100 protein-coding genes and 2 pseudogenes (2 of these 102 only partly in view) are annotated in these 115,343 nt (G+C 64.1%); 30 read left to right on the top strand and 72 right to left on the bottom strand.

Features of this window, described 5'->3' with window-relative positions; all coding sequences use genetic code 11:
* From ACFYO1_RS02880 to ACFYO1_RS02760, 25 genes are all read right to left on the bottom strand, one after another.
* On the bottom strand, positions 1-171 hold the 5' portion of the coding sequence (locus ACFYO1_RS02880; RefSeq protein WP_387226536.1) for a hypothetical protein. 714 nt of this gene lie to the left of the window's left edge; only the first 171 of its 885 coding nucleotides appear in the window; it begins with the start codon at positions 169-171; the stop codon falls past the left edge of the window.
* 45 nt (positions 172-216) lie between these two features.
* Entirely contained in the window at positions 217-1,203 is a 987-nt protein-coding gene (locus ACFYO1_RS02875; RefSeq protein WP_387226534.1) for a hypothetical protein, read from the bottom strand.
* Positions 1,200-1,739: a hypothetical protein gene (locus ACFYO1_RS02870; protein ID WP_387226532.1), complete on the bottom strand. Its 540-nt coding sequence runs from the start codon at positions 1,737-1,739 to the stop codon at positions 1,200-1,202. Before ACFYO1_RS02870 ends, ACFYO1_RS02875 begins: the two co-directional genes overlap by 4 nt.
* The gene (locus ACFYO1_RS02865; RefSeq protein WP_387226530.1) at positions 1,736-2,518 is read right to left on the bottom strand and encodes a hypothetical protein; all 783 of its coding nucleotides are present in this window, start codon (positions 2,516-2,518) and stop codon (positions 1,736-1,738) included. The genes ACFYO1_RS02870 and ACFYO1_RS02865 overlap by 4 nt, the downstream gene beginning before the upstream one ends.
* Positions 2,519-2,537: 19 nt before the next feature.
* Complete coding sequence (locus tag ACFYO1_RS02860) at positions 2,538-3,386, bottom strand: hypothetical protein (protein WP_387226528.1); 849 nt, start codon at positions 3,384-3,386, stop codon at positions 2,538-2,540.
* Positions 3,387-3,583: 197 nt separating this feature from the next.
* Positions 3,584-5,422, bottom strand: a complete 1,839-nt coding sequence (locus ACFYO1_RS02855; protein WP_387226526.1) for an acyl-CoA dehydrogenase family protein — start codon at positions 5,420-5,422, stop codon at positions 3,584-3,586.
* A gap of 51 nt (positions 5,423-5,473) precedes the next feature.
* Positions 5,474-6,181 (bottom strand): hypothetical protein, encoded by a 708-nt coding sequence (locus ACFYO1_RS02850; protein WP_387226524.1) that lies wholly within the window; start codon positions 6,179-6,181, stop codon positions 5,474-5,476.
* A gap of 352 nt (positions 6,182-6,533) precedes the next feature.
* On the bottom strand, positions 6,534-7,658 hold the full coding sequence (locus ACFYO1_RS02845; protein ID WP_387226522.1) for a C40 family peptidase: 1,125 nt from the start codon (positions 7,656-7,658) through the stop codon (positions 6,534-6,536).
* A gap of 148 nt (positions 7,659-7,806) precedes the next feature.
* Positions 7,807-8,760, bottom strand: a complete 954-nt coding sequence (locus tag ACFYO1_RS02840; protein ID WP_387226520.1) for a hypothetical protein — start codon at positions 8,758-8,760, stop codon at positions 7,807-7,809.
* A gap of 160 nt (positions 8,761-8,920) precedes the next feature.
* Positions 8,921-9,874 carry a hypothetical protein gene (locus ACFYO1_RS02835; RefSeq protein ID WP_387226518.1) on the bottom strand — a complete coding sequence of 318 codons (954 nt, stop codon included), beginning with the start codon at positions 9,872-9,874 and terminating at the stop codon, positions 8,921-8,923.
* Positions 9,875-10,042: 168 nt separating this feature from the next.
* On the bottom strand, positions 10,043-11,029 hold the full coding sequence (locus tag ACFYO1_RS02830; RefSeq protein ID WP_387226515.1) for a hypothetical protein: 987 nt from the start codon (positions 11,027-11,029) through the stop codon (positions 10,043-10,045).
* Positions 11,013-12,770, bottom strand: a complete 1,758-nt coding sequence (locus ACFYO1_RS02825) for a hypothetical protein (RefSeq protein WP_387226513.1) — start codon at positions 12,768-12,770, stop codon at positions 11,013-11,015. The genes ACFYO1_RS02830 and ACFYO1_RS02825 overlap by 17 nt, the downstream gene beginning before the upstream one ends.
* Positions 12,767-14,239: an SCO6880 family protein gene (locus tag ACFYO1_RS02820; protein WP_387226511.1), complete on the bottom strand. Its 1,473-nt coding sequence runs from the start codon at positions 14,237-14,239 to the stop codon at positions 12,767-12,769. Before ACFYO1_RS02820 ends, ACFYO1_RS02825 begins: the two co-directional genes overlap by 4 nt.
* Positions 14,236-15,657: a hypothetical protein gene (locus ACFYO1_RS02815; RefSeq protein WP_387226508.1), complete on the bottom strand. Its 1,422-nt coding sequence runs from the start codon at positions 15,655-15,657 to the stop codon at positions 14,236-14,238. Before ACFYO1_RS02815 ends, ACFYO1_RS02820 begins: the two co-directional genes overlap by 4 nt.
* Positions 15,654-16,463, bottom strand: coding sequence for a hypothetical protein (locus tag ACFYO1_RS02810; protein ID WP_387226506.1), 810 nt, complete (start codon positions 16,461-16,463; stop codon positions 15,654-15,656). The genes ACFYO1_RS02815 and ACFYO1_RS02810 overlap by 4 nt, the downstream gene beginning before the upstream one ends.
* 13 nt (positions 16,464-16,476) lie before the next feature.
* Positions 16,477-17,088, bottom strand: a complete 612-nt coding sequence (locus ACFYO1_RS02805) for a hypothetical protein (protein WP_387226504.1) — start codon at positions 17,086-17,088, stop codon at positions 16,477-16,479.
* A gap of 54 nt (positions 17,089-17,142) precedes the next feature.
* Entirely contained in the window at positions 17,143-17,373 is a 231-nt protein-coding gene (locus ACFYO1_RS02800; protein ID WP_387226502.1) for a hypothetical protein, read from the bottom strand.
* Positions 17,370-18,266, bottom strand: a complete 897-nt coding sequence (locus tag ACFYO1_RS02795; RefSeq protein WP_387226500.1) for an alpha/beta fold hydrolase — start codon at positions 18,264-18,266, stop codon at positions 17,370-17,372. Before ACFYO1_RS02795 ends, ACFYO1_RS02800 begins: the two co-directional genes overlap by 4 nt.
* Before the next feature lie 104 nt (positions 18,267-18,370).
* Complete coding sequence (locus tag ACFYO1_RS02790) at positions 18,371-18,664, bottom strand: hypothetical protein (protein ID WP_387226497.1); 294 nt, start codon at positions 18,662-18,664, stop codon at positions 18,371-18,373.
* Complete coding sequence (locus tag ACFYO1_RS02785) at positions 18,661-19,317, bottom strand: hypothetical protein (RefSeq protein WP_387226495.1); 657 nt, start codon at positions 19,315-19,317, stop codon at positions 18,661-18,663. The genes ACFYO1_RS02790 and ACFYO1_RS02785 overlap by 4 nt, the downstream gene beginning before the upstream one ends.
* A gap of 4 nt (positions 19,318-19,321) precedes the next feature.
* On the bottom strand, positions 19,322-20,035 hold the full coding sequence (locus ACFYO1_RS02780; RefSeq protein ID WP_387226493.1) for a hypothetical protein: 714 nt from the start codon (positions 20,033-20,035) through the stop codon (positions 19,322-19,324).
* A gap of 132 nt (positions 20,036-20,167) precedes the next feature.
* Entirely contained in the window at positions 20,168-21,640 is a 1,473-nt protein-coding gene (locus ACFYO1_RS02775; RefSeq protein ID WP_387226491.1) for a cutinase family protein, read from the bottom strand.
* Positions 21,641-21,723: 83 nt separating this feature from the next.
* Positions 21,724-22,869, bottom strand: coding sequence for a lipase family protein (locus tag ACFYO1_RS02770; protein WP_387226489.1), 1,146 nt, complete (start codon positions 22,867-22,869; stop codon positions 21,724-21,726).
* Entirely contained in the window at positions 22,869-24,107 is a 1,239-nt protein-coding gene (locus ACFYO1_RS02765; RefSeq protein ID WP_387226487.1) for a cutinase family protein, read from the bottom strand. Before ACFYO1_RS02765 ends, ACFYO1_RS02770 begins: the two co-directional genes overlap by 1 nt.
* On the bottom strand, positions 24,104-24,610 hold the full coding sequence (locus ACFYO1_RS02760; protein ID WP_387226485.1) for a hypothetical protein: 507 nt from the start codon (positions 24,608-24,610) through the stop codon (positions 24,104-24,106). Before ACFYO1_RS02760 ends, ACFYO1_RS02765 begins: the two co-directional genes overlap by 4 nt.
* 1,041 nt (positions 24,611-25,651) lie before the next feature.
* Between ACFYO1_RS02760 and ACFYO1_RS02755 the strand changes: the two genes are divergently transcribed.
* Positions 25,652-26,452, top strand: coding sequence for a hypothetical protein (locus ACFYO1_RS02755; protein WP_387226483.1), 801 nt, complete (start codon positions 25,652-25,654; stop codon positions 26,450-26,452).
* Between the two features lie 586 nt (positions 26,453-27,038).
* Here the strand turns inward: ACFYO1_RS02755 and ACFYO1_RS02750 are convergent.
* The 3 genes from ACFYO1_RS02750 to ACFYO1_RS02740 all read right to left on the bottom strand — a co-directional run bounded on the left by ACFYO1_RS02750 (position 27,039) and on the right by ACFYO1_RS02740 (position 30,946).
* Positions 27,039-27,779 carry a hypothetical protein gene (locus ACFYO1_RS02750; protein ID WP_387226481.1) on the bottom strand — a complete coding sequence of 247 codons (741 nt, stop codon included), beginning with the start codon at positions 27,777-27,779 and terminating at the stop codon, positions 27,039-27,041.
* Positions 27,780-28,372: 593 nt separating this feature from the next.
* Positions 28,373-29,851 (bottom strand): cytochrome P450, encoded by a 1,479-nt coding sequence (locus ACFYO1_RS02745; protein ID WP_387226479.1) that lies wholly within the window; start codon positions 29,849-29,851, stop codon positions 28,373-28,375.
* Positions 29,852-30,061: 210 nt separating this feature from the next.
* Positions 30,062-30,946 (bottom strand): class I SAM-dependent methyltransferase, encoded by an 885-nt coding sequence (locus tag ACFYO1_RS02740; protein ID WP_387226478.1) that lies wholly within the window; start codon positions 30,944-30,946, stop codon positions 30,062-30,064.
* Positions 30,947-31,756: 810 nt separating this feature from the next.
* On the opposite strand from ACFYO1_RS02740, the gene ACFYO1_RS02735 reads away from it, so the two are divergent.
* Positions 31,757-31,882, top strand: a complete 126-nt coding sequence (locus ACFYO1_RS02735; RefSeq protein ID WP_387226477.1) for a hypothetical protein — start codon at positions 31,757-31,759, stop codon at positions 31,880-31,882.
* Here ACFYO1_RS02735 and ACFYO1_RS02730 read toward each other — a convergent pair.
* Together ACFYO1_RS02730 and ACFYO1_RS02725 are read right to left on the bottom strand one after the other, a co-directional pair.
* Entirely contained in the window at positions 31,866-32,051 is a 186-nt protein-coding gene (locus ACFYO1_RS02730; protein ID WP_387226476.1) for a hypothetical protein, read from the bottom strand. The two genes, ACFYO1_RS02735 and ACFYO1_RS02730, sit on opposite strands and share 17 nt — an antisense overlap.
* 64 nt (positions 32,052-32,115) lie before the next feature.
* Positions 32,116-32,430 (bottom strand): hypothetical protein, encoded by a 315-nt coding sequence (locus tag ACFYO1_RS02725; RefSeq protein ID WP_387226474.1) that lies wholly within the window; start codon positions 32,428-32,430, stop codon positions 32,116-32,118.
* A gap of 162 nt (positions 32,431-32,592) precedes the next feature.
* On the opposite strand from ACFYO1_RS02725, the gene ACFYO1_RS02720 reads away from it, so the two are divergent.
* From ACFYO1_RS02720 to ACFYO1_RS02705, 4 genes are all read left to right on the top strand, one after another.
* The gene (locus ACFYO1_RS02720) at positions 32,593-32,994 is read left to right on the top strand and encodes a hypothetical protein (RefSeq protein WP_387226473.1); all 402 of its coding nucleotides are present in this window, start codon (positions 32,593-32,595) and stop codon (positions 32,992-32,994) included.
* A 754-nt stretch (positions 32,995-33,748) separates the two neighbouring features.
* The gene (locus tag ACFYO1_RS02715) at positions 33,749-34,162 is read left to right on the top strand and encodes a VOC family protein (RefSeq protein ID WP_387226471.1); all 414 of its coding nucleotides are present in this window, start codon (positions 33,749-33,751) and stop codon (positions 34,160-34,162) included.
* 155 nt (positions 34,163-34,317) lie between these two features.
* Entirely contained in the window at positions 34,318-34,728 is a 411-nt protein-coding gene (locus ACFYO1_RS02710) for a recombinase family protein (protein WP_387226469.1), read from the top strand.
* Positions 34,725-35,651, top strand: a complete 927-nt coding sequence (locus tag ACFYO1_RS02705) for a hypothetical protein (RefSeq protein ID WP_387226467.1) — start codon at positions 34,725-34,727, stop codon at positions 35,649-35,651. The genes ACFYO1_RS02710 and ACFYO1_RS02705 overlap by 4 nt, the downstream gene beginning before the upstream one ends.
* Positions 35,652-36,301: 650 nt before the next feature.
* Here the strand turns inward: ACFYO1_RS02705 and ACFYO1_RS02700 are convergent.
* The 3 genes and pseudogenes from ACFYO1_RS02700 to ACFYO1_RS02690 all read right to left on the bottom strand — a co-directional run.
* Positions 36,302-36,823 (bottom strand): annotated as a pseudogene (locus ACFYO1_RS02700) (Tn3 family transposase); the annotation flags it as partial.
* The gene (locus tag ACFYO1_RS02695; protein ID WP_387231659.1) at positions 36,805-37,545 is read right to left on the bottom strand and encodes a contact-dependent growth inhibition system immunity protein; all 741 of its coding nucleotides are present in this window, start codon (positions 37,543-37,545) and stop codon (positions 36,805-36,807) included. The gene ACFYO1_RS02695 and the pseudogene ACFYO1_RS02700, both read right to left, overlap by 19 nt.
* 438 nt (positions 37,546-37,983) lie before the next feature.
* Entirely contained in the window at positions 37,984-38,784 is an 801-nt protein-coding gene (locus tag ACFYO1_RS02690; RefSeq protein WP_387226466.1) for a toxin glutamine deamidase domain-containing protein, read from the bottom strand.
* Positions 38,785-39,233: 449 nt separating this feature from the next.
* Between ACFYO1_RS02690 and ACFYO1_RS02685 the strand changes: the two genes are divergently transcribed.
* Together ACFYO1_RS02685 and ACFYO1_RS02680 are read left to right on the top strand one after the other, a co-directional pair.
* On the top strand, positions 39,234-39,650 hold the full coding sequence (locus ACFYO1_RS02685; RefSeq protein WP_387226464.1) for an S-adenosylmethionine decarboxylase family protein: 417 nt from the start codon (positions 39,234-39,236) through the stop codon (positions 39,648-39,650).
* Positions 39,651-39,655: 5 nt separating this feature from the next.
* Positions 39,656-40,120, top strand: coding sequence for a GNAT family N-acetyltransferase (locus ACFYO1_RS02680; RefSeq protein WP_387226461.1), 465 nt, complete (start codon positions 39,656-39,658; stop codon positions 40,118-40,120).
* 87 nt (positions 40,121-40,207) lie between these two features.
* Here ACFYO1_RS02680 and ACFYO1_RS02675 read toward each other — a convergent pair whose 3' ends face one another.
* Positions 40,208-40,666, bottom strand: a complete 459-nt coding sequence (locus ACFYO1_RS02675) for a hypothetical protein (RefSeq protein WP_387226459.1) — start codon at positions 40,664-40,666, stop codon at positions 40,208-40,210.
* A 306-nt stretch (positions 40,667-40,972) separates the two neighbouring features.
* Here ACFYO1_RS02675 and ACFYO1_RS02670 point away from each other — a divergent pair, with 306 nt between their 5' ends.
* From ACFYO1_RS02670 to ACFYO1_RS02660, 3 genes are all read left to right on the top strand, one after another.
* Positions 40,973-41,803 carry a glutamate ABC transporter substrate-binding protein gene (locus ACFYO1_RS02670; protein WP_387226457.1) on the top strand — a complete coding sequence of 277 codons (831 nt, stop codon included), beginning with the start codon at positions 40,973-40,975 and terminating at the stop codon, positions 41,801-41,803.
* A 227-nt stretch (positions 41,804-42,030) separates the two neighbouring features.
* Entirely contained in the window at positions 42,031-43,002 is a 972-nt protein-coding gene (locus ACFYO1_RS02665; RefSeq protein WP_387226455.1) for an asparaginase, read from the top strand.
* Positions 42,999-43,124, top strand: a complete 126-nt coding sequence (locus ACFYO1_RS02660) for a hypothetical protein (protein WP_387226452.1) — start codon at positions 42,999-43,001, stop codon at positions 43,122-43,124. Before ACFYO1_RS02665 ends, ACFYO1_RS02660 begins: the two co-directional genes overlap by 4 nt.
* A 56-nt stretch (positions 43,125-43,180) precedes the next feature.
* Here ACFYO1_RS02660 and ACFYO1_RS02655 read toward each other — a convergent pair whose 3' ends face one another.
* A complete protein-coding gene (locus ACFYO1_RS02655; protein ID WP_387226450.1) occupies positions 43,181-43,840 on the bottom strand; it encodes a winged helix-turn-helix transcriptional regulator in 660 nt (219 codons plus the stop codon).
* 130 nt (positions 43,841-43,970) lie between these two features.
* Between ACFYO1_RS02655 and ACFYO1_RS02650 the strand changes: the two genes are divergently transcribed.
* The 3 genes from ACFYO1_RS02650 (at position 43,971) to ACFYO1_RS02640 (ending at position 46,854) form a co-directional block, all read left to right on the top strand.
* The gene (locus ACFYO1_RS02650; protein WP_387226448.1) at positions 43,971-45,368 is read left to right on the top strand and encodes an MFS transporter; all 1,398 of its coding nucleotides are present in this window, start codon (positions 43,971-43,973) and stop codon (positions 45,366-45,368) included.
* Positions 45,369-45,633: 265 nt separating this feature from the next.
* On the top strand, positions 45,634-46,269 hold the full coding sequence (locus ACFYO1_RS02645; protein ID WP_387226447.1) for a DNA glycosylase AlkZ-like family protein: 636 nt from the start codon (positions 45,634-45,636) through the stop codon (positions 46,267-46,269).
* Positions 46,270-46,290: 21 nt separating this feature from the next.
* A complete protein-coding gene (locus ACFYO1_RS02640; RefSeq protein WP_387226445.1) occupies positions 46,291-46,854 on the top strand; it encodes a DNA glycosylase AlkZ-like family protein in 564 nt (187 codons plus the stop codon).
* Positions 46,855-47,031: 177 nt separating this feature from the next.
* On the opposite strand, the gene ACFYO1_RS02635 is transcribed toward ACFYO1_RS02640, so the two are convergent.
* The 3 genes from ACFYO1_RS02635 to ACFYO1_RS02625 all read right to left on the bottom strand — a co-directional run bounded on the left by ACFYO1_RS02635 (position 47,032) and on the right by ACFYO1_RS02625 (position 49,117).
* A complete protein-coding gene (locus tag ACFYO1_RS02635; RefSeq protein WP_387226443.1) occupies positions 47,032-47,454 on the bottom strand; it encodes a hypothetical protein in 423 nt (140 codons plus the stop codon).
* Positions 47,455-47,968: 514 nt separating this feature from the next.
* A complete protein-coding gene (locus ACFYO1_RS02630; RefSeq protein WP_387226441.1) occupies positions 47,969-48,175 on the bottom strand; it encodes a hypothetical protein in 207 nt (68 codons plus the stop codon).
* Between the two features lie 624 nt (positions 48,176-48,799).
* Complete coding sequence (locus ACFYO1_RS02625; protein WP_387226439.1) at positions 48,800-49,117, bottom strand: hypothetical protein; 318 nt, start codon at positions 49,115-49,117, stop codon at positions 48,800-48,802.
* 40 nt (positions 49,118-49,157) lie between these two features.
* On the opposite strand from ACFYO1_RS02625, the gene ACFYO1_RS02620 reads away from it, so the two are divergent.
* Positions 49,158-51,716 carry an ATP-binding protein gene (locus ACFYO1_RS02620; protein WP_387226437.1) on the top strand — a complete coding sequence of 853 codons (2,559 nt, stop codon included), beginning with the start codon at positions 49,158-49,160 and terminating at the stop codon, positions 51,714-51,716.
* Positions 51,717-51,736: 20 nt separating this feature from the next.
* On the opposite strand, the gene ACFYO1_RS02615 is transcribed toward ACFYO1_RS02620, so the two are convergent.
* The 3 genes from ACFYO1_RS02615 to ACFYO1_RS02605 form a co-directional block, all read right to left on the bottom strand.
* Complete coding sequence (locus ACFYO1_RS02615; protein ID WP_387226436.1) at positions 51,737-52,432, bottom strand: enoyl-CoA hydratase/isomerase family protein; 696 nt, start codon at positions 52,430-52,432, stop codon at positions 51,737-51,739.
* Positions 52,433-52,489: 57 nt separating this feature from the next.
* Positions 52,490-53,068, bottom strand: coding sequence for a dihydrofolate reductase family protein (locus ACFYO1_RS02610; protein ID WP_387226434.1), 579 nt, complete (start codon positions 53,066-53,068; stop codon positions 52,490-52,492).
* A 156-nt stretch (positions 53,069-53,224) separates the two neighbouring features.
* Positions 53,225-54,469 (bottom strand): FAD-dependent oxidoreductase, encoded by a 1,245-nt coding sequence (locus tag ACFYO1_RS02605; protein ID WP_387226432.1) that lies wholly within the window; start codon positions 54,467-54,469, stop codon positions 53,225-53,227.
* A gap of 53 nt (positions 54,470-54,522) precedes the next feature.
* On the opposite strand from ACFYO1_RS02605, the gene ACFYO1_RS02600 reads away from it, so the two are divergent.
* The gene (locus tag ACFYO1_RS02600; RefSeq protein WP_387226431.1) at positions 54,523-57,393 is read left to right on the top strand and encodes an AAA family ATPase; all 2,871 of its coding nucleotides are present in this window, start codon (positions 54,523-54,525) and stop codon (positions 57,391-57,393) included.
* Positions 57,394-57,488: 95 nt separating this feature from the next.
* Positions 57,489-58,373: a helix-turn-helix domain-containing protein gene (locus tag ACFYO1_RS02595; protein WP_387226429.1), complete on the top strand. Its 885-nt coding sequence runs from the start codon at positions 57,489-57,491 to the stop codon at positions 58,371-58,373.
* Positions 58,374-58,408: 35 nt separating this feature from the next.
* Here the strand turns inward: ACFYO1_RS02595 and ACFYO1_RS02590 are convergent, their stop codons facing one another.
* Positions 58,409-60,997: a prolyl oligopeptidase family serine peptidase gene (locus ACFYO1_RS02590; protein ID WP_387226427.1), complete on the bottom strand. Its 2,589-nt coding sequence runs from the start codon at positions 60,995-60,997 to the stop codon at positions 58,409-58,411.
* A 1,127-nt stretch (positions 60,998-62,124) separates the two neighbouring features.
* Between ACFYO1_RS02590 and ACFYO1_RS02585 the strand changes: the two genes are divergently transcribed.
* The 3 genes from ACFYO1_RS02585 to ACFYO1_RS02575 all read left to right on the top strand — a co-directional run bounded on the left by ACFYO1_RS02585 (position 62,125) and on the right by ACFYO1_RS02575 (position 65,043).
* Positions 62,125-63,498: a cytochrome P450 gene (locus ACFYO1_RS02585; protein ID WP_387231658.1), complete on the top strand. Its 1,374-nt coding sequence runs from the start codon at positions 62,125-62,127 to the stop codon at positions 63,496-63,498.
* Positions 63,495-64,580, top strand: a complete 1,086-nt coding sequence (locus ACFYO1_RS02580) for a hypothetical protein (RefSeq protein ID WP_387226425.1) — start codon at positions 63,495-63,497, stop codon at positions 64,578-64,580. Before ACFYO1_RS02585 ends, ACFYO1_RS02580 begins: the two co-directional genes overlap by 4 nt.
* Before the next feature lie 181 nt (positions 64,581-64,761).
* On the top strand, positions 64,762-65,043 hold the full coding sequence (locus ACFYO1_RS02575) for a hypothetical protein (RefSeq protein WP_387226424.1): 282 nt from the start codon (positions 64,762-64,764) through the stop codon (positions 65,041-65,043).
* A gap of 1,441 nt (positions 65,044-66,484) precedes the next feature.
* Here the strand turns inward: ACFYO1_RS02575 and ACFYO1_RS02570 are convergent.
* Both ACFYO1_RS02570 and ACFYO1_RS02565 read right to left on the bottom strand, forming a co-directional pair.
* Positions 66,485-67,795, bottom strand: a complete 1,311-nt coding sequence (locus ACFYO1_RS02570) for a hypothetical protein (protein ID WP_387226422.1) — start codon at positions 67,793-67,795, stop codon at positions 66,485-66,487.
* Between the two features lie 46 nt (positions 67,796-67,841).
* Positions 67,842-68,048: pseudogene (locus tag ACFYO1_RS02565) on the bottom strand (DUF3224 domain-containing protein); the annotation flags it as partial.
* A gap of 437 nt (positions 68,049-68,485) precedes the next feature.
* On the opposite strand from ACFYO1_RS02565, the gene ACFYO1_RS02560 reads away from it, so the two are divergent.
* The 3 genes from ACFYO1_RS02560 to menD all read left to right on the top strand — a co-directional run bounded on the left by ACFYO1_RS02560 (position 68,486) and on the right by menD (position 72,120).
* Positions 68,486-69,187, top strand: a complete 702-nt coding sequence (locus ACFYO1_RS02560) for a hypothetical protein (RefSeq protein ID WP_387226419.1) — start codon at positions 68,486-68,488, stop codon at positions 69,185-69,187.
* 201 nt (positions 69,188-69,388) lie between these two features.
* Positions 69,389-70,513, top strand: coding sequence for an isochorismate synthase MenF (locus tag ACFYO1_RS02555; RefSeq protein ID WP_387226417.1), 1,125 nt, complete (start codon positions 69,389-69,391; stop codon positions 70,511-70,513).
* Positions 70,510-72,120 carry a 2-succinyl-5-enolpyruvyl-6-hydroxy-3-cyclohexene-1-carboxylic-acid synthase gene (menD, locus tag ACFYO1_RS02550; RefSeq protein ID WP_387226415.1) on the top strand — a complete coding sequence of 537 codons (1,611 nt, stop codon included), beginning with the start codon at positions 70,510-70,512 and terminating at the stop codon, positions 72,118-72,120. Before ACFYO1_RS02555 ends, menD begins: the two co-directional genes overlap by 4 nt.
* Before the next feature lie 17 nt (positions 72,121-72,137).
* Here menD and ACFYO1_RS02545 read toward each other — a convergent pair whose 3' ends face one another.
* Positions 72,138-73,001: a fumarylacetoacetate hydrolase family protein gene (locus tag ACFYO1_RS02545; protein WP_387226413.1), complete on the bottom strand. Its 864-nt coding sequence runs from the start codon at positions 72,999-73,001 to the stop codon at positions 72,138-72,140.
* Positions 72,998-74,056, bottom strand: coding sequence for a cupin domain-containing protein (locus ACFYO1_RS02540; RefSeq protein WP_387226412.1), 1,059 nt, complete (start codon positions 74,054-74,056; stop codon positions 72,998-73,000). The genes ACFYO1_RS02545 and ACFYO1_RS02540 overlap by 4 nt, the downstream gene beginning before the upstream one ends.
* 286 nt (positions 74,057-74,342) lie before the next feature.
* On the opposite strand from ACFYO1_RS02540, the gene ACFYO1_RS02535 reads away from it, so the two are divergent.
* Complete coding sequence (locus ACFYO1_RS02535; RefSeq protein ID WP_387226410.1) at positions 74,343-74,708, top strand: hypothetical protein; 366 nt, start codon at positions 74,343-74,345, stop codon at positions 74,706-74,708.
* Positions 74,709-74,767: 59 nt separating this feature from the next.
* On the opposite strand, the gene ACFYO1_RS02530 is transcribed toward ACFYO1_RS02535, so the two are convergent.
* A complete protein-coding gene (locus ACFYO1_RS02530; RefSeq protein ID WP_387226408.1) occupies positions 74,768-75,247 on the bottom strand; it encodes a hypothetical protein in 480 nt (159 codons plus the stop codon).
* Between the two features lie 329 nt (positions 75,248-75,576).
* Between ACFYO1_RS02530 and ACFYO1_RS02525 the strand changes: the two genes are divergently transcribed.
* Entirely contained in the window at positions 75,577-76,683 is a 1,107-nt protein-coding gene (locus tag ACFYO1_RS02525) for a transglycosylase SLT domain-containing protein (RefSeq protein WP_387226406.1), read from the top strand.
* On the opposite strand, the gene ACFYO1_RS02520 is transcribed toward ACFYO1_RS02525, so the two are convergent.
* The 4 genes from ACFYO1_RS02520 to ACFYO1_RS02505 all read right to left on the bottom strand — a co-directional run bounded on the left by ACFYO1_RS02520 (position 76,677) and on the right by ACFYO1_RS02505 (position 79,176).
* On the bottom strand, positions 76,677-77,282 hold the full coding sequence (locus ACFYO1_RS02520; protein WP_387231656.1) for a dihydrofolate reductase family protein: 606 nt from the start codon (positions 77,280-77,282) through the stop codon (positions 76,677-76,679). The genes ACFYO1_RS02525 and ACFYO1_RS02520 overlap by 7 nt on opposite strands.
* A 154-nt stretch (positions 77,283-77,436) precedes the next feature.
* Entirely contained in the window at positions 77,437-77,958 is a 522-nt protein-coding gene (locus tag ACFYO1_RS02515; RefSeq protein WP_387226404.1) for a hypothetical protein, read from the bottom strand.
* Between the two features lie 142 nt (positions 77,959-78,100).
* Positions 78,101-78,826, bottom strand: a complete 726-nt coding sequence (locus ACFYO1_RS02510) for a MerR family transcriptional regulator (protein WP_387226402.1) — start codon at positions 78,824-78,826, stop codon at positions 78,101-78,103.
* A 56-nt stretch (positions 78,827-78,882) separates the two neighbouring features.
* Positions 78,883-79,176 carry a WhiB family transcriptional regulator gene (locus ACFYO1_RS02505; RefSeq protein WP_387226400.1) on the bottom strand — a complete coding sequence of 98 codons (294 nt, stop codon included), beginning with the start codon at positions 79,174-79,176 and terminating at the stop codon, positions 78,883-78,885.
* 134 nt (positions 79,177-79,310) lie between these two features.
* Between ACFYO1_RS02505 and ACFYO1_RS02500 the strand changes: the two genes are divergently transcribed.
* Complete coding sequence (locus ACFYO1_RS02500; RefSeq protein WP_387226399.1) at positions 79,311-79,667, top strand: DUF1707 domain-containing protein; 357 nt, start codon at positions 79,311-79,313, stop codon at positions 79,665-79,667.
* A 6-nt stretch (positions 79,668-79,673) separates the two neighbouring features.
* On the opposite strand, the gene ACFYO1_RS02495 is transcribed toward ACFYO1_RS02500, so the two are convergent.
* Both ACFYO1_RS02495 and ACFYO1_RS02490 read right to left on the bottom strand, forming a co-directional pair.
* Complete coding sequence (locus ACFYO1_RS02495) at positions 79,674-81,968, bottom strand: tetratricopeptide repeat protein (protein ID WP_387226396.1); 2,295 nt, start codon at positions 81,966-81,968, stop codon at positions 79,674-79,676.
* 244 nt (positions 81,969-82,212) lie between these two features.
* On the bottom strand, positions 82,213-83,748 hold the full coding sequence (locus tag ACFYO1_RS02490; RefSeq protein ID WP_387226394.1) for an amino acid permease: 1,536 nt from the start codon (positions 83,746-83,748) through the stop codon (positions 82,213-82,215).
* A 178-nt stretch (positions 83,749-83,926) separates the two neighbouring features.
* On the opposite strand from ACFYO1_RS02490, the gene ACFYO1_RS02485 reads away from it, so the two are divergent.
* From ACFYO1_RS02485 to ACFYO1_RS02475, 3 genes are all read left to right on the top strand, one after another.
* Positions 83,927-84,976 carry an SPFH domain-containing protein gene (locus ACFYO1_RS02485; protein ID WP_387226392.1) on the top strand — a complete coding sequence of 350 codons (1,050 nt, stop codon included), beginning with the start codon at positions 83,927-83,929 and terminating at the stop codon, positions 84,974-84,976.
* A 253-nt stretch (positions 84,977-85,229) separates the two neighbouring features.
* Positions 85,230-85,415, top strand: coding sequence for a hypothetical protein (locus ACFYO1_RS02480; RefSeq protein WP_387226390.1), 186 nt, complete (start codon positions 85,230-85,232; stop codon positions 85,413-85,415).
* A 174-nt stretch (positions 85,416-85,589) separates the two neighbouring features.
* Positions 85,590-85,946 carry a hypothetical protein gene (locus tag ACFYO1_RS02475; protein WP_387226388.1) on the top strand — a complete coding sequence of 119 codons (357 nt, stop codon included), beginning with the start codon at positions 85,590-85,592 and terminating at the stop codon, positions 85,944-85,946.
* On the opposite strand, the gene ACFYO1_RS02470 is transcribed toward ACFYO1_RS02475, so the two are convergent.
* From ACFYO1_RS02470 to ACFYO1_RS02385, 18 genes are all read right to left on the bottom strand, one after another.
* Positions 85,943-90,703, bottom strand: a complete 4,761-nt coding sequence (locus ACFYO1_RS02470; RefSeq protein ID WP_387226387.1) for an NAD-glutamate dehydrogenase — start codon at positions 90,701-90,703, stop codon at positions 85,943-85,945. The genes ACFYO1_RS02475 and ACFYO1_RS02470 overlap by 4 nt on opposite strands.
* Before the next feature lie 162 nt (positions 90,704-90,865).
* Complete coding sequence (locus ACFYO1_RS02465; RefSeq protein WP_387226385.1) at positions 90,866-91,546, bottom strand: hypothetical protein; 681 nt, start codon at positions 91,544-91,546, stop codon at positions 90,866-90,868.
* A gap of 7 nt (positions 91,547-91,553) precedes the next feature.
* Complete coding sequence (locus ACFYO1_RS02460; RefSeq protein ID WP_387226384.1) at positions 91,554-92,570, bottom strand: discoidin domain-containing protein; 1,017 nt, start codon at positions 92,568-92,570, stop codon at positions 91,554-91,556.
* Positions 92,571-92,653: 83 nt separating this feature from the next.
* Positions 92,654-93,037, bottom strand: a complete 384-nt coding sequence (locus tag ACFYO1_RS02455; protein WP_387226382.1) for a helix-turn-helix domain-containing protein — start codon at positions 93,035-93,037, stop codon at positions 92,654-92,656.
* Positions 93,038-93,049: 12 nt separating this feature from the next.
* Positions 93,050-94,777, bottom strand: a complete 1,728-nt coding sequence (eccE, locus tag ACFYO1_RS02450; RefSeq protein WP_387226380.1) for a type VII secretion protein EccE — start codon at positions 94,775-94,777, stop codon at positions 93,050-93,052.
* Complete coding sequence (gene mycP / locus ACFYO1_RS02445; protein ID WP_387226378.1) at positions 94,774-96,132, bottom strand: type VII secretion-associated serine protease mycosin; 1,359 nt, start codon at positions 96,130-96,132, stop codon at positions 94,774-94,776. Before mycP ends, eccE begins: the two co-directional genes overlap by 4 nt.
* Positions 96,132-97,652: a type VII secretion integral membrane protein EccD gene (eccD, locus tag ACFYO1_RS02440; protein ID WP_387226376.1), complete on the bottom strand. Its 1,521-nt coding sequence runs from the start codon at positions 97,650-97,652 to the stop codon at positions 96,132-96,134. The genes mycP and eccD overlap by 1 nt, the downstream gene beginning before the upstream one ends.
* Positions 97,649-98,587: a MinD/ParA family protein gene (locus ACFYO1_RS02435; protein ID WP_387226374.1), complete on the bottom strand. Its 939-nt coding sequence runs from the start codon at positions 98,585-98,587 to the stop codon at positions 97,649-97,651. Before ACFYO1_RS02435 ends, eccD begins: the two co-directional genes overlap by 4 nt.
* A 431-nt stretch (positions 98,588-99,018) precedes the next feature.
* Positions 99,019-99,849, bottom strand: coding sequence for an ESX secretion-associated protein EspG (locus tag ACFYO1_RS02430; RefSeq protein ID WP_387226372.1), 831 nt, complete (start codon positions 99,847-99,849; stop codon positions 99,019-99,021).
* An 84-nt stretch (positions 99,850-99,933) separates the two neighbouring features.
* Complete coding sequence (locus ACFYO1_RS02425) at positions 99,934-100,251, bottom strand: WXG100 family type VII secretion target (RefSeq protein WP_387226370.1); 318 nt, start codon at positions 100,249-100,251, stop codon at positions 99,934-99,936.
* A 46-nt stretch (positions 100,252-100,297) separates the two neighbouring features.
* On the bottom strand, positions 100,298-100,696 hold the full coding sequence (locus ACFYO1_RS02420) for a hypothetical protein (protein ID WP_387226368.1): 399 nt from the start codon (positions 100,694-100,696) through the stop codon (positions 100,298-100,300).
* A gap of 46 nt (positions 100,697-100,742) precedes the next feature.
* Positions 100,743-102,053, bottom strand: a complete 1,311-nt coding sequence (locus ACFYO1_RS02415; RefSeq protein WP_387226366.1) for a PPE family protein — start codon at positions 102,051-102,053, stop codon at positions 100,743-100,745.
* Between the two features lie 29 nt (positions 102,054-102,082).
* Positions 102,083-102,403, bottom strand: coding sequence for a PE domain-containing protein (locus ACFYO1_RS02410; RefSeq protein ID WP_387226364.1), 321 nt, complete (start codon positions 102,401-102,403; stop codon positions 102,083-102,085).
* Between the two features lie 93 nt (positions 102,404-102,496).
* On the bottom strand, positions 102,497-106,504 hold the full coding sequence (gene eccCa / locus ACFYO1_RS02405; RefSeq protein WP_387226362.1) for a type VII secretion protein EccCa: 4,008 nt from the start codon (positions 106,502-106,504) through the stop codon (positions 102,497-102,499).
* The gene (gene eccB, locus ACFYO1_RS02400) at positions 106,501-108,051 is read right to left on the bottom strand and encodes a type VII secretion protein EccB (RefSeq protein WP_387226359.1); all 1,551 of its coding nucleotides are present in this window, start codon (positions 108,049-108,051) and stop codon (positions 106,501-106,503) included. The genes eccCa and eccB overlap by 4 nt, the downstream gene beginning before the upstream one ends.
* A gap of 36 nt (positions 108,052-108,087) precedes the next feature.
* Positions 108,088-109,848: a type VII secretion AAA-ATPase EccA gene (eccA, locus tag ACFYO1_RS02395; RefSeq protein ID WP_387226356.1), complete on the bottom strand. Its 1,761-nt coding sequence runs from the start codon at positions 109,846-109,848 to the stop codon at positions 108,088-108,090.
* Between the two features lie 647 nt (positions 109,849-110,495).
* A complete protein-coding gene (locus tag ACFYO1_RS02390) occupies positions 110,496-112,220 on the bottom strand; it encodes a hypothetical protein (RefSeq protein ID WP_387226353.1) in 1,725 nt (574 codons plus the stop codon).
* Between the two features lie 28 nt (positions 112,221-112,248).
* Entirely contained in the window at positions 112,249-113,202 is a 954-nt protein-coding gene (locus tag ACFYO1_RS02385) for a C40 family peptidase (RefSeq protein WP_387226351.1), read from the bottom strand.
* A gap of 202 nt (positions 113,203-113,404) precedes the next feature.
* Between ACFYO1_RS02385 and ACFYO1_RS02380 the strand changes: the two genes are divergently transcribed.
* Positions 113,405-114,508: a hypothetical protein gene (locus ACFYO1_RS02380; RefSeq protein WP_387226350.1), complete on the top strand. Its 1,104-nt coding sequence runs from the start codon at positions 113,405-113,407 to the stop codon at positions 114,506-114,508.
* An 86-nt stretch (positions 114,509-114,594) separates the two neighbouring features.
* On the opposite strand, the gene ACFYO1_RS02375 is transcribed toward ACFYO1_RS02380, so the two are convergent.
* Positions 114,595-115,343, bottom strand: partial view of a hypothetical protein gene (locus tag ACFYO1_RS02375; RefSeq protein ID WP_387226348.1) — the end only. The gene runs 1,402 nt beyond the window's last position; 749 of the gene's 2,151 nt are visible here — the last part of the coding sequence; its start codon lies beyond the right edge, outside the window; its stop codon occupies positions 114,595-114,597.

The following is a 115,343-nucleotide window of genomic DNA, read 5'->3' as shown; positions in this document are numbered from 1 at the left end:
GTCCTCGAGCTGGGTCAGGGTGCGACGACTCATCGTGATCTGGTCGATGACCTCCGGCGGCGGCGTGTCATAACCTGCCGCGACGGACTTCTCGACCCTGGTCCAGTTGTCGTAGGCCAGGTTTTGAATACCGTTGAGCAGCAGCATTTGCAGTGGGGTCGGGGTCTGCATGTCAGCCAACCCCGTCCGCACGCAATGCCGGCATTAATGGGTGCTTCATGGCCCCACCTCCGGACTCGGCGCGGCCGGCAGCGCCAACGGCGGATCGAAACCGAACTCCAGCCCCGGCCCCGGATCCGGATCCGCCGACGTGCCCGCGTGGAGCGGGCCTGCATCGGCGACAGCGGCCTCGAACCCAATCCCCTCCGCACCCGGTGAGACGGCGTCGCTTGCAGTGCCGGGGAACGCGTGGTCGAAGTAGTTGAGCACCGTCAACGCGTCCGCCAGCCCGTTGACGTCGGCGATGAACACCCGTGGTGCCGCGCTTCCCTGTCCCGCTTCGGCTCCGTCGAAATCCTCTACGATCTCGGCATCGATCACGTCCTCGACCGGAACCTGCGAGTCGGGCACGACCGTGGCGTCGAGGAAGTCCTCGGGGTCGGCACCGGTGTCCTCGGTGAACCGCTGCTCGAACGCTTGGGCGGCTTCGGCGTTCTCGTCGGAGAGTCCTGCGCTGGCCTGAGCCGCGGCGTGGGCCGCCGCCGACGTTGCGGCCGCGCCCTGCTTGCCTCCGTGGTCGGTGAGGGTGTCGGTCAATCCTGCTGCGCGGCGGCGGATTTGGATCTGCAGGTTTTTGTACTCTTTTTCGAGCTCGTGCAGCTCTTTCTTGTGTTTGAGGGCGAGTTTGTCCGCTTCCTCACGACGGTCGAAATCTTTGTCGGCGCGTTTGATCTTCTTGGTCGTTGCCCTTCGTTCCTCTTTATGCCCCTTGATGCGTTGCTCGACTTCGTTGATCTTGGCTTGCGCGAGAGTGACTTCCAGCGGATTGGTCACCAGTTTTTGCTGCACCCGCAACGCATGCTCGAAGGCCGAACGCGCCTCCTTGTTCTCTCCGACGCGCATTCGCTGGAGGAACTCCGTCTGCGACCGTGCTTCCCCGGCGCGCCGCCCGAACAAGCCTGCGACCATCGCTGCGGTCTGCATCGATTGCATGAAGGCCTGCTGCATTGCTCGGCCACCTTGCTCGACCGGGTCCTCGCTCATGCGATCACCTCCAGCCCGGTGAGTTGCCATGCCGCTGTCGTGGTGGTGCGGGCGGCGCGGGCGTAGACGGTGAACCCGATCGGTGGTTGGTCGCCGGGCCGGAGCTCGACCGACAGGACCCGGGCGGTGGTGGTGGGGGTGTCGGGTGGGTGGTCGTCGCGGGTGAGGCGCACCAGGGTGGCGATTTCGATGCGGTCGCGGCGCCAGTGCTGCCATTGCTGGGCGCTGATCGGTGCCCACACCAGCGCCGACGGTTCTGCTTGTTCAGCGAAGCCCGGTGCGATCAGGTCTCGGGCGGCGCGGAACGCGGCACGCTGGTCGGGTTGGTCGCTGGGCCGGTAGCCGAAAATCGTCTCCACCGCGGCGAGCAGGACGGCCTCCGCCGAGCACAGGTCGACCTCGCCGGCTGGTTCGAGCCCCTGGGTGCCGCACTGCGCGACGGTCCGTGTCTGGATGTCTGGGGTGGGTGCACATCCGCTCAGCAGCGCGCCGACAGTGACACTGGTGACGAGCGTGGCGGTGATCTGCTTGTTCATGCCGACTCCTTTCTGTCGAACAGGAAGCGCAGGTCGGGCTCGGACCAGCCGATGAAGTCGCGGCGGGCTCGCTGTTGGGCAGCGGGGTTGGGCTGGGCGATCGAGAGCTCCAACACCAGTCCCGCGGTCTGCGCCGCGTGGTGGAGCCTGCGCGTGGTGATGTCGTAGCTGTCTGCCATGACCAGCCGCAGCCTCGCCGCAGGCGCGCCCACATGGGTACGGGCGCGCCAGGCGAGCCAGATCGCTTGGCGGGCCGACGCTTCGGCGGCGCTGGCGGGGATGCCGATCGCGGCCGGCCGCCGGAAGACGTCGTGCCAGACCAGGTGGCCGTCGGTGCGGCAGATGGTGAAGCTGGTCATGGTGGCCGCGGAGAACAGGCGCAAACCTGGCGCTGCGGCTGCCAGCCGCGACAGTTTGCCTCCGGCGCGTTTAGCGGCCCTTTTGGCCTCGGCTTGGCGCAGTGCGTCGTAGTCGACGATGCCCGCATCCAGCAGCGCGAACACGTAGCGATCGAAGCTCGCCGCGTCGTGGAAGCGGTGCTGAGTCGCGAAGCGGTCGAACTGACTGGTGCACGAATAGGTGGACAGTTCGGCGGCGCGCAGACGGACGATCTTTTCTGGACTGACCGTGGTGTCCGCGGCCGGGTATCGACGCGATGTCATCTCGACCTCCAGGTATCGACGCGATGTCATCTCGACCTCCAGGTATCGACGAGAGTGGGTGACGGCTGGTGTGCGATTCGCAGGCACCCAGTGATGGCGAATTTGGTTGTTGACCAAGCTTTTTGACGTCGGTGGTTCATGGTTCGATCTCCGAGTGCGGCTGGGGGATCTCCGCGGTCGATGCCGGAGCGGGATTGTCGGTATCGGTCACCTCGGCGCCGCTGTGTTCCGGGGCGGCCGCGTCGACCGCTTCCGCGATCCGCGCGCCGCGCTCACCTTCGGCGGTAGTCGCCGGCCCCGCGTGGCGCGCGCCCTCGGCAGCGTTCGTTGCGCGCCAGGCGGTTTCGGCGGCAACGTTGAGTTCGTGCGGGTGTGGTGGGGCGGGTGCGCCGGAAGGGTCGAGTCCCGCCGATGCCAACGCGTTGTACCGTGTCCGTGCTCGGGATACCACCAGCGCACTCGTAGCGGCTTTCCACCGTTTCGACAGCTCCGCTGGTCTGACCTCACGAGACTTCTCGAGCAGCGCAGTCCAGCGACGGGGATCGCTGGACCACCGCGTGCCGACCTCAGCGCGAGTCACATTGAGCGCTCGCGCGACCATCGCGACCCGTACCCACTGCAACCGCTGCAACGCGTCGAAACGCTCGGCGAGGACCGGCTCGATCACACCGCGGCGGCCGCGGTAGACCGTTTGCAGGGCAGTCATCTCGAACAGCTGGTCCACTTGAGCGTGCAGACGCGCCAGCTGCTGTTCACGCCCTTCGGCCCGGCCCGCGGGCAACTGCTGCGAAGCGGTCCAACGAGTGCCCGCATTGCCTAGCGCACGCACATGAGTGATCCATCGCTCGGGGATGCCGATCTCGTGCACCAGCTCATCGAGCAAATCGGCGGTGACGTGCAGATCGCGCAAGACCGCCCGATCCCAGCCCGTCGCGCCGGTCATACGCCGGATGTCGTCGGTGACGTTCTGCAATTGCTTAAGCATGCGCTGCTGTATTTCGGTGGGGACTGCGCTCGCGCCCCGGCCTGTTCCGGACCTCGCCATGTCGTCATCCCCGATTCCGCAGGGGGCAGCCAGGTTTCGCGGTCCGTGCGCGTGGTCGCTCGTACCAGTACCCAGCGGCGCTAATGTCGCTGTGCTGGCTTGCGGCACGTAGGTCGGTGTCTTCGGGTGTGCGGGGATCAGTCATCACGCACCGCGGAATGGCTCGATAGCGATCGGGGCCAAGTCGGCAGCTCCCATCCGGCGAAGCCGATCCATCGCGCGGTGGTGTCTCCGGCGATCGGTGCGGGAAGGTCCTCGGGCAGGGCGAACGCCCGCGCCAGGATCGGCAGGCGGTGTTCCACGGCCGCCGTCCGGGCCCGCAGGGTGCGGTGCAGACCGGCAGCGCGGCTGCGGCTCAGCAACCCGTGCGCGGTGTACCAGTTCGCGTGCTCCTCGACCCGCCGTATCCCGTACAACGCCGCAAGGTCATACAGAACATGCTGCGCGGCAGTGCAATTCGTGTCCGCGGCGGCGGTCCACATGGTGTCTACAGCGGTGCGGACACCGACGGCGGTAGCGAGATCTATTGCCGCGCTGTCGGGTTGATGCTCGGAATCGACGCCGGTGGCCAAGGCTCCCTCGCGTTCGACCAGCAGTCGGTACCACCATTGGCGCGGGTGTTCATCGACGCCGGTCAGATAGGGAATGCCTGAGCGGCGCAGTGCCCGTCCGGCCGCGCCGAGCATCGCCCAGGTCTCCCCCTCGGCGGTCATGATGGCCTCACACAGTGCGACGTAGTCGCTGATGTGGTTCGCGCGCAGGATGCCCTGGGCCGCCAACCGCTGACGGCACATCTCGATCACTTGCCAGGAGGTGTAGGAGGCGACCGGTTTGGTGAGCATTGCCCACAGCGCGACCTCGCTGCCGTCGACATCGGGGCGTGCGCAGCGGGCGCGTACGGCGTTCACCAGACACGTCATCGCCCACATGTCCGACATGGCGTGCGCGAGCTGGCCGGCCACATGGTCGTGGGAGATCATCGCGGCCCCGTCCGGGCCGACCCGGCGGTGGCGGGCGTAGCCGACGGTCAGTTCCAGCCCGGCGCGCGCTGCGGACACCGCTGCACCGGCGGTGCACAGTCGTGCCGAGTGCAGCGGGCTGGTCGTGCGCGCGAAGCGTTGCCGTTCGGTCAGGGCGCAGTGAAACCGGCCTTGGGCATCGAATTCGGCGACGTCCCCGCCGAGCAGGGCCGACTCCGGCAATCCCGCTCCCTGGAATCGGGTCATGGCGTTGTCCATCCACAGCCCGTATCCGTTGTCCGGCAACGCCTTGACCTCCACACCATCGGCCAGCCCGTCGCTGGTGCGCAGCCGCATCAGAAGCGGCCAGACGCCCTCATCGGCGCCATCGGCGATCAGGCGGGCGTACACGACGACGCAGCGGGGCACCGCGGCAGCGGTATTGGGCATGAACTTCACCGCCCCGGCGGTGGGAGTATCGAGTCGGAAGGCGCGCTGCCCGGGCAGCCAGGTGGCCGTGGTTTCCAGGTGGATCGCGTCGCTGCCGTGGTCGAGTTCGGTCACGAGTCCGACTCCGGCGGCGGCTGCGGTGTCCAGCTCGCGCAGGCACCGCTGTTGGAACGGTGAACCGTCGCCGAGGTTTTCGATCGCGGCGATGCTGAGTTTGAGATGGCCCGGCAGCAGCACCATCAGCCGCGGAGCCAGCGCCGCGGCCCAGTCGAACACCGCATACGACGTGCTGTCATCAGCGGCGATCGCGCGGGCCGACCCTCCCAGCGTGTCGATGGCGCGTTGGAGCAGGGTGTAGCTGTAGCGGGCTTCCTCCGCCTGGGTTTCTCCGCGGCCCGCGACATCGCCCAGAGCGGTGATCACCTCGCGGATCCGCGCCTGATTCCGGTAGTCGCCGTCGCCGAAAACCGTTGCGGTCAGCGACGCGAGTAGTTCATCAGCACGCGGCGTGACCGGTGTGGAAGGCGTGTTGTTTTCCAGTCGGGTTGTGGTGTCGATCGTCGTCATGGGAGGGGTCCTCTCGGGGTGTGGCAGGAGGTAGCCGGTCGCCTGAGGCGCTCATGGGTCGAGTCCTCGTGTCGGCGCAGGGGTTGGCGGGGTGTTGTCGGAGCCGTCGTCGTCCCAGCTCAGGTCGGGCTCGCTCGCGATGGCGGCGGCCACCGCGCCGGTCGTGGTGTTGGTCTCGGCGGGGCGGTGTTCGCGGCGTTGTCTTAGGGCGTCGGTCAGCAACGCGTGCGGTGAGGGGAACGCCGTTGGCTTCGGTGATCCCTGCGGGTCGAGATCAGGATCGGGAACGAGCAGCTCGTAGAGTTTGCCGGCGTCAGCGGCGAGTTCGGGGGCGCAGAACCCGCGCCAGATCTCTGCGATCATGGAGTCATCGACGGTGCGGGTGACCTCAGCCTGGCGTGACCGCGCCCTGGTCACCCGGTACCAGATCTGCTGTCGCTCAGGGATACTCACACCGAGAACGTCGGCGTACCCGGTCGCCAGCATCCAGCGCTGACCGAGGTTTACCCGGAACTGGCGCTGCTCGTAGTCCGAGTGTTCGATCGCCTCATCGCTGGTCGCATCCGCTCCCGCGACCCGATGCCGATGCTCGCGTTCCGCTGCGACCAGGCACATGTTGTCGAGGCGTTGCACTTGCCTCTGGAGTTCATCGAGCTGCCGTCGGCGGATGTCGTCAGCCACTGGCAAGGCCAAGTCGCCGTCCCAGGCCAAACCCGCAGCGCCGCGGTCGTCCACGGCCTTGACCCATTTCACGGGCACGCGCAACGCACTCGCGTGCAACCGCAGATCGCTACGAACGCGGTCCAGGCGCCGTAGCCGCTGTTGCCATTGCGTCCGCTCGGGTAGAACGACCCGTCCATCTCCATAGTGGTTCGTCCATGCGGCAGACGCCCTGTGGATTTGCTCGAGGAGAGAGCGCTGCCACAGCGGTAGCTCAGCGATCTGAACGCAGGGCCGATCTTTCACCGCACCCACCTGCCTACGCCGGTATCGATCAGGCGGGCGCGGATGCCTGGCGCCGGACCCATTCCGCACGCCACACGCCCACGGCTGCTGGGCCGCTGGTACTGCGAGGGCGCAGAATCATCGAGCCGAGATCCGTTCGAAGCGTTCAGGATCGGTCGCCCGCAATGGCTGGCGGCTGGTAGCGACGTATGTCCATCTGTTCGCCGTTCCAGGCCGATAGCGGTGTGATCGTGACGGTTTGCCCGGTTTGCGGGGCGTGCAGCAGCAGGTCGCGGCCTTGCTGGTCGCGCCCGTAGTAGATCCCCACGTGGTGAGAGTCGGAATCCCCAGGGGCGGTGAAGAAGATCAGGTCGCCGGGCTGCTGGCTGCCGAGCGGCACCAGCCGCGCTGTGGGGTGGTCTTGCTGGGCTTGGGTGTAGTGCGGCAGCCGGATCTGACCACCGGATGCTTGGTAGACCGCGTAGAGGGTGAGTCCGCTGCAATCGAACCCACCGCCGGTCGGGCCGGTGGTATCGCCGCCGCCCCACACATACGGTGTGCCTTTCCAGCGCTCGGCGTACTCGATCACCATGCGCCCGAACGCGCTGGCTTGCGCCGGCGCCACGGTTCCCGAGCCGCTCGCACCACACCCACTCGGAGCGGCGCCCGCCTCGGTGCGTGGTATCGAGGTGGTGTCGATGCCGGAGAACGTCCCGTAGAGCCGGCGGGCGAGATCGAGTTGCCCCGCATAGGCATTCGGCCCGGATACCTCGATCGCCTGGGCGACCTCGGCCGGTGACATCTGCTGGGCGGCGGCACCGAGTGCCACCGCGCGGTCGTAGAACCAGTTGATCTGATAGATCGGGTCCATCAACCGTGCGATACCGACCCCACCCCAGACGCTGGCGCGCAACTGGTGCGGTCCCACTGAATCGTGGTCGTAGCCGAGGCCGTCGTTGTTGTATCGCAACGACTCCGGCACGACCGGGTTGGCCAGATTCCGGAAGGTCGACTCGGTCGCCTGGGCAGCCAGCTCGGCGATGATCACCGATTCGCCCATCCGCCGTTGCCGCCCGATCGCGACGCCGTTGCGAGCCAACTGCAACTGACGCTCGGTAAGTCCGGCCACCGTCTGACCCGTCGGCCCGCTCAGCCCGGCCGCGCTGCCCGCCGGCAAGGGTGTCGCACACGAGACTGCGGGGTCCGCGCCCACGATCACCAGCAGCAGCAACAGCAACGCGACCGGCGCCGACAAGGCCGTCGCCGCAACAACTTTCGACGAGGAACCCATCGACGGTCACCGCCGGCTCAGGCCACAGTGGTCGACGGTGCACATCGGGTGTCTGCCGAAACGTGGCTGGCCGCATCGGATTTGCACAATCCGTTCTCGGCGTCACGGCTTCGTCGCGGGTCAGATTCGTCATCGCGTGCGGTCCTCATCACGCGGGATCGGTCGCGGTGCCGAATTCCGGCGGCCGTGCCAGCGATTCACCGGCCGGTTCGCTGCCCCAGCTCCCTGCACCGGCGCAGTCGGAGAATCGTCCGGCAGACGGGGCCAGGTGGTCGAGCACATCCTCGCCGTAGATGAACGCCTCGACTCGCGCCTCGTCGATGTCGACTTGTAAGGCTTGGGCGGCGCGGCTGATGAGCACATCCGGCGCCGGGGCCCGGCTGCCTGGCTCGAGGAAGCGGACTGCGCCGACGTGTTCGGCGCTGCGTCGATCGGCGTCCCACTCGATGCCTGGCCAGGCATACGCGCGCCAGCGCACCTCGATGCCGGTGGCGGTGTAGCGGTGCACCGTGCGCGCCAACAGCCGGATCCAGTTACCGGGATCACGGTGCAGCATCTCCGCCTGCTCGATCTCGGTGAGCTGCGCGACCGCGGCAACGGTGTTGACCCGGACCCAGAGCGAGGTCATGTTGCGCTCGAACTGCTGCTGGGCCGCCGGGGCGGGCACGAAATCTCTTGCTGAGGCGTGCCGGGCGGCTTCGATCGCGGCCATGTGCTCGAGCGTCCACATGCTCTCGGCGATCGCATCGAGCAGCGGTGCGCGACCGTGATCGTCCTCTCCTAGCGGGGCGGGTCTGTGCATGAGGTGCCTCCAGTGCTCGCCCTGCTCCCCGCCGACTCGGGCCAGCTCGATCAACTCGAGATCCACGCCGGCCAGCTCGGTACGGATGTCGAGTTCGGTACGGCTGTCCTCCAGATCACGCAGCCGCCCGCGCCAGCCCTCGATCGCCGCGGCACCTCTGCCGTCGCCCTCGCGATAGCCCGGATACTCCGTGCCCAGCACGCGCGCGTGCCGCGCCGAGAGCTCTTCGATGCGGTCCAATAGCCGTGCCTTCCACCCGGCAAGCTCGACGGGTGCGGCATCTAGCTGATTCTCAGACATCGTCGTTGTCCTCCTAAATATGCTGTTGCCCTACGCATTTCGGCTTTGCGCTGCTTTGTCGTGGATGCGCATTGATCCGAACAGCGCAGGTTCTGCCGTGCTATGGGGCGAGCGACGGTGCTTACTCGGTGCGAGCTGGGGGTCATCACCGCAGGCGCGCTCACCATTCGGGCCCTGCCTCGGAACCGGGATCCGGCAACGGGGGCAACGGTTCACCGGCCGGCTCGCTGCCCCAACTCTGCGTATCGAGGCCCTCGGCCGGGCTCGTCCAGGGCGAGGTCAACTCGTCGAGCCACGGCGGCCCGCTGAACTTCTGCGCGAGGCGCGCGGAGTAGGTCTGCTGTGCGAAGACAGCGCGTTCGATCAACTCATCCGGCGAATGCACGTACCACACGTCCGCCTGCATCGTGGGATGGGCAACCGCGTGCTTGGCCTCCCACTCCACGCCGGGCCACGCGTGGGTATGCCAGCGTTGCGCGAGTTCGGCGTCGGAGCGGCCGTGTACGGTCCGCGAGTACACATCGACGCAGTCGTTGACCGAGTCCGGTGCCATCTCTGCGCGCTCGGCGTCGGTCAACTTGACCGCTGCGGCGTTGATTGTGACCCGTTGCACCAGCGCCACCATGTTGCGCTGGTATTGCTGCTCAGACTCGGGATCCGGGACGGTAAATGGCTTGCCCGTGTTGTGGCGCTCTAGACGCTCGGCCTCGACAGCGGCCATCTGCGCAAGGGTCCACATGTCCTCGGCGACCGCATCCAGCAGCGGGGCCCGGGCTGCGTCGTCGGCGTGTACGACGATGGGGTGGACCATTCGGGAGTGCCAACCCCTGTTACCCTGCTCCCCAGTGTCTTTCGCCAACGTGATGAACTCGTTGTCCACACCGACCGTGCGGGCACGCTCGATGAGTTCGGCGCGCAGCGCGTCGATATCACGCAGCCGCGAGCACCATTGCTCGATGGCCCAGCCACCACGACCGTCACCCGGTCGATAGACCGGCCGCTCCTCGTTCAGGATGACGGTGCTGCGGGCACCGAGACCCTCGATACGATCCAGTAGCCGCGCCTTCCAGGCAGGAAGCACCGGCGGCGGACCGAAGAACCCAGCGCCTGTCATCGCGGATCTTCTTCCAAACCTGCTACGACGCTGCATATTTCTGCCCAGGACTCGCGACAGGCGGTCAGCTCACGGCGGCCGGCAGGGACGGACTGAGAGACGTCGAGGGCGCAGCCGAGTGCGGGGTGTTCGTGTGATCGTTTGTGCGGGATAGACATTGGTGTGCTCCTAGTCCCACGGGTCAGCGCCGGGGATGTCGATGTTCGGAGGCAGAGATTCGTCGTGATCCGCCGTGGGTCCGGATGGGGGCCACCATGCGGAGTCGGGGTCCGCGCTGGCGTCGAGGCCGATGTCGAACCGGGACTTCCCCGAACCCGCTTCGAGCGCGGTAGTGAGGGCGCGTGCTGCGGTGGACAACCATGCCGCCGGGCTCCGTGGCGCTAACGCGAGGCCACTACCGGGCGGTGTGCCGGGCGGGCGGGCCAGTTCGGCGTAGAGCGGCAGGTTGTGCAGGTAAGCATCGACATGGGCATCGATGGCGGGATCGGTATAGACAGACCACCGTCGGTCAAACGCTGTTGGATCGCAGTTCAGGTGGGCCTCGACCGCTGCGCGCCACTGCTGCGACGGCGGCTGATCCCACCACTGCCGGCATTCCTCGGCGTCGGCACCGATCGCCTCGGCGGTGCGGGCCGCACTGGTTCGGATCGCTACCAGGTTGCGTCCCACCTGATCTGCACTCGCGGTTTCCTCCACGACACCGGCTTCACCGCGCCTGTGCACACGCACAACACAGGCCGCGGCCATGTTCGTCAACCGGTCGATATCAGCACCGATACTGCGCACCAGGCGCGCCCGGTGATCGATCCACGGAGCCGGAAGCAATTCCTCGGCACTGAGGCGTATGCCGTGCTCGCCCACTTCACGTGCGTAGCTGACCCAGTCCGGTGGGACCGTGCCCGCGACGTCGTGTTCGAGGCGGTCCCGGCTCCAATCGAGATCGGCGAGGAATTCCCGACCTCGGAAGTCGAGCGTTTCCCCTTGCCTTCTGAACAGTTGTGCTGTGGTTGCGAGATAGTTGATCATTCGCAACCCGCGTGCCCACTCCGGATCAATCGCGTCCAGGCGCACGGTCGCGACTGTGGGAGCGCCCGACCGGAACTGGCCGCGCCGCAAGAACAATTGCGTGGCAACGCGGTCACGTTCGCCGTTCATGCTCACCTCCACGGTCGGTCTGGCCGCCCCGTGCGTTCCCGGGCACCGTTTCGGTCAAGTTGTCGAAGCGCCGGTTGGTGTTGTGCACGTCTGCCGCGCGTTCGGTGGAGGTGAACACCATGCGGAACGGGATGCCGGGCTCGTTGGATTCGCCGGTTTTGAGGAGGAAGCATCCGGTGCCCGGCGGCGCTTCGCGCCGGGTGGGATCCAGGTCGTCATCGCTGGGCGGTCGTGGCGCGGCCCAGGAATTGACCAGCAGTTTCTCGGTCTCGGTGATGCCGATCGCGCCGCGAATGCGGTTGATCTCTTCCGGGCCGACCGGCCCGATCAGTTTCGCGCGAGCTCGTTCGAAGAATCCGAGCGCTTTGGCCTGTGCAGCCGCAGAATCGAACGCGGAGAGGTCTTTGATGGTGTGTGAGCACATGGTCAGGCCGGTCGCGATGACCCGCTGTAGCCGGGTGAGCGCGTCGACTCTGTCGACCATGAACTCCCCGACGCCCAGGACGCGCCAGATCTCGTCCATGACGATTTCGAAGGCGCGTGGCGGTGCGAGTCCGGCGTCGGCGAGGGCGTGAGCGGCGGCGACGGCACCGAATCCGTCGTTCCAGCACACCATCAGCACCGCGGCCAGGAGTTTGGTGTCGCCTTCGGGGATCCGTGAGACGTCCACGCACACCGCGGGGCTGTCGAGGTCCAGTCGCACGGTGGTCTGGCCGTTGAATATCGCACCGAAGGGCCCTTCCACCAGGGCACGCAGGGACCGGCGCAACGTTTTCGTGGCGGCCCGGTAGCCGAGTTCGTCGTCCTCTTCGACGAATTCGCGTAGTCGATCCCCGCCGTCGGAGATGACCTCAAGCAGGTCCGAGAGCACCGGCGGCCGGTCGTAGCTGAATGTGGTGGTGGCGCTGTAGAGTTCGCGCAGGCCGGCGGCGAGCAGGACTTCTTCGTAGTCGGCCACGCGCGCCCCGCGAACGAGTTCGATGAGGCCGGCGACGATGTTGACCTGACTGGCTTCCACGCGGGCGGTGATCTGGCGGCGTTGGTCGGGGTCGTCGAGCTGGGTGACGACGGCGCCGAGTGCGCCGACGTCGAGGGGGTTGATGTGGCCGTGCCCGTAGCCGACGTCGATGACTTGGCCGCCGAGCTCGATCACCAGGTCGCGGTAGTCGGGTTTGGTGTCACCCAGACAGAGCGTGGTTCGCCCGGCGGCCACCGCGCCGGTGACCAGACGCCGGATCAGACTGGATTTGCCGAAACCGTTGAGCGCCAGGACGAAACAACTCGGCGCGGTGAGGAACCCTTTCAGGAACCAGCTCATCGGGTCGAAATGCACGGGCCCGCCGGTGATGTAGTGGATCCCGACCGGTGTGCCCACAGTCGGGGCGCTGGCGCCGATCGCGAAGGGCCACATGCCCGCCACTTGCACGGTCGTGCCGCGCCATTCCGGTGTCGCGGTGACGACCGACGCGCGGCCGCCGCCGAGGCCGGTGTATCCGCGGTCGGACAGCTCGGTCAGCGATCGGTCGAAGCCATCGCCGCCCGAGCTGTCCGCGCGACGCGCCGCGGTGGACCGGCGGTGATCATCGGCCGATATCGCCATCCGTGCCCGCCATCCGCGCAGACCCGCTGTGGCGGCGGCCGCCTCGGTTGCGGTGCGCGCCCCGGGACTGAGCACCCGCACACCGGCAACCAGCTCGGTACGGCTAGATCGAGAAGTGCTGGGCCGCTTAGCTTTTCTCATGCCGACACCCGCTTGGAGATGCTGGTGTGTTCGGCCAGGATCAACCCGATGCCCAGGCTCGCGGCAAACGCGCTGTCCTGGCTGCCGTAGCAGCGGCGCACCCCCAGGCGTGCCGCGGACGTCATGGCTTTCATGGAGGCTTCGATGCCGGGCAGGTCGCCGTCGAGGTGGTCGGTGACAGTGATCAGCAGCCCGAATCGGGTCAGGCCGGCGCCGCGGGCTTGTTCTTCCCGTGCGGCTTTGGTGTTGCCGACGCGGATACCGGCCGAGGCCGAGGCGATGCCGCGTTCGGTTTGCTGGGCGGCGACCGCGTCGCGGAAATCGGAGTCCACGAGTGTGGCGGCTTCGGCGGCCGAGTGCAGCCGGTAGATGACGGCGACGCGTTTGCGGGGGACGTCGGCGCGCGGGCGCAGCAGTTCCTCGAGGACGGTTTCCATCACCGCGCCGCGTGGTGCGGCGTCCATCTCCCAGGTGATCGAGCGGGCGCCGTCGTGCAGGTAGTGATCCCACTGGTTGTGGTGGGCGATCGGCCCGACGCTGGCCCAGGATTGGGTGCTGGTGATGTCGGGGCCTGCGGCTTCGCAGTCGCGTTGGGAGGCCAGGTCGTAGCGGGTGCGCACCAGCGCGAGGACTTCCCACGCTTGCAGCGGGGTCGCGGGCAGTCCGGCCCGCGCGAGCTGGGAGAGCACGCCTTGGAGGCGCTGTCCGATTTCGCGGGCTTGTTCGGCCTCGTCGCGGCGGATACGTCCCTTGCCGATGGCGCGGTAGGTGATCGCGACCCGGGCCTCGATGCGTACACCGATCCCGCCGGTGTCGGCGGCGGCTTCGCGCATCACCACTTTGGCGTAGCGCGGGGCGTTGGGGCGGATGAGCCGGGTGACCTCACGGGCCTGGCGCAGGCGGGTTTCGACCACGTTGTCCAGGACCGAGGTCACAGCCACGACTTCCCCACCGCGTCCTTGCGCGGCGAGGAAAGCACCGTATCCCTCTATCCAGGAGTCGATTTGGGACTGATCGACCAGCTCTTTCCCGCGCGGTACCACCCGCAGGATGACGGTGTAGTGGTCGGTGCGGCGGATGTGGATCATGGCGAACCGTTTCCCGCCCGCGGTCTCGTATTCGGACAGCCGCGAATCCGCCAGTACCCCGGGCAATTTCGATACGCCGGGAATGCGGGAGAACCGTCCGGCCCGATACACGTGCTCGCCGCGGGCCCGGGCGGCGGCGAATTGTGCCCGGAGCAGGACGATTTCCCATCCGGTCCGTCCATTGCGCACGACGGCCAGCGGGGTGAATATCAGTGCGGCGATCACGATCATCGCGCCCGCGGCGCTCAGGGAGCGGGTGACCATGAATCCGACCATGATGGCGATGATCAGTCCGAGCCCGAGCATCGAGACACCCCAGGTGAGCCCGAAAAAGCCGGCGCTGCGGGGTCGTTCCCAGCGGCCGTACATCCGTGAGGTCATCGCCGCACCTCCCCCGGTCCCAGGGAGTCCGGGTCCAGGCCGCCGTTCTCAGTCGCGTCCCGGGTCTGGTTCTCGGCAGCCGAGGCCGTCTGTTGCACAGCCTCTTTCGCAGCACCTGCCACTCCTGCCGCTCCCGCACCAGCCGCGGCCGTCGTGCCGGCACCGCCGGTCGGCGTTGCCCCGGAGGGCTTCGTCGCAGGCGCACCACCACCGCCTGCGGGTGTGCCTCCTCCACCTGGGCCTGGCCCCGGTCCACCGCCGCCGACTGGCGGTGCGCCACCGTTGTGTTCGCCGGAGCCACCGGGCATCGGGCGGCCTCCCCCAGCATCGCCGCCCGGCGGCGGAGGCGAGGGTGGTGTTCCTCCGGCGCCGCCTGCTCCTGGGGAGTGTTCGCCTTCGGCGACTTTGCGTCCTTCCGAGCCACCACCACTGCCGCGATTGCCGACGGTGGCCATCGCGACTCCGGCCATCCCGCCGGCCAGTGCCGCTCCGGCTCCGCCGCCGCCCCCGAGTGTGGCGACCGCCGGTGTGACCAGGCGCATGAGTGCGGGGAGCACGACCACGGTCATCACCAGCAGGATCAGGCCGAGCAGGATCATTTGCGGATCCTTGGTGCGCCCGGCGACGGTGAAACTCATCGCGTACACCAGTGCGCCGACCGGTTTCCACAACATGAAGGCCAGCGACCAGCTCAGCAGCCGCTTATAGCCTTGGGAGCCCGGACCAGTTCCGGAAGCTGCGGCCGCGATGGGCAGGGCCGCGACCACGAGAATCAGCAGCGCTTGGCGGATGACCATCATCGTCAGTTGCACCAGCATGCTGATGGTCCCGAGCAGAAACAACACCACTAACAGACCTGATCCCAGGTGGCTGTTGTGTCGCAGATCGAAATCCACCAGGTTGGTGACCGCACCGTCGAGGTCGCCGCGCGTAGCGTCTTGGATCACCCAGGTCGAGAATCGTTCTCCGGCACGGGTTCCCGCGGTGATCACCACGGCGAAAGTCATGCCCGCGAGTACCGCGCGCCCGAGCATGAGAAACGATTCCTGCGCTTCTCCGGCCGTTCCGCCGCGCTTGGCCAGGGCCAACCGTGCGGCAGCGAAGAGTAGTCCGCCGGTCAGGAGAAGGACTTGCAGTCCGCTGGTGTAGTCCCTGATCCCTGTTAGAACAGGTCCTAGACTTCCGTCGCTGTTCATCAGTTGCGGTGAAGGCGTCGTGGTCCACCACGTCATAGCCATCCGCAACACCATCGCCGTACCGTTGCCGAGCTTGCTGACCAGGTCGTCGAAGGCCGAATTCGCCGCGTCGGAGGCGGCGTTTCCGAGGTATTCGCAGGCTTGCTGTGGTCCGCCGGGTAGGTCGCAGATGCCGGGAAGCTGGGTGTGGATCGGCGCGTCGGTGTGCGCGGGGTTGTTCATGGCTGGCCTTTCCACGACCCGAAGCCCTCATCCAGCGTGGGCGTCGGTATTCCGGGGCCCCAGAGGGTTTCGATGTCCTCGGGTACGCGTACGCGCCAGTCCCCGTCGATCCAGGCCATGGGCCAGGTCGTGATCCGGTAGCCGCCGTTCGTCCGGTTGGCGATCTCCACGACGGCCAGGTCGTCGCGGTATCCGGGGCGCACACGCACGCCGTCCGGAACGACGACGTACCGGGCTGCGGCGGGGGTGTGTTCGCGGGAGCGGGCGAACCGGTTCACCAGTGCGGGCCCGCCACCGTAGTAGCGCTGCGTCACTACCTGCTGCCAGATCCCCTCCGGCGCTGCCAGCGCTCGCCCGAGGGCATCGAGGGCGGCCAGCGCCGCGCCTTGCGGGGTGTGGGCGAAATCCTGTGCGACACCGTGGACTATCCGTGCCGGCCCGTCGCTGCCGGAGACAGGTAGCGCGGCACCACCCCACCCGCGCTGCCACTGCATGCGCGCCGGTGCCGCGGTGAGGTAGTCCGGGCGGGCAGGGTCAGGGCGCGCGCCGGGGTCTTGGCTGAGCGCCACTCCGGATTCCTCGGCGGGTACTTCCAGGCGCGCGCCGAACAGATCGGTCGTCGGCGGCCGGAGCGTGGTGCTCGGTGGCAGGTCGAGGAAGGTGCGCTCGGTCGGCATCGTGGTGGTGACCGGGCCTGTGGCGGTGTGTGCGGTGCCGCCGTCGCGGCTCAGGGTCCAGGCGAACGCTGCGACGACGATGGCGGTGATGCTGGTGAGCAGGATGATCAGCAGGCGGAACGATTTCATCGACGGTGCTCTCCTATCGCGGTGTGAGCGCGGCCATCTCGGCCGGAGGCTGGGTCAGCGCGGTGACTGGGCTGGAGGTGGGGTTTGCGGGTAGCTGTAGGCGCCAGTCCTCGCCTTGCCAGATCATCTGGGCGTGGTTGGCGGTAACGGAGTTGTCGGGGTACAGGCTGTAGACCTCGACCGCAGCGGTGCCGGGGCTGTAGTCGCTGAGTAGGTAGCCCAAGATCTTTGGTGGACCGCTGGTGATGGGTGCGGTGATCGAGATCTGGGCGCGGGCGGTGGCCCAGGCATCGCGGCCGGGGCCGGCGGCGAGCATGTGTTGCCCGACCAGGGGCCATTGGCCATCGGGGGCGATCGACATCCGGACCGTGGCGTGGATCGCCGCCAGGGCCGCACCCGCGGGCCGCCGATCGAATCCGGTGGCGACCGCGCCGTCGATCTGGTGCGGGCCCTCGCCCCCGATAGGCAGCTCGACGCCCTGGAAGGTGGTCCACCGCAACGCTGTCGGTGCGGCGGTGAGAACGGTCGTGGCGATCACGGGATCGGTGACGTCGGCGGAATCAGTGCTGCCGCAAGCCAGCAGACCGGCTGCCATGATCAGCCCGGCGATTGCCAGGGACGCCAATGCGACAAATCTGGTTGCGCGGGAATGCTTCACGGGCAATTCTCCATACTTCTATCAGGTCGGCAGGACCTGGATGGCGAGCGAGCTCGCAGATCCCACCAGGGCCGCGCCGGCGAGCGCGCCGATCAGTCCTTCGATCGACTCCTCGCGATAGAGGCGGATCGCGAGCTGCCCGCCGGCCCAGATCGCCCGGGCGATACAGATCAGCAAGACGAACCAGGCGAGGTAGCCCAGGAGCTCGACCAGCGGCGAAAGCACCTCAGGGGGAAGCGGTTTGGCGGTCACGAGACACCGCCGGTGAGCCGCTGGGTCCGGTAGGCGACTTCGAGGGCGGCCAGGATCGGTCCGCTGGCGCGGTCGGGATGCACGTGCGGCAGCGAGTGCCCGGCGCCCGGGACGGTGTCGTACTCGGCCCAGATCTGTTCGGCCAGCAGGCGCGACCAGCGCGGCGCGACGACAGGATCGAGCTGCCCAGTCTGCACCCAGGTCGGGATGCCCCGCAGCGCGTTGATGGCCTCGGCGCTCAACACACCGCGCGGGTAGGCGGCCAGATCCGCCATCGTTGTCTCGATCGGCTCGTGCAGTCGACGGATGACCTCGGCCAGAGCAGGTGCTCGCGTGCGTCTGCGGCTCCATCGGCTGCGCTGCGGTGCCGTGTACAGGTAGCGGCCCAGTTGTTCGCACATCGTGTGACGTCCGAGCCGCTGGTGGGGTTCGGGTATCACTTCATGCGATGTCGCTGGCGCGTAGGGGAATTCGCTGCATCCGTTGAACATGACGATCCCGGCCAGATCGCGTGCCCGGTGTGGGTCGCGGCTGACCCATTCTTGTATCAGCAGGGAGGCCACCGAATGGGCGACCAGCACGATGGAGCCGTCTACGTGGTCGAGGACACGGTCGAGGTCCTCGGCCAGCGTCCGCAGGCTCAATCGGGTGTGCGGGCCGACGCGGTCGGAGTGGCCGTGGCCGCGCTGGTCGTAGCGGATCTGGGCGATGCCTCCGTCGAGGTGGCGATGCAGGTATGAGATCAACGGCAGCCAGTAGCTGGCGTCGGTGAGCATGCCGTGGACGTAGACCACCGACGCCGGCGCCGACGCCGCGCCCGTGCGTCGTGCCGAGAGCTGGACCTTGTCGCGGGCAGTGATCGCGAAGGCATGGTCCTTGAGTGAAGGGATCATGGGCGGGCCTCGTGGTAAGTCAGCGTTCGCGTCGACCTCGTGTTCGCGTGATCGCCGAACATGTCTGTGCACAGGTAGGGATGAATCCGGAAGGCGCGCATGGGTTATCCGCCTCCGGTCACGACAGCGTTCATGATCGGCCCGGCGCTGGTGGCGACGATGCCGCCGAAGAGAGCACCCAGAATGATCTTGGGTGATTCGACAGCGCCGCCGTGAAAGCGCTCCCAGCCGAATTTGCCGCCGCCGTAGATCACCGCCGCGATTCCCGCGAGCGACACGAACCACGCCAGGTAGTTGACCAGGTTGACGAACTTGTCCATTTCCGGCGGGTTGCGCGGTGTGATCTTGATGTCGGCAAGAACGGTGAGCGCCTCACTGACCGCGTGCGCGGTACTCATGTTGGATCCTCCGAATCCTGTTGTTGGGCAGCGTGACTGGCCGCGAGCCGGTTGATGATGTGTGCGCCGGCTCGGTGTACGTCGAGCGGCACCGCTTCGGTGAGCCGGGTTTTGCGGCGTGCGGGGGCGGGATCGAATGGGCTGTATCGGGCGAGTTCGGCGAGGTCGAGGACGACGAGTTCGTCGTGCCAGCCGATGGTGTAGACCTGCTGCGCCAGCTCGGCGACGACGCCGCGGTAACGGCGCACCGCGGCAGGGACGGTGCCGGGTCGGGCGGCGGTCAGCACCAGCCCGATCACGGTGACTCCTTCCGGGGCGTGGCCGGCGTGCCATTCGCGCAGGCGTTCCGCGGCGGCGGTGAGGCCGGGCATGCAGAGCCGGGCGGCGATGAGGACGCGTTGGGTGGTGCGTGGTGAGGCGGGCCAGGCCAGGCCGGTGTCCGCCGATGGAGCCCACCAGCGGGCCAGGGTCGAGGCGCCTGCGCCGCCGTGCGCGCCGAGTACCGCGAACAGCGGGGGGTGTTCGGCGGTGGTGGGCAGCGGAGTGTCGCGTACCGGTGCCCTGCGTTCCGGTGCGGGTCCGACGATCGTGGCCGGATCCAGCCGACCCGGTGCCGGTGTGTGCCGGTGGCGCTGGAGGGGCGCGGCGTTCATCGGTTCAGCCCCGCTTCTGGATGTTGGTGATCACGGTGCCGTGTTCGTCGGCCGCGACGTTGATCAGTTGCAGGTAGTCCAGGCGGGTGCCGTCGGGGTGGCGTTCGACCAGGTGCACCTCCGCGGCGGTGCTGTCGGTGATCGGAGTGATCGCGACGCAGTGCGTGGTGCCGGGCGGGATCGACGCGATTCCGGCCGCGAGACCCTCGAGGACCAGTCCGGCCCCAGGGGCGACCAACGCCAGGGCCGCCGCGGCGTCGCGTTGGACGTAGTAGGCGAATTCGAATGCCGCGATCACTCCGGTGAGGCTGGCGGTGTCGCCGGCCTTGTCGGTGACCGTTGTCCCGGACAAGCCGGTGCAGGCGGCAGCGATAGTGGCTGTCGCGGAGGTCGGTGGTGCGGCGGTTGCCGTGGGCAGCGCGGTGGACGTGTCCGGGCCTCCGGCGATGACGCCGACCCAGATTCCGGCGCCGGCAGTGCTCAGCACGGCGGTAATCGCGATCCCTATCCACCAGCGCCGCAACCGGTTCGGTGATTCGACCTCAGGTGCCGGTGGTTCGGTGTCGGGGTTGATCCATTGCCATTCCGACCCGGCGGCGATGCCGTCGCCGTCGACGGGGGTGGGCGAGAGCGGTTGTACGGCAGCGGGTCGGGTCGGGTGCAGCCATCCCCAGCCGTGTTCGATCTGGTGGTCGTGCGGGGTATGGGTGCTGGGCATGAGCGGTTCGCCTCCTTCGCTGATGGCTGGTGAATGTGAGGTTTGAGGGGCCCTCCGGGCGCAGGGCCGGGGAGAGAATCAGGCGACGGGAAGAGGTGGGGTCGTCGGCTGATCCGGTGCGCCCGAAGGGGTTTAACGACCACCACTGGTTGTCGATGGCGCGGTGGTGGTGCTGGTCTGGGGTTGCGGCGCGGTGAGCGCGGGTGTGGTGTGGGCGAGGTCGTGGGCCAAGGCGGTGAACCATTCGGCGGTCGCGGCCAGCGGTGAACTGCCGGTCGGGGTGGCCGGTGCGCTCTGGTAGGAGCCGTGGCGGCCGGTGGTGGAGCTGTATTGGGCCGAGCTGGCCACGCTGTAGAGCTCTCGCTGGTCGGTGACGGTGCTGGTGACCGCCTCGAACGCGGCGTTGATCCAGCGGCTCGCGGTTTGTGGCGGCACGAGCTCGACGACCGCGTCGGCGACTTTCGCGCCGAGGGCCGCGACCGCGGCCCATGGGTTGGCCATGCCGACGACCGCGAGTTCGCCGATGGTTTGGGGGGTGATCACCTTCTGCGCGACCGAGATCACCGCGTTCAGCCCGATCGTGCCCAGCTTCATCAGCGCCGCCAGCGCGTCATGCGGGCCTGGCGGTGTGGCGTCCGGCTGGGAGGCCTCGGCCAAGCGCTGACCGAGCGGTTTGGCGGGCTCGTAGGACAGCTGGTCGAGGCTGGTGCCGTGGAGGTCTTCGTTGACCACATCGACCGCGGTGGTGAACGCTGTCGCCGACAATGCCTCGGCGACAGAGGAAATCGCCGCGATCGGGTCATGCAGATCCGAGCGGGCCGCGATGTTGGCGACCGTCGTCGCCAGCGACCCACCGATGGGAGCGTCGCAGGTAGCGTCGCCCGCCACGCACAGATCGGCGATCCGACCGGTCAGCGCCCCATAACTCGACGGTGATGCGGCGGTGATGCCGGCGCCGGTCAGTGCCGGGTTGTTCAACGCGACGCTCGTTGTCTGCTGCCCTGCCGTACCGGGTGCGGCCGCGGGCCCGCCAGCTCGAGAACGACCGGGCAGTACGGGTGAGTTCGCTGAGCGAGTGGGGTTGGCCAGCAACGCGATTCCCGCGACCTGGTCGGGTGCGATCGGGGCCGACCCGGCACCGACGTGCTGGGCGAATCGCGACACCGCCGGTGCGCCTTGGGCGTAGCCGGCGGCGGCGAGTTTGGTTGCCGGGCAGCGGCGTACGAGTTCGGCGGCGGCGTCTTCGAGCCGTTGCGCCGTGGTGGTGACCGCGTCGTCGTAGGTCAGGGCGGTGCCGTTGCCGTCGCGGCCGAAGAGGATGTAGGAGCGCTGGACCGCCTCCCCTGCCTTCGCCGCCAGCGGTGCGAACATCTGGCCCAGCGCGCCGCTGTCGCTGCTGAGTTGGGCATCCGGGCTCGATTCGTCACCACCCTGAACCCCGAACACATACAGGGCGGGGCACTTCGGACCGATCGGCACACTCGTGTCCGGCGCTGCGGAGACCGCGCCCGTCCCGAGACCGCAGACAGCGAACACCACCACGGCTGTCGCGATCACCCGCAGTCGGGTGGACGTGACGGTCCCGGGGTTCACGGTGTTGTGCATGGTGTTTCACCTCCTTGGGAGGGTTGGTGAGGGGGCCTGCCCGCACCCTCGCCGGGGGGTTGCGGTGGGTGCGGGCAGGCGATTCAGGTGGTCTCGGGCGCAGAGGACGCGGACGTCGTCGCGGCGCCGGATGAGGTGGGGCGTCGTTGCAGATAGCTGGCCAGGCGCGAGATCGCTTCGCCGGCTCCGTCAGCGGCGGCACCGAGGTGGCTGTTGTGGTACTCGCGCCAGCTCAGGTCGACACCGAGTGTGCGGTAGGCGGCGAAGAGTTCTCGTCCCATCGCGACGGGAACGAGGGCGTCCTGCGTGCCGTGGTAAAGGTGCACCGGCACTCGTGGTGCCACACGGGCGCTTTGCTCGTTGGACGTGACGTAGCGCCACATCGCGTCGTTCCAGGGGTCGGGTCGTTCGCACCACTGGCCCAGCGGCTGGTGGCGGTAGTCGACCTGGATATCGACCGCGTCCAGCTTCGATGCCCGCTTGATGACCTCGCGCCCGGATTCGAGCAGGATGTGGTCGACCGGCAGGTGCCGGTAGGCGCGCCCGAGCCCGATCAACCCGGCCAGCGCGAGCCCCGCCCACGGACCGCCGTCGATCTCGGAGATCAGCGCGCCGGGATCGGCGACCACGGCACCGGCGGCCACACCGCGCAGATCCAGCTCCGCCGCATAGTCCGGGTGGGTCTCCCCCGCCCAGATCGCCGTACGGCCACCATCACCGAATCCCCACACCGCACACGGGCTCTCGCTTGCCTCCAGTCCTGGCATAGCGCGTACCGCGCGCGCCAGATCCAACACAGCTCGCGCGCCCGCATGCCCGGCCAGGAACTGATAGGGGCCCAGGTCGGTCATGCCCAACCCCGGACCGTCGGGCACCGCGACGGTCCATCCGCGCTGCAACCCGGCGCTGATGAATCCGGCTTCGGGCTCCTCCCCGCGCGCCAGCAGCTGCGACGGCGCGCACGGCCCCGCGAGGCCATGGAAACGCGGGCAGTACAGCAGGGTTGGGCCGGCGCCGGCTATCTCGTTGGTCGCGGGGGTGATCACGATTCCCGAGGCCGGAAGCGGTGCGCCGAAGCCGGTGCGGGTGGCGTAGACGATCTGCCAGGCGCGCCCGGCGCCGTCCAGCCCCGGCACCTGCACCGCTCGTCGGCGCAAGATCGTGCCCGGTAGGTGCTCGAATCCGACTCTGCCGCTGTAGAAGTCGTCGCGTGTAGTGGGTGTGCTCATCATCTGCTCCCGGCGATGTCGTGGGCGAGGGCGATCATCCAGGCGATGCCCGAGTTGAGTTGGCCGCTGGCGGCGTAGCCGGTGTGGCGGGCGACGGTGTCGGCGTAACGCAGCCACACCGCGGGGTTGACCAAGTCGGCGTTGTCGGCGACGAGTTGCCCCCAGGCTGTGGAGAGTTGACCGGCGAGCTTGGGCAGCAACGCGATCGGATTCGCCGCGATCGTGGCGGTGATCTCGTTCCACCGGGCCTCGGCAGCACCTCGCTCGGCCGGTGCCGACAGGCGCGGGTCGGCGGCTTCGATCAGCCGGTCGGCCAGAGACAACTGCGGGACGTAGTCGACATTGCCGCCGCCGACCTGAAAATCTGTGAGAACGACCGTGGTCCAGGCATCACCGAGTGCCGCGGAGAACACCGCTTGCAGTGAGCCCAGCGCGGTGAGGGGGTCGCGCAGATCGGCCTGGGCGGCGACTTCCGCGCCGACCCGCAGCAGCGTCGCCCGGTCCGGTGCCGAGCAGGCCAGGTCGCCGTCGGTGCAGATGTCAGCGACGCGGCCGGTCAGTGCGCCGTAGCTGGTGTGGCCGTCGGCGATTCCGGCGCCACCGGCGGGTGGGTTGGTGATCTGCACGCCCGAGACCGCGCCACCGCTGGTGCCTGGCGCCGGGTCCGGTGTGATCTGGCCGGGCCGGCCAGGAAAGGTCGGGGCGTCCGGGGCGCGGTCCGGGCTCGAGTACAGCGCGATGCCCGCGATCCGCTCCGGCGCGATCGGCCCCGCGCCGGCGCCGACGTCGGCGGCGAAGCTCGATATCGCTTGAGCGCCTTGGGAGTATCCGATGCCGGCGATCATGGTTGCCGGGCAGGTTTCGGCGATCTGGGTCACCGCCGCGTCGAGCTGGCGGCGGGCCTCGGCGACCGACACCGCATATGGCGACGACCCGCCACCGGGGACAGCACCACCGAAACCTGCGGGATAGCCGATATAGCTGCGCTGCACCAGATCCGGGACAGCGGCAAGTACCGGAGCCAGCAGCGAGCCGAGCATTCCGTTGTCGGCCAGCGGATCCGCCCCTGGTGAGGACTGCCCGGTCCCTTGGACTCCCAGCACGTACAAGGCAGGACATCCTGGCCCGATCGGCACCGCCGAACTCGCCGCCGCGGTCATCGCGGCGGCAGCTCCGATAACTGCCACCACCGCCACTGCCGACGCCGTACTGCGCTTTTTCACCGCACGGGTGGTCATGGTTGCCCAACCCCCACCCCTGCTCCGAAACCCGCGCCGACCGTGCCTCCGGCGACCGCACCGACGACGGCGGCCGGGATACCGACGACTGCGGCTCCTGCCGCTGCTCCAGCCGCCGCGCCGAGGGCGGTGCCCGCGACTCCGGACGTGACTGTGCCGATGACCGGTACGGGGATGACGGTGCCCAGGGCGGCTCCGGCGATACCGCCGATCGTGCCGCCGATCAGTCCGCCGACCACCGCGCCCGCGGCGCCGACCGGGACACCGGCGATCGCCGCGCCTGCCACGCCGCCGATACCCGCGCCGGCCAGCGTCGCGCCGCCGACACGGTCCGAACGTCCGGCCTCGATACCGATCGAGTCCAGCGCTGTCGCGAGCTGGGCCTCGGCGCCGGCGGCAGTGGTGTTGATAGTGTCCGCGCAGTCTGGGGGAAGCCAGTCCGGGCGCGGGGTCTGCCATTGCCCGATCCGAATCATGTTCTCCGGGGCCTCGATTGGTGCCACGGGAGCAACCGGTTCGGGCAAGTGCAGTTCTTCGATTCGAATGGGTTCCACCGGCTCGTCGACCGGTGGAGCCGGCCGGGCGGAGGTTCCGTTGCGCACCTCTGGGGGCTGCGAGTAGTAAACCGTGGGTGCCGACGGTGGTTCCGGCGCCGGAGCCGGCGGAGGAGGCGGCGGTGGGGCGGTTGTCCCTGGTTGTGACGGACTGGTCACACCCGGCTGGTCGGCAATCACTGCTGGTGAGGTCACCGCACCAGCTGGACCCGCGACCGCGAGGACCATAGCGAGCGGCACCGCACCGGCCAGGATCACCCGGCTGCCGCGAATGCTGTTGTTGGTCAGCGCATTCCGGCCGGCCGGTAGGCCCTTGCTGTGACGGGGACTGCGGCTGCCCACGCTCGAGCGTTTCCTTGATGGGGGCATGGCGAATACACCCTTCGTCCTGAAGGTTGGAATGGGGATTAGTAGGCGAATGCGACGCAATGGCGCCGCCCGCACCTCCCAGTCGCGAATGCTCCCGGGAGGCCCGCCGCTTCTCAGGGCGTGTATGTCAGATGAAAGGAAGGATCAACGCAAGCGCTTGATAAGCAACGGACAATCCGTTGCTGAGCAAAGACAATCCGGCGTTGACCCAACCCAGAATCACAAAGGGGTCCAATTCAGCTTCCTCTCAATCGGTTTGGACGAGCACTCTTATCCAAACTCCGGAAGCACCTTGAGGACCAGCCTTTGCATCCATCTCATTTCTGTTACCAGTAATAGTGTCACTTGGCGAAACCACTCTCTACCAGCGCCTATAGAGCCCATTTGACACTACGACTATGAAACACAATTCTGCCGAAGCATGGTTTCGGAGTTCATCGATGCAGAGCGAGACGTCCTCCAGATATCCCAGGCAGCGAACCTTCTGCCAACTTCCAGGCGGCAGTTCTTGCCGGGTCGTAGCCGATCTGGTAGGAACAAACCATCCATCCAGGGGGCAATCGAATAGCGTATCGTCGTCCGCCTCACGGCGGAAGACACCGAACAGGGGGCCTCCGCAGCATGGTCTGGGATCCGATCCTTCTACCCAACAAGCCGTGGCGTCAGCCGCGCATCCCGACGTTGGGCACCGCTTGCCGTCATTTCCGCGAGGGCCGTCGCATGTCGCGGGAGGTCGCGTGCAAAACCTTCGGTGTCGCGACGTCGTGGTTGTTCCAGATCGAAATGCAGAACAAAATGCCGAGCATCGAGGTTCTCGACCAGATCATCAAGGGCTACAACCTTGACAGCGCGCAGGCCAGACATCTCCAGCAACTCCGTGTGCCGTCTGAAACCCTCGAATCCTCACACGATCTCCGTCACCGTGTCACCACCAACGCTGCGCAAATGGCCCATCTGCGCGACCTCGAAGACCTGGGTGTTCTGGGTGCCTACGTCGACCCGATGGCGTCTATCCTGGCTTGCAACAACCTATTCCGGACCGCAATGCCCGGTGTCGAAGACGAAGACATGGGATCGTATCCGGTGTGGCTGTTCAGTCCTCAAGCCAAGGAGGTGGTTGTCGAATGGCCCCGCGAAGCCGATCATGGCGTCGCAGCCACCAAAGGTGCCCTCGGCCGCTACCGCGACGCCCGGCAAAGCCAAGACCTGCTACGGCACCTGAGGAACAACAAGGAGTACCGCAACCGGTGGGCCGCAAACATCACCATCTCCTACGGCCGTGACACCAACGATCTGCTCCGGCTGCGGGATCCGGTCACCAAGGTTGTGACCCCTTACGCCTTCAGCCACTCTCCTCAGTCACGCAGCGTCCTACTCTACGTCGGCTTCCCCAAAAACGATGCAACACATCGCCTCTCCTGATCCACAGATCTGGGTCGGCGCCCCGGCAGCCTCGGATCGAGGCTATCGAGAATCCAGTAACCCGTCGGCAAGCCCCGCTCCCAACGGTTCTTGTCACCGGAAGCCCCCAAGTTATCGGCCCCTACGCGCCACGCGCTGGTATCTCGTCACCTCGCCGCGCCGTAGCCAACTTATGAAGGCCCATTCCATAATGGGACCGACCTATACCGACGCTGATGATAAGGATCACCGATATGACGCGAAATCGCAGCCACGAACACACGAACATGTCCGATCCTAGGATTCTTGAGGACACGTTTCCGGTGTCAGCAGGCGCTCGCGCCTTACGGAAATCTGTACGCTGGTATACCGAACAGCTCAAATCTGGGCGTTTTCCGGGACACCAGGCGGGCCGCACCTGGTTCCTCACCGCCAGCGATATCCGCGTCGCGATCGAAATATGCAGGCCCTCAAACAAATCCGCCAAGACTCGCGCATCGAAGGCCGATCGGTCCGCGGGATCACGTCCCCCTGCGAAGGGCGTAAACCGCAGCCGTAGAGAGATACCACCCCGGGGAGATCACCGACGACCGCCAGCAGTCAGCCCCTATTCCGAGGACTGACCTGCTCTCCTACTCCGCTGCAAAGTGCGCGGGGCGCGCCCCTCTTTACGAATCACATTGAGCACCACCATGTCTGAGGTTCCCGGCACTGCCGTCAACGTCACGCTGTACCCCACCACTGCATCGCTCCCTGGAACGCGGAAGTACTTCAGATCAGTGCTGTCGCGCTCGTAACTGACGTCGATGTTTTCGACCCAAAACTGACGAAAGTCACTGTTACCACTGAGTGTACGTAGGAGGGCCTTTGCCTGTTCGGTATCGCGGTAGCGGGCAAGCACACCCTTTGCCGTCGCCACCGCACGGGGCGCTTCCACCTCCCATTCGGCGCATAGTTCCTTCGCAGCCGGGGAGAACATCCACAGCAGGATCGAGCCTGCTTCATCGATGCCCGGCAACACCGATCGCAGCAGGTCGTTGCATGCGATTACGGTGAAAAGTGGAGTCAGGTAAGCGGCCGGCATGCCGCGGCTCTGCAGATCTTGCAGATGCGCAGAGAACCATGCCTCGGTTCTTACCCGTTGCCGCAGTTCCTCATCCGGCGTGAGATCTTGCGGCGGCATACGCAGGTCCTGCAAGTAGCGAGCCTGATTCTTATCCAGGCCGTAGCCGTCGATCAGGCTCTCGAGCTTGTCCTGACTGGGCGTGTATGCCCCCTTCTCGAGTTCGTAGATGTAGCCGAGGGAGATCTTCTTATTGCAATTAAAGTAGGCCACAGCCCGCGACATACTTCGATGGTCGCGGATTTGCCGCAACGCTACGGACAACTCCGGGGGGCTGACATCTACGCGCCCACGACGGCCATTGCCCCGTCCACGGCGGCCCGACTTATCGGCCATAACTGTGTGCCCCCTTTCCACGCACTGGCCTGGGTATACGCACGTCAGGCCCCGATGACTCGGGCATGGACTACGACCTGTGCATCGACTCGCCGATCCGCTACAGCCGGCGCCACAGTCCGAGGCGCTGCAATTTGCCTATGAACTGCCGTCTGGACAGGGCTCACGATCGTCCAGGATCGGAGGTACGTGCGCCCCACGGCGGATCACCCCAGGGCGTGTACATCTCAGGGCGCACGACGCGACTGCTCGCAACTTGCGATTGCCCTCGATCGACTGTATCCACGGCCGCGGTCTCCTCTGTGCCCATAGTGCGGCGAACCGAAGAGAATACCACGGAGTACGTCAGTTCATCGGATAAATCAGCAAACATCAACGCAGACAGTGATGCTCGGATCGGCGTCCACGGATGCTCGACTCGAACGGCTCCTTCACCCACACGGCCGTTTGCTTCTTGATTGCCGTAGAAGGTCGGGATTGGGTCAGACCTTGTGCGCGGTTCCTTGCGATTGGACGGTCTGCGGTGTACGCGCGGTCGCTTTCATCCGCAGCTGCCGAGGCTGGGGCACAACAGCCGGGGTGGGCCTGGTATCGGTACCGGGAATGGTCTGCAACTGCCAGCGAGCGGCGATGGTCGCCAACGCTAGCGTCGACTCGGCCAGCGCGAATTGGTCGCCTATGCACTTGCGGGCACCAGTGGCGAACGGCAGCAACGCATTACGCGGCGGTGGTGTGCTGAGCTTGGGATCGAATCGGTCGGGGTTGAACGTTTCGGGGTCGGGATACAGATCAGCGCGATGCTGGATCGTATACGAACTGTAGATGACGGTGGTGCCGGCAGCCAGCAAGTACCCGCCCAGCTCGGTGTCCTCGGTCAGGATCCGAGTCTGCAACCAACCCGGTGGGCGCAGACGCAGGACTTCTGTGATCACCTGTCCGGTGAATTGCAGGCTCGGTAGATCATCGAGACCAACGGAACGCCCAGCCAGAACAGTGTCCACCTCGGCATGCAGACGCTCGGCGAATTCGGGATGCTCGTCGAGCATGATCAACGCCCATGCCAACGTCGCAGCAGCCGTGTCAGTGCCTGCGAAAAAGAAGGTGAGGACTTGATCGATGATTTCGTCGTCACTCAACTGCCCACCCCCCTCACTGTCGCGGGCGAATACCACCGCCGAGAACAGATCACCACGATCAATCCCCTCGGCGCGGCGCTTTGCCACCAGATCCTCCAGGATGGTGCGCGCATCGGCAGCTGCCTCTATGCAGGTCCGATTGCCCGGGATCGGCAACCGGCGCAACCACGCCGGCATCATCACCTGCCGCACGACTCCGGCGAAAACCGCCTCGACATCGCGGATCAGCCGCTCCTGCGTAGCATTGGAAATCGCCCCGTCGAACAACGTCGCTGCGATCACCTGCCCAGCAAAGGCATGCAGCTGTGCCTTCACATCAACGACCTGCCCGTCTTCCCAGGAGTCGACCAGCTCGGCGATCTTCTGTGCCATCACCGGCACGTACCCGGCAATGCGTTTCGCATTGAACGCTGGTTGCAACAGACGCCGTTGCCGGCGATGCTTCGCATGCGGGCACGTCGCCAAACCCTCTCCCACCAAATCTCGTCCGCTGTCGTATACCGCCCCGCCCTTGTCGAAAAGCTTGTCGTGCAGCAGCACCTCGCGTGTCAGATCAAGGTCACAGACCACCACCGCGGTCACAGGTCCCAGGCCGATACCCACCAGGTCTCCATGGGCAGGCAACCCCGCCATGAACCCGAGCGGGTCACGCAGCAGTGATAACGCATGCCCTAGCACAGGTAACCGGTTCGGCGCCATGGCAATCGGCGCGGAACCGCCTGGGGCTCCGGCGCCACGGGCTCCCCTGCCGATCGCACGGCTACCCCCTGAGACTTTGCCGATCACCTCTGTTACCCCGCGACGGATTCCGGGCAGCCCGCTCATGCCTATCTCCCTCCCTAGCAGATCGACTTCCCACCCCAGTCTCCGCCGACCACGCCCAATCCACTACCACCCTTTCGGGTGGACTTCACCGATCAGCGGGCCCGACCCCGATCGGCGCTTTCTACTGTTCGAGACGGCTCAACGAGGCAGCTGCGCATCCGTCGACGGTAGCCAAAGCCGAAGAGAGACAACCCAGCACCGCAGCTCCGATCAGGACTGTTTCACCGCAGACAGGTATTTGATCTTGTTGACCAATTGGCCGAGCGCGTCCCGTCCTGCGGTGAGTGGCCGACCGTATCGTTCAGCGAGTTCATCGGACGACGCGATGGCCGCCCTCCAGCCTTGCGCTGTGAGCCACTCGGCCGGATCCAACCGATCGTCTGTATAAAACAGCTCAGTGAGGTCGACCTGAGTGTCCCGGAGCTGCTGCGCCTGCTGCTCGGCGAGCATCCTGAAATCGTCGCCAATCTCGACGGCGTCGCTAGCCATCCTGCTGCCCGGAGCGGAGAGCTCATCTATCCGCGCGAACAGTGCGTCCTGCGCCGCACCAGGCAGATACATCAGCAAACCCTCGGCGGACCACACCGTCGGCACGTCCGGATCGAAGCCAGCGTCGATGAGCGCGGAAGGCCAGTCCTCGCGCAGGTCGACGACAACATCCTGACGATCAGCTTTAGGAGTGGCATCTACGTCTGTGAGGACCTCGCGCTTGAACTCCAGCACCTTCAACTGGTCGATCTCGAAGACCACCATGCCCAGCGGCCAGTCCAGGCGATAGGCGCGCGCGTCCAAACCGGCGGCCAGGATCACCGCCTGCCGCACCCCGTTCCCGGCCGCGGCGAGAAAGTGATCGTCGAAGAACTTGCTACGCAGTCCGATGAATCCGGTACTCAGCGAACTCTGCGCCCACAGTTCCGGATCGTTGATCAGCCGAATCGTGTCCGGATCGCCGGACCCCTCGACGAACAACGCAGCGAATTCATCCTGAATCAGCGCATCAGCCTGCTTGGACTCAGCAGCACGCGAGGCCGCGACGAACAACGCAGTCCTTCCGACTCTGCTGACTACATCCCAGGTATCACCTTCGGAACGCATACTGCTCCCCTCGATCGCAGAACAGATGCTACGCACACTTGTCGGGGTGTGGTGCGTGTTACGCCAACGTGTGGGACATATTGCAGTCCGTCGCAGGGGAGCCATCAGCATCCCCGGGCCAGCCGGTATCTGTGTGATCCTTCAGGGGAACGCGGCGTTGCCCCCAGTTCGTGGGTGGGAAGTGTTGCTCGAACGTGCAGTCCTGGAAGCTGTCCGATCATCAACTGTTGCCCGCGGGGGGACCGCCCGGCTGTTATCCGGACGGCTTGCCTCTCGGCGGCTCAGGGCTATATTCACGATCTGCATGATCATGAATATAGTGCTTGAGCCGAAGGCGATTCCGACTGTTGTTGAAATCGCGAGTTGAAATCGGATCTGAAGAGAGACCTCGGCCGTGGCGTTTGCAGACCTTGCGGCCGAGGTTTCCTTTTCCTCCGGTTCCTTCGCTAACGACGGCGGCGATCTCGGGCCCGCAGTCACCGGTCCAGCCCACGCGAGGGTCGCCCAAGCGCACGGTCACCGTGTGGTCCTCCCCGACGTGGGCGATCGCATCGGGAATGGTGTGTTCGATGCGAAGGACCGACCCGCCACCGATGAGCCCGATCGCGTTATCGACGTCGTCGCCAAATAGCTCGGGTTCAACGGCGCTCTGTCCCGACGTGGAAGCGCAGAGGCTTCGAATGCGGAAGCTGGTGGTGGTCCCGGCTGTGCGGACACGGGGGCCTGGCAGCGCTGCAGGAAGGTTGCCCGGCAAGACCGGTTCGGGTGCGCCAGGGATCGGAATGATGAGCGTGCCGCTAAAAGGCGCGGGTGGAACGCTGGCTGCGCACCGACAAAATGGTGCTGCTCACCGTCGACCCCTCCTACCGCCACCAGGCCTACATCTTCAAATCCGATCGTTCCGGGCGCACTCGGCAGGTCAGCCCGGGATACTGAGTACGGAACCCGCCTGCGCCGTCTCGTCGATGACGACCAGACTCATCACCTTGCCTTCCTCTTCGAACAAGATCCGACGGTCGCGCAGCAACTGGAACCGGTCGGCGAGCAGTCCACTATCGAGGCTCAACTCCCCGGCCACTCGCTCCAGGCGGGCTGGGGATGACAATCGCCGCAGCAAAGCGACTGTTGCGGCATCAATCTCATAGCGTGTCTCGGTGCCGAACCGCGAGTCATGGACGGTCCACCGGTCGCCGCTGTGCAAAAGTTCCAGGCGCGGCTGGTCCGCCCCATCCCTGCCGCCATAACGTGATCTCCTTGTTCAACGGCTCGACCCAGGTCGCCGCGTTGACCAGATATTCGGACAGGTTCATATCCTGGAAGAAATATGCTAAGTCGGTTAGGTCTTCCACGCTGAAGGGGTAAACGAGCCAGTAGAAATCCATCGGCCGCAGCGTGAGCCCGAAGTCCGCGCTGCGGGTGAAATACGGGCTGTAACGCTCGAATCGCACCATATATGCGCCCGAGGGCGGCGGCGTGGCCGGCAACGGGGATACCTCATTCGCAGGCGCGTCCTGGGCAACGTCAGAACTTTGGTTCGTCGTAGGGACAACGGCCAAGGCCGTAGCCATCACCATCAGTGCAGGATCCGTCCTTGCAGCGGCAAGCCATCCTGTCGTCGATCCGGCCACGGCAGGAGGGAGAGAGCGATGCCGACTCCGACAGTCCCCGACAGCTTCGACCGTCGTGGACCGTACGCCACACCAGTTTTCGCACTCGGCAATATCACACGCAAAACTGCGTGTTGGCAGCTTTCCACTCTTGAGGAGGCGATGTCCCAGCCCTGCGTCGAGCTCACTACCTGGTTCAGCTACCAGGAGGACTGCTACCGCGCTGACCTTGTTCCGTTCGTCGGCTCATGTTCACACCGAGGAACACGGTGGACTCCGGCGAAAATCATTGTCATCGCCTCGATTCCCGGGCCGAGGGGATGCGAGCAGTCGGTATTGGAAGAGCTCTTTCACGATGCGATGACCGAACTCGTGCGGCGGTTCGACGCCGGAGATCCCGAGATCACTGCGCGATTCGATCCGAACAGTGACATCTTCTAGCTCGTGTTCTCACACAAGGATCTGCGGACGGCGTTGTCTGCCATAGGCTCACCGCGGGATGCGACACCTCGTCCGTGCCGCGTTCATCGATGATGCTCGGCTAGAGCCAGGGCATCCGCCAACAAGATCGCGTCAATGACCGGTTTGAACGGGAATATTCGGGCCGGGTGGTGATGAACAGATCCGCGCAGGGGCTCAGCGGCGGAAAGACGACGAGCTTGCCTTGAGCATGAAGGCCAAGAATCCCACCTCTGGGACAGTCCGGACTTGCTGCCTGCGAGCCATCCAACGCTTCATACATCCTGAGCAATCCACTTGCGTAGTCCTGCAAGCGAAGGTCCGATAGGTCGGCGCCGGGCGCGCTGACACCGGCATCCCGGCCACTCTCCAGGCGGCTCGCGCACTCGGCCGCAGCCGATCTCTGTCGTCGGTCGCTAGTACAGCCGCTACGAAGCTGAGCGGCTACAACGAACATCCTCGATGGTGAGCTGGCCGATCGGCGTACGTCGCAGTTCATCAGTCCTTGGCGAGGCGTTTGAGGCATTCGGCGTCCTCCGGCGCGAGCGTGATGTCGAAGTCCGCGCCAAGGCGGACGCGTTGAGGACACAGCGATCGTATTGGTCGCGTTATCGCGCTGACCAGATTCGCACAGGCATCCAACCGCGGAAAGTCGATGAGCTGACCTTACGTATGAAGGGCCGCAATGCCAGCGCTGGGGGCAGTCCAGATTTGCTGCCCCGAGTAGCATCGCCTGATGGCATACACACTGCGGGGTGCAACCCTGGACTGCCCGAATCCTGGGGCGCTTGCGCGCTTCTACAGAAGTATTTGTGGGGGCCGTATCGTGTCGTCGGACGCTCAGTTTACACACCTCTACTTGGACAGCGGGGTGAGCCTGGGGTTTCAGCTGGACGTTGAATACCGGGCCTCGACCTGGCCAACGAATGAAATTCCTCAGCAATGCCACCTAGATTTCAGCGCAGCGGACCTGGATCAGGCACAGGCGGAGGCCATGACGGCAGGGGCGAAGCTAGCGGATTGGCAACCGGAACCTGACGTTTTCAGAGTGCTGCTCGACCCTGCGGGCCATCCATTCTGTTTCAGCACCTGGGGTACGCCTGCCGGTCCGGAAAGAGGATCGGTGTCACATATTCTGGAACGACGTTAGCGCTCAGTCAACGCGTCGACTTCCACGCGACGTTTCACACAGCGAGTCGACCCAGCCAACTCGTAAACCGCAAGCGGGGTTCGATCGCCAGCGCCGGGCTTATCTTCGACGGCGACTCAGAACGCTGCTTCGTCGTCAACCAGACAGGTGTATAGGTGCCGCCGACAGCAATCGTCGCGTCGATCGCTACCGGTGAGAAGGCTTGCGGCCTACACCTGGCCGGGGATCGTATCGTGATGCACACCCTGGACCGGTCGGGTCGCAATCTGCGAGAGGTGTTGAACCTAATCCATGATCTGCGTGAGCAGAGTATCGGCGTAGATTCGCTGGCCGATCCGGCGCCGATCGATACCGCAGATGAGGGGATGGGGCGGGTGGCGGTACTGCTACTAGCACTGTCCGCCGGGATGGAACGCACTTGTACCAGCCACCAGCCACGCCATGGAATCTTTCGCCGCGCAAGAAATTTGGAACCCGATGAATTGAAGCAGGCCACGATCACGACGGAACAGGGCGGTAGCAGGTGCCCTGAGCATGCACCTGCCGCAGTGGTGAGGCTCGATTGAGCAACAGCATCACCCGGGCCTTGGCCGGGATTGTGCACCATCTGACTCGCCTGACCAGCAGAGGAGCCGGAGGGGCCGCGGAACTGGACAGGAACGCGGCTCGTTCTGTCAAGCGAGATGTCGATGAGGAGGTTCACGCCGACCACCTTGGCAAGCGTGAGATCGAACAAGCAGGTGGAGGGCCGCAAGCGCCCGAACATGGAACGCGCACCGGCCCGACACCAAAGACACCAGTCCGGACCGGACTCGGCAAAGATGTCGACGAGTTCGTCGCCCTGTCACCCACGCTCTCGACCGCGATCCGCGACCTGCAGGCTTCACCGACCGGAAAATGGAAAATTACCTATGGCGAGGAAGGAAAAGGGATATTTTGCGATACCGCCGCCCGCCGAATAATCCTCGACCCTGGCTACGCGCGCAAGGGTTCCTACAGGGTGGTGTATGCACTTGCCCACGAGGTCGGCCATGCGCGGTTAGTCGAGAAACATCCAGGCCTGGAAGATCTGTTCTACCGGGAAGGAATGACCAGGATAGAGTGGGTGCAAGCGCAGTACCGCTGCCAAATCCGAAGCGAAGGTGAAGCTGAGCTGACCGCCTTGGATGTACGGAAAGAGATACTCAACAATGGCGGACCCGACATTTACCCCGATTACAATTATGGGGATGTTTATGAGAGGTACGAGCACGGATATATATCTAGGCATGTAGCCAGGGGCGAGATCGCAAAATACTTAGGTGCCAGGACCGTGAACACCACCGGCGAAACATACACGCAATACTACGGTAAGTTCTATTATCAGCTGTGGGACCAACTTGAAGGCGCGGGCCGTGGAGCTGGTGATCGGTACGGAGAGTGGTTCGAGCCGTTACCTTGGGCAACGGACGTGGCGCCGTGGTTTTCGGCTGATGGGAGACTGGCGTGACCTCCTGCCTTGCTGGTGAGGTCTGTCGTATCGTGGGTCGCTTGCTGGCGATTCGTGGTGACTACACGCCAGGGGGTGTCGCTCGAGCGTGCTCTGTCGAGTTGCGCGAGGTTACCGGTGCAGGCGAAGGTGTGCCCGAATTGGGAGGAAGCTTCGCAGCCGGACCATTCTCGATGGTGTCTTTCCGTGGACCGGTTGAACCGGGTGAGCGTTCGACCAGCCTGGTAGTGCTCGACGTCGGCGAGAGTGCTCTAATCACCAGAACGGATATCGACGCTCAGCTCGACCTATCCACCGGCGTCATCTCCGCCGACCCGCGGATACCTCCGGGCGGGGTCGTCTCCTTCCGGATCCGGCACGATCGCAGAGCAGTGACCTTCCAATTCGCATTACCCTCGTGCACCCTGAGCCAGGTCGCCGTTTACGAGCACATGTGACGGCAGAACCGGGCGCGGTCGCAGTCCCGGAGATCGATCAGGCTGCTGCCACCCATTCCCGTCCCGCCGCTAGTATTCACCTCGAGCGGCGATCGGCCGTAGGGTAGTTGGGTCAGAACAACGCGGGCTCGACGCGTGGTAGCTCATATAGCCGGCTCCGCGAATTCCGTGTCAGAACAGCGCGTCCCCGGGCCGGCAGCCGGTACCCCGGTCTTCGATGGCGCCGACGAAGTTCACCCTCTCGCTGTGCGCCGGGGAAAGGTGTGTCAGCGCTTCGTCATCGATCCGGCGCTCGGACCGTCGCATCGGGTCCAGCGCCAAGCCGAATTACTCTGTCGCCCAAGCCATGACCTCGTGGCGAGTGTCAGATACCACGCCTGTTCGGCCGAGTCACGAGGTGCCGTGCCCGGAGCATGCCTTCGTGGGCGCGATGCAGGTCCCGTTGAGGGCGTGCACCGGATACCCCTCGTGCAACAGGCGGCGATCCGCCGCAGTAGGCAGGATCGGACAGATGGTGGGCGGCGTAGGCGGTACGTCACGTGGCCTCGCACTCCTTCAACGCCGCCGCGAGGGTGTTCTGTCGAGTCGGGGCGGGGCAGTTTGCCCACCAGCACCGACGCGGTGGCGTGCCCGAACCTAAGCGACCTGCCGAACAAAGTAGGTCGTTGTAGTTCTCGGCGATTAGATCCAGATTGCACCGCCGGATCAAAGCGGTCCTATGTTCGGAAAACGTGCTCCGCTTGCAGGGCTCCGATCGATTCGGCCACCCTGTCACCAAACCTGACCGGAGACCTGTAGACGTCGGTCACGCTGTCCGGCTCACGGTCGGGCAATTCGGTCAGAATATCCGTCACGCATTTCCAGATTTCTTCATGTGGTGCACCACGTTCGGTCAGGTCACCCAGATCCCGGACTTTACCGATGACGATTTTCATCTGCTGGACCGTGATCGGATCCTGTATCCAGTGCCCACGCCCTACCCGTAGTGTCGTGACGAGCAGGTCGCCAGGAAAAAGGTCACCCTCGGCGAGAGGGTCCCTTTTCAACTGGATCACCGCACGCGGGAGTAGGACATCGATGCCTTCGTTCTGCTGTAGGAGACAACGAACATCCTCGGTCGTGAGCTGCCCGATCGGCGTGCGCCGCAGTCCATCAACAGTGCGCATCAGTCGAGTCGCTTCCGCGGGCATCGCCGGCCACACGTTGTCTTCGTGTTGTTCCAACGACAGATCCCCATCCGCGTCGGCGCATACGGTCCATCTCCCGGTTTCACGCCGGAAGAAGAGAGTCGCGAACCTGCCAGATGTATGGGTGATTCGCGCGAGGGCGATGTCTCCGAAGACGCGGATGCCCGATAGCTCGAAATCAGGCGCGTCAATCGACTCACCGTCAGCATGGCCCACGTCGTGCGGATAGGACACCGCGTCCAGGAATTGCTCGGCTTCGTCAGCACACATCAAGGCGGCCATCTCACGGGGAACCGCTCGCTTCGTCCAGAACGCGCTGACCAGCGCCGAGATCTGCGACTCGTCATCGACCGAAGCCATGCCGACATCCTCGCCTACACCCTGGTGTACGGATTCGCCAGCAATGGGAAGGCAACTCGGGTGGAAGACTTCACAACCAGGATCGAGTTGCAAAACTCTGACGGTCCCCACCATTGACGACCAAGAACGTCAGATTCCGGCCCTGGGCCACTTTGCCTCGACGGTCGAGGGCACCCAGGTAGACGATAACGCCTCTTTCAATACTCAGGCATGACCGAAGGTGAACTCTTCTAGGAACTCGTTGTACCGAAAACCGACCCAATGGACGCGACCATCACCACTGGGGACTTGCGGTATGGAGATCAGGATCGCGTGGTCAGGATCGATCACAGGCGGCACAGTTCACTTTTACAGCCCTCCCTCGGTTCCGCGGTACTGGATGCCAAGGTCAGCGACCGTCGAGGGAAGGGGTGCCCGCAGGTCATCTACGCGTAGATATCTCAGAGCTGCAGCATTGCGCACATGCTCACTGGCATCGACCAACGGCGGGTTAGGCTGACCGTCCACGAAACGAACACCTGCACCATGCACGTGCTCAACATTGAAAAGATGAGATGCTCCGCGATCGAGTCGGTGCTCGGGCGGCCAATCCGCAATAACAATCCCTCGTGAGCCAGGTTCAGAGAACGCAGTCAGCAGGCGCTCTCTGCTCATCACCGTTGTGAATCCACGTCCCCAAGCCATCTCCGTGACCACGTGTGGGACTCCGGACCTAACTGTGAGTGGTGCCGGCCCGGCGATCACATCTTCGCCCCGTCTGCGCAGCTCATACGTGGTCGCTACAACAGCACAGTTGTTGGCCCACTGTGGATCGTGTCGATCGAAGCCAGGGTTGACCATGACGAGGCATTTGTCGATGTCACTATTAGTTTGTTGGGCAGACGATGCTTGGTGAAACCACTCAAAATGGTCGCTAGGTGTTGAACGATGCGCCATCGCGGAACCATTCGTAAAATCGAGCTGATGTGCGTCGAGGTTACCCATGGAAAGTGCATCGCCAGTCCGTAGTACATCGGCCGTATGCCGCAACTGTCCGCCCGACGTCCACAGAACGTCCGCCATCGCCGGTGTCAACCGGCCGTCCAGCTCATGCACGATCCCGTCGGCCATCAGTTTTAAGGCGTGGGCGGCCCCTGTTTCGGCGGCCATGTCTATCCTCTTGATTCTCAGCGGGTTCCAGCATAATAAGACCACTGAGTCCGTTTTTGGTGCCCACGACACTCCCCACTGTTGAACATAGACGCAGGTACTCAGCTCCACAAGGTCACCATGACATGCACCTGCCAGCGGATAATCCCTTGGACAGAACGCTATGGCGCGCCGTCGCGGAGGTGCACCTCTCTACGATATCCCCCGCTAAGCGGCGGTAACCCCATCCTCGGCGACTGCCCTAAGGGGCGCCCTTAACTACCACCCGGATCAACCTGATGTGTCATGTATACCTATCCGCTGAGGATGATCATCGAGCAAAGCCGGCTCCGACCTCGATACGGGTCGATGCCGACTGACGCTGCCAAGACTGTTGGGCAACAGGTGTCAAGCGGCACAGATGGGAATCAGCGATATGGATACGGTGACAATCCGAATCGATCCAAGGTGTGGACGAGTCTCTTGCGTCGTCAGCTTTCGATGTTGTGCAGCATGGGCTCGATATCGGCGAGTTCTGGGGTCTCTCCCTGTCGCTGGACCTGCATGATTGTGAGCCTTCGCGCCTCCGGGATTCAGAATTCCTCCAGGGGTTTGTGATGAGGTTGTGTGACGCCATTGGGATGAAGCGCTACGGGCCGACACGATTGGCGCACTTCGGGTCGGGGGAAACACTCGGCTACTCGATGGTCCAGCTCATCGAGACGTCATGCATAACTGGCCATTTCGCAGAAGCGAGCAACAGTGCCTATCTCGACATATTTTCGTGTGCGGGATACGAACCGATGTTTATCGCGAACTTCTGCAAACAAGAGTTTGCCGCAAGCGACTGCGTGATCAGCTCCTGCGCCTTACGCGGCAGGAGGTGAAGCGGATGCCGAGTTCGTTAACGATAACGATCAAGGCCGGAAAAGCAGATGCTATCGACCTATTGATCGAATTATCGCGAGAGTTCTATTCTGGCGAAGAGTATCCGTTCGACGAACGCGCCGTCCGCTCGGCGTTACGCCAGCTCTGTCACGACAGCCGCTACGGTGAGGTTTGGTTGGTCCACTCGGGCTCTCATGTCGCCGGTTATGCGACAGTGACCTTCGGGTTCAGTATCGAGTTCGGTGGAAGGTTTACCCTGCTCGATGAGCTCTACATCCGTCCAGGATTCCGCGGTAAGGGGTTGGGCGGACATTTTCTGCAGTTGCTGATAGATGACTATGCCGGGCAGGGATTCGGTGCGATGCGGCTGGAAGTCGAGCAGAGAAATCATCGTGCGATCGACATGTACGACCGACTCGGATTTTATCGCCACAAGCGATCGATGATGACGAAATCGCTGTCCTTCTAGGCGGATTGCGGTGTTCAGGTGCGACCGACGACACACTCCATTGGGATGCCGCGCTGATGGGTGTTGATGACGCACGCTATTCCGATGTCAACTGTCGGTCGAGTTCCACTCCGCGGAGAGGTCGACACCGCGGGCATCAGCGAGGGCCCGAACCTTTTCCGACTCGTCGACAGGGACACACACGTAGGCACGCAAACCGTCGTCGTCGCGGCGGAGAATGTAGTTGTTCGTGCCGTCTGTCAGCCGGGCGCCGGCGGCATCGTAGAACAACCACCGGACCTTGACCAGGAAGACCGCGTCGGTGAGGTGTTCGTACTCCACGAAGTCGTGCCCGACCGAGGCCAGACCGAGCTTTCGATACAACGGAAAAGACCGCTCGAGCGCCTGGGCCATGGTTTCGCGAGATTCGATGGTCCCCACGTTGCGGTCGTCGAGAATCGTTCCCGGCATCCCCCACAGCGCCGCTCCGGCCCTAGCGTCGTAGTTGGTCAGAGTGTCAGCGTAACGAGTGAGGTAGTCGTTGATTTCCTTCTCGAGTTCGTCCATGACATCGACCCTAGGACGGGGCAGGCGGGCAAGAAGTGGATTTAGTATGCCCATGAGTGATAACAGTCCGCAGACGACGTCGTCTCAGCCCGAGTTTCCCTCGAGTGCATGTGGCCGGTTGCGCCGGAAACCCGGGGTGAACACACGCCTTCTATGACGTACCGCCAACGCGATGAAGGCGAAGCCCTTCCCATCGTTGGGAACGTCGAGGTGTGGAGGTCGGGTCATATCACGAAAATGACACTCGACTACTGGCCGGGCTTCGTGTCCGAGTTGCGGCCAACCTAGCGACGAAAGCGGGTTTCGATGAGGTGCAGCCGCCCAGTCCGGCTTGGTATCGGCGTCGCCGTCGCCGTCGCGATGAGCGCGTGTGGCCACAGCGGATCTGACACAGCAGTCGATCATGCCCGCGAAGGGCGACTGACCATCGGAATCAAGTTCGATCAGCCGGGCTTGAGCATGAAGGACACCGACGGCACGTTCCGAGGGTTCGATGTCGAGGTCGCGAAGTATGTAGCAGGCAAGCTCGGCGTGCAGGCCGACGGAATCACCTTCAAAGAAGCACCGTCGGCCCGACGTGAGGCGCTGATTGCCGATGGCGCCGTGGACTTCGTCGTCGCCACGTATTCGATCACACCGGATCGCAAGGAAAAGGTCGACTTCGCCGGACCATATTTCGTGGCGGGGCAGGCGCTGCTGGTGAAGACCGAGAACGTCGCAATCAGCAGTATCGGCACTTTAACCGCCGACAAGAGACTGTGCTCAGTCGAAGGCTCGACGTCCGCGGCGAATGTCAAGGAGGTCTACGCGAAAGAGGCTCAGCTACTGGAACTCTCGACCTATTCGCAGTGTGTCGAAGCGCTTCGCGCCGGGACGGTCGATGCGGTGACCACGGATGACATCATCCTCGCCGGGTTCGCCGGTCTGGCTCCTGGCGAACTGGCCGTTGTCGGCGAAACGTTCACGGTGGAGAACTACGGAATCGGCCTGAAAAAAGGTGACCGCGAGACTCGCGGCAAGATCAACGACGCGATCGAGGACATGATCGCGGACGGTTCGTGGAAGCGGGCGTTCGAGGAGACGATCGGCCCACTGGCCGCCTCCACGCTGACGCCGCCGGTCGTCGACCGATATTGAGCGTACCTGCCGGCGGTGACTACCAACTACCTAACAACATCGCTGCACACTATGGAGCATCCGAGTATGCGGAGACAGTTTGTCGGACGGCGGTCGACAGCGGAACTAAAGCGGACAATGTCGTTAGTACTGGAGTAGCAGACCCATCCCATACCTTTGGGTGACGCATCGGGTGACCATCGCTTTCTAACATCGCAGAAGAACTACGATTCTCAGGAGTTTGCTCGATGCGCACTATCGTCCGGATTTCGATTGCCGCCGTTATTTTTACGAATGCCGTCGCATGCGGTTCCAACGGCCGCGCTACACCGACCGCGGAACATCCGACAGTCGCGGTGATCGGGATGGGTGGCACCATCGCGGGTACAGGTAGCAGTAAGGTCGCTTTCGAAAAGTACCGCCCCGGTGATCGAACGATCAACGACATGATCGGCGAGCTGCAGCCCGAGATCGGCGAGGTGGCACAGGTTGCTCCGGAGCAGTTCGCCAGCACGGGTAAGGCGTCCGGCGATTACACCCTAGCCGATTATTACGATCTCTCCAGGCTGATTGATCAACGGCTGGAAACGAATTCGGCAGTGGTCGTGACCAGCGGCACAGCGTCGATGAGCGAGCTCGCCTACTTCCTCGACCTCACCGTGCGTAGCACCAAACCCGTCGTCGTCACTGGTGCCATGCGCCCGTGGACAGCTCTCGGTAGCGATGGACCGCCCAACCTGTACAACGCGGTTCGCCTCGCCGCCAGTAAACGAACCGTCTGCTTCGGCACCGTTGTCATGCTGAATGACCAGATCTTCCCCGTTCGCGATGTGGTCAAGTCCGATACATTGCGGCTCAACACTTTTACGACTCGGGAATACGGTGACCTCGGCACCATCGACGAGGCCGGCATCCGCATCCAACGGTCATCTGTGCGAGCGCAACATTGCACTGACCCGGCCAAATGGAGTACGCCTTTCGACCTCTCGGCAATCGAACGGGGTGCGCTGCCGCGGGTCGAGATCGCGCAGGCGTACGTCGACGCCGGCAGTGAAGCCATCGATGCCGCTGTCGCTGCTGGCGTCCGCGGAATCGTGTTCGCGGGCACCCAGACTCCGATACAAGCCAGAGCGGCAAAAACCGCAGCGGACAAGGGGATCACCCTGATCGCCGCCAACGGTTACGGAGCCGGAGCGGTTCATGCAGACTTCCCCGGGTGATCAGTGCAGGTGACTTGGCACCACAGAAGTCGCGAATTTTGCTGCAGCTGGCGTTGGCGAAGAATGCGGACCAGAAGCAGATCAGCGACTGGTTCCGCGCGCTCGGCAACCAGGAAGACTGATCGAACCTCCGTAGCGACCTGAGCCGACTCGACAGCGAAACCTGGAGTTCGTACTACTACTGCACGGTTGCTGGAACGAGCATGGCGTCGAACAACCGGCGCACTAGCTCTATCCTCCCTTGCACTTGAAGCCGGTTGCTCGCTACCGCGACGTCGACGTCGAGCTCGTGGGTGAGCACGTCCTTGAACGTCGGGAGGTCAGTTTCGATCACCGCGTCCGGCTTGGATATCTCGGCCCGCTCGACATCGAGTCTGCCCTCGCCGACGCGCACTGCGAAGCGGTCGTTGTCTATGCGGACCGCGATGTCGGCGTTCAGATCACCAGCGACGGACGGGGAAAACCGTGCTCGCTGCGACAGCATCACCGAGTCGATACTGCGGGGGGCATCACGGTCAAGCAGCGGCGATCGACCTCCCCACTTGCCGAGCTGGGTGAGTACGGGCTCCAGGTCTCTGCCCCAATCAGTGAGCTCGTAGACCTGGGAGCCGACCGGCGGACCGAGCGTGGCACGTCGCACCACCCCTACGTCTTCCAGCTCACGTAGCCGTTGGGAAAGGACATTTCCACTCAGGCCGGGCATGCCCTGGCGTAGGTCGCGGAACCGCTTCGGGCCGAGCAGCAGTTCGCGGACCACCAGCAAAGCCCACCGTTCCCCGACCAGGTCCAAGGCGTGTGCCGCAGCGCAACTGTCCCCGTAACTGCGTCTGGTCGTCACAGTCAAAGCCTACCAGCGAAATCCTAGAGACTGCATGTATGGTTATTTTTCAGGACTTCCTAGTACTATTTAGTGACCAATAGCCCAGGGAGGCGCACAGATGGTAGGTACTCGAGTCAACAAACGCCGGATGACTCCCACCCAGCGATGGGTGCTCGGCCTCGCCTCAATGGGATCGTTCATCGTCATCCTCGATGTGCTGGTTGTGACAACTGCGTTGACCGCGATCCGCACCGACTTGGCCGCTTCGCTCACCCAGCTGGAATGGACGGTGAACGCATACAGCCTGACCTTCGCAGTTCTACTGCTTACGGGCTCCGCCGTCGGTGATCGATTCGGTCGACGTCGCATGTTCGTCATCGGGCTGGGCATCTTCACATTGACGTCCGCGCTCTGCGCACTATCGACAGGCATCGGCATGCTGGTCGTCGCGCGAGCAGTGCAGGGGTGCGGCGCTGCGTTGGTCATGCCACTGGCACTCACCCAGATCAGCGCGGCCTTCGAACCAGAAGACCGAGGACGAGCGCTCGGCATTTTCAGCGGAGTAACCGGGTTAGCGATCTTCGTCGGTCCCGTCATCGGCGGCGCGATCACCCAAGGCCTGGCCTGGCAATGGATATTCTGGATCAACGTGCCGATCGGCTTGCTCACAATCGCGTTGGTGCTGCGTCGGATGCCCAAGACGTACGGTCCTCCGCATCGGTTGGATCCCGCGGGCGCCGGCCTGGTCACGGCAGCCTCACTCGGGTTCGTCTGGGGGCTGGTGCGGGGCAATGTGGTCGGCTGGAACTCTGCCGAGGTGCTGACAGCTCTCCTCGTCGGCATCGTCGGGATGGCGCTGTTCGTTCTTTGGGAGCAGCGGGTCACGGAACCGATGTTGCCCATGCGGTTCTTCCGTAATCGCACTTTTGCAACAGCGAACATCGCAAACTTCTCGCTGTATGCATCGGTGTACGGCATATTGTTCCTGCTTGCGCAATTCCTGCAAAATTCCTTGGGTAATGGCGCGTTGGCTTCCGGCATCAAACTGAGCCCATGGACAGCCACCCTGATGATTTTCGCGCCGATCGCCGGCGCGCAGATCAACCGCTTCGGTGAGCGGTTGTTCATGGTTATCGGCTTGCTCGGTCAAGGGATCGGTGCCGCATGGTTGGCACTGATTGCCTCGACGCAGCTGCCGTTCTGGGAGATGGCGCTACCGATGGTACTTACAGGTGTCGGTGCTTCGTTGGCTATGCCTGCGGCGCAGAAGGCAGTCGTCGGCTCGGTGCGGATGGAAGACATCGGAAAGGCGTCCGGGGCGGTCACCGCGCTGCGGATGTTAGGCGGAGTGTTCGGAATCGCGGTCGTTACCGCGGTTTTCGAGGGCTCCGGCAGCTTCAATTCTCCGCAAGCGTTCTCCGACGGTTTCGCGCACGCGTTGGGTTTCGCCGCCGTCATCGCGTTCGTGGGAGCGCTTGCAGGGCTTGCCATGCCGGGCCGTCGACCAGCGGCTGCGACATCCGCGAAGGCACCGACCTCGACGTAGGCTAACTATGCTTTTCGGACGCGCGCATATGAGATCTCCCAACGCACGTCATCTCACGCGCCGGTCCCACGGACGGCCTGCGGATCTCGTCACGCCCGTACAGCTGACGAGTTGTGTGCCACATCTGCGCACCGCCACGCCTTCGTGCATATGTCTTCGTCAGAGTTCGTGGAGGAGCGCTGGCGACGGCGCACTATGGAGTGGTTGCCTCTCGGTTTTGCTTCCAGAACCGGAATCCGGATACCGCAGGATCAGGAGGAGGTCAGTGACAACTCGCAAGCACAAGAAGGGTGTCCTCGAGGTAGGGATCCGTGACGTGATCGAGTTTCGACTGCATGCGCATCATCTCACGTCACGGGATCCGGCTGAGTCGCTGCACGAAGCGGTTGGCGCATGTGGGATCCAGAACAGTCCGCCGGGTTCAGCATTGCTCGCCCTGAACGCTCGGGTCGACAACGTAACCCGGGATGGTATCGATGAACTCCTCGGCGAGAAGAAGACCCTCTTGCAGACATGGTCTATGCGCGGATCGCCGTTCTACTTGCCAACTGATGACGCGCCGATCTTCACTACAGGAGTGCTACCGACCAGCGAGACAGCGCGCATACATCTGATCGCAGGCGTGGGCGAGGCACTGGACAAGCTTGGGATAGGTTTGGACGAGACTGTCGACCGTATTGCCATGCATGCCGAGAAGGTCCTGTCCGGCCGACAGTTTGGCGATCACCGAATTGGGGGCAGAGCTCGCCGGCCACGTGGCAGGCACACTATCGCCTACTCAACGCAAGATGTGGGCAGCGCCTGGCCCCTATGGTGCGAAGATTCCATTGGGCGAAGCGGTCGTCCATTTCTGCGTTCGAATACTGACGTTGCGGGGCATAGTCTGCTTCGCCTCGCGTAGCGGAACAAGGCGCCGTTCGTTTTGGTCGAAGAATGGCTGGGCCGAAGGCTGCCACGCGTCACCTCGGAACGCGCGCGAGCAGAACTGCTGCGTCGCTACCTGCATTGTTACGGCCCATCTACACGCAAGGACTTCGCCGCGTGGCTTGGAGTCCAAGCCGGTGACGTGGATCCGTGGTGGACGGCTTTGGCGGACGATCTGCGGTGCGTCGAATTACCCGGCGGCCAAGCGTGGGTGCTCGCGGAAGATCTCGACATTCTCCGGTCGCCGCCCTCCGGGGCAAGAGGGGTACGGCTATTGCCACCCGGCGATCCCTACACGCAGATGCGCGATCGCGAGACCATCGTAGACAAGAAACAGCATCGTGCTGTGTGGAAGACAGTAGGTTCGCCAGGCACCGTGCCGGCCGATGGCACGATTTCCGGAGCCTGGCGTCTCCGCAAGAGCGGCCGCAAACTCATCGTGACAGCTGCCTTGTTCCAGCCACTGAGCCCCGCACTCCGCAGACAGCTATACGCGGAAGCCGAATACGTCGCGGAGCTACGCGGCGCATCGTCGGTGCAGGTTGACTTTGCTGAGGGATGAGTGCGTCATCAACCTTGCAATGCGGCGGGCCGGCACCGGCGCAGAGGCCGGGTCCAGGGCCGGACCGCTACTGCGTGCGGGCCGACTCGGCTTGCGGCGGTGCAGAACACCAATCGAACGCCGTCGCATGCGGCCAGTTCGGTGATGGTCATGCCGGAGGAAGTTCACGCCAAGGATCTAGTGCGGCTTACGATCGGGGTTGGTTCTGAACAGGTCTTTATCGCGTCGGGCGATCCGTCTGTTCAACTTGTCCATGGTGATAGGTAGCTCGTCGAACCCGTGGAGGACGAAGTTCCACTTTTCCGCTGCCGCTACGACTACCTCCGCGATCAGCCATTCGGATCTGGTATCGGAGGGGATGTGGAGATAGACCTCGTGTCGAGGTTCCGCTCCAAGCAATCGGCGAAGTTCAATGAGATCTGTCTTTTTCTTGCGCTCCGGGTGTACGGGAACAACATCTATCCATACCACCTGCTCACCCCGCTGTAAGCCCAACGGCCAGCTGGCGAAGTCCCTGGCTCCCCCCAGCTGCTCGACAAGGTGCTGGAACTGGTCTGGATCGAAGTCGTCGCCGAAAGTCAGCCATGCAAAATGCTTCATCTGCTCATACCCCCGCCTCCTCGGCCCCCATTGTCGCATCCCTTCGAGGCCTCCGCTCCAGAGTAAATTCCGGCACGAAATGATGACTTGCCAGCGGGTCCGTCTCGGGCGCCGAAGGCTGGCCGGGCACAAGCATATGCGCTTCCCAACACAGGGAATGCTGGCGGATCACGCAAGGCTACGCTTCATCGTTACGAATCAACCTTGAAGCGAACCACCTCGGCCGACTGGACGAGTCTAATCACCGGAAATGTGGAACTTGAATGGGTAGAGGATCGGAGAGCGGAATACTCGAAGTCGTCGCCCGCATCGTCCGAGACGTCGAGCAGGCCAGCCTGACGATCGGTGAACAGACTAGACACACAGCAGACGGTCTGGTCGATGCCACGAGGGTAGTCGGCGTAGATCAAACTGTCGGAGCTGGACTCTGGCACCCATACGACAGGTCGCAACCCGATGCCAGACACAGAGGGACGGCGGTCGTCCTTAACCAACCTTTACTCGATCGCAAGCGTCACCCGATCTCGACGACCACCAACTGCCCGGCCGTGACAGGGCTTCCGCAGAACAGCGAGACGACGATGATGACGACGACAAACCCCGTGAAACACAATGCGGGTGTGTCGCGCAGGACCCGAAAACTGGGCGCTTCTGTGAATGTATTCGGCCGGTTAGGTTTCCAGGCGAAGCGTGCCGCAACTGTCGCGTCAAGAAATGGCACGTATTTCCTCGATGAACAGCTTTCGAGTACACTGCGACGTATATCGAATTTCGACAGAAGCTGCTGCTACTGTTGCTCACGACTGCCGAAGCTGATGCCGAAACGCTCGCCGATCACATACAGCACGTCGGGGTCACCGAACGCGTACGCGACTTCGTCGTCGATAGTCGGCTCAACTGGTCCACACCACCGCTCCGGCGACCCTGTCGGCGTCAGGTCCTGAATCCTGTCCATGAATATCTGGAACGCATCGCAGTCTTCGTCTTCCGTGGACCCATGCGGGATCAACCAGGCGTGGGGGCCCCATTACAGCGGAAACGCAAGATGTGATCGGCGTCCAGTTGGTCCATGGTCACATCGGTGATCACCACCTTGCCGCGGCTGGTGTTCGACAGTGCCTCCAGTTGACCGCGGTATACCTGCACTCCCCGCTCGTGCACTCTTTCGAACCCTTCGCTGTCCAATAGACACAGCACCCCAACCTGAGCAGCACGCCTTGCGCGTCGTAGGCATCTGCGCATCGAGCCTCCAAATATGGCTCGGGTATTTCGAGCATCTGCGGGTCGCCGATGCCGAGTCCGACGATCCATTCTGCCGTCTGACGTACCGTCCAGAACGACTCCATCAATCATTACCTCCGGTGCGCCAGCTGCCCGTCAGCATCACGGGTCCATCCTGGGTCATAGCCAGCCTTGGGAGCATCTCGGCAAATTTCCGCTCGTTCCCCAGCGACTGTGTCCCCACCGGCACCACATCGAAGGTGGCACGATTCAACGGCAGAACCGAGATCAGCTCGAAACCGGCAACATCGCCGGCACTACCACCAACTGATCCACCGCGGTCGTTGCTACCCGGACCGTGATCCACGTAGATTCGTTCTGGCCAGTCGGTGTCAAGCGCTTGATCTGAGAAGCCAGTTCCGAAGGAGCCACCACGCATCATGTCCGCCAGGAGGACGTCTCGTACAAGTTCGGATTCGGTGGTGACGAGTGACTTCGTCGGCCGACAGTCCGAGCTGGAAACGATCAGCTCGCTGCTGTCGAATATGACTCGATTGGTGACGTTGCTCGGACCTGGCGGTATCGGCAAATCACGACTGGCGATCGAAGCGACCGCGCGTTTCCGTAAGGCATCCCGGGTTCCGGTGTACTGGGTCGGATTGGCTCGGCTGCCGACGGGCGCCGACCTGGCGGTCGTCGAAGCCGAGCTGGCGCAAGCGGTAGTACCGTCCGACTTCTCCGGCCGAACCGACCTCGCGGCCGTCATCGACGCTCTGACCAGAGTCGATGCGATCGGGACCGGGCTTCAGACGGTCCTGGTACTCGACAACTGTGAGCACCTTCTGGACGTCTCCGCCCAGCTGACCGAGGTATTACTCGAGGCCGTACCGGGGCTATCGATCGTCGCGACCAGCCGGGAGGCAATCGGCTGGGTGGACGAACGAATCGTCCGGATTCCGCCGCTCGCCGCGCAGGATGGGTTGACGCTGTTCCGGAACCGGGCCGAGCTTGCTGGATACCCGATCGATGATGTCGAAGCGATCGAAACCGCGGGTGAAATCTGCCAGCACATGCATAACTTCCCATTGCATATCCGACTGGCGGCAGCAAGGCTACCGCGGCAACCATTGTCGATGATTTTGCGCGACCTCGACGGTGGCGAGACCGACCGTCGTCTGAAATGGTCGCACCGCCCCTTGCTCGGGGCAGACGAGCGGCACAAAGGGGTTAGTGACGTTATCCAGTGGTCATATGACCTGTGTGAGGACAAAGAACGACTGCTGTTTCGACGTATGTCCGTCTTTGCTTCCGGGCACGATACGCATCCCGACGACACTGTGCTCAAACGCAGTTCCGGTGCCGATATAGCGGCCATTGCCGCGGTATGTCTCAATGATCCAGATTCCCCGGCAACCAGCGACGGCGAATCCCTTGCCGACCTCGACCAGCTGCAAGCTGTACTCGAGCGATTGGTCGATCGCTCGATGGTGCTTGCGCATTTTTCCACTGAAGCCGTCCGATATTCACTGATGGAAAGCTTTCGTGTCTTCGCGAAACAACAGCTGATTTCCGGTTCTGGAGAGGGCATCGAGGAGTATGCGCGGCTCGCCGCCAGACATCGTCGATACTTCCGGAACAAAGCAGTCTTCGCGCGTGCCAATTGGTTCAGTCCGCTGGATCGCGAACTGCTGGAATGGGCGCGCTCCTCGTGGAATGATCTCGACCGCGCAGTCGAATCGGCGGTTGCCGAGCAGGACGCGATAGTCGGCTTGGAGATCACGCTCAGCATGTTGATGCTGCGCGCGCCGTTCTTCGTCGGTTCTATGCGGGAGATCCGACGGTGGGTCCAGACCACGTTGGCGGCGATGCCACGACACGGCAATGTGCGCACCGACTCCGAGATCGCTGTCATGGGGTTCACGGTCTGGATCTTGGTTTCCCAAGGCTCACATGAGGCGGCGCAACGGATGTTGCGGGACGCCGTGATGGCCTGCGCCGGCGCGGCGGAGATCGACGCCGAATGGCAGGCTCATCCTCGCCGGGATTTCGGGTTCCCACCCGCCGTGGAGTTCGCGTGGGGCTGCGAACTGATGTTGCTGCACCGTGATCCCACATCCGTGTACGTCCTCGGCCGGGCGCGGGAGAAGTTCACCGCGGTAGGCGAGGTCGGCGGCGCCGCTATCAGCGAGATGATCGAGGCGTGGGCTTCCAGCCTGCTGTCGCCTGCCGCGGAGGCGCTGGAAATCACCCAACGCTACCTCGACCACGCATCGGCCGCCGGTGCCGTGTTGGCGATCACCTGGGCACTGGTCGCTCGTGCTATCGCGCTCGCCAGACACGGCGATCCAGCCGAAGCGCTCATCGCAGGACGAGCAGCGTTGCGAGAGCAGATATCTATGCACGACAAAATCGGCGCGACGTGGGCGATACATTCACGAATCTGGGCGCTGGCCAGGATGATCGTGGACGAGGCAGCGCTGCCCCAGCCAGATACCGATCGGCTCACCGAGCTGGCACGTGAGGCCGCGCATTTGGACGGTGGTGCGCAGACGCAGCGACGAACACTCGGCTTCGTGCTCGGCCAGCAAAGCCTCTACGCAGATCCGTACGACAGCGCCATCGCGATCGCGCGGCGCACGCTCGGCGACGAACTGTTCGACGCCGCGATCGAAGAGGGTAGACAGCTTCGTCCCGAATTCGCCGAGGTCGAGCGGTTCGCACTCGGTTCGTATTCGTTCCCGAAACGGTCCGGTAACCCGCGATCGGCCGGCGACACGGGGGCCCTGTGGGCGTATCTGTCGACGGCGGAACAGGAGGTCGCGATCTTCGCGGCGGCGGGCTGGACCAACACATCTATCGCGGCTCGACGTGGTAGTTCCTTCCGCACCGTCGACGCGCAAATGACCGTGATATTCCAGAAGCTGCAAATCAATTCGCGACAGGAGATCGTCGAGCACGTCCCCGCAGAGCAACTGCGTCGAGTGCACGCGGCAGCCGAAGACAGACCACGGCGCAGGGCAGGCGGGGCCATTTCGGGATGAGGTGCCTCGCCCGAGGCCGGCTATGGACGCTTGGCGATCCGCTCACCGAAATCGTCCGCGAATCCGAACGGTAAACTCCGTTCGAACAGCAATGCGACCGTACGCCGGGATCCACGGTGATGTTCGAGGAGTGATTTGTAAATGCGGTGCGAGCCCGCCGAATTCGCGCAGATCGCGGTGACAAGCTTTTCCACCTCTCGCTCCAATTCCGCGTCGGGGACGCATAGGTCCACCAGTCCGATCGCCGCGCCGTATCGTCCGTCCACAGCTTCTGCAGTGAACGCGAGTCGTTTGGCCGAACTCACTCCGATTCGCTCGGCCAGACGCACCGTCATTCCGCCCGCGGGTGCCAGGCCCGAACGGCTGTGTGTATCGGCGATGCGAACCGATGTGGCCGCCACAAGTAGGTCACAGCACAACGCCAATTCGAGTCCACCCGTCAGACAGTTGCCCCGCAACTTTCCGATGGTCGGTGCGGGGAACTGCTCTAACAGATCGAACACCTCGGCCGCGTATGCGAGGGTACCCGGTTCGAAATCGGATGCTAGATCCGCTCCGGCACAGAACGATTCGCCCGCACCGGTGACGACCAGACACTTGACGGCCGGGTCGGCCGCCAGGTCCGTGAGGTACTGCCGCAGTTCCGCCAGCATCGTGGCGTTGATCGCGTTCAGTTTGTCGGGTCGATTCAGGGTGAGCACACCGACGCCGTCCACGAGCTCGCACAGGACTGTTCGCTGACTCATCCGCGATACCTGATTCGGACAGAGCGCCTATCGCGCTACGGCATTCGTGTTCTGGTACTGAACCTGCACAACCGCGCTGTCGTAGGTGATGACGTCGACCAACTGAAGTGTCGAGGTATCCACGGATTCGGCGAAAAGCGGCGTTCCGCTGCCGAGCAGCATCGGGTGCAGGAACAGCCGGAACCGGTCGATCAGGCCGTATTTCATGAAGGTGGAGGCGGTTTGGGCGCCACCGAACAGGATCATGTCGTCGTCTGTGCATGTGCGCAGCTCGCGGACCTCATCGAGGAGCGAGTGACTGACCACGCGAGTGTTCCATCTGGCGGCGTGCAGGGTCCGGGAGAAGACGATCTTCGGCTTCGCCTTCCAGCAGCGAGCGAACTCGATATAGAACGGTGAGATCGCCGGTTCGGAGTCCGCCGTCGGCCAGAACGACGCCATCAGCTCATAGGTCTTGCGACCGTAGAGAAACGTATCGGCAGCACTCAACTCCGACAGAAAGGACGCACACAGCTCCTCGTCCACCACCGGCCAGTGCGCCGTGTGGTCGGGTCCTTCGGCAAACCCATCCAACGACATCTGCATCCACAAAGTGACAGTTCCCATGACCTACCCCTCAACCTCGTCGATGACGTCATTCTGCGATCCGGGAACCGGCGCTCGCATCAGTAGCCGGGATGGAGCAGTGGTCGCGGCGACTCGCCGTTCGGACGATCACGAACTACGTAGGTAGAACGAAAGTCGATACAAGGGCGACATCACTCAACCGATAGAGAGCAGTTGTTCGACCGTGCTGTGGTTAAAACACTCGTCGGGAACCGCGAACGGGCCGGCCAGAATCGCTGCGCGCGAGCCAGCGAGGACCGGATCGGCCGCGATCATTGCCCAATACCGTTTGCGACGGGCGATCGCGTCGGCGTCATCACGGAAGTACATGGCGTTGCGCACCTCACTACAGATTCGCAAGCGGCGCATTCGTTCGGCCCTTTCGACCTCGTACGGCACGAAGGTTTCGACGGACCATTTGTGCTCGGCACACAGTAGGTCCCGCACGAACCGCGCGTCGCGAAACGCTACAGACAAGCCTTGCCCGATGACCGGATCGCTCCATCCTGCGGCATCACCGATCAGTACGACTCCGGGCGCGCACACCCGCTCCGCCGACGATTCGGTCATCGGCGTGAACGAGCAGCTCCTGGACGGCGTGGCAGCTGCGAACATCGCACTGCCGGGGATGCAGCGCAGGCGCAGCGCTTCGACCAGCTTTCGATTCTTGTCGCGACCCACGAAGCGCCCCAGTCGATCTCGTGGACACAGTAGATAAAGCCGCGCCTGACCCGGCTTACGCGGCAGGACGAAGTACACGTCGCCGTCTTCACCGCCGAATGACGCGACGTTCGACGGCCAATCCGCGAGATTGTTGATCAGCACGCCGCCGCCGAAAACCTCCGCACGACCGATCCGCAACGCGATACCGACCTGACGCCGCACCACCGATCTGCCACCATCCGCGCCGACCACGAGTCGACAGCGCGTCCGGTACTCGCGGTCGGCCACGCGATACGCCACGCTCGGCATACTTCCCGCTTCGACAACGACGTCGTGTACGCCGGCCACCACGCGCGCGCCGCGCTCGAAGCCAGCTGCGCGCAAGGCGGCGCAGGCCTGGGGATGGCCGACATCGAGCATCCCGGGCACACCGCTGACTACACGATCGAGTGACACCGCCTTGCCGACCGCTTCGGCAGGAGTCAGTGCCTCGTCATAGCCGATGAAGGTGTCCGCGTACGTTCCTCCCGCACCCAGCAGTTCGTCTTCGACTCCGAGCGCCTGCAACTCTTGGACACCCCAGCAGCTGACCGACTCGCCCCGGACGCGGTCACGATAATGGTCCTGCTGTTCGACTACCAGAACGTCCAGGCCGACGTCGGCGAGCGCGCACGCCAGCGAGCCACCGGCGATACCACCGCCGACGATGACCACATCAGCTCTTGATTCGTCGAGCACATCGCACCCGTTTCCGTGACAAAACAGGTGGACCCACCTGATATCGCGTCTGTATGAAGCATCCCTCCTTCCCACCGACGGCAACCCGAACGAGACGCGGGCCAGCACATCCACCCTTGGGGCAGGGCCAGCACGCAGGGGTCAGCGAATGCTCCAAAGCAAGGCCGCCGATGGCTATCGGAGACGTCGCCGGACGGATCTTGCGATCAGGACGCAATGGGTCATCACTCGGAGTACCCTGCGTGTGCAGGGTCATATGCACGTGCACCGTGCAAGTTCGAAGGGAAAGCTCCATGTCAGAGCTGGCTGACAACGGACGCGCAGGCATTAGTCGCCCGAGGACCGAGATGGTGATCACGAGCGACCGGCAGATCGTTCCCTCGGCCCAAGCACCCGCTGCTGCCCGCAACGGCTTCGTCGGTCGCGAACCCGAACTGTGTCGTCTCGCCGAACTCCTTTCCGGCGAGACCCGCCTGATCACACTGTTGGGCTCGTCGGGCGTCGGGAAGACATGGTTGGCGGCCGAGGCGATCCGGCGCCTCGAAACAACACGGAGCGTGTCGGCGACTTGGGTGCACCTGTCGCGCCTGCCTGCCGGTTCCGCCGCGGATGCGGTCGAAGCCGAATTCACCGGTGCGGTGCTGGAAGAGGAATCGGACAGTGCGGCAAGCGACTGGGACGCCGCGATCGCCGCGCTGCGACGACCCAACCCGGCGCGCTCGAAGCAGCACCGAATCCTGGTGGTCGAGAACTGCGAGCATGTAATAGCCGGCGCCGGCCGCGTGATCACCGCCCTGCTGCGAGAGGTACCCGAACTCACGGTCCTCGCCACCAGTTGCGAACCGATCGGCTGGATCGATGAACAGTGGCTCGCTGTCCCACCGTTGACGCCCGACCAGGCATTGCTGCTCTTCCAGGAAGGAGCCGCGATGGTGAGCCACCCGGTCTCCGGCTCGGCGGAGACGATGATGGCCAGGCAGATCTGCCGACGCGTGCACCATCAACCGTTGTTCGTCCGTATCGCGGCCGCGCGCCTGCGACACCAGCCGATTGCCGCCGTGTCGCGTGAACTGAGCGGTACCGCGGCCGATCGGCGATTGCGCTGGTCCCGCTGGCCACGCGTGGGTGTCGAACCACGGCACCAACGGATAGGCGATGCCATCGCATGGTCATACGACCTCTGTGATGACCGCGAACGCGAACTGCTGCAACGGATGTCGGTCTTCGCCAGCGGATGCGACGTCAATCCGGAAGCAAAAACGACCCGATCGGGCGGCGGCGCGGATCTCGACGCGATCCAGCGGGTATGTGGCAACGACCCGCTTGACGACTCGGACGACCTGCAGGCCGACGAGTTCGAGGCGATCCTCGGTCGCCTCGCCGACCGCGCCTTGATCTCTGTGTGGATCACCGCCGACAACGTTTACTACTACCTGTCCGAGAGTGTGCGACTGTTCGCATCAGCGCAGCTGCGGGCAACACCCTTCGGCCAGGCAAAGGCGAGTCGATTGATCGAGCGACATCGCCGCTACTACCGGGACTGCCTGCTGCGTGGCCGCGGCGACTGGTCAGGACCAGCCGAACAAAAGATCTTGGCGTGGGTCCGCCCGGCGTGGCCGAATATTCTCGACGCGATGGACGGTACCGGCATGGACGCCATCACGGCCGCCGTCGATGTGGAACTCGCGGCGGAATTGTTCCCGCTGCCTGCCTTGTTCGTCAACGGACCGGTCGGGCCGCTTCGCCGGCGATTCGAGCAAGCTATCGCCAATCCGGCAGTGCGTATCGGACGGATGCCCGAGGACCTCATCAAAGCGATGTCGATGGTCGCGTGGCTGGCGATATGCCAAGGGGCAAGAGATATCGCCGACCCGATCATCGAAAGGTGCGTTGCCGAGGCCGGCGTATCCGCGCCCGCTGACTGGCGGCAGCGGCCGGAAGCCGATCTCGATCTGCCTGCCGCGATCGAACTCGTCTGGGGTTGCGAACTTCTCATGCTCGACGGCAATGTACACGCGGCGTCGGTGCTGGCACGAGCGCGCGAGAAGTACCGCCGCGCAGGCGATGAGATCGGCGCTTCGATCAGCGAGTTGTTCGAAGTTGCTGCCATGACCCAGGCAGAACCGGATCGGGCCCTCGAATCGGCCCGACGTCTGTACACGCGAGCCTCTGCATCAGGAGCGTCGCACGGAGCCGCCCTGGCCGCCGTCGTTCTCACAGCGGCCAGCACCGACTGCGGTCAGTTCGACGAGGCTCTGGAAATCGGCAGAGACGCGCTCGCGTTTTTCGTGGCCTGTGATGACAGGTGGGACGCGATGTGGGCAATACAGCAACGGATTTGGACATTGGTTGGGATGGTTGCCGACCGACGAGGTAGCCGCTCGGAGATCGCCGCCCGGGCGACCGAGGCAGCCAGACTTCAAGGTGGCCTGCGCACATTCCGGAAGCGTCTCGGTGTCGAGACCGGGAATATGCGGCCGTTGGTCGAGCAGAATCGCAGGGTCACCGAGGTTTTGCGGGAAACGCTCGGCGATGCCGATTACGCCGCCGCGGTAGAGCAGGGTGCTCTGCTCCGGCCGGAAGCAGGCGAGCTGCAGCGCCTGGCGCTCGGCACGCTCTCCATCGAGAGCATGTCCCCGTCGCATCCCGCGCGCCAGTACATGCCGTCGAACTGGGAAGATCTGACCATGGCCGAGGAGAAGATCGCGCTACTCGCGGCCGCGGGCTGGACCAACACAGCCATCGCCGAACGACGCGGGAGCTCGTTCAAGACGGTCAATGCCCAGATGGCTTCGATCTTCCAAAAGCTGATGATCAATTCGCGCGACGACATCATCGGACTCGTCCCGGAGCAGCACATGGACGTCGTTCGGGCCGAATCCGGGCGTCAGCCGCGCCGCCACAACGAGCGCGCGTCCGCCTAGGTCATCCGGTGCGCCGCTCGGCCGTCGGCCGTTCCGGACCATTCGGGGTGCCAGGCCATGGCGCAACGTCGCACAGTCGAACGAAGGTGGGGAAGGTGACCGAAGCTCCAAGCATCGCAACAGCCGGCGGCGGGCCGACGGTGCTGCGCATCATTCTGGGGGCACGGTTACGCCGGCTTCGCGAGACAAGCGGAGTCAGCCGGGAGGACGCGGGCGACGCCATCAGAGCGTCGGAATCCAAGATCAGCCGAATAGAGTTGGGCCGGGTGCCTTTTCGGGTACGTGACCTCTCTGATCTGCTCGCGTTGTACAACGTCACCGATCCCGAGGAGATGGAGGCCTTCATCGGTCTCGCCCGCGAGGCCAACGCCGCCGGCTGGTGGCAATGCGAGAACGACTGGCTACCAAAATGGTTCGGGACCTATCTGGGAATGGAGCAGGCTGCTCAGCTGATACGCAGTTACGAGCCTCGATACGTGCCGGACTTGTTGCAAACCGAGCGATACGCACGAGCCGCACTCAGATTGACGCATCCGAATGACTCGGACGAAATTCTGGAACGGCGCGTCGCATTGCGCCTACGGCGCCAAGACATCATGCGCCGTCGTGAACCACCGACGACGTGGTTTCTCGTCGAGGAGACCGCCTTGCGCTGCCGGATCGGCGGAACGGACGTATGGCGAGAACAATTGGCCTACCTGATCGACGTCTGCGAGTCGGCGAAGGTCACCTTGCAAGTTCTGCCGGAGCAGCTCGGCGGCTTCGCCATGACGAGTGGACCATTCTCGATATTGCGGTTCGCCGAAGCAGAGGTCAGTGACATCGTGCTGGTACCGCAGCTCACTGCTTCTGCGATACTGGACAGACGGGCCGAGATCGACGCTTACTCGGCCGTTATGGCACGGCTGTCGGTGAATGCCACGCCTTTTGAAAAAACTCCTCGGATGCTGGCGGCGCTGGGGACTGAACAGCGCGGCTGAACGAGCGACGGCCACTGCTGCTGTCAATTCGCCGCTCACGCCTCCCTGCGGAGAACGCGGTCGAAGAAGGCGAGCATGAGAGCCATACGTAGCGAGGTCGAGTCGGCGGTGGAGTCATAGCCGTGGGCGCCGTCGTCGGATTCGTAGTAGTAGGTGTTCTCGTGGCCTGCGTGGCGGAGCTTCGCTTGCATACGCCGGGCTTGTCCAGGGGTGACACGGTCGTCTGCGGTCCGCGTGAAAAACAGCAAAGCGGGATAATGAGTACCGTAACGTATCTGCTCGAGCGGGGAATACGTTGTCAGGAATGCGCGATCGATGGGATCGCCCGGATCACCATATTCTGTGATCCACGTACGTCCCTGAGGCTGCAGCCGATCGAATCGAATCATATCGAGTAGGGGTTGCTCGCAGAATATGCCACCGAAAAGTTCGGGGTAGCGAACCGCCATCACCGCGGCGACCAGACCACCGAAGCTGGTACCGATCGCGCCTGTTTCGGCAGGCGTGGTGACACGCCTTTGGTGCAGATCACGAACCACAGCTGCGAAATCCTCGAATGAGTTCAATTTTTGCCAAAGTTTTCCTTGGAGGTGCCACTCGCCTCCGCACTCGCCACCGCCTCGAATACCGGCGGAAACCCAGATATTTCCATCGGCAACCCAACGTCGTGCCAACGCGGGGTTGTAGGTCGGAACCGCGCTGACCGTTCCGTGGCTGCCGTATGCGTAGACGATGGTCGACCCGGTGGCGCCCGGTAGGCGGGTGATGAAATAGGGGACGCGTGCGCCGTCCTCGGCTGTGGCGAAATATTGTTCGGTGATCGGTAGCGGCACCCCGGCTGGTTCGGAAGTGGAGGTAAGGAGCTCGATGGCGACTTCGGGAGCTGAAGCTCCGATGGATCGAAGGCTGACCTGCATCAGTGCTGGTGGAGACGTAGCGCTATCCGCGGCAACGAGCAGCCGATCGTGTGCGGGGTCGAGCGATACCAACCTGACCCGGCTGTTCGGCGGAGTCGCGTCCTCGAGAAGATAGGAATTCCACACGTTGTTCGAGTCGGGCGCAGCGACCAAGAGCCGGTTTTGCGCGTCCCGAAGTGCTGGTATCACGAAGTAATTCGAGAGCCATCCCGGTGGCTGAAAAGGGGTCGGACTGAATATTGTGTTCCAGTCGGCTATCAGAACGTTCTGGTCATCGGGCGTGAATACCACCTGGATTTCGCCGCCGCCGCCCAGAAAGTCGCTCAGCGGGACCGCGAGCAACGCCCCCGCAGGATGGACAACGCCGCCGGTCGTCCAGCTGCTACGCAACAATATCAAAAGCCAGCTCTCCGACCAGAATACGAGTGAATCACTAGGAACATCCAGATGCCGCCACCCTTCTTCGCTTAGCAGCCAAACATCATAGTCACGCTCGGAGGTTTGACGGATGAGGTAGTGCCGGAGACTGCCTGGCGAGCGGAACCATCTGCGATTCATGGTCCGGCCATAACCTGCGTAAACTCGGATATCAGTCGACTCGCCTTCGAACACAGTTGTCGCTTCTGATAATTCGGTGCCGCGATGCCAACGTTTGACGATTCGCGGCATGTTCGATTCCGTGAGTGAGCCCCGCCCGAAATCGGTCGCTATATATATTGTGTCCCGATCGATCCAGGAAACCAGCGACAACGCCTCCGGCGCGTCAAAACCACCGTCAGCCGGAGAAACAAATCTTCGAGAAGTCAGGTCATATTCACGGATAATATGCGAGTCGTTGCCCAGCCGCGACAGCGCGACCAACGCACGTGTATGTGTCGGATCCGGCTCCGCGTTCAACCACGTATATCCGCTGAACGCCGACTGCTCAAGGTCCAACAGTACCGACCACACCGGATTGCCGGTACGGTAGCTCTCCGCCGTCGCACGCAACCAACGACCATGTGGATGCTGGCGGTCCCTTACATACGTATACATCCACTCATCGCGTTGATCGGGATAAACGATATCGTCCAACGATTCCGTGGCGTCCCGGACCATTCGCTGCCACCGCTCCAGCACCTCGGGCCCCAGCCACGCCACTGTCCGCTTTCGTTCCGCGAGGACTAACTGGACAACTTCCGGCCTATCACTTTGCTCGAGCCTGAGAAGATCGTCATCAGCAGTATCTAGAACATCGGACTCTGCCAGGCGCCCGAGATTCTTGCTATCTGCGTTGCCGCGCGGAAGCTCATTCCGGCGCAATAAGGACTCCAGCGATTCGATCCGCCTCAGCGATCGGTTCGTCTCCCTATACAAGGCGTTCCACAGTGACCGAAACGCCGTTGGCGCGGCATCGAGCGTCTCCTCGAGACGCTTCAAAGTGCCATCCTCATTCTCGAACGCGCTGCGCGGCACAGACGCGTGAGGGAGCGACCGAAAGAAGGCGGAGTCCATCTGAGTAAGACGCTGCTGCTCTTTTTGAATTTCCTGTAGCAATAACTGGCGGTCCGGCCCAGACCGCGGGTGCTGACCTGTGGCCGCGTCGACGTTCTCGGACTGCTCCTCGGCGGCCGGTGCCTGCGACGCGTCCGGCGGCACATCGGCCTCTCCCTCCCGATGCTCATCGTCGCCGGTCTCCGACATCTCGAACTCGAACAAATTCGGCACGCGCTCGAACCTCTGTGCGCGACCCGGCCCCCCCGACTGCGCCGGAGTCGGGGACGGCACTGGATCGCGGGATATTTCCGTTGGATCCGGGATCTCGCTGGGATCCGGTATCCGTCCAGGGTGTTTCTCCCGCGGGTCGAAAAATGTCGGATCAGCCGGAGCCCCGGGAGCGTCCGACTGCGTCGGCGCGACCGGCGACCATGGCGTAGTACCTGCACCCCCTGCCCAGGCCTTCCGATCCAGCGCCAACACATCCCGATTTGCTGTCCCCGCCGGAGCCCACCACGGCGCCCGGTACGGCCTGTAGCCCGAGAGAACCGCGCCAGAAATATCGGGGGCCGACTCAGCCGCCTCGATATTCCGAGGGGCGATTTGTCCAGACCATGTGGATGCCACACCGAGCAGAACCGACCCGCCCCGGCCATTTAGTCGTGCCTCAACCGGGCCCGCAAGAACGTTGTTCGGCGTTCTTACGCTGTCGTTCCGCGCCCGCGGTTCGCGTGCGACTTTGCGGGCTTCAGCAACCTTTGTAGTCGCGTTTCCGGAACCCGAATGACGGAACTCGACCACCGGACGCGACTCATCAGCGAGGTGTTGCAGCTGTCGCATCGCCGAGCGGTCGGCCATCTGCGCCAACAGAGACGCCTGTACATCGCTCCCCTGCGTGACAGCTGCCGCCAATCGAAACCCGGCCGCGTCGACGACGTAGCGATTCGACACCGCGGCACTCAAACCGGCTGTCACTCGCTGGAGCGGCCGCACCAACTCACGCACCAACACCGCGACATCCCTCTACCGAACAGCGTGAACAACGCGCGAGCCAACCTAATCCCAGCCACAAAGGGCTACCCGCGGGCAGTGATCCCACCGCTGGGAAACGAGCCGGAATTCATTGAATTCGACGACCCGCATGTCGCTGCGAAGAAAGAACAGGCACTGGTGGCCCGCCAAGCACGTTGGGCTGACGGACCACAACTAACACTGCCTTTAGCAATATTTTGGCTACACCTTAGGAAACAGACCGAGCGGACTCCTGATGCGTCAAGTATGCCTACCGGCGCAGCATTGCCTGGGCTGCGGTGGACAGACCCGCCGCAGCGCAGAACTCGGCGACCGGCGCAGGAAACATGATCGGACACTTTAGATCCTCAATTCCCACAGCATCCGGAGGGCGACCGCTACTCGGACATAGCCTGAGGCTCTGGCGAGATCCGTGGGCGTTCTTGACATCGTTGCCTTCGCAGAGCAGCACCCTGATCCGCGTTCGACTCGGACCGCTCAGCACGGTCGTCGTCTGTGACCCCGCGTTGACTCGCCAAGTCCTGCGCGATGATCGGGTATTCGACAAAGGGGGGCCGCTGTTCGAGGTGGCTCGCCGCGTTGTCGGCGACAACGTGATCACGGTCCCGCACGACGAGCACAGGAATCGGCGACGCCGGATCCAGGCGTCGTTCCATCGCACTCGCCTGCCGGGATACGCGCGGGCGATGTCCGTCGAGATCGACGCGATCACAGCCGAGTGGGAAGCATGTCGAAATATCGAGGTGGTGCCCGAGATGCTGCGCCTGACTACCCGCTGCTTTCTCGCGGCGATGTTCTCCGAAAGCCTTGCGCCCAGCCACCTAGACCGCGCGGTAAACGATGTGACGGCAATCGTTGACGGCCTCTACCTGGAGTTACTGACACCTCGGTGGTTCAAATGGGTACCAACTCGCGGCAACCGCCGCTACCGAGCTGCGCAAAGGAGTCTCCGTAGGCTGATCGACCAATTCATCGAGCAGCGTTTCCTCTGGGACGACGACACCGATGGCCTCCTTGCAACGCTGCTTGCCGAGCAGCACGGCACAGCCAACAACAGCTTGCCCATGAACGCATCGGTGCTCTACGACCAACTGATGGCATTCTTCATCGCCGGATCGGAGACCACCGCAAGCGTCTTGTCATGGGCTATACATCTACTGTCTTCACATCCGGACATCTTGACCGAAGTCGAAGCCGAAGCCGACCGCGTGCTGCTCCACGGGCTCGCGCACTACGAACACTTCGCGGAGTTGACGCTCACGCGCCGCGTGCTCGCAGAAACTTTACGCCTCTACCCTCCCGGCTGGCTTTTCACCCGAACGGTGACAACCGATACTCGACTGGACGGACATCTGCTTCCCAAAGGGACACCGGTGATGTACAGCCCATATCTGTTGCATCGACTCGAGCGCGAATTCAGCGACGCCGAGAAATTCGATCCCGATCGATGGAAGCGCGGAGAGGTGACTCGCCATCCCATGTCGTACCTACCTTTCGGCGCAGGTCCTCGGCGCTGCGCCGGAGAGGATTTCGCGCTGACCGAAGCCGTACTCACGCTTGCGACGATCGTGCGTCGATGGCACCTGAACCCGCCCACGAAGACGATACGACCCACAGTTGCCATGGCATTGCACCCGACGCAGTTCCGCATCCAGTTGACCGCGCGCATGGCACCTGAAGTTGCGAGATCGACATCATGACCGAAAGGAGCGGTTCACTGGGCCGTAGCTATCGACAATCTCGAGCGTACACGCAGAACATCGGGCGTTTGCCGGCCATCGCGGTATTCTGCCCGGTAGAGTCGGCAATAAGTTCGCACGCCGCCGAGTTGGAGCAGAAGTCGATGACATGGCTGGCTCAGTTCGGTTTCTTCGGAAACAAGGAGAGATTGCGTAGCACGAAATCGGCAGAGTTCGCGGCCCGAGTTTCGCCGAACGGGCTGTTCGAGCGCTTGCAAACCGCGTCGGATTGGGACTATTGGGGCTTCGCGTTCGATGATCGCAGCGACAACGGGGGGCTTTCCACAGATCTCGACGCCTTCGTTCACTACGCACACCGACTCCTCCGCGCGCTGGAGACACCGGATCCCCGGCTGTTCGACAATGACCCGCTGACCGCAGCGATCGCGGATATCTCGGAGCGGTTCGCTGCTCAGGTCACACCTGTTCAGCACAAGCGCTGGACCGCGGCACACCGCGCGTGGCTGTTCGGAGTAGCGGCGCAGATCGGCACGACCGGCACGATGGACGTGAATCGCTACGTGGAGATCCGGCTAGACAATGCGGCAGGCGAAGTGGTTACCCTAACGACCGAACTCGTCGGTGGATACGAGGTGACTGAGGAAGAACACTGTCATCCCGAGATTCGGGCGCTCTCCGGGATGGCAAGACTCATCGCGGCGTTGGACAATGATTTACATTCCTATGCCAAAACGGCGGCACACGGAGAATCCGACCGGCATAATATCGTCGACATCTTGGCCGTCGAATTCCGATACGGGCTCCATGACGCAACGGCAGCGGCGGTCGCGCTCCGCGATAGAATTATGTGCAGATTCCTCACGCTCAGCGACACGGTAGGCACTTTCAGCGCAGGCACACGGCAATACGTACGAGACCTCGGGCATATCATTCGCGGAAACATAGACTGGGCCCTGTCGGTACCCCGATACGCGGTCGACGACTCGAATGTGTCGGACTTCTTCTCCATCTCGGCCGCACCCGCCGACGATTCCACAGACGCACCTGGCATATCGTGCATCGATTGGTGGTGGGACGTATGAGCATGCGCAGCAGCACTCGATCCGGAAACCCCAGAGCTGGGAAGAGTTTGTTGACTGTGGCTGCGGACCTGGGCATCTTTGAACAACGCGAGTGCGGATATGGGCGAAGCGGCGCTTCATGACTGCACTCCCGCTGATGCGGCGGATGCCGAGCAGATCAACGTAGCCGTCGGGAGGTGTGGTGCAGGAGCTGCCTGAAATCCGGGCAATCGCATTGGTACGCGAACACATCGCCGCCGAACGCCTGGATACCACCGGGTACCCGTTGGACCAGCTTGTCGCGGAACGATTCTCCGTCGGATGGATAGTGTTCGTGCCAGTTCAGCGTGGGCAAATCGCTATCGACCGCGCAATTTTCTACGTCGGCGACGACGAAGTGATCGAGCACGCTACATCGGCGACAGCCCCGCTCGAGTATGCCGCGGGTTTCGAACAGCGTTACCGCCAACGCGCGATGACATGACGGGACGGCAGGCGTCGACGCGGCTCGAGGTCGACGTGGATGCACTGACACGGCTCGCCAAGCAATACCTTGTGCTGGCCGACGAAATGCACGTGACGGTGCAGAATCTGACGTTCGGTCTCGCCGCGCACGGCGAACCATGGGGCGATGATGAACCGGGACGCGAGTTCGCCGCACAGTTCGTACCCGCGCTGCGCGAGGTGCTCGACGGACTGACCACCGTACGATCGAATGTCCACGCGCAGGGCGCGAATCTGGCTGCGATGATCAAGAATCTGCAGGTTGCCGACGCTGCCGTGGCGTCGACGGTCGGCCAGGCGGATCCGAACTCGTCGCAGGCCGTCGCCGCGTCAACCGCAGCTTCACCCGGCTCGATTCCAGCGGTGAGCTCCCCGGCCGATTCGCAGCCGACCGGCGTGCGTTCCAATGGTTCTGTACCGAGGTCCCCTCGGCCGCTAGCGCAGAGTCCACGGCCACAGATGTCCGAAACCCGATCGCCAGTACCCGGCCACCCACCGGAACCACCGCGGACACAGTCAGCACAACAGAACCCGAGTACGCCGGATCAGAACCCGAACCGGGGACCGTCGAATCCGCCGCAAGCACGGCGACATCAGATCGGTACACCGACGGAACGACAGCTGCCACGTGATACATCGACGCGAGCCACCTATCCCCCTCGGGTCGCCGCACCGACCGATTCGGTTCATGCCAGGACAGGCCCGGTACCTGCGAATTCCGGACAGGTCACGGTTTCTCCGATTTCCGGAGCGAACCGCGAGAAGGGAACTGATGCCGGTACACGTCGATCTGTCGGAGTCCGTTGCAGATCTGTCGAGATACGCCGCAAAATACCTGTCGCAGACATCCGCGCAGCCGCAGCCGTTACCACCTCCTCTGCCTGCAAGCCTGCCCGCCGGTCACTTGGAAGACGAGCGCCGAAGAGCTGGACATCCATTCCGCCGTGCACATCACCCGTACGGTCAGCGACCGCGGCATGAAGCGCCACTACGGTGTGGCGGGTACCCCTTCGGACGGTAACCGGGATGTCGCCGACGCGATATCGGAGCCGCTAGCGGGTCCCAGGGTTGTCGAGGTGGGCGCGCCCGGCTCGCATCGAACTCCTTGGCAACGAGGGCCACCCGCATCGCAAAACAATCCGCGGGCGCTGCCATTTCAACACCATGGTCTTCGCGCCGCGACGAGACGGCGCGACAGATCGGCCGCGCGAATTGCACACCGCCGTAGTAGACGTCGGTGTATTCGATGTCGTGCCCGATGCCGAAGCCGAAACGATGGTGCGTAGGCGCTGAAGTGCCAGTTCCGGAGTGATGCCAAGGCACAAGCGCTGGTCGCGGCGAACCCGCCGGCATGATTCACGGACCCGAACAACTCACCTCCGACATCACCAATACATAACCAACGTCATGAGCTATCACAGCTAGGGCATGCTGTCTGATTCAGCGACTATCCCTTGCATCGCTTCGACCGGTAGGTTCGGATTTTGAGCTGCTCCAACGGCCACCTGTTCCGGATCGTCGTGGAGGAGTTCGAGTACTCGCTGCCGGCCCAGACGCGGATCGGCGGCTACACTCCCACGCACTCGCGGAGCGGGGTCACGACTCAAGTGGTCTACGACTTCCGCCGAGACTGTGCGGTCGCGCACAGCGAGGCACCGCTGTTCGGGATCGTCATTTTCGGCGAAGGCCCCAAAGCGACCGGTCGGGAAGTTCGGGTGGTCGAGCAGAGCCCACCGGGTGATCACCCGGGCTTCGAAAAAGGTTCGCCACAATAGTTCTGACGGGGCGTCGGGGCGGTTCTCGCACAGCAGCAGACGGACTGCGAAGTCGTCGTCTCCCGCCAGGTGGTCCACGAGTTCTTGTGGAAGTCCTCGGTTGCAGGCGACGCTACGGCGCAATCCCACGTGGTCGGAACAAGCCGCGCGTCGCATCTTTTCGGTGTCGTCGGTGGTTTGGGCCCAGAATGCGGGCGTGATCCGATCGGTGGGGCGAACCCGGTAGTCGATGGTGCGGCGCGCACTGTCGGTCAGATCGTATCGCATCGACACAGCGAGCCGCACGGCAGGATTCGAATCAGCCGCCAACTGGGCGACCACATTGCCTGGCAGGTAAGGGTTTTCGGCCAGCCAGGCCTGGTAGCGGGGTGATCGGCGGCGCAGGTTCGCTATGGCGTCCGGCTCGAATCGACCCGTCGGCAGTGCCTCCCGCCACATCCATAGCAGGTCGTCGGGCGTGTGGACTATTTCGCGAAGTAGGTGCGGTTTCCGTTTCCAGCTCCGCGCCGCGGCCGCCGCGCGCACCCGAGGATCTGGGTCATCGAGCAGGCGGTCGACCAGATCCACCACAGGTGAGGGCCATCGCGTGACCGCGGCCGAACGCACATGCGCATACGGATCGTCGATCAGCTCGGCGTAGGCCAGATCGGGCAACGGATCGACCGGCTGGCGGAATGTGTTCGGGCCCTCCGCCACACGACGACGGATACGAACATTGGGATCGGCGCGCAGTCTTGCTCGCTGCGCGCCGGGCGCATACCAACCCTCTGCCAGCTCGTTCCGTACATTCGGGTTGGGATCGGCAACGATCGCGTCGTAGACCACATCAGGTAAGTCCGTCCGCCCGAGCACCCAAAAAGCCCCCATCCGCCCCGCCTGCAAGATCGACAGGAGCACTGTTGCCGGCGCGGCCGGATTCTGCGCTACACCTCTTACCTTCGGGCCCACAGCAATCACTGCCACAACCTCCAATCCAGTGACACTCGTACCAGTAGTCGAGCCAGATCTGAGCACCTGCACAGAGATCTGCTTTGCACCCGCCCTCTCCGCGGAGCCCGGTTAGATCACCAGTTCTGACTCCGGGCACCACGAACCACACTTTCCGTTTACGACATCGTCCTCTACGGTGTCCCGCATCCTGGAGCAAGAAGGTGCCGGACTTAGATGCTCTCCTAGGGTTCCTACCGACGCACCATGATCTTCCTTTGATTGCGAGGACGAAGTACGAAACCTCTTCCCGCTGGCGGTAGGCCTAGTAGCCACCGTGCACCTGGCCGTGTCACCGGCGTACCTTCGAGGACGAACGAGGGTTCGACAACCTAGTCCGCCTACGAGCTGGAGCGCCGGTAGCCTGGAACGTGGAAACCAGAACCGTGCTTCCGGCACCGAGGCCCGCATAGCGCACAGTCAACTGGATGGACTACGCCATGCCTCATTACTTCGGCGTTCGCTCTCGCTGAAACCAGCCCACAGTCCACGAAAGCCCAGTAACGATAACCGTAAGTTGGATACATGGAAATAGGACCCCTATGGGAGAATATCAGTTGTAGAATAACCCGACGCCTCCAGGAAATCAGCTCCACAAAATCGGGTCGAGTAGATGATTTCAGCGTAAATCTGCGACAGTCGACCGATACCACGGACGAATTGGATAAGCGTGGTCCTTTCCCCAACGATCCGCCGCAGGCACACACTCCGATCCCGTACATATGCGCGCCACACGACGATGCTCCGCTGCTCATCGCCGATGAGCTCGAAGAATTTCAAACTTCGGGACTGCGAGCGCAGTGCAGCCCAATCAGGATCGGACACCCAGACCGCGAGTTCGGCGCCTGGATGCTCGCGCCGCATTCGACCCCACTTCCTGCACTCAAGCCGCAGTCCGCGTTCAACTGCTGGGAGATGATCTTCTACGCCGGCGCACGGCGACACCTGCTCGATCCGGATACTTTCGATGACCTCATGCCGTGGATGGACCGGAGCCTGCCTGGCCCGACGTGGTCACGCAAACTCAGGGACAGCCTGCTACCGCACACCAAGCAGCACTTCATCCCCGGTGACCACAGCAGTCCGAGACCACAGCGTGGCGATCTGATGGTCTGGGGAGATGCCGAACACGTAGCCATGGCTACCGGCGAAACCGTGCGCGGATCGCCCGAGGTTTTCTCGTTCTGGCCACACTACGCAGACCCTGCACGATACCCGCCCGAGGCTCTGGTCACCTACGACGATCTCACGCTCCGCTGGACGATGCCTGTACAACGAGTTCCGGTCGACGAGTTGAACAGTTTCTGGACCGAGGACGGGCTTTCACCACCAGAAATATTGTTCGGACGCGGCCCTTGGTAACAGGATTGATCGTACAACCACTTCGCGCATAGGTATACGCAAGACATAAGGGGGTACGGACACAACTTGACACGACAGCAATACCTATTGAGTGGGATGCCAGGTAGTGCTTCTATTGGTTGTCATCGGTGCGGCGGCATCGATTGTTACCGATATCAGGCCTCGACTTTCCCGCCGTAGGTCATCGCTCAAAGGTGCTCAATGACAAGGTTTCTGCTCTCCAACAGTGATCGGACATTGCGATGCGATGGGGTGCGCGAGCGCTACGACGACGTCGCAGCGGCGTCGAGAGCAGTGACCGAAGGACGAGTCCGCCTGGTCGCAGGCGCATTGCCTTTCGATCCGCGTACTGCGGCTGAGCTCATTGTTCCGGAAACGGCCGAATTCAGCAGAGGCCCGGCTCGGTTCGGCCCTTTGCGGCCGCTACCGAACGCCTCCATACTCGCCGAAACGCCGGATTGCGAAAGCCATGTCGGCCGTGTTGCCGAACTGGTATCGCGGATTCGTGGCGGTGACTTCCGCAAAGTGGTCGCCGCTCGATCAGTCCGGCTGGAGTTCGATGATCCGATCGATCCCATGCTGTTGGCGGCACATCTCATCATCCGCAATCCCGAGGCCAACGGCTTTGTTGTCGACTCGACGGGTTGCGGCGGCCGCGATGTCACGCTGGTCGGCGTAAGTCCAGAGATGCTGATATCGAAGCAAGGCCTTGCCGTGTCGTTACGCCCGCTGGCAGGCACGACACCGAGACACCGAGATCCAGAAACGGATAGGCGACAAGGCGAAGCACTGTTGTCGTCGATGAAGAACCGCGAGGAACACTCCTACGTAATCGAATGGATCCGGGAACGACTCGCCCCGGTCTGCCGCGAGCTATCGATACCGCGAACACCGGAGTTGGTCAGTACACCAGAGGTCTGGCACCTCGCGTCGCCGATCACCGGCGTGCTCAGCGATCCGGCGATGACGGTGCTCGATCTCGCGGCGCTCCTGCAACCGACACCGGCGCTGTGCGGTGTACCGACCGATCTGGCGCTCGAGACGATTACCAGCAGCGAGGATGACCGCGGTCTGTACGGCGGAGCGGTCGGCTGGTGTGACTCCCACGGCGACGGCACATGGGTCGTCGCGATCAGATGTATCGAACTCGACGCCGGACGCCTCGGCGGCCGGGCGTTCGCTGGTGGCGGCATCGTCGCCGCCTCGGATCCGTATGCCGAATGGGAAGAAACCGTGGTGAAGCTCCGTACAGTGCTCGGCACCTTCGACATTCGACAAGATTTCAACGATGCCGCGTTCGGCGCGCAGGAAGTGGTGGCGCGATGAATCCCTCGACACTGGAAGCCACTGTCATCATCGATGAGCTCATTCGCGGTGGCGTGAAAGATGTTGTGTTGTGCCCTGGTTCGCGCAGCGCCCCGCTGGCCTTCGCGTTACAGGCCGCCGACAACGCGGGCCTGGTCCGGCTACATGTGCGAATCGATGAACGCAGTGCGGGCTTCCTCGCGATCGGGCTGGCCGGCGCCGACCGGCGTCCGGTGCCGGTGGTGATGACCTCGGGCACCGCGGTGGCGAATCTGTGCCCCGCGGTGCTGGAGGCCAGTTACGCGGGCATACCGCTGGTGGTGCTGAGCGCGAACCGGCCCTACGACATGATCGGTACCGGCGCCAGCCAGACCATCGAACAGGTCGGGCTGTTCGGTCAACAGGTGCGAACCTCCATCAGCCTCGGCGTCGCCGAGCAGGGTACTCCGCAGAACGGGGCGTGGCGCTCCGCGGTTTGCCGTGTCCTCGCCGCAGCCAAAGGCGTCCGATCAGGCAACCCGGGACCGGTGCATTTCGACGTCCCCTTCAAGGAACCCCTGGTACCCGACGGCGGCACAGCCGATGCGGCAGCTACCGGCCACTCGGGCGGACTGCCGTGGACGTCTGTGCAACCGACGACCCTCGACGCGCCCATCGCCATTGATCTCACCGCGGATACCGTTGTTATTTCCGGTCATGGATCCGATGCACATCCGGAGCTGGCCGGACTGCCGACCGTCGCGGAACCGACCGCACCCATGCACGGGCGTCCGCTGCATCCGCTGGCCTTGCCACTGCTCGCGCCACGCCAAGCGATCGTCACCGGTCGCCCGACCCTGCATCGGTCGGTGGCCAAACTGCTCGCCGACCCGGAGGTCGCGGTGTGGACGCTGGGTGACGGCCCACGCTGGCCCGATATCGCTGGAAACGTGAACGGGACCGGCACCCGCGCGGTGATCTCCGGTCGACCGCACGTCGCCTGGCTGGCAGCGTGCGACGAGATTACCGAACGCGCGAATCATGCTGTGCGCGAACAGCTCCTGTCGCATCCCAAGCCCACCGGACTACATGTCGCCGCCGTGGTCCTGGACGCGCTCACCGACGGTGATCAACTCCTGCTCGGCGCATCGAGCCCGGTGCGCGACGCCGCGCTGGCTGGGCATCCGAAGCCCGGAGTCCGCGTGCTGTCGAACCGTGGTGTCGCAGGCATCGACGGCAATGTCTCCACCGCAGTCGGGGCCGCGATGAACCATCGGGGCCGTACCATCGCGCTGCTCGGCGATCTGACCTTCCTGCACGACACCTCGGGTTTGCTGATCGGGCCACGCGAACCCCGCCCCGACGATCTCACGATCGTGGTCGCGAACAATCACGGCGGTGGCATCTTCGAACTGTTGGAGCAGGGTGAACCGCAGTACGCCGGGGTTTTCGAGCGTGTCTTCGGCACGCCACAGGGGACTGATTTGGCGGCGCTGTGCGCGGCCCATCAGGTGTCGCATCATCAGGTGGATCTCGCTCAGCTCGGACAGTTGCTGACCGGTCATGCGCACGGTGTGCGGGTGCTGGAAGTCATCACCGACCGCGGTTCGCTGCGCGACCTGCACGCGGCGGTCCGCGCCGAACTCTGAGCCGAATTCGAAACTGTCTACCCGGCAGGCCGGGTCGGGCAGGCCGTCGCGGTCGATGAGTCCACGAACACGTGCAACTCGCCGAACCCGCTGATGGCCAGATCAATCCGTTGTCCGTGCACGACCTCACCGACGCCGGCGGGGGTCCCGGTCGATATGACATCGCCGGGGTGCAGGCGCATCACCGACGATATGTAGGAGATGAGTGTCGGTACGTCCCAGATCAATTCACCGATCGACGCATCCTGGCGCAGCACCCCGTCCACCCAGCAGCGCAGCGACAGCTCGTGGACTGGACCGGCTTCATCGGGTGTGATCAGATACGGACCCATCGGCGTGAAGGTATCGAAGGACTTGCGCATCGAGCGATCCTCGCTGCCTCGCATCGTCATATCGAGCAGGCCGGTGTAACCGGCGACGTAGTCGAGCGCGTCCGCCGCGGCGACGTGTCGAGCCTCCCTGCCGATGACGAGCGCAAGTTCCCCTTCCTGATCGAAGCGCCTTCCGTGGTAGGGCAGAGCGATCGTGCCGCCCGGCGGCAGCAACGACGACGGGGCTTTGAGGAATACACCGAGGCTGTCGATATGCGTCGGATGGTGCATCTCGGCCTGGTGATCGCGATAGTTCACGGGGGCCGCCACGATCTTGGAAGGATCGGGGACGGGCACGTCCAGGATCACGTCTTCGACCGGCAGCAGTGGGGCGTCGTCCAGCCGACGCTCGAGCGATGCCAGCCGGCCATTCGTTGACGCCAGAAGTCGTTTGATCGGTGATGGCGACACACCGGCATCCGGATTGACCGACATGACCCGCACGCCGTCGGAAGTTATTGCGCCCGCGCCACTTTCGCCGGCTTTGGTTCGAAAGCTGACGAACTTCATCGCGGTGTCTCCGCCCATTCCTGACGGAACAGTCGGGTGGCCTCGAGGATCGGCGCATCGCTGACCATGAAGATGTCGAGGTCGTCCCGCTCGTCGGCTTTCAGTCCGAACCAGGACCACGACGGCACCACGAACACGTCGCCGTGTTCGACGTCGAATTCCTTGCCGCCGATAGTCATTGTGCCCGTTCCGTTCAGCACCGCGCCGATCCGGGAGCCGGTCTGCCGGTGCCGGGAGGTACTCGTGCCCGACTTGACGCGGCCCATCTCGCAGCGCATCGTCGGCATCACGTCGATACCTCTGGCGGGGTCCGTAAAACGCAGCCACACAGCGGAATCCGTCGTCTCGGCCAGTCTGCGCAAGGCGGCGTCGGTTGCGCTCCAGCGGTAGGCCAGCAGCGGGGAGTGGTTGACCGGGGCGTCGCAGCCCGCTGGAACGAGGCCGGGACCCGCGCCCCACAGCAGCTCGGTGGTCGATGTGGATTCAGCCCACCGCGCCGGCGGGCGGGCGGATCCGGCCTCGAAGAAGACGGACTCCAGATATCCGACGAGCGGCACGTCCAAGACGTCCAGCCACATCATCGACGCGGCCGTCGAATTGCGGTGTTCATGGAATGCCCAGGAGGGGGTCAGGATCAGGTCGCCGCGGGACATGGGCACGGGGTCGCCGTCCACCGCCGTCCAGACGCCTTCGCCCTCGAAGACGAAACGCAGCGCCGCCGGGGTGTGCCGGTGCGCGGCAGCGGATTCGTGCGGGCCGAGGTATTGCAGTCCAGCCCACAGCGTCGGCGTCGCGTGCGGCGCACCGGCGAGGCCGGGATTCGCGCAGGACAGCACGCGCCGGTCTCCGCCGCGATCGATCGTCACCAACTCCCCCGATCGCTCGCACAGTGCGCGTAAATGCTTACCGCGCCAGCGGTACGGCGCCGTCCGCGCGGCAGGTTCCGGCGTCAGGGTCCCGGACAGTCGCCAGAGCGGCTGCAGATCGGCTGCCGCGAGGTCGCCGTAGAGAGTGTCGAGGTCGACGTTGCTGTCGTTGAAGCGTGTGGTTGCCACGAGCCGCTCCTCATCGCGTACCGAGGAGTCCTGTCACCCGAGGACCGAGCAAAGGCAAGCGGCGAACCGACCTGACCAGCGCAGAGGTCGAATACAGGAAATCCGAACTAACCCAGCAAACCTTACCGCTATCTAACGATCCAGCAGGCCAGGCTTCCCGCTGACGGAAAGAGCATGCGCGAAATTTGACACCATTCATCGTACCGTTGAACAGCGGCTCACTGCTCGATGTTGAATCCATTGCTTTGGAGCGCGCAGTCGCAACACCGATAGGAATGGAGATTCCATGTTCACTACCAATCCGACGACCATCCGGCGAATCCTGGCGTCCACCACGGCCGCCGGCATGATCGCGGGCGCGATCGCCCTGGCGCCGGCCTCCGCGTTCGCCGGGAACGAACCGCACACACCGAACGATGGCGGCGACACGAGCGGCTGGCATCACATCGATCCTCTCGGCCTCAATCACCAGGAAACCGATCCGCTGCGCGCTGCCGAGGAACGCGAGAATCGTCGCGAGTACTTCAACAACCATGCCAGCACACCGCCGCGCAATCAGAGCGGCAATCACGAAGGGGCTCCGAGCTGGTCTCGCGTCCAGCAACCGGACGGGCGCTGGGTCGTCTGCAAGCCGCAAGCAAGCTGGTGCTGAAGCCCGTGCGTGCGGCGCTCGCCGATAGCGTCGCACGCACGGCGCTGGAATCAGGGCTCTCATCCACCGAAGAAGTCGAACGGATTGCCGAGAATGAAGTTCGCGTTGATCACGCCTTCCTTGGTCTTGCCGCCGATGACGATCACGGTGTCACCGGCCCGCACATCGGAAACTTGCGCACCGGCCGGGACGAATACATGAGTCGTGTGGTCGGTACGCACGACAGCGATCCCGCCCAGCACCCCGGCCACCGTCAACTTTCCACGGTCATTAGCGATCACCGTGCCCGCGGTGAGCCCTAGCGAGGTGTCGATATCCGACGCGGCAGTGGACGGCTGTTGATCGCCGGGCCAGAGAGCCGTGAAAATCAGCACGAGCAGCACCGCCGTGCCGACGCCGATGATCAGGCCCGCACGACGACGCGGAGACCACCCGAACCACCACGATCGCACGGTATTGCGCAGCGATCGCCGCGCCCCGAGCTGCGGTTCAGGGCTCAGCGCGGCGTCAGGCACCGTGGCGGACGATTCTTCTGCCATCGGACGAGTCCATGGCGTATTCGGATCGCTCATCGCACCGCTCCGATAGTTTCCGTGAAATATCGCAAATTCTCCGCACGGTCCGTGGAGAAGCTCTTCCCGAGATTAGTCTGTGCATACATCGGGCGCCGGTCCCGATTCCCATAGTTGGCAAGCTGGTCGGTCCTGTGGTGCCGCACCTGCCCAGCAATATTCCCAGCTAGGGGAACGTTCGATACTCGAGGAAAGCAGAGATCGAATCAGGAATGCGAGGGTGGCCAATGATCCCGGCCGGAACAGTCGAACACCCTCGCGCGGGGGCGACCGAGGGAGCCACGCGAATAGGCGATTTGCATGAGCTGCCCGACTGCGCGCCATCGGGCCTGATCGCTCTGTTCAGGTTGGCAGAGGGCGTCATCCAAGCCCAGATCGAACTGCTCGGATCCGGTAAACCCTCCGCGGCGCCCAACCTGCGCGAAATGCTCGGCAGCCATGGGATTGCCGATCCCAAGGACGAATCGACGATGATCGACAATTACAACGATCACAAAGTCGAGGTGCAGCAGGTGATATCGGGCATTCATCGACAAGACGACGGCATCGTTGTGCGAACCGCCGGAGTCGGCGACTCCGTGACGAATGCCTATGGTGCCATCGAAACCTCTGTCGGAGAACTCAATACGAAGATCGACGCTTCTTTCGCCGCGGTGCGAACCGTGACCACCAGGGACGGCGAAACCCATAAGGAGCTGCCCAGGGACGTAATAGACGGCCTGTTCAATGGCGTCTGGGATACGTTGGACACGACCTACAACCAGGTGCACAGCGTCTCGGACCAAGCGGCTTCCGCAGCGCTCAATATCAGTAGCGAACAGCCGACCTACGCCGTCAGCGGCGGCTCAGCCCCGCCCTCGTACAACGCTCCCGGCGCCGGCAGCACGATGCCGACGTCGTTCAACGCCATGGGTTCTGGCAGCCCCATCAGTCCTCGCATTCCGCCCAACCACAGTGGAACCTACGACGACCACTACACAGAGCGAGTCAACGCGACATCCGGCACGCGCGGGCACAACCGCCTGAGCGAGGCAGAACTGCGGAAACACATTGGTGAGGCGCTCGACGCGCTCGGTATCACCGACCCGGTCGCAAGAGAGAATTGGACGCGTGGCTACCTGGTGCTGATCCAACGCGAATCCGGTGGCGACGCAGGATCGATCAACACTTGGGATTCCAACGCGGTCGCAGGACGCGCATCCCAGGGCCTCACACAGACAATTCCCACGACCTTCTCCGATAATCACGTCAAAGGGACCTCGTCGGATATCACCGATCCCACTGCCAATATCGCGGCGAGCATGAATTACGTCATGAAAAAATACGACGTGTCGCGTGACGGAAGCAATCTGGCGCACAACGTCCAGCAAGCCGATCCGACCCGCGCACCGAAGGGTTACTGATTGCCCTGGCCTGCACTGGCACCGAGCACCAAGCAGCGATCAGAGGCCCCGACGAAAACATCCGGTCGCTGATAGTGCATCTGCACGACGGCGCTGTCGAAGGTCACCACGTCGACGAGCTGCAGCCCGAATGCCGCCGTGCTCGGGAACAGCGGGACTCCCCCACCCAGCAAGACAGGATGTACGAACAGTCGGAACTCGTCGACCAACCCGTATTCCAAGAAGGTCGCGGCCGTCCGAGTACCACCGAACAGAACCATGCGGTAATCACTGTCGGTCCGCAGAGCGGCGATTTCTTCCACCAGTGCGGTCCGGACCACTCGGGTATTCCAGTCGGCACCGTGCAGTGTGCGCGAGAAAACGACTTTCGGGGTAGCCTTCCAGCACCGGGCGAACTCGATGTAGAACGGCGAGATCGCCGGATCGGCGTCGGCCGTCGGCCAGAACGACGCCATGATCTCGTAGGTCTTTCTCCCGTACAGGAACATATCCGCGGTACGCAACTCGTCCAGAAATTCCCCGCACAACTCCTCGTCCACCACCGGCCAGTGGATCTCCTGGTCGGGGCCCTCGGCGAATCCGTCGAGCGACATTTGCATCCACAATGTCACGCTTCCCATGGCAACCCCTCCGCCTCCGTGTAGAGGACAAAGTATCGATGGAGCGTCAGCGTGGCCACATCGGTAGATGGAGGCCCCACCCATACCTAGGCAGGCGCATATATAGGCTCTGATCTGGGATTTCGGCGAGTCGTCAGATCAGCACTCCGTCGACACAGAGGCTGCCCGTGCGCCAGGTCGGTGACGGCTGCCGACCGGATTCGAAATCCCAGAAGGTAATCGGACCGACCGATCGCCACATCAGGCCGGACCCATTGGGTACCACCTCGTAGATGTCTTCGGCACCGTCGATCAATTGGCTGCCGACGCAATAGTCGTTATAGGAACTGCCGGGTTGCCGAGCACCCGGACTGAACGCGCCTGCCGGGTTTCCGGTCGCGCCGGGATTCGGAACCGTACTGTGCCGGCCAACAGCGCCGTCGCGCGACCAACGGGCGCCGCCATAGTTGTCCAAGCGGCAGGTGAAGGCCCAGCCGCCCGCGTAGACCGTGGAACCTTGGCGATGCGCACCCCCGGCCCACAGGCAGGGAACGCCGCCCGCGTCCGCGCTCGCCGGGGTGATCGGGCCCGCAAAACCGGCCCCGACCAGCGCGGCAGCGGTCACCGCAAGCAGAGTTCGCACAACCGAACGGCTCGAAACGGCAGGTTTGCTCATCGACAACACTCCTTCGCTCTTCTGTCCCGCGAGGCGGAGACTGGAAGCGGTTCTTCGTCACATTTAATGTACCGCTGACTAGCGGCTCATTAATGAGTGTGTCGCCACGCTTGGGAAGGGGTGCCGGGTTCGAGAATCCAGGCTATTGGTCGCCGGACAGCGCCTCGCTGAGCTCCGCGTCCAAGTCGAGGTAGCGGCCGACTAACCGGCTGATGTGCTGGGTGCCGGCGCGCCCCGGAGCCGCGCGCAATGCGAAGGCACGCTGCGCGAGCTCGGCCGAATCGCCCGATTTCTCGTACGCTGCCCAGGCTGTGCGACGGAACAGGTCGACGAGACGGCGGGCAACGCGCTCGGAGTCGGCGTGCAGTTTCTCCAGCTCGCCGAGCACCTCGTCCTCGGGTATCCCGGCCGCAGCGAGTTGGTCCGCGACGCGCATCAAGTCCCGATCGCCGACCCGGTAGGTGGCGGCGTCGACGGGCTCGTACAGGCCGATGGCGACCACCCTGGCAAGACCCTGCCGCACATCGCGATAGCGCTCCTGCAACTCGGTACCGGTGATCGTGTCATCGATCGGTGACTCGACCATCGGTGTCTCGAACCCATCGGGCACACCGAGTAGGTCAGCGAGGTCCTCGCCGCGCGCGTAGGCATCGAAAAGTTCCTTGATCCCGTTGACCTTGACGCCCTGTGCCATCAGACGATTGATCGTCTGCATCCGCACCAAATGCTCCGGACCATAGAAACCGGTACGCCCCTTGACCTGGGGCGGAGGTAACGCTCCTCGCTCGTGATACACACGGATCGTGCGAACTGTGGTACCAGCCGCACGCGCCAACTCGTCGATCGTGTATTCCACACCCGCTGCCATGCCTAAAAGGAAACCACACCCTTTCCGCACGCAGCATCGGCATCGCCGTGCGGGGCTTACCCCACCCACCCTTGCCGGGTCCGGACCTCCAAGTAGCGCCTGCGTTCATCCTCGGTCATCCCGCCCCATACCCCGTACGGCTCATTCACCGTCAACGCGTAGTTTCGGCACTGCCTGCGGACCGGGCAGTTATGACATATCTGTTTCGCCCGGCGTGCGCGATCCTGACGGGCCCTGCCGCGCTCACCATCCGGATGGAAGAACACCGCAGAGTCCAGTCCGCGACAAGAGCCGCGCAGTTGCCATTCCCACGCTTCGGCGACCGAGCTGTACTTGCCTTCGATATGCACCGCCACTCCTCACTCATGGGCGGATTCGAGCGTAAGTCATCCCCAGATGTGGGAAATTGTTTCGGTAAACGACTTCCCACTAACTGGAAATCCCCAGCCGTCGGCGGAGTGCCACCGACGAATATTCTCGACGAATGGATGAAGTGCATGACGTCCGGATTACCGCCGACGAACGAGAACGGGCGCTCCGCGAACTGGCGGCACATATGGCTGCTGGCCGATTGAGCGTGGTCGAGTTCGACGAACGCAGCACAGTGGCTGCCGAGGTGACGACAATGACCGAATTGGCCGAACTATTCGCCGACCTGCCCGGCGCCGTCCCGGCCGCACCAGCATCCATCGAGCCGACTCCGATGCGACGGCTCGTGTTCGTCGCAGTCACGTTCTCGCTCTTCGCGATTGCCGCCGCGCTGGTTTCCGGGAACATGCTGTGGTTGTTGCTTCCGGTCCTTCTCACGTTGATAGTCGCGCTCGCCCGCCGCAGGCACTGACCGCCGCTACCATCGCGTCCGTACCCGAACCTGATTCGCCAGATCGACCAGCCGATACTTGTGCCAGCGGTCCGGCGCGGTGCGAGCGAGTGCACGCAGACCCGATTCGAGACCGTCGCGCAATCCTGGTTCGGTGAGCGGAAATTCGAGAACGTTCGCACCGGGTTTCGACGGCTCCCCGCCCGCCCGCATCCATTCCAGGGCGGCGCCGATCACCACGACTCGCAGTTGTAAGGCGCGCGGCTCATCGCGCGCGGGCAGTCGCGCCGCGGCGGCGGCCAGGTCGGCCTCGGTGATCTCGACGGTCGGCCGCGAGACCAGCAGCAGACTGGCGGTCAGGTGCGCGATGCTGTGGTGGCGGGAGGCCGGCGACACCTCGTCCAGCACGGCAACGGCGTCCAACAGGCTGCCCTCCGCGGCGAGCATGCGGGACAACCCGAAGGCGGCGCTGACCACACCGTGATTGGTCTGCCACGCCATTCGATAGTGCGCAGCGGCGGCCTCGCGCCAGCTTCGTTGTGCGGCATCGCCAGTGGATTGTGCCAGTGCGAGTTCCGCCGCTGCGGCGAGCGCGAGCACGGGCGCGATCTCACCGGGCAGCATCGAACGGACCACATCGAAGTTCTGGTACGCCTCCGCAGGCCGACTGTCCGACAGCGCGGCGATTCCACTGAACCACTCGATGCGCCAATCCCCGCGATATCGCGCCGCGAGCTCATTCAACAGTGCGGTGGCACCGGCGGTTTCTTCCAGATCGAGCAAGGATCGGACTTCGGTCAACGCCCCCTCGAGGCCGAATGTCACCGGCTCGGGAATCGTCCCGTCGGCGATGCGATCGCGGGTGCGCGACAGCACGTCCAATGCGTGCTGCGGATCGCCGTGCAGCAATGTCGACAGCATATCCGCGCTGGGATCCTCGCTGTCGATCAACGGCACCGGAAGTGCCACGTTCACGCTTCGCGCGTCGAGCGGCTGGCCGGCGGCACGCCCGTAGATCATCTGGTCGGCCTGCCCGATCAACGTTTCGATGCCGAAATCGCCGCGCACCGAACCGAATTCGATCGAGGCCTGGGGATGCTCGCGCCCGGTGTCGGCCGCCAGCACCATCCTGAGCACGCCGGCCAGCTGGCCGTGCATCGCATACGCCGACGGGAATCGGCGCTTGGGGTCACTGTCGGTGGCGCGCAGCAGCAGCCGATACAGCGAGGGGTGCCGTCGCAATAATGGCTGCTCATCCGGCGCGGGAATGCCGCGCGCGTAATGCCCGGACGCGTCTCGCGGCAACTCGAGCGTCAATGCGGCGAGTGTCCTGCCGACGGAGTAGATGTCGGTGACCACCGACGGCCCGGTCTCGGTGAGCTCAGGAGCTTGGTAGCCCGGCGTGGCGTAAATGCTGCCGTAGGCGCCGATGGCGGAAACACCGCCGAGATCGATGAGTTTGACCTCGTCGCCACTGAGCATGATGTTGTCGGGCTTCAAATCGTTGTAGGCAAGGCCGAGCGAGTGCAGGTAGTCGAGGGCGGGCAGGATCTCCATCATGTAAGCGATTGCTTCGGTGAGCGGAAGCCGCTCCGGCGCATGCTGATCGAGCATCGCCCGCAGCGACCGACCGCCGACATACTCCATGACGATGTAGCCGTCCGGAACGTCACGGCCCGCCTTGTGCTTGACGAAGTTGTGAATCTTGACGATGCCCGGATAGGCGACCTCAGAGAGGAACTGCCGCTCGGCGACCGCGACCACATGCGCTTCGAAGTCGAGCGGGTTCTGCAGCCCTTTCAACACCACCCATCGATCGCTGACGTAGCGATCGATCGCCAGGTAAACCCACCCGAGTCCGCCGTGCGCCAAGCAACCCTGCACTTCGTACTGTCCGGCAATCAGATCACCCGGCTCTACCGGTGGCCGGAAGTTGTAGGGCGCACCACAACTACCGCACTCGCCGACCACCTCCGCGGGCGCTGACTCGGTTCGCCTCCCGACCGGCTCCTCGCATTTCCAGCAAAACCGTTTTGCCTCGGGAACTTCCGGATTCTGCAGCATGGTGGAGCGTGGATCGATCGCTGCCACCTTCGGCATCACGACCAGTCCCCCGCCGAGCCGCGGCAGCGTAGGACGTGATCTGGCGTTGCGGCCCGAACCCGGCTCGGCCTCAGCTCCTGAAGCGGTGGGATCGAACGAACCGCCCGGGTCCGGCGGAGGTGCCGGCTGGGTGGATTCGCCGCCTGGGGCAGCAGGAATCGATGCGGCCTCAGGGTCTGCCACCTCAGGCCGGCGCTCGACCGGCTCGGGCTTCAACATCCGCCGGCTGGCCCAGGGATGCTGGGGCGGACTCGGCGTTTCGGTTCCCCGCGTTCCCCGTATTCGCCGGCTCGCCCACGGGTGCGGCAGCGGCGGTCGATCGGACGTACTGGGGTGTTCCGGCATCGGAACCTTTCGAGCCCGCGAATGGATCGAACATCATTCTCGTTCTCCGGCATTTGCCCCTCTTCCCGGCGGTGGGAAAGTGTCCGCTCCGAGGCATGACCCCGAAGCGGACACCTGTCTATGCCTCGTTCTCGACCGGCGCGTCCTCGACGAGCACAACCGTGTCGTTCTGTAGTGGCCGCTCGGCGATCACCGGGAACTGCCCGGTGTAACCAGCCCGCTCGTCGGCTATGTTCAGCACCCGCTTTCGGGCCAGGAACCAGCCGCCGACGAGGGCGGGGACACCGACGAGACCGACCGCCATGACGGCGCCCCGCTGCACCTCGTCATTGCTGAAGGCCATCAATACCACGACGGCGACCAGGAATACCAGCGTCGCTACGCTCGTGTACGGCGCACCGATCAGGCGGAACGCAGGCCGCTTCGCCCGCCCCGCCCGATCCCAGTGCCACAGCTTCAACTGGCATAGAATGATCACCGTCCAGGCGGTGATGGTGCCGAGCGCGGTCATGTTCAACACGATCTCGAAGGCACGCTCCGGCACGATCGCGTTGAGGCCGACCCCGGTGAGCGCCACCGCGCCCGTCGCGAGGATGCCGACGTAAGGCACTCCGCCACTGGACATTCGAGACGTGATGCGAGGCGCGCTGCCGTTCACCGACATCGACCGCAGGATCCGGCCGGTCGAATAAAGCCCCGCGTTCAGGCTGGAGAACGCCGCGGTCAGCACGACCAGGTTCATGATCGAACCGGCACTGCCGATGCCAAGCTTGGCGAAGAAAGTGACGAATGGACTCTCGCCTGCCTTGAACGCGGTATACGGCAGCAGCAGGCCGAGCAGCACCAGCGAGCCGACGTAGAACAACGCGATACGCGCGATAACCGAGTTGATCGCCCTCGGCATGATCTTTTCCGCGTTCTCCGCCTCTCCCGCGGCCGTTCCCACCAATTCCACACCGGCATAGGCGAAGACGACGCCGGTGGTGACGAGCACAAGCGGAAGCAGGCCGACGGGTATCAGGCCACCGTGCTCACTGACCGCGCTGAATCCCGTCGGCTGCCCGTCGATGCTGAAACGGCCACCGAGGAAGATCGTGCCGACGATGAGGAAGGTGACCAGCGCGGCGACCTTGATGATCGCGGCCCAGAATTCCAGTTCGCCGAACCATCGGACCGATATCAGGTTCAGGCTGACGATCAGCGCCAAGGCCACCAGCGCGATCAGCCATTGCGGCAATACCTGGAAGGCCTGCCAGTAGTGGATATAGGTGGCGATCGCGGTGATGTCTACGATTCCGGTCATGCACCAGTGGAAGAAGTAGACCCAGCCGACGGCGAACGCGAGCTTTTCACCGTAGAACTCGCGTGCGTAGGAAACGAAAGAGCCCGAGGACGGGCGATGCAACACCAGTTCGCCGAGTGCACGAAGCACGAAGAAAACGAAGACGCCGCATATTCCGTACACCAGGAAAAGGCCGGGCCCGGCGTGCGCCAGACGACCACCCGCGCCGAGAAACAATCCGGTGCCGATGGCACCACCGATCGCGATCATTTGCAACTGACGCGGACGCAACGCTTTGTGGTACCCAGCGTCCTCGGCGTGCAGCGCGTCCTCGGGGGCGTGCGCCCCAGAGGGTGGTCGGGTCGTTGTCATGAGGCGGCCTTTCGAGTGACGACGATCATATCGGTGTTCAATGTACCGCTGTTTGGCGGCTCATTCAATAGGTCAACAACCTTGGCCTGCAGTGAAGTTCGCATACATCAGGCGTACAGTAAAACGAGCCATAGAACATCGGCTCACCGAACAGGGAACCACAGCGGCTGGAGCACACATGGCTTTGTTCGATCGGGAGTTCATCGCGGTCCCGGAGGGCCGCAAGCACCAGCTGGTCTACAAGTGGCCGGACGTCAACATCCGTCGATACACCCGCGCCATCGTCAATGCCGACCAGGTAGCGCTGTTCGTCAGATCCGGACAGGTGGTTGCGACGATGGGGCCGGGAAGGCACCGGCTCGACGCAGTCGAAATGCCGGTCCTGGGCGCACTGATCGACGGACTCACCGGCGGCAACTTCTATCGGGCTGAGTTGTACTTCGTGTCGACCCGCGAGGCGCCCGGTATCAAGTTCGGCGGACGACTCGCCGATATCGCCGATCCGGTCAGCGAACAGGTGCTCACGCTGCGCGTGTTCGGCGAGTTCTCCCTGTCCATCCGCGATCCGGCCGAGCTGATCACGTCGCTGGTCGGCACCGCCGATCTCGCCGCACCGACCGTAGTCGAGAACTGGTCCGCCGATCTCCTGCTCAAATCGATGAAGGTGGCGGTCACCCAGGGCATTTCGAACGGTGACTGGCCGGTGCTCGGCCTCACCGCAGCGCTGCGGCCCATCGAGTCCGCAGTCCTGCGGCAAACCAACCTCGCGCTGTACCAATATGGATTGCGCGTTCCACGCATGGGCAACTTCGACATCACACTCGCACCGGAGGACGCCGAACGCCTCAAGCGCCTCGCGAAGGACACCACCTATATCCGCCTGGTCGGCGACTTCCAGCGCTACACGGCGGGTGAACTCGCACTCGGCGCGGGCCAGGGCTTGGCGCGGGGAAACGGTGATGGCGCCGGCGGGTTTCTCGGTGCGGCCCTTGGCATCAACGCGATTCAGCAGCACGCCGGCCAGCCGCAGACAGCGGCTCCAGCGCTCGCCGCACAGCAGGCCTGCCGGAACTGTCAATCCACCAATCCAGCCGACGCGCAATTCTGTATGCACTGCGGCGACCGGCTGGCACCACGCCCCGCGCGCCACTGTGGGCACTGTGGAACAGAACTGCCGACCTCAGCGGCGAAATTCTGCGGGGCATGCGGGAACCCGGTTTCCGGTTGACCGACCGAGCAGACCCAATACTGCAGCTGCCCTCGGTGGTCAGCCCAGCCATCCCCGTCTGCAGATGTACCAGAGTCGCTGAAGGGCGCCACGACCGTCCACCCACGTGACAGCCGTTCCCCACCGATGGGAATCGTCGAGGATGGACTGGTTGAGTAAACAAGAGACGGCAGTGAGCGATTTGTCCGAGGATCTTGTCACATAGCGCTGGCACGTGACTTGCGTCAAATCTTCAGCCCAGACGGAGATACCGATGCCCACTAACCGCTCAGGCGGTGACGTCAACATCAGCTTGCGGATGCGACCGCGCGACTACGACGCCTTGCAGGTGCTCGCCCGTGTAATTCGTAAGACCTCGATCGCCGCCCTTGCCCGCCAGTACGTCCTCGACGGTATCGCCGGCGCCAGCCAGAACGGAGACCCTGCGGCCCAAACCTGAACGGGACCCGATTGCCGAGGGCCGCGCCACGAACGCCGACAGCTCTGTGGCATAAACGTTCTGGGCCATCGAGAACCTACCCGCCGTGCTCGATGAGCTCGATGAGCTCGATGAGCTCGAAGCGAGAGTGCCCGCGTCGCCGAGCTGGTGGCACAAATCGACACCTTCGTACGCATGTCGAACAGGTATGGCGAGTTTGTTGAAACCATCTGCCGCGCAGTCGGGGCCGATCCCGAAGACGCCGGGATGATGCTGTCGGTAGCAGATCGGGTCGCGCACGAGTATCAACCTGCACAGGCACGCGTGCTGAGCTGGAGGCTGAGCATGACGTGGCGCGGGCTGCGCTGGAGCGGCTACACGCCGAGACGCAACAGGACTATGCCCGCCATCGCTGAGAAGCAGTGCCGGGATGCGACACGCCTTGACGAGTTGGAGGCGGCGTTGGAGACCATGGCGACCAAGCACGGCGAGACGCTCGGCAATTTGGAGGAGGCGAAGTATCGAGCAACGCGAGTGCAGTTGCTGTGTTAACCGATATGGGCCGAGGCGACCGCGGCCACCGCCCCGCCGCTCACCATCCCGCGCACCTGCCGCGCGGCGACCGACAAGGTCGCGAGATTGTGTGTGTCAGCCTCCAGCATCTCGTGTAGCGCCGCGCGAGCGCGCGCCAGGCGAGACCGGTTGGTGGACTCCCAATAGGCGATCTTCTCTGCCGCGCTGTCGCTGGAGTCGGCGACCGCAAGCACATCAAGGGTCAATGCGCGCAGCGAACCGTAGAGGTCATGCCGGATAGCGAGCCGAGCCAGCGCGCGCCACCGATCGCCACGGTCCAGGTGAGTCACCGCGGTCAACAGCCGCTGTATCCCGAAGTGCTCGTCGAGCGCGTAGTAAAGCGCCAAGACCTCCGTCGGGTCACGGTCGGCGCGCTCGCTGATATCGAGCACGTCCAGCAAAGGGAACTTGTAGATGAGCAGGAATACCTCTTCGGCGACCTCCCGCGGCGCGCCGCCGTCGATCGCGTGCTGCGAGCGCCGGATCATGTCGTTCGCGATCGGCGCACGCCACGCCGGGACGATCGTCGCGAGCCGGGCGACACCACGCTGATAACGCGCGATCTCGGCGTCGACGGCGATGGGTTGCGGACGATTCGTCAGCAGCCATCGCGACACCCGATCGAGGGTGCGCTTGATCTCGAGCTCGAGCTCGTCGCGTGCGGAAGTCGGCAGCTGCGCCATGCGAACCCGTCGCCACAACGAGTGCAGATCGAAGATCTCGACCGCCGCGACGAAAGCACGCACCGCGTCGTCGGTGCCCACGCCGGCTTCCTCGGCCAGCCGGAAGGCAAAGGTGATCCCACCGTTATCGACCATCTCGTTGACCACCACGGTCGCCACGATCTCGCGGCGCAGCGAATGCCGGTCGACAGCCGCGCCGAAGCGCTTGCGCAATGGCGTCGGGAAGTAGTCGGACACCTTGGCCGCGAACACGGGACGGTCGAGCAGGTCCCCGGCCAGGAGCTCGCTCTTGAGCGAAAGCTTCACGTGCGCCATGAGATTCGCCAATTCGGGCGAGGTGAGCCCGCGCCCCTCCGCTATGCGCGATTCCAGTTCGCCATCCGATGGCAGCGCCGCGAGCCAACGGTTCAGGCCCCGGCACGACTCCAGGTCTGCAATCAGCCGCCGATGCACCACCGCCATCGATTCGGCGTTCGCGCGCGCCAGTCCCATCAGCACGTTCTGGGAAATGCTGTCGCGCAGAACGAGCTCGAGGACCTCGTTGGTCATTTCGCCGAGCAGTCTGGTCCGCTCCTCCACGGCGAGATCGCCATTGGACACCGCGGTATCGAGCAAAATCTTGATATTGACCTCGTGGTCGGAGCAATCGACGCCTGCTGAGTTGTCCAGCGCGTCGGTGTTGCATTTGCCGCCACCGGTACAGAACTCGATGCGGCCCAACGGCGTGATCCCGAGGTTGCCGCCCTCACCGATCACCCTGACGCGCAAGCGGTTCGCGTCCACCCGAACGCTGTCATTGGACTTGTCACCGACGGAGGTATGGGTTTCTGCGGCGGACTTCACGTAGGTGCCGATGCCGCCGTTCCACAGCAGATCGACGGGCGCGAGCAGGATGGCCTTGATCATCTCGGGCGGCGACAACCTTGTCACCGCGGAGCCGAGGGCAAGAGCGGACCGGACTTCGGGCGTCACCGGGATCGCTTTGGCGGAACGGTCGTAGACACCGCCGCCCGCACTGATCAGCGAGGTGTCGTAGTCGGCCCACGACGACTGCGGTAACGAGAACATCCGGCGGCGCTCCAGGAACGATTGCGCCGCCACCGGATCCGGGTCCAGGAAGATATGCCGATGGTCGAACGCGGCGACGAGTCGAATGTGCTGAGACAGCAGCATGCCGTTGCCGAACACATCGCCGGACATGTCGCCGATGCCGACGACGGTGAAATCGTCGTTCTGCGTGTCGATGTCGAGCTCGGCGAAATGTCGCTTCACGCTCTCCCACGCACCCTTGGCGGTGATCCCCATGGCCTTGTGGTCATAACCCGCTGAACCGCCGGAGGCGAACGCGTCGCCGAGCCAGAAGCCATATTCGCGCGCAATGTCGTTCGCGATATCGGAGAAGGTGGCGGTGCCCTTGTCGGCGGCGACCACCAGGTACGGGTCGTCGCCATCACGCCGCACCACTCGAGGAGGCGGAACCACCTCCCCCGTCGCGCCGGCCATATTGTCGGTGACATCGAGCAGGCCGGAGACGAATATGCGGTAGCAGGCAATGCCTTCAGCCCGCAACGCCGCACGTGCACTGTTCGCATCGCCGGTCGGTGCTGGTGGCCGCTTGATCACGAAGCCACCCTTGGCGCCGACCGGTACGATCACGGCGTTCTTCACCGTCTGTGCCTTCACCAGGCCGAGGATTTCGGTGCGGAAGTCCTCGAGGCGGTCCGACCATCGCAGCCCACCACGCGCGACGGCACCGAACCGAAGATGCACGCCTTCGACCCTCGGCGAGTACACGAAGATCTCGAAATGCGGTCTCGGCTCGGGCAATTCGACGATGGTCCGGGGGTTCAGCTTGAGCGAGAGATAGTCCAGTGGCTGACCGGCGTCGTCGCAACGGTAGTAGTTGGTACGCAAGGTAGCCGTGACCAGCCCGAAGACCGCGCGCAGAGTCCGGTCTGTGTCGAGGCTGACAACGGCGTCGATCTCGATCCGCAACCGCTCGATGATCCGATCGACGTCGACGTCGACGCCGTCGGGATCGAAGAAGGCGGCGAACAACTCCACGAACAACTGCGCAATGTTCGGGTGGGCGACCAGGACTCGTGTGATCTTGTCGAACGAATACGCGAAGCCCGCCTGTTGCAGGTACTTCGCGTAGCCTCGGAGAACGGTGATCTGGCGCCAGTCCAGACCGCCGAGCACCAGTTCGTTGAGTCCGTCCACCTCCGTACGGTCCGTCCACATAGCGGCGACAGCATCCGAAAAGCGCTGTGGCATATCGCCTTGTATCGCTGACGGCACATTCAGGCCGAAGTCATAAATCCACCGCGTGCCGTCGCGCAGCTCGAGGCGATGCGGCTGTTCATCGACGACCTCGACGCCTAGGCTGTGCAACACCGGTAGTACCCGGCTGAGCGATATCCCCGTGCCGGCCACATAGAGGGCGAACCGCCACTCCCCCGGTGCGGTGTTGGGACTGCGGAACAGCTGGGTGTCAATCTCATCTAGTCGTTCCAGCCGCCGCACATCTGCAAGCGCCTGATCCGGTTCGTGCGAATGCCGGTATGCCTCGGGAAACGCCGCGGCGTAGTTCTGCGCGACATCAGAGGCGATGTCGGGCGCGCTGGCTGCGGCGACCAGCAACCGGTCCGCCCATGTCCTGGTGCCGGCGAATACCAACTCCTGCACCCGTTCGCGGTTCGCTTCGGATACATCCGCAGCTGCGGCGCCCGCCGCACGGTGCACGGTGAAATAGACGACAGCCAAATCGGATTCGGTCACGCGTGCCGAATAGACGACACGGAAACCGTCGAATTCGGCCTGCAGTAGGTCCTGAATGTGCCTGCGCACGTCACTCGAGTAACGATCGCGTGGCAGGTAGATCAGGCAGTAGACGGCATTGTTGCGGGTGTCGTGCCGCAGGAACAGACTCACCTGCCTACGCACGCCCAGGTCCATGACGGTGGAGACGGTTTCGAAGAGTCGCCGGGCTTCGGCGACGAACAGCTCCGCGCGTGGGAAAGCCTGCATGAGCTCCAGCAGCGCCCGACCGGAAAACGAGTTCAGCTCGTAGCCTGCCCAGTCGGCGACCTGGCGGACGCGTCGGGAGATCACCGGTATATCGAGCACATTCTCGTGCAGTCCCGCTACCGTGAGGGTGCCGATGAACACGTGCTCGCCCATCACGGGCACGAACGGATTGCCATAAACCGTTGGCTTGTCCGGTTCGGCCTTCCCGCATTCGGCAACGCCGACGATGTAGACATCCTGTGCGCTCGGCAACGCGGACTCCACCGAGCCGTTCGCGATCCGCAACACGGGGCCGGTCAGCCGGAGCATGCCGAGATCGGACGCGGGACCCGAAGGATCCCTGAGTACACCGAGCCCGCTGCCCGCTATGTGCTGAGCTTGCCGGACGGCCATCGGGCCGGAACGTAGAAAGCGATAGTGGCAATACCCGAGCACGGTGAAATTACCGTCGGCGAGCCAACGCAGCAACCCCGCGTATTCCAAGGCATCGGTGTCCGTGGCCTGTTTTCCGGCCGCGTCCAGCTGGTCGGCAAGCGCGGTCATAAGGTGCACCATGGCCGGTGTGTCATCGCTGACCCGCCGCAGTTCGTCCAGCACACGCGGCAGGTCCCGCTCGATCAGATCCAGCGTTTCCTCAGCGATCGAGGGACTCAGCTGAATATGAATCCACGATTCGTGCAGATGCTCTTCCAACCCTGTGCCGGAAGGGGTTTCGCATTCACTGCGGTGAGGTGCGATGGCCAGCAGGTGGCCTCCGTGATCCCGCGTGACAACGAATACCGGATGCATGATCTCGGTACCCGTCACGCCCAACCGACGTAGCGCGGCGATCACCGATTCGACGAGGTGCGGCATATCGTCGTTGACGATCTGGATGGCCGGGCCGAGCGCCCCGTGCCCGAGTGACCGATACACGCGCGTCGCGGCAGTGCCGCGGCAACGAACCGCACCGAGCTCGAGGTGACTGTGCACGATCTGGCCTGCCCGATCGGCGATAGTGACTTCGGCGGCGTTCGGTTCCAACCAGCGAAAGTAGGCCGCTTCCACATCCGTCGGTTCGCCACGGTAGCGAGGGGACGAACTCGCGGGCGGGGTGGTTACCACTTCTCTCGATCCGTACCTTCCGAAGGGATGCCCAACCTTATAGACACATATTTAATGTACCACAATATAGTGGCCCATCATTCAGGTCGTAAGACCGGAACGGGCGATAAAGGTCTGTGCCGCCGCCCGACTGGCGAACGCATCGGTCTCTAGGCGCAGCCCGATGAGCCGATTCACGAACCAGACCGTCGCCGACGGTCCGACCGCCACGAAGACGGGGCCGTCGGTAACGACGACCGCGCCCGATTCGCGCCAATGCGCGACATCCGCGCGCACACGATCAGGCGCGATCGGCTCGACGGTGAACGCGAGGTCCCGCCCACCGGCGATGCCGCCGAGCAGGATCGGGTCGGTCGCCGGTATGACGCATCGGTCGGTCCTGGACGACGGATCCAGATGCTGGCAGGTGGCGATCGAACGCATCGCCGGCGGCAGCGACTGGGTAAGGGCTAGCTCGGGCACCTGCAACGAGGGCAACGAGCACGAATGGGCGAATGCGACGCCGAGCACCGTAACCAGCGCGACGCATGCACCTCCGACCTGCCACAACCACGCTGGAATGCCTTTGCCCACAACCTTTTCCACCGTCGCCGCGATTCTCGTGGCCTCGACCGCGGCATGCTCGGCCCGGGTGAGCGCCGGCGAATGCGCTGCGGACGACAACACCTGCTCGACGGCCTGCAGGGGCCCGCCGCAGTGGGCACAGCGCGATTCCGTACCAGTGTTGTGGTGCGAACAGTATTGGCAGACGAGGTTGGACATCGCGCACTCAATGTCCGGTGATTACGATCGAGGAGATAGCCACTGTGTTGATGGTCGGGTCACCTTTCGACGCCAGGACCGTGAGAATGATCCGCGTAGTGCTCACCGGCGGATCTATCTTGGTCACCACCAACGTGCGCTGATCAAGCGTCTGCTGATATAGAAGTCTGGTTTTGGCCCCGTCGAGTTGATACGAAACCCGGCTCACCGTGCGGTACTTCTGCCACTGATCCACGCCGTCCGCACTGACGCTGTCCCAGCCGGGAACAATACCGATCGAGTCGACCGTATAGCTCTTGCCCAGGTCTATGGTGAGTACCTGGCCATCCACTTTGAATGCCCGCTCACACGCCCACGCCTTACCCTGCTGTCCACCAAACGCGTCCATTCCCGGTGTGCCACCGGGTGGACAATGCGACTCCGCTGATTTCACCGGGATGATCGTGCCGGGGGCGGCCGCGCCGGAAAGGGGCGGCTTCGGCGTTGACGGCACGGCGGATTGGGCGACGACCGGAAGTCGACCGGAATCGTCCTTGTTCTTACCGCCGCTGTTCACGAGCGCGACAATGAGCAGAATCACCAACGCCGCGCCGAGCGGCAAGGCGACCTTCGGATTTTTCAGGTAGGTGAGGGCCTTGCCTGCCAGCCCTTCGACCGGCGCTTGCCGACCCGAGGCTGCCTGCTCGGTAGCTTCCGAGCCAGGCCCGGCACTTCTGGATGCGGTCGTGCTGTGTTCAGCGAGATCCGGAAACTCCGCAGAAAAATCCAATACAGAGGCCGATTCCGGCACAGTGCCGTTGAGCAGAGCGAGGATCCGGTCGCTGGCCTTGGGTCCATCTGCCGACCGGCGCTGTTCCGGCATCGGCGGACCCATCGGTTCGGTGTCGGGGCTGAACGGCACACCGAGGTCCGGCTCGCTCGTTTCCAGCTCGGCTGCGGCCGGGGAAACGGGTTCGGTCAGCAATGCGTCCAGCACCGCGCCGCGATGGCGGAGAAAGACATCCCCCGCGTCTTGCTCGGGCATGCTGGAAATCGTATCCAGAAGGGTCTCGCGACCGCGGAACCGCGATTCCCATCAGCGGGAACAGTTTTCGGAGTCAAACTCCGTCAGGTCTTTTCCTCAGTGGTCACGAAAAACTCTGGGGGCACGTCGAACACCCGCGCGAGCGCAATGATGAGATCGAGCCTCGGAATGGCCTCACCATTGATCAACCGATAAAGACCCGATTGCGATATCGGGACATCGGGATAGGCCAACTCCAAGTGTTTTGCCAATGAATACAGGGTCAGCGACCGTGAGACGCCGTCGTCGGTGGCGACGACGGATTCCGCGATCAGCTCACCGAGGCGGCGGGAGAAAATCTCGGCCGCCGCCTGCCTCGGGGTCACCACTTCACCGCCGTCGACGGGTACGGGTTCGTGTTCGACCTCGTCGCCCGATTCGACGGGGTCGGCGTCCGATGGGGAATCCACTGGCACAGAAATAGACATTACCGATCCTTCTCAGCTAACGCGACGACCACCGGGCGGCAATCCGGGTGGTGGCGCCGCCGAGTTGTGCGTCGCGACCGAGGTCGGCGCTTGCCCGGTAGCGTCGTAGTAGCGGGTCTCCCCCCATGGCTCGATCAGGTCGACCCGCACGGTGCGCATCGGAATACTGACATCAACCGTGGAGGCGCCGACCTGATCGATCATCAGATCCACCGAGCGGCGACGCGGACCGCCGGGGTCGGTGATCGTGACGGTGGTCTGTGCGGGCGACGCGCGCGGAGGCAGGTTGTCGAAGACCGCGATCGTCGCCACCGTCTGCTCGGAGTCATCGCCCGAGGCCGGATTCTCCTGCTGCGAGTCCGGGGCCAGCCGCAGCGAGGCCTCGTCCCCGACCGCGGAAACCAATTGCCACCAGCGTTGCGGCCGGGTCGAGTGCACCTCGACGTCGGCGCCGACGACCATGGCGCGCAACACGATCTGCTGCGCGACCGGCAACATGGCGTGTACGTCGATCGTGCGCCGCCTCGGGTTGTAGCGGGCCGGGTCGAACAGTGGCAGCGCCAGGGTGTGACGCGGTTGCCCGCTGATCGAGCCGAGGATCTGACCATTGGGACCGATCGCGACGGTGAGCTCGGCGAACAGCCCCGCTTGCGTGCCGTCGGGCTGCGGCCGGAGATACGGCAGTTCCCGAACGGGCGATCCGGAAGGCAACGTAGCGAGCAAGGCGTCGGATTGTTTGCCGGTGAGCAGTCGCAGATAGGCCGGCGGTTCGATGGTCACCTCGGGTCCGATGTATCGGGCGATCGCGCGCGGCTCGGCCGTCGGTCCGGTCAGGCTCACCACCAGGGTCGTTCGACCGCGATGCCAGGCCCAGCAGTCGTCCAGACCGGCGCTGTCCACACGGGACCAGTCGACCTGAAAACTGGTCACGTATCGACCGGGCACCGACGATTCCAGATGACTCCATTTCTCGCGCAGATCGGACAGTTCCACACCCGCGTGCAGAATGCGGTTCGCCTCGATCAGCGATGCGGCGGGCAGTGCATGGGCAGCGATACCGCGCTCGCGCAACCGGCCGGCGATTCGATGTGCCGCGGTGGCGAGCGCCTTCGGCGCGACGACCGCGCATGATCCGCGCCGTCGCAATGCCCGCAGGTTACGTTCTTGATCCAGCCGGACCACCAACCAGGTCAGGCGGTGTCCTACCACCGGATGCGGACCGACCAGCTGGTCGTACAACATGCTGTAGCTGCCGGTCGGCCGGACCCGCTGTCCGGTGGTGACGATATCGATGTCGACCGCGATACCGTATTGATCCAGTAACGGCAGCAGCGCGCCGAGCGGGATGGTGTCCTCGGTGTACACGCTCTTCTCGGCGATGACCGTCGGCAGGTCGAGATTGGGCGCGAGCTGAATCATTGCAACGAGTGTCGTTGTACCAGTGCGGATTCCGCAGACGCCCGCGGCAACCTCCACATCCCGGACGGCGGCGGACTCGACCCGAGCCGCGGCGCGCGCCGAACGGCCGACCCGGAATTCGGCCCAGTCCAGCAGCCAACGAGCAGCGGTTCGCCCGTTGACGCGCACCGTCACCATGATCACCAATCCGACGGCAACCGCCACGGCGAGCCACCACGGAGCCTGTGCGGTCAGCGCGACCACCACCAGGCTGCCACCGACCACCACGGTGGCGAAGGGACCACGCTCGATCTCGCCTGCCTCGATCCTCGGCAGCCTCACGGTCGCCTCCGGATCGCGGCTTTCGCGGACGACGCACCGATCCCGAAGATCGCGACCACCAGGATGACGATCGCGGCCGTGACCGCGGGCCTGAGGTCTTTGGCGCGCGCGGGTGCGGGCAGCGTGACTCTCCCGGCCGCGTACAGCCCGACGGGCGGCTGTGGCGGGGTCCGATAGGCGAGGGCGGCGAGGGGATCGATCACTCCGGCGCCGACCACATTGTCGACCCCGCGCGCTGGAGCGTGCGCGCTGCTGGTCAAACGGCCGGCGATGTCGGCGGGGGTTTCGTTGGGGAAGCGGGAGCGCAGCAACGCGGCGACTCCGCTGACATACGCGGCGGCGTACGACGCCCCGCCGACCGGCACCAGTTTGCCGGGTTCACCGACACCGTTGATCAATCCGCCACCACCCGGACCCAAGGATTCGACGCCGGTACCGGGGGCAGCGACCGAAACCCATGGTCCAGTCAGCGACTCCGGCATCACCGCGCCGGCGGCGGTAGTGAACCCGACGGTGAGGACGTCGGGCGTGAACCAGCCGGGCACCGAGATGGTCTTGACATCGCGCCAGTTGCGCGGATCGTCGGGACGAGCCGGATCGCTGTCGGGATTCTGCTCGCAGCCTTGACCACCGGTGTTCCCCGCACCGGCGACGATCAACGCACCCTGAACGTGTACGGCATAGCCGATCGCGGCCGACAGCATGGATTGATCGATGGGCGCGCCGGCGGGAACGCAGAGGGGCAACGTCACTGCGATCACGCCTGCTCCTTGATTGGCAGCATGGGTGATCGCCCTGGCCATCGTCCGGATATCAGCGGAAAGTTGTTGTGCCTGATCGGGATTGGGTCGTTCGGCACTGAAAGCGCCGGAGCGGTACCGCACTGAAAGTATTCGCGCATCGGGCGCGACACCGGTGAAGCCATCCGCCGGATCAGAAGCGGCGCCGATGATTCCGGCGATGAGCGTGCCGTGCGCGTCGCAGTCGGCGAGCCCGTCGCCGCCCGCCGTGACATAGTCACCGCCGCTGACCAGGTCGCGCAGCCTGGGATTCGGGCCGACTCCGGTGTCGACAACCGCTACGGTCACCCCGCCACCACGACTCAGCGCTCGGGCCCGCGGCAGATCGAGAGCCAATTCTGGTGGCGGCGTGCGGGATAGGTCGCTGTCCGGCAGCACGCCCGTCGCCAGGCACGCCTTGTCTTGCTTGGTCGGTACCTCTGGTCCGGGCGGGCCATCCGGCGGGGCGGGGCCGACCGCCACCTCCGGCGGTACCACCGCCACCGCAGGCACGGTGGCCGCGGCCAGCGCCAGTACCGCCGCCAATGCGGCAGCCACGCCGCGGATCAGCGCCATCAGATCGCCCGCATCGCCGTGTAAACGCCCATGATCCACACCGCGAGAACCGGGACGACAAGGATGAACGCGTACTCGATCAGATCAATGACCCGGCGGGTCACCGGTGACAGCCGCCGCCCTGGCAGGCGCACTGCCACAACACATCCCAGGCCGATCACGAGGGCGACCACGAGCACCGTGACCAGCCGTGCCCACGGGCTGCCGTACGCGCCGACCAGCACGAACGCGGTCCCGGTCACGGTGACCACGGACCCGCACACCAGCGCGATCGCCTGCACTCGGTCCGGGAACCAGCGCGATCTCATGGCGAGCAGTCCGGCTACGGCGGCGGACAGCACGATCTCTCTGATCCCCCCTGGTCCAGCCGCGGCGGCGAGCACCGTCGCGATCGCAAGCACGGTCGAGATCGCGGCGATCAGCCCGCGCAGGCTCGTGACGGCGAGCCGGGCCCGACTTTCGATGGTTCCCGCACGCTTACGATCCGCATCGTCCGTTCGCTCCGGATCATCCACGCCGACCGCTTCGGCATCGAAGATGTCGGTCAACGTGGTCGGGGCAACATCGGTGCCGGGGTCGGGCAGATCAGGGGGCCGGATCCGCGCGATCACAACCGCCAACCGAGGGGCGGCGGTCAGCAATATCAACGCGAGAAAGACCGCCCCGCCGACCGCCTGCCGCTCCGAAACATTCAGATAGGTCAGCGGAATCGCGACGACGGCGACCAGCACACCGAGAACGGTGACCGCCATCAGAGTGGCAATACCGACACCGGTCAGGCGCATCATCGCCGCAGCGGCAACGGCTGCGACTACAGCACCGGCGGCCAGATTCGCCGCCGCGAACGGACCTGGTTCGCCGTAGGCGGGCGGCACGAGCATGCCGCCGCCGGCGAACAGCAGCGGAATCGCGGACAGCGCCGCGCCCAAACACACCCTCGACGTGGCATTTCGGCGGCGGGCAAGCAGCGCCGCAGCCCAGGACGCCGCACCAAGTACAAGCGCGGGCAACGCGCACCACCCGAGCGAACCGGTCATCGTCCACGACCACGACAGCAGCGCCGCGATGACGACCGCGCCGACTCCCATGGCGGACAAACCCGTGATCGCTACGGTCGCCTCGTCGTACTCGGCGAATTCGCGCTCGTTGATCAGCGCGAGCGCGTCAGTGATGTCCTCGACGACGGGGGTGAACACCTCGGCGGATTCCACGGTCGCCAGCATCAACACGGTGCCGTCGACGACCTCGTGGTCAGCGAGGCTGCGCCAGCGCGGCATCGGCGGCTCGCCGGGCCGAGCCAGGCTCCACTGCCCGCTCTCCGGGGTGAAATTCACATTCTCGTCGTCGATCGCCCTGGCCAGCACGGCGATCAGGTCGTCGATGAAGGTCTCGATGGTGAATTTGGTCGGCACAACGACATCCACCTGATAGGTGGAGACCATGACGGCGATCCGCGCCCTGGCCACTTCGGCGGACTGTGAGGCGGAAGTAGTCGGGGTTGGCGCCACCGCGGTGCTCATCGCCATCCTCCTCGGTCGCCGGCGCCCGCAAGGTAGTTCGGGAAGCCCTCGGCGAGCGCCGCTGCGAGTTCCTCGAAAGCGAGCTGGGTTTCCCGCTCCAACAGCCGCAGATCGACCTCGCCGCCCTCGGCCAGGTGCGCGTCGTACGGCACGAGGCGCGTCGGGCGCTGTGCGGTCTCGAACAGCTTCTCGATCGCCTCGATGTCCACGATCGGTTTGGACCGTTGCTGCTGGACGATGGCGACCACCGATTTGGCGACGAGATGCTGCAGACCGTGTGAGTTCAGCCAATTCAACGTCGCGACAGCGCCTTTGACGCCGCCGACGCTCGCCGGCGTCACCACGACTACCGCGTTGCTTGTGTGTAGCACGGCATTGGTCACCGAATCTAGTACACCGGTACCACAATCGACAAGCAGCAAGTTGTAGTGCCGTCGCAGGATCTCGACGGCTGTGCCGTATTCCTGTCCACTCAGCGCTTGCACCGCCTCCGTGGTCCACGGCGACGCGATCACGGCGAGATCGGACGAGTTGATCGACGCGAACGACTGGACCGCGGAGAATGCCTCTAGGTTCGAGGCCTGGACCAGGTCGCGCAGTGTCAGTCCATAAGGGTGCGGTCTGGTGCGGGTCGGGAGATCGCCAAAGTCCGGATTCGCGTCTATCGCGACGACTCTGTCTGCGCGCAGATCCGCGAACGTCGAACCGAGCGCGGCCGCCGTAGTAGTCCGGCCCACACCACCTTTCACACTCACCACCGCGATTTGGTAGGTGGTGGTGAGTTGACGGCGGATCACACCGAGGCGTTCCTGGGCGCGCTGCTCGGCGGGTGAGAGGCCGAGGTTGAACCCGACCTTGTTGAGCGCGCCACGCATACCGCTGCTCGACCGGAGTTTGGCGCGGTTCGCCGCCGTGATCTCGGCCAGCAGATCCATTGATGTCAGCGTGGCGGGCAGTACTTCGACGCCTTGGGACTGGCGCGGCGTCCGTTCGACGCGTTCCGGAGCCCATGGCGACCCGGGACGGGCGACTTCCTGCCCGGTTGCGTGAGTCTGCGACTGATTGGCTTCTTGTTGCTCAACCGGGCCGGACGGATCCGTGGTGGGCGGCCTCGAGGGAGCATTCACGCCCTGCGGCAATGCGCCCCCAGCGAGCGCACCCATCGGCGGCCGCTCGCCGGGCTGACCGATCACGGGATCACCCGGCCGGTGCGCGAACTCCGCGTGCTGGACGGGAGCAGCCGAGCCCTCCGCGGCGAAGTATGCGTCGTAGCCACCTTGCGGTCGAGCAGATTCGACCGCGTGTCCATTCGTGCCTGATCCTCGGCTCATGGTCAATCGTCCCTCTCACACTCTTCGCTGGACGTTCAACTAATCCGGCTGGTTCCGAACCAGCTTCGTCCCGGCAACAGGTCGACCAAAGCGGCAATGCCGGCCTGCAGTGCTTCGTCATCGCCGGGTCGGTACGTCGAACGCACCTCGCCGTCCAACGCGACTCCAGGCGTGACGACGATCCGCCCGAATAATGTGTCCAACACGCTCAAGCACACCGGGGTCTCCACTGATCCGCCGTCCCGATGCTCGGTCATCAATATCTCTGCTCGGCAAACTATTTCGTCGAGTGCACGGGTCAGCACAGTCGCGGTCTGCGAAGATGCGCCGAGCTCGAGCAATGCCAATGGCCGATCGGCAGGGTTGGTTGGTACAGCTGTGAACTCCTCCAAAGTCGCGGTCAACGGATTGAATTGCAGAGCCGGATACGGGCCGAGCGCCGCGCCGACTACCGCGGCCACCGTGTCCAACTGCCGATCTTCCTGAAACACCGACTGGATGACGACCTCGTCGTCACAACGCAACGCCAATACGTGACTCCCTCCGCCACGCACCAAGGAAAGCCGTAGCATCGCGTCCGGCTCGCCGTAGCGGCCGATACTCACGATCCGCCCGACCAACTCCATATCTGGCCGATACAAACATCGCAGCCAATGCTCGACCATCGGGTGCACGCGGTCGCCGGTGATGACCCCCTTCTCAGCGAGGTCAGCAGCAACAACAGCGTGTACCCGGTCCCGGTCCTCGACTTTCTCGATATTCGGCATCAGTGCCAATACCGCAGGGTAGGAGTCGATGCCGACCATGTCTTGCAACAGCAGTGCGGCATCGACGTTCAGGTTGATCGCGACAGGATCCGCGTTCACATATCCACCAGGCATGTGCACCCCAGACGTAGTCATGTCTCATTGCTGTCCGCATTGCGCCAGCATGAACACGACTACGCTCGACTACACCACCCGGAGGCTACCGACACTGGGTGCCAAGAACCTGTTTCCGTTGTTTTGATCGGTGACGTGCATGAGCCCTTGTGTACCCGCCGCCTGGGCGATAGCACCTTTAACGCTGGCAAGCGTGGCGTTGTATTGATTCATCTTGTTGTTCAACTGGGCCATCACCTCCTGATATCCGTTGGCGCCGACACCGGAGAAATCGGCCAGCAACTGATCACGCAGTGTGGTGATGTTGCTGAGATTGTTCTCCATACCTTGCACGATTGCCTGCAGCGTGACGACATGAGTGTCGACCATCTGGTAATTGTATTTCATGGTGATCTCGTGACCTTTCGATTAGCTTCAAACTGACTGGGGGACGCTACTTCCACGAACTGACGTCGACTTTGCTGGTATCGAATCCCGACACCGCAGCAGCGCTGTTAGCCCAGGTTCCGCCGTCTACGTGTCCGTCAGCGCCAAGCACGGCGTTGACGTGCGCAGCACCCTCCATATCCTGCGCGTCCACTTGGACTCCGGCGACATTTAGGGCATCGATGATCTGCTGCAGGGTTCCGGCCAATGAAAGGCCGGATGTATGCGCATTTCCCAGGGTGTTGTAGATCGCATTGCCAGCGCCTTGACTGACAACTGCGGCGTGCAGTTCATCTTGAACAAAAGACAATGATTTCAGATGGCTCTCCAGCTCTCCACAGCAAGCTGCGGTTTGATTAGCCGAATTCTGCATCTGATGCGCGTCGCCGGTGAATGTAATGCTCATCACGTATTCCTTTCGTGATCGGTCTCGGTTTCGGCCTCGGCGTAATTCACCGTGGACGTTCTTGGGTGGGGGGCGCTGAATCCTCGTCGTCCCGCTGTAGGACACCGAGCAACACTCGGTCGTCGAAGGCTGATTCGTCCGGTTCGTCGCCGTCGCTGTATTCGAGTACACCGATAGACGGTGCTCGATCCAGCAGCGGCACTTCGTACAGTTCGCCCGGAGTGAAGATTTTGCCGGCTTTGCGCTGGGTATCGTCAGCGCGCCTGCGCAACTGCCCGGCCGGCGCGGACGCACCGCGCGGCGCGGCGGCCCGGCCGACGGGAGCACCGGCGACCGGCTGAGGTGACGCGCCGAACGCTGTTCCCGGACCCATAGACGACCAATTCGTCGGCATCCGAAATCCCGTCGACACTCCGGACATCTGACCGAGTCCGCCGCGGATCATGCTCAACGGAGCGAGGCTGCCGACGCTTCCGTTCAATCCGGCGAGGGTTGGAGAATACGGTGACGTTCCCGCGAAGCCATGCTGCGCCAAACCACCGTCGACGCCACTTCCCCCCGGGTTCGCCAGCGAATCCGAGTTCAAGTTCGCAGCCTGATTCACGTCGGAAATCGCCTGCTGCGTAAGCGAATCCGGCGATAACGGCTGTTCGGGCACCGACTGAGCGGCATTGGAAACCGAGTCTCCAGCTTGGGACACAGGATCACCGGCTTGCTCCGCCAAGGTACTTACCGTATCCCCTGCGTTGGCTAAACCGTCTGGGGAACCGATGGCACCGGCTCCCGGGGCACCGGGCGCGGACAAGGGAGCGCCCCCGCCGCCTGGCATTGCGATACCGGGTGGCATCGTCGGCGGCGGAACCGTGGACAGTGCGCTCATCGCCTGACCCGCATAGGCATTCATCACCGCGGCGGTCTGCGCCCACAACCCGATATATACGGCCTCATTCGCGGCGAGAGCAGGGGTGTTCTGTCCCATCGCATTAGTGGAGGCGAGTCCTACCGAGGTGGCACGGTTCGCCAAGATCACCGGCAACATCGCCGCCGCATACGTACGCGCCGCCGAATAGGCGGCTGCCACCGAGGCGGCGGCCGCGGCAACTCGTCCAGCGACCGCCGACTGATGACGCAACCAGTTCGCATGATTTCGGAACGCGGCCTGGGCCTTGTCGGAAGCGGGGCTACGCCAGGACGCGGACAACGCACCGGTAGAACCATCGGATCCGCCCGCCGCCGCGAGCAAAGCATCCGCCATCTGCGCGTACGCCGCCGCGGTGGCGCTCATCGGCGCCTCGCCAGGACCTGTCAGCAACATCGCACAGGCCAATTCTGGCGGTGCCGCCCCGAAGTCGAACATAAGCGGAGACATGACGAGAAACCTGCGCCCTATCTCGGAACAGTCGAACCCGCAGCGGAGACATTCGCGCTACCGGTCAGATCATCGGCGGTGTATAGAGCGGCGACAGGGGTCAACTCCTGCGAACCGGTGATCAGGTTGGCGATCCCCGGGTGGGTCGACATGCCGAAGAATGTCGGCTGATATGCGCTGAAGAAACTCGCGGCCCAGCTACTCACAGCGTCAGCGGCCGCAGGCACCGGCGTAGCCGCAACCTGGGTAGCGCTCGCGGCGGCGGAGAGACTGGCTGCATTCGCGGTCTGCTGCGCGCCGATAATGGGAAGCTGCTCCGGAATAATTTCGAGAGACATGGAGTCCTCCTGATAACGAGCGTCTGCTCGTGGCGAGCGATACAAACAGAACGTTAAGTTATTCCCAGCCTTGGGGACGGCTCCGGATCAGGCCTATGACGGCGTCCAGGCAGCCTGCACGAGATCGCGTCGTGAGTGCAGCGGCTCTACGAAGATCCCCCGGCCCACCGGCTGCTTCGTCGGTTTGACGTCACCGATCAGAATGCCGTCGAGCTTCGAACCGTCCATGATGAGGCCCGACGAGTTGAGGTTCTTGATCTGGCCGAGCACGCTGTCGTACAGCGCCGTGTCTGCCTGGGCGATATTGCGGGCGATGATCACATGCAAACCCGTATCGCGGCCGTCCACAATAATATCCTTCAGCGGGTCCAGCGGATTCATCATTCCGCGTTGTGCAACCATGTTGTAGTCGTCGACAACTACAAAAATTTCCGGCCCGGTCCACCAGGATCGCGCTTTGAGCTGCTGCGAGGTTACGCCGTCGGGAGCACGGCGCTCCCGCATTTTCGCCGCGAATCCAGGCAAGCCGTCCTGCACATCACGCTCGCTGGTCAGATACCCGATCAACTGCTCGTCCGGGATCGCGTCCATGTGCTGACGCCGATAGTCGACCAGCAGCACCCTGGCCTGTTCGCTGGTGAACTGCGCCCGGATCGAGGCCAGCAACGCCGCGAGTACCGTCGACTTTCCGCATCCAGATGAACCGAGCACGATCAGGTGGGTAGAAACGCCGAAATCGACTGCGGCAGGGCCGAGATCGGACTCGCGGACGCCGAACGGCACCACCAGGCGCTGGGCGAGATCGACCGGCTCCGGCATCGCGGCGCGGATCTCGTCCATGCCGATGCGAGCGGGAAGCAGTTTTACCTCGGGTGCGCGCCGTCCGGGCACCGATCGTGTCAGGTCGGTGATCGCCGAGGCGAGGCCCGCGGCCGCCGACTCGGATTCGCCGACTCCGTCTGTCCGCGGCAGCGCGGTGAGCATGTGTAGACCCTCGGTCGACACCGACCGCCCGGGCCGATCCGGCGGGATCGCGGCGACCACCGCGCGATGCTGCAGGAACGTGGTGTCGGTGAGGTCGCCGAGTCGCATCTCGAGCCTGGTTTGCAGCAGATCCTTGATAGCCGGCCGGATCGCCGCCCAGCGCGAGCTGCTGATCACCAAATGAATGCCGTAGTTGAGGCCCTGTACGGCGATCGACTCGAGTACCGGCAGGTACTCATCGAAGTATGGGCCGGTGACGGCGAATCCGATATCCCAGCCATCGATGACGAAGAAGACATCCCCATGGTGGTCGCCATGGGCGGTGATCACGGCGGACTCCCCCGGAGTGTTCCTGCGGCGCCGGAACTCACGCATGCTGTCGATGCCGAGTTCGCTGAACAACGCCTGCCGATGGGCCAGCAGTCCGGTGATCAGGGCGAAGGTTCGCCGGATTCGATCGACCTCCCGTGCGGCGGCGACCGAACCCATATGCGGCAAGGCACGGAGTCCGGAGAGTCCTCCCGAGAAGTCGAGGCAGTAGAACTGCACCTGTTCCGGGGTATGCGTGAGCGCGGCCGACATGATCAACGTCTGCAGCGCGGTCGACTTTCCCGACTGCGGGCCACCGACTACGGCGACGTGCCCGCCAGCGCCGGAAAGGTCGATCGACCAGACATCCTGTCGCTGCTGGCGGGGCTTGTCCACGATTGCCATCGGCAATTTGAGCGAGCCGGGGACCGCGGTAGTGATCAACTGGTCCAATGTCGGCGGTACGCCGAGGGGTGGCAGCCACATTTTGTGCGCGGGCCGCCCGTGGCCGGCGAATTGTTGAAGGACCGTCTCCATCACGGTCGCCGGGTCGACCTCGGGTGCTTCCACCTCCGGAACGATCGGCTCCGGTTCAACCGGCTGGACCGGACGTGCGTCCACGATGTGCGCGGCGGTGAACGGTTGTGGCGGCAGGTAGCCGCCGCCCGTCCGCCGGGCCCGCTGGGCACTGGCGGTGGCCGCCTGTGCAGGTGGCGTGTAGGGACCGCCCACATACGCGGCTTGGAATCGCTGCAAGTCACCGGAGCCGACACGCAGGTATCCCGAGCCCGGCTTCTTCGGCAGATGGTAAGCGTCGGCGGTGCCGATGGCGTCGCGCGAGTCGCTGGTCTGGTTGGTGCGCAACGCAACTCGGTACGACAGGTGAGCTTCCAACTCTCCCATTCGGTTTGCGGGCACCTTCTGTGACGAGAGCAGCAGGTGGATACGCAGCGAACGGCCGAGCCTGCCAATGGCGACGAAGAGTTTGGCGAAGTTCGGGTACTGCTCCAGCAGCTCGGCGAACTCGTCGAGGATTACGAGAAGAGTTGGCAGCGGGGGCAATTGGGCACCCTGCTCGCGTGCGCGCTCGTAATCGGCGACGCTGGCGAAATTTCCCGCGTCACGCAGGATGCGTTGCCGCCGAGCCATCTCGCCGTTGATCACGTCTTCCATGCGGGTGACGAGGTCGGCCTCTTCCTCCATGTTGGTGACCACGGCGGTGACGTGGGAGAGGCGGTCGAAGCCGAGGAACGTCGCGCCGCCCTTGAAGTCGACGAGCAACAGGTTGAGCACGTCCGGGGAATGGGTGGCTACGGCCGAAAGCACGAGCGTGCGAAGGAATTCCGACTTCCCGGAGCCGGTGGCGCCGATACACATGCCATGCGGGCCCATCCCCTCCTCGGCCGACTCCTTGATGTCGAGGTACACCGTGCTGCCCATCGGGTCATGCCCGAAAGGAATGGTCAGCCTCGACCGGTCGCTGTCGGGCAGCCGTGGCCACTGACGGTCGACCCTGATCGCTCCCGGATCCGGTATGCCGAGCATCTCCTCCCAGCTCGCGCTGCCCTTGGCTTGCTCGGCGGCAACGGCTTCCACCACCGTCGACAACCGGTAGGGCGAGACGCCGCGCGCCACCGCGGTGACGGCGGGCACCGTCATCAGATCGGCCACCCCGACACGTCGGCTCCCCCGAGTTGTCACCTCGTGCAACGCCCGGTCGGCACCCACGGTGAATCGCAGCGCGCGCGGCAACGTCTGCTCCGCGCCGCCCAGGCGAAGCCACGTGCACCCGTCGATACCGGAGATATCGCGGTCGGTGGCCGGACCGCTGACATCGACGATCAGCACGAAATGCTTTCGGTCCATGGAGGGTTCGGAATTGGCGGAGAACGGGCCGCGGTTGAGTCCGGCGAGTACCGCCGTCCGCAGTTCGGCGACGGTGCGGTACACCATCCGGCTCGGTCCGATCGCATCGGTCTGGCTCGGATGCTGAGTGTGCGGCAACCATTTCAGCCAAGACCATTGCGGCGCATCGGGATCAGACAGTACCGCGGCGATCGACACCTGATCCGGTCCGTGCAAGACCACCACCTCGGCGATCATCGCGCGAACCAGGCCGGCCACCATTTCGGCATCACCGTCGAGGCCGACCTGCGGCGCCGATAGCAGGTTAATAGCGACCGGCATACCGCCGACCGTCGAGTACGCCTTCGCGAACTTCGTCACCTCGACGACACCGACCGGATCCAGATCGGAGGTCGGCGCGGCCTCCGGCACGATCACCCGTACCTGGTTCGCGATCCGGCCACGCCCTACCCGCACCCGCATGAACTGCGGGCTGGCGACCTGCACCTCCCACATCCGCTTGCCACCGACGAGTCTGGCGATCTCGGCCGGGCCGGGGTGGGTGTAGCGCAGATACTCGAACAGCTCGACTTCCGACTCCCACACGGTTTTCCGGTTGTCCGCGATGCTGCGCAGGTAGTCCTTGCGCTCCTCGTTCAGGCCTGCCGCGCCGGCACCGGAGTTGCCTCCGAGTACGCCGCCCATCATGCCGCCCATCGACACCAGCATCATGATCGGAAAGAACATCATCATCGGAGACACGGCTCCGCCGCCGCGGAACATCATCACCATCATTCCGCCCATCCCCGCGACCATGACGACCGGCATGATCATCTTTAGCCGGGACGGCGGAACGGGTTTCGGCAATTCGGTGGGCGCCGCTAGGCGCAGCTCGGTGACCGCCGGCGCCTTCGGACCGCGCTCTATCCGAGCGGGCCGCACGAACCTACGCGTGCTCGTCACGGTGTCCCTCCGCCCAATCCGGCGACTGCCTTGTCCGTCGGAATGCCGTCGTGCACGATCTGGGCGTCGCGGCGCGACAGCGTCGGACCGACCGCGAACAGCGAAACGACGCTCCACGGGGCCGAGACCGGCGATCCCAGTCCAAGTGCGGTCAATGTGGGGTCGGAGGTTCTGTTGGCGCCGGAGTCGTTGCGTTCGACGGCGATTCCGTATCGCACGCCGCTGTCGGAGATCCAGTAGAGCGATTCGCGCAAGGGCGACGCCGGATCGGCACCGGTGACCTGAACGAAACGGCCGGTGTTCCTCGGCAGGTAGGCGGCGTCGGCGGTCGTGCCGCGGGAGAGCGGCGCGGTGACGAGGCCGACGGTGCGTTGCTGCTCGGTCGGAGTCAGTGGAAGTTGCCTGCCGACAAGCAGTTCGGTCGCGGCGTTCGGGTCGCTGCCCGCGCGCGACCAGTGATAGCAGGTCACGCCGGATCTGCTCGGATCGATGAGACGCACCGGACTGTTCGGGAAGGTCTGTGTTCCGGGCCAGGAACCCGGCCGGAGATTTGCCGCGATCACGTCAGGGCCGACGACGAGATTGGTGATGGATCCGTGCGAATCGGCATTGCGCAGCATCGCCGCGAGCACCGAACTGATTCGTACTACACCGGATTGGGACACAAGATAGTAGGCGGCACCTCGGTCGGGGGTCGCCACCGACAGCACCGACCCCACCGCGACGACCGGTCCTGAACTCAGCGTCACCGCCATGCCAGCCCCTGGAACGCCGGGCACCCGAAGCGGCGGCACCTCTGGAATCGCGTCGATCAAGCCCTTGGACACGGCGAGCACCGTCGTGGTCGGGTCGATGCCGAGAGCGAGGGTCACCGGCGAGTCACGCAGGTCGATGGCGGCACGCACCACACCCTTTTCTACGTCGCCGTAAATCAGCCAGGTGGTGGTGCTGTCCCGCATCAACCGCGCTTCGCCGGGCGCCAGGCCACGAATCGCGTCGTTGTCCATGGTGAGCGGACCGCCGATGGCGGTGGTCTGCACCGGCGACAGAGTGACCATCGGCAATCCGGTCGTCGGGCTGACAGGTGCTGCCGCACCGACTTTCGCTACGTCGCACACTGTCCACGACGAGTTCCGGTCACGGCTGTCGGCAATGCTGCCGGGCGCCCCCGGAATACCGACCAGCGGGCCACGGGGATACTTCGCCAATTCATCGCGAGAGACCGACACCGGGTTAGCTGCCTCACCTGCGACGAGTCGCGCTGAGGTCAAGTTCAACGCCGGATAGAGGCGATCGCCGAGGTGAACGAACAACGCTCCGGAGTCGGCTTCGGCGATGATTTTGGCGTCGGCCACTTGCTTGGCCGGTTTGAAGAAGCCCAATGCCGCCGCGCCGGCGACCAGAACACAGGCCAGCGCGATGCCGATCGATAACGCGGTCGCCCGCCCTCGCTGCGGGTCGTCCATCATCGAGGCATCGCGGCGAACCAGGGCATGCTCCATCCGGCGAAGCAGGAAACGCCAGCCCGAGACCTGGTGTTTGGTCACTACTCGAAAACGCGCCACCGGTTCTGGTCCCTTTCGCTAGGCCGAGGTGGTCCGGGCCAGCCCCTCCAGCGCCGCGGTGATATCGAAGGCATCGATGGTCATCAATTCCTGGTCCGTCATCGACCCGATGTCCATGCCTTCCCTGGTGAAGCGGTAGTCGCGCTCGGCCTCGGCCGCCTCGATCACATTGCGCACGAAGCGGCCGTTGCCGGCCAGGTCAATCAACCGGCGGCCGTTCTTCGTCCGACCGGCAAGCTCACCGCAGCGGACATGCAGGATCTCGCGCGCCTGCTCGGAAAGCACCGAGTCCTTGCTGCGTGCGATTTGTTCTGCGATCCGAACCAGTTCGTCGGGTTCGTAGCTGGCGAACCGGATCCGCTTGGTGAACCGCGAGGCCAGACCCTCGTTGGAGCCGAGGAATCGGTCGATCTCGTCCTCGTATCCGGCGATGATCACGACCAACTTGTCGCGATCGTTCTCCATGCGAGCAAGCAACGTATCGACCGCTTCCTTCCCGAATGCGTCGCCGCCGGAAAGCCCCTCCTGGATAAGGGTGTACGCCTCGTCGATGAACAGCACCCCGCCGAGCGCGGAATCGATCAGCGCGTTCGTCTTCGGGGCGGTATGACCCAGGTGGGTGCCGACCATGTCATTGCGTGACACCTCGATCACTTCGGCGTTCTCGACGACCCCGAGGCCCGCGAAGATCTTGGCGATCACCCGCGCGATGGTCGTCTTACCGGTGCCGGGGGGCCCGGAGAAAATCAGATGTTGCGAACGAGCCTCCACCGCCAATCCGCGTTTCGCGCGAACCTGGTCCATCAACACACCGGACTTCAGCCGCTCGACCTGCTCTTTGACCGAATCCATGCCGATCTGCGCCTGCAGAAGTTCCGAAGCCTCGGCCTGCAAACTCTCCCGCTCGGCCCGTGCCGCCGAGGCAGCGACTTCAGCGGGGTCGTCACCCGACTTCGCATCCCACCTGTCGGTGCGCGACGCGATGACCTCGGCGGGGACAATCTCGAGCTGAAATGTCTTGTCACGTAACGCGCGTGACCATTGTGGGCGCTGCGCCCACAGGTTCGAGCCCTGTAGACCCTTCAATATCTTGTCGGCGACCTCGTGTTCCCCATTGCGCCGGAACAGCATTCCGAGCAGGTAGTGCGCGTCCGCCCAGATATAGGACTTGTTACCCGACGCGCTTTCCTCGACAATCCGTTGCGCGCGCGGTAGTGCCTCGTCCACCCGTCCGAGATGTGCCAGCGACTCCGCCGACATGAGCTCTGCTGCGATATCGAGCAGTCCGTCATCGAGCACAGGCCGCGCCTTACGGGCGGTAAGCACATCCGGCCAGCGGCTGGTGCGGAAATAGAGCGACATGCGCACGAAGTCCGCCACGTCGTCGCTGGGCACGCTATCGAGAATCACTGCGGCTTCCTGCCATTCGCCTGCCTCGGCGTATGAGCAGGCTTGCGCGATCGCGATCTGATCGCGGTCGGCCATAGCGATTCGCAAGCCGTACATGCCCATTTCGACTTGGCACCACAGCGCGCGATCGGCAAGACCGGCTCGCTGCTGATCCCGATAGAGGTTGTGCACCGATCGGTACGCCCCGTAAATCACCTCCGACGTGACCTCACCGGCCATCGCTCGGCCCAGCCAGGCATCACACATGTCCGGATCCAGATTCGTGGCGGCCTGGAAGGCCGCTGTGGCATGCTCGTCGTTTCGCACGCCACCGGCGACCAATCCGAGAGATTGCACGCCGGTGTAAAAAGCGTCCTCAGCCGCTGTCAACTCGGACTTCCCTTCAGACGATCTCGCCCGATCGACGATAGCGGCGGCGCGTCCAGATTCGACCTGAGCGTTCCCAGCACCGGGAAGGGGTTGTGCGGGGCAATCCGTACGGCCCAGGTTCGCTATTTCACCGCTAATTAGTGGTACATTACTAGATGGCTCATCAAAAATGGTTTACGATTAAGTCGGTGACAGGCCCCTCATCCTGTCATCCCCTCAGCGTCGGCCGGTCGACCCACCCCCACCTCGACCGGCCGACGCGCCCCGCACGACCGTGACACCCACCGAACACCGCACCCCAACGGCGTCTAGCAAAAGTCCTCGTCGGCGATACCCGAGTTTGCTCTCCTTATTTTAGCGCCACAACCTGGTGCGCCATAATTCAGTGTTATAATTCTGAGCAGGATCGGTGATTCTGCCGCTCCTTCTGCACGGGGGGTAGACCAGCACAGACCCCACTGGTCACCACCCCTCGGCAGCGGGTCGCCTCGCCCTCGTCGGCGATCCCTGTCGGCGGCGGTCGATCGTCTTACTGCCCGGATCGGCCGCCGCACCCCGGAACCCCCCGGTAGACGCCAGCGAACTTCGACAGCACACTCGCTGGAACCCCTTCTACGAAGTTCAGCGTGTGCCGAACGACCGGGAGCTCAAGCCGTAGGGCGTGGCGCGACAGGCACGGCGGGCGCGATGACAGCGGGCCGGGCCGTTTTCGATTCCGTTTCCTCAGCAGAGTTTTCGAGCTCTGCCTCACAGTCCTCTGTTGTTTTATTGATCGGTCCGGTGCGATGCGCCTCAGCAGCGGTCGGCACGAAGACCCGGGATGGCACATTCTTCGCACGGTCCGGTTTCGACCACGGCGTCGCCAACGATTCACGCTCCGGAGCGCTGACTGCGGGGGGAAGCACCTTGGGGGGTACGACCTTCGGGGCACTCGTCGCCTTCGGGGCACTCGTCGTCGCAGCAGGAAGTCGGCCGGAGCGAGCCCATGGGCTCGCTGGAGTGGGCGAACCACCTCGGGCATCGGGTTGCCGCGGAGCAGATCCCGGTGGACTACCGGTCATTCCGTCCCGAGGTTGCGCAGGGGCAGCCGGTCCAGAAGCCGACGCCGAGTCGTCATGTCCGGCTTGGATTTCACCGGGCCGCGTCGGCGGCGCAGCTGTGACCGTGGCGGCCGAGCTGACTGAATCGGCATGTGGATCGGGCGATTTCGTCGATGCGGTCTCCGACACGCGGTCGGGCGACGCATCGCTGGCCGGGTCCGAACCCGGTCCGTCGCCAGGAACGATCGGTTCGGACGTTGATCTGAGTACGTCGTCTCCCGACGCGCTGCCGACGGACGAACTCGGCGGCCACGATCGGGTCGGCACGGTCTCGCTCGGTGCGGTCGAGTCCGCAGCGTTGTTGCCGGACGCCGACGTACCGGGGGGCCAACCGCGGTCGACCGACTGCAGTGCTGCCTGATGAGCAGCGGCGTCCACAATGGGCGGCGACGCATATGCGGCGTGTACGTCATTCGCATCGGCCGAACTCGGTACCGCATTCGGCGCATCGACGACCGCGACCGGTACATCGGCGCCGCCGATCCGCGGCAATTCGAGCGGACGGCGCAGGAGCGGCATCTGGTAATCGCCAGGAGTTATCGAAATCTCACTACGACTACCGGGTGTCGCGAAATCAAGCGCGGATACATCGGCGGCGAACTTGTTCGCATGCTGCAAGATTTCGTCGGCATAGCTGTCGAGCATGTCGGCACTACGCAGAACCTCGTCCGGCTCGATATGCAGCGTCTCGGCGGCGGAATGCGCCGGCGCCTGGCCGTCCTCCGGCATGACCGCTCGATAAACCAGACCCTTTATCATGTCATCGATAGCATGCTCGAAGGGTTCGATCGCCTTGCCTATCACCTCTGCGACCACGTAGCCGATCACGCTCTGCTCCATCTGTGTGCACACCCGGCGCGCGGCGGCAGCAAGCGCGGGAGTCATCAGCCCCATGCCCGGCGTCGCGAGAATGGTAATGAACGATACGGTCATTGCCGCAAGTTGAGCGATCACGGCGATCTTCACCGCGAGGATGACGTCAGCGGCGACCTCCAGCGCGCCGGCCACGAGCTTGCAGACACGGTCGAGTTCGGCCATATGCGTCGCGCTCATCGCGCCCCACGCGGCGACAAGCTGGTTATATGAATAGCCGGAATAGAACGAATTCATATCCTTGATGAGCTGAGTCGCCGAGTCGTGCGTTTCGTTGACGTTCTGGGTGAACTGTCGCATGTGCTGCGCGAGCGCACGCACATCGTCTTCGTTGATGTCGGGATACTGGACGCCAACGAAATTGAGAAAAAACGCGACCTCATGCGGCAGTTCGAGCATTACGCCATGCCTCCGCCCCGGTGATCCGTCACAGCACACGCACCACCACGGCATTGGCGGGCATCGGCGACCATTTGACCGTTGAGCCGGAATGCGGCGCCTCGATGACCATGCCGTCTCCTGCGGCAAGCTGTACGTGTCCGGGCCCCCGCGCGGTAAACGAGTCGGCCGGGAAGACCAGGTCGCCCGCGCGTACATCGTGGGGGCTGATCCGGACACCACTGTAGATCTGCTCATAAGTCGTCCTCGGCAGGATGACCTGGCCGTTGCTGGCCTGCGCGACCGCGTACTGGGTCAGACCCGAACAGTCGAAGCCGCCGCCGGTCGGCCCGCCCGCACCGCCGCCACCCCAGATGTACGGGGTGCCGAGCCAACCGCTCGCCGCACTGACCGCGCGCCCGCCTGCGGTCCCGTCCGACGGGACCGGGGTGCGTTGGCGCGGCAGACGCGGGCGGGAAATCGAACGCGGGCGAGTTCGCCTGCGTCGTCGGCCCGAAGTCCGCCGCCGCGGCGGCAGGTTTTGCGGAGCAGGCGGCGGGACAATCTGGGCTGCCTGCTGTTGCACCGCCGCGACATCGGAGGTCACCTGTTTGGTCGCGCTTCCGAGCGCCTGCTGTGCGACATCCAGCAGCGCGGGCCCACTGAAGCGCACGTCCCCGACGGACGCGATCGCCCGCGCCCTCGACCGGAAGTCGGCGATCTGATTGGTCAGTCTGCTACGCCCGTTGAGGCTCCCGTCCCCGGTCGCCGCGACCGTGCTGTGCACAGCATCATCACGACCCGCCTGCGCCTGCGCGACCGCGGTCTGCATGTCCAAGGTGCCCGCGTATGCCTTGACGCCCGCCCCGGTGTGCGCGCGCAGGTCAGCGGTGTGTTGCTGAGTCGCGGCGGCGGTGTCACCATCGCCCGGTTGCCCGGCTCCGTAGAGATCGAGCAACGATCGAAGCACCGTGCCGGTATCGCCCGTCACATCCGGCGACATCTGTACGACCCGCCCTCGCGCATCCCAATCGCCTCCAATTCCGTGCACACATTGTGATATCGATGAAAATCCATGCCTTCCCAACTTTGGGGACCACGGATAGGACCTATACGGGTGAATTCCGCACGCAATGATTCACCTTCCCATAGCCGGGAAGGCGCGAGAATCGGGAGAAGTATCCAGGGAGGCAGGTGCAGTGGTAATGGCGGCGAAAACAGCCTCTGCCGGTGCCTCGAATCGGACCGCGCCAAAGCATTACGCCAGTGTCGATCTCGTGCCACCGAAAGGCGCCTCGATCGGACTCGTGCACTTTATCGGAATGGCCGATGCGGCAATTCAGGATGCTGTCGATCTGCTCGGGCACGGCGTGCCGACGCCACCGCCGGAGGTCGCGGATCTGCTGCAACCCGTAGTTTACCGCAACCTCGGGCAGAGCGAGGCCACCGAGGAGTACCAAAAAACAATAAGCGCGATCGATGCAAGACAGGGCGCCCTGCTCACCATGGACCGGCAGGTGGTGACGACATCGAATGTGATTGCCGCCGAACAGAACCAGACCCTCGGCAGCATTATGCAGGATGTCGACGCGCTCAACGCCGCGTTCCGGAACGCGGAACCGCCTCTGCAGTCGGCGTCGAATCGGCAAGCGAGGGTCGCCATCGAGGTACCGCTGATGGACACGATCGCCCACACGATCCAGCGGGTGTACGCCAGGGTCACGGCGGTCTACCAGCTCAATACCCAACTGGCGGGTAATTCGAATTCCGGCACCCCCCAGAACACTACGGCCGGTCAGCAACCGGCGGCAGGCGGTGGCGGCCCGGATCTATTGTCGTCGCTGCTGCCGATGGTCGCGATGCTGCCGATGGCGGCGATTCCGCTGATGTCGCTGCTGCCAGAGTTGTTGAAGAAGCCTGAGGACAAGCACGGCAAGGACGACAAGAAGGCACCCGGCGACCCTGCTACCGCGGCATCGGACAACTCCGCACCACCCGCTGACCCGGGCGCACTGCCCGCCGATCAGGAACCGCCACCGGCCACCGCCAACGCCGTTCCCGCCAACCCGGATGCCGCTCCCCCCGCCCCGCCCATCGACCCAGGGGCCAAGCCTGCCGATCCGCCAGCAAAACCGGCGGACTCGGCGAAGTCGACTGACCCCAAATCACCAGCACCTCCGCCGCTCGCACGTCCGATTACCGCGCCCACTGTCCGCCGCCGCCAGATCACCGACCCGGCGCGAACAGCCGACGTTGCAGGCGAGACGGATGCCACGGCGACAGACGAGAGCGAGCCACAGGAAGTCTGACCGGGGACGAGTCGGCCGCCGAGCTTTCAACTCGGCGGCCGACTCGTCCCCGGCCCCTTTGTCCAATCCTGTTCGTCCCTGGCGGATCACGCTTTCGCGGGCACCGGAGGCTTGGGAGCCGCGGGCGCAGTCACGGCGACCGGCGGCGGCGCGGGGATGCCCGCAGTACCGGTCATATCGACGCTGCCTGGATGGAAGAAGCCCATGCATCTGACCGGGGCGCTACTATCCGCGCCGGTGCCTGCTTGGATAACGCTGCGGACAGCCTCTGAGGGATTAACCGGGTCCGGCAATTGAACGAGATCATGATAGGTGACCAATTGCATATGCCCATCAGTAACAACGACGATACCGGTACGGATGGTGCCGTTGTCGGGATTCTCCCACCGCACTACATCGCCGGTCCTAGGGGTACCGTCGACCGGGGTCAACGACGTATCGCCGTACGCGGCGAGCGCATCGATTCCATTCGGGTTGTTGTATTGATTGTTCACCGCCTGAGCGACCGACGCGGGCACCGACTGTTTCAAATCCAAATCGCCCACTTTGAGATTCACCATGGACTGCGGCGCATGCGCGGGCGGCGGCGCAGTATTCGCGTTAGACACGGCCGGCGGTGTGTCCGACATTTTCGTTTCCGGTGGATTCGTGAATGGATTCGACGGCACCTTCGGCAGCTCATTCGAGTACGGCCGCCCACCGGGATCGGGTATCCGGTTCGGATCGAGCTGCTGCGGTTTCTGCTGGTTCGCCAAGTTCGCCATCATCTGCGGTAGGCCGGCCATCATTTGCGGGAGCATAGCCATCGACGCCATCGGATTACCCCCGGGATTGG

The sequence above is a fragment of the Nocardia sp. NPDC006044 genome, assembly GCF_042871115.1.
GTDB lineage: Bacteria > Actinomycetota > Actinomycetes > Mycobacteriales > Mycobacteriaceae > Nocardia.
Note: the sequence above shows the minus strand (reverse complement) of the source record. Positions and strands in the feature narration are given on the sequence as shown.

What these genes read in the sequence shown, in the direction of transcription:
- ACFYO1_RS02875 (WP_387226534.1), bottom strand. Translation starts at nt 1,203, where the DNA reads ATGAGCGAGGACCCGGTCGAGCAAGGTGGCCGAGCAATGCAGCAGGCC.
- ACFYO1_RS02870 (WP_387226532.1), bottom strand. Translation starts at nt 1,739, where the DNA reads ATGAACAAGCAGATCACCGCCACGCTCGTCACCAGTGTCACTGTCGGC.
- ACFYO1_RS02860 (WP_387226528.1), bottom strand. Translation starts at nt 3,386, where the DNA reads ATGCTTAAGCAATTGCAGAACGTCACCGACGACATCCGGCGTATGACC.
- ACFYO1_RS02855 (WP_387226526.1), bottom strand. Translation starts at nt 5,422, where the DNA reads ATGACGACGATCGACACCACAACCCGACTGGAAAACAACACGCCTTCC.
- ACFYO1_RS02845 (WP_387226522.1), bottom strand. Translation starts at nt 7,658, where the DNA reads ATGGGTTCCTCGTCGAAAGTTGTTGCGGCGACGGCCTTGTCGGCGCCG.
- ACFYO1_RS02840 (WP_387226520.1), bottom strand. Translation starts at nt 8,760, where the DNA reads ATGTCTGAGAATCAGCTAGATGCCGCACCCGTCGAGCTTGCCGGGTGG.
- ACFYO1_RS02835 (WP_387226518.1), bottom strand. Translation starts at nt 9,874, where the DNA reads ATGACAGGCGCTGGGTTCTTCGGTCCGCCGCCGGTGCTTCCTGCCTGG.
- ACFYO1_RS02830 (WP_387226515.1), bottom strand. Translation starts at nt 11,029, where the DNA reads ATGAACGGCGAACGTGACCGCGTTGCCACGCAATTGTTCTTGCGGCGC.
- ACFYO1_RS02825 (WP_387226513.1), bottom strand. Translation starts at nt 12,770, where the DNA reads ATGAGAAAAGCTAAGCGGCCCAGCACTTCTCGATCTAGCCGTACCGAG.
- ACFYO1_RS02820 (WP_387226511.1), bottom strand. Translation starts at nt 14,239, where the DNA reads ATGACCTCACGGATGTACGGCCGCTGGGAACGACCCCGCAGCGCCGGC.
- ACFYO1_RS02815 (WP_387226508.1), bottom strand. Translation starts at nt 15,657, where the DNA reads ATGAACAACCCCGCGCACACCGACGCGCCGATCCACACCCAGCTTCCC.
- ACFYO1_RS02810 (WP_387226506.1), bottom strand. Translation starts at nt 16,463, where the DNA reads ATGAAATCGTTCCGCCTGCTGATCATCCTGCTCACCAGCATCACCGCC.
- ACFYO1_RS02795 (WP_387226500.1), bottom strand. Translation starts at nt 18,266, where the DNA reads ATGATCCCTTCACTCAAGGACCATGCCTTCGCGATCACTGCCCGCGAC.
- ACFYO1_RS02790 (WP_387226497.1), bottom strand. Translation starts at nt 18,664, where the DNA reads ATGAGTACCGCGCACGCGGTCAGTGAGGCGCTCACCGTTCTTGCCGAC.
- ACFYO1_RS02785 (WP_387226495.1), bottom strand. Translation starts at nt 19,317, where the DNA reads ATGAACGCCGCGCCCCTCCAGCGCCACCGGCACACACCGGCACCGGGT.
- ACFYO1_RS02780 (WP_387226493.1), bottom strand. Translation starts at nt 20,035, where the DNA reads ATGCCCAGCACCCATACCCCGCACGACCACCAGATCGAACACGGCTGG.
- ACFYO1_RS02775 (WP_387226491.1), bottom strand. Translation starts at nt 21,640, where the DNA reads ATGCACAACACCGTGAACCCCGGGACCGTCACGTCCACCCGACTGCGG.
- ACFYO1_RS02770 (WP_387226489.1), bottom strand. Translation starts at nt 22,869, where the DNA reads ATGAGCACACCCACTACACGCGACGACTTCTACAGCGGCAGAGTCGGA.
- ACFYO1_RS02765 (WP_387226487.1), bottom strand. Translation starts at nt 24,107, where the DNA reads ATGACCACCCGTGCGGTGAAAAAGCGCAGTACGGCGTCGGCAGTGGCG.
- ACFYO1_RS02755 (WP_387226483.1), top strand. Translation starts at nt 25,652, where the DNA reads ATGGTCTGGGATCCGATCCTTCTACCCAACAAGCCGTGGCGTCAGCCG.
- ACFYO1_RS02750 (WP_387226481.1), bottom strand. Translation starts at nt 27,779, where the DNA reads ATGTCGCGGGCTGTGGCCTACTTTAATTGCAATAAGAAGATCTCCCTC.
- ACFYO1_RS02745 (WP_387226479.1), bottom strand. Translation starts at nt 29,851, where the DNA reads ATGAGCGGGCTGCCCGGAATCCGTCGCGGGGTAACAGAGGTGATCGGC.
- ACFYO1_RS02740 (WP_387226478.1), bottom strand. Translation starts at nt 30,946, where the DNA reads ATGCGTTCCGAAGGTGATACCTGGGATGTAGTCAGCAGAGTCGGAAGG.
- ACFYO1_RS02720 (WP_387226473.1), top strand. Translation starts at nt 32,593, where the DNA reads ATGCCGACTCCGACAGTCCCCGACAGCTTCGACCGTCGTGGACCGTAC.
- ACFYO1_RS02715 (WP_387226471.1), top strand. Translation starts at nt 33,749, where the DNA reads ATGGCATACACACTGCGGGGTGCAACCCTGGACTGCCCGAATCCTGGG.
- ACFYO1_RS02695 (WP_387231659.1), bottom strand. Translation starts at nt 37,545, where the DNA reads ATGTGTGCTGACGAAGCCGAGCAATTCCTGGACGCGGTGTCCTATCCG.
- ACFYO1_RS02690 (WP_387226466.1), bottom strand. Translation starts at nt 38,784, where the DNA reads ATGGCCGCCGAAACAGGGGCCGCCCACGCCTTAAAACTGATGGCCGAC.
- ACFYO1_RS02680 (WP_387226461.1), top strand. Translation starts at nt 39,656, where the DNA reads ATGCCGAGTTCGTTAACGATAACGATCAAGGCCGGAAAAGCAGATGCT.
- ACFYO1_RS02675 (WP_387226459.1), bottom strand. Translation starts at nt 40,666, where the DNA reads ATGGACGAACTCGAGAAGGAAATCAACGACTACCTCACTCGTTACGCT.
- ACFYO1_RS02670 (WP_387226457.1), top strand. Translation starts at nt 40,973, where the DNA reads ATGAGGTGCAGCCGCCCAGTCCGGCTTGGTATCGGCGTCGCCGTCGCC.
- ACFYO1_RS02665 (WP_387226455.1), top strand. Translation starts at nt 42,031, where the DNA reads ATGCGCACTATCGTCCGGATTTCGATTGCCGCCGTTATTTTTACGAAT.
- ACFYO1_RS02650 (WP_387226448.1), top strand. Translation starts at nt 43,971, where the DNA reads ATGACTCCCACCCAGCGATGGGTGCTCGGCCTCGCCTCAATGGGATCG.
- ACFYO1_RS02635 (WP_387226443.1), bottom strand. Translation starts at nt 47,454, where the DNA reads ATGAAGCATTTTGCATGGCTGACTTTCGGCGACGACTTCGATCCAGAC.
- ACFYO1_RS02625 (WP_387226439.1), bottom strand. Translation starts at nt 49,117, where the DNA reads ATGATGCGTGGTGGCTCCTTCGGAACTGGCTTCTCAGATCAAGCGCTT.
- ACFYO1_RS02610 (WP_387226434.1), bottom strand. Translation starts at nt 53,068, where the DNA reads ATGGGAACTGTCACTTTGTGGATGCAGATGTCGTTGGATGGGTTTGCC.
- ACFYO1_RS02600 (WP_387226431.1), top strand. Translation starts at nt 54,523, where the DNA reads ATGAAGCATCCCTCCTTCCCACCGACGGCAACCCGAACGAGACGCGGG.
- ACFYO1_RS02585 (WP_387231658.1), top strand. Translation starts at nt 62,125, where the DNA reads ATGATCGGACACTTTAGATCCTCAATTCCCACAGCATCCGGAGGGCGA.
- ACFYO1_RS02580 (WP_387226425.1), top strand. Translation starts at nt 63,495, where the DNA reads ATGACCGAAAGGAGCGGTTCACTGGGCCGTAGCTATCGACAATCTCGA.
- ACFYO1_RS02555 (WP_387226417.1), top strand. Translation starts at nt 69,389, where the DNA reads ATGACAAGGTTTCTGCTCTCCAACAGTGATCGGACATTGCGATGCGAT.
- menD (WP_387226415.1), top strand. Translation starts at nt 70,510, where the DNA reads ATGAATCCCTCGACACTGGAAGCCACTGTCATCATCGATGAGCTCATT.
- ACFYO1_RS02545 (WP_387226413.1), bottom strand. Translation starts at nt 73,001, where the DNA reads ATGAAGTTCGTCAGCTTTCGAACCAAAGCCGGCGAAAGTGGCGCGGGC.
- ACFYO1_RS02535 (WP_387226410.1), top strand. Translation starts at nt 74,343, where the DNA reads ATGTTCACTACCAATCCGACGACCATCCGGCGAATCCTGGCGTCCACC.
- ACFYO1_RS02530 (WP_387226408.1), bottom strand. Translation starts at nt 75,247, where the DNA reads ATGGCAGAAGAATCGTCCGCCACGGTGCCTGACGCCGCGCTGAGCCCT.
- ACFYO1_RS02520 (WP_387231656.1), bottom strand. Translation starts at nt 77,282, where the DNA reads ATGCAAATGTCGCTCGACGGATTCGCCGAGGGCCCCGACCAGGAGATC.
- ACFYO1_RS02515 (WP_387226404.1), bottom strand. Translation starts at nt 77,958, where the DNA reads ATGAGCAAACCTGCCGTTTCGAGCCGTTCGGTTGTGCGAACTCTGCTT.
- ACFYO1_RS02510 (WP_387226402.1), bottom strand. Translation starts at nt 78,826, where the DNA reads ATGGCAGCGGGTGTGGAATACACGATCGACGAGTTGGCGCGTGCGGCT.
- ACFYO1_RS02500 (WP_387226399.1), top strand. Translation starts at nt 79,311, where the DNA reads ATGGATGAAGTGCATGACGTCCGGATTACCGCCGACGAACGAGAACGG.
- ACFYO1_RS02495 (WP_387226396.1), bottom strand. Translation starts at nt 81,968, where the DNA reads ATGTTGAAGCCCGAGCCGGTCGAGCGCCGGCCTGAGGTGGCAGACCCT.
- ACFYO1_RS02490 (WP_387226394.1), bottom strand. Translation starts at nt 83,748, where the DNA reads ATGACAACGACCCGACCACCCTCTGGGGCGCACGCCCCCGAGGACGCG.
- ACFYO1_RS02485 (WP_387226392.1), top strand. Translation starts at nt 83,927, where the DNA reads ATGGCTTTGTTCGATCGGGAGTTCATCGCGGTCCCGGAGGGCCGCAAG.
- ACFYO1_RS02480 (WP_387226390.1), top strand. Translation starts at nt 85,230, where the DNA reads ATGCCCACTAACCGCTCAGGCGGTGACGTCAACATCAGCTTGCGGATG.
- ACFYO1_RS02475 (WP_387226388.1), top strand. Translation starts at nt 85,590, where the DNA reads ATGTCGAACAGGTATGGCGAGTTTGTTGAAACCATCTGCCGCGCAGTC.
- ACFYO1_RS02465 (WP_387226385.1), bottom strand. Translation starts at nt 91,546, where the DNA reads ATGTCCAACCTCGTCTGCCAATACTGTTCGCACCACAACACTGGTACG.
- ACFYO1_RS02460 (WP_387226384.1), bottom strand. Translation starts at nt 92,570, where the DNA reads ATGCCCGAGCAAGACGCGGGGGATGTCTTTCTCCGCCATCGCGGCGCG.
- ACFYO1_RS02455 (WP_387226382.1), bottom strand. Translation starts at nt 93,037, where the DNA reads ATGTCTATTTCTGTGCCAGTGGATTCCCCATCGGACGCCGACCCCGTC.
- mycP (WP_387226378.1), bottom strand. Translation starts at nt 96,132, where the DNA reads ATGGCGCTGATCCGCGGCGTGGCTGCCGCATTGGCGGCGGTACTGGCG.
- eccD (WP_387226376.1), bottom strand. Translation starts at nt 97,652, where the DNA reads ATGAGCACCGCGGTGGCGCCAACCCCGACTACTTCCGCCTCACAGTCC.
- ACFYO1_RS02435 (WP_387226374.1), bottom strand. Translation starts at nt 98,587, where the DNA reads ATGGATCTGCTGGCCGAGATCACGGCGGCGAACCGCGCCAAACTCCGG.
- ACFYO1_RS02425 (WP_387226370.1), bottom strand. Translation starts at nt 100,251, where the DNA reads ATGAAATACAATTACCAGATGGTCGACACTCATGTCGTCACGCTGCAG.
- ACFYO1_RS02420 (WP_387226368.1), bottom strand. Translation starts at nt 100,696, where the DNA reads ATGAGCATTACATTCACCGGCGACGCGCATCAGATGCAGAATTCGGCT.
- ACFYO1_RS02415 (WP_387226366.1), bottom strand. Translation starts at nt 102,053, where the DNA reads ATGTTCGACTTCGGGGCGGCACCGCCAGAATTGGCCTGTGCGATGTTG.
- ACFYO1_RS02410 (WP_387226364.1), bottom strand. Translation starts at nt 102,403, where the DNA reads ATGTCTCTCGAAATTATTCCGGAGCAGCTTCCCATTATCGGCGCGCAG.
- ACFYO1_RS02390 (WP_387226353.1), bottom strand. Translation starts at nt 112,220, where the DNA reads ATGCTCGAACTGCCGCATGAGGTCGCGTTTTTTCTCAATTTCGTTGGC.
- ACFYO1_RS02385 (WP_387226351.1), bottom strand. Translation starts at nt 113,202, where the DNA reads ATGTCGCCGGATGTGACGGGCGATACCGGCACGGTGCTTCGATCGTTG.
- ACFYO1_RS02380 (WP_387226350.1), top strand. Translation starts at nt 113,405, where the DNA reads ATGGCGGCGAAAACAGCCTCTGCCGGTGCCTCGAATCGGACCGCGCCA.